We start from the raw sequence: 113524 nt of genomic DNA on the forward strand, positions 1-113524 counted from the left end.
CGAACGCATGATGCGCGACGCCAAAATCACCCAAATCTACGAAGGCACCAACCAGGTCCAACGCATCGTCATGGCCCGCCAACTCCTCAAGGACTGACCGGGTGGACGACGATCTCGGTCAGCACGTCGAGGTGCCGCGCACCGTCCGCCGGGTGGTGTCGATCGTTCCGTCGCTCACCGAGACGGTCGCCGTCACGGCGCCCGGACTGCTGGCCGGCGCGACCGACTGGTGCACGCATCCGGCCGGCCTGGACGTGCCACGGATCCGCGGGACCAAGAACCCCGACGTCGCCGCGATCGCCGCGCTGCGCCCCGACGTGGTGCTGGCCAACGAGGAGGAGAACCGGGCGGCCGACCTGGCCGCGATGCGCGACGCCGGGCTGGCCGTCTGGGTCACCCGCGTACGTACCGTGCCGGAGGCCTTCACCTCGCTGCTGCGGATGCTGACCGCCGCCTGCCGGCTCGACGTACCCGGCTGGCTGCCCGCGGCCGAACGGGCGTGGGCGGGCGTGTCCGGCGTACCCCGCGGCCGTGCCGTCGTCCCGATCTGGCGCCGCCCGTGGATGGTGGTCGGGCGGGACACCTTCACCGGCGACGTCCTGTCCCGGCTGGGCGTGGTCAACGCCTACGCCGGGCACGACGAGCGCTATCCCAAGGTCCCGCTCGACGAGTTGCTCGCCGCCACACCAGACCTGGTCGTGCTGCCGGATGAGCCGTACCTGTTCACGGCCGACGACGGGCCGGAAGCCTTTCCCGGCGTGCCCGCCGCCCTGGTCAACGGCCGGTTGCTGACCTGGTACGGGCCCAGCCTGGTGGACGCGCCCCGGCTGCTGACCGCGCAGCTCGACACCGCCGCACCTCACCGTTCTCTCTGACCGGCGGTGAGGTCGTCGCCATGCTCGAGATCGTGCCGGCTGAACACGCTGTTCGGGGCCGAACGACCGGACTGAGCACGCCGGGTCACGTTCAGCGTGACACCCGGTGCAGGGCGGCGAGCGCGGCGACGATCTCGTACTCGCGGTCGCGTTTCGCCTCGGCCACGACGGAGCCGATCGTCAGCCGGTATTCCCGCGCCGCGTCGCCGAACCGGTCCAGCTCGGCGTACGCGTCGGCGAGCCCCCGATGGGCGGAGGAGCGGGCCCGCTGATCGTCCGGGCTGACGCTTGCCTCGGTCAGTACCAGCTCGAACTGGCGGATCGCCGCGGCCGCGTTCCGGTCCGGGTCGCCGGCGAGGCGGCGCAGGTGGGCGCGGCCGTACTGATTGCGCAGCTCCAGCCGCAGGGTGGTGGGCGGAAGGTCCAGGCCGAGGGTCTTCCCGGCCCGGTCGAGGAACAACTCGGTGGCGTCGCCCGCGTCCCGCTCCGCCTGCCGCCCCTGAAACAGGGCGACCGCGGCGGTCTCGTCGGCGGAGAATTCATGGTCGGGCTCCGCGGCCATCGCCTCGTTGAGATGAAACGCGGACAGAGACTCGTATTCGAGCCGGAGCACGCGGTCGTCCTCCCGTTCGGCCAGGTGCCGGTAGGCCATCGCGAGCTGCGCCATCGAGTTCGACGTCGACCGGTGGCCGAGCTCGTCGGTGTGGCTCAGGCCGTTCTCGGTGTGCGTGATGCCCGCGCGCAGGTCGTTCACGTCGCCGTCGCCGCCGGCCAGCTCGAAGCGGCGGAGAAGGGCGAGGCCGAGATTCAGCGACGCCTTGGCCCACTGCTCGGCGTTGAAGATCGGGGTGATGATCTCCAGGGCCGCCTCGGCCGCCCGGATCGCGGCCTCGGTGTTCTCCATCGGATCGCCGAGCTTACGGTTGGCGTACGCGAAGGCCAGGGTGTACTGCGTCATCGCCCACCGGGGGGTGTCACCGGCACGCAGCCGGGCGGGCAGCGCGGACCGCAACGCGAGCACGGCCCGCTCGCCGTTCTCCGGATCCTGGTCGAGCAGTGAATAGCAGATGCCGAGGTTGTGCATGCCCGTACCCCACAACGCACTGTCGGCCTCTTCGTCGATGCCGTCGAGGGCCTCGAGGAAGCCGGCGACCGCGGCCTCCAGCAGCCGTTCTCTCGTCGCCCGGTCGGTGTTCCGCGCGCCCCGCAGTTGCAGGTCGATCGCGCGCTGCACCAATCCGGCCGACGAGGCGCCCGGCGTCGGGATGGCCGGGGCGTCGAGGGCGTCGAACTCCCGGCGCGCTGCCTCCAGAGAGGCGCGGGTGCGGTGGTGGAGCGCGGGTTCGGCATCCGGTGTCCGTACGCGAAGGGCCGCCTCGTAGGCCGCGATCGCCGCCGCGATGTTGTCCCGCCGGTTCCCCTCGCGGCGATACATGTACGCCGATCCCAGGTTCTGCTGGCTCACGCCCCACTCGCGGCGGCTCGTCTCGGGTGTCTGGATCCGCAGCGCCGCCCGCAACATCAAGAGCGCCTTCTCGTGGTCGTCCCGCGCGATCAGCACCGAACCCAGGTTGCCGAGCGTCTGTCCCCGCAGCAACCGTTCTTCGTGTCCGTCGAGCCGGTCGAGGACCGCGACGGCGAGTTCGTAGTAGCCGATCGCCTCGTCGAGGTTGTCCGGCCGGTCGCCGTGGATTCGTTCCTGGACGCTCATGGCCAGCTGATAGAGACCGAACGCGAGGACCGCCGGCTGATCCCCGTCGAGCAACGTGGACACGCCGGCCTTGAGGAGCTGGATCGACCGTTCGAGGTTGTCGGCGCGGTTCCCGTGTGGCAGTTCGGCGTACTGGATGCCGGCGGCGATGAGCTCGGCGGGTGATGGCGTGTCCTCGGACGTCATGATGCAATCGTCCCCATGCACGCGACAGTACCCGCGGGGCAACACGAGCGATCGGTCGTGAAGACTCTCCGGTTCGGCGTCACCGCCGGGGATCGGCCGAGCATTTCGATCTCCCTCGAGCTGCCGGGGTTGTCGCGGCGGGCCGAGGCTCCGGTGCCGTCGATCGCGTTCGAACGCTCCGACGAACTCCTCATTCGGTGGTATCTGGAGGACTTCCGCCGCTATCCCGCCGAGCCCGCGCCGACGATCGCGGCCCGGGCCGCACGCCGGTTGGACGAGCTCGGTGAGGCACTGTTCGCCGCCCTGTTCGGCACCGGCGCGGGCGCCGACCTGTGGCGGGCGGCCGGCCCGGAGATCGCGGATCTGCGGATCGAAGTGGATCCGGCCTGCGACGAGGCGGTGCGGTTTCCGCTGGAGATGCTGCGCGAGGCCGGCTCCGGTCTGGTCCCGGCGGTCGCCGCCCGCGCGTTCGTCCATCAGCCGGCCGGCGCGGCGCCGGTTCCGCCGCGACGGCCGGGACCCTTGCGGATCCTGCTCGCGATCTGCCGTCCCCGGCTCGATCGGGACGTCCCGTTCCGCTCGGTCGCCGGTCGCGTGGTGGCTCTCGGCCGGCGGTTCCCGGATCTCGACGTTCAGGTGCTCCGGCCACCGACGTTCGGCCGGCTCGCCGACACCCTGCGGGACGCCGCGGAGCGCGGCCGGCCGTTCGATCTGGTTCATCTGGACGGGCACGGGGTTTTCGGCACGATCTCGGCGGCGGACGGCGAACACGTTCCGGAGGCCGACGTCACGCAGGGGTTCTTCCTCTTCGAGGACGCCGAGGTGGCGGAGAACATGATGCCGGTCGGCGGGGCCCGGCTGGGACGGGTGCTCACCGAGTTCGGGGTACCGCTGCTGACGCTGAACGCCTGCGGCTCGGCCCGGAGCGTCCCGTCGTGGGCCCGGGACGAGTCGTCACCCGAGCCGGCGGCCGATCAGCGTGCGACGTTCGGCTCGCTGGCCCTGGCCGCGCTCGACGGCGGTGTGCGGGGTGTCGTCGCGATGCGCTACGACGTCCATGTCGGAACCGCGGCCGTCTTCGTCGAGGAGCTGTACCGGCGGATCGTCGAGGGCGACGAGTTCGCGCAGGCGGTGTCGGCCGCCCGGCGTGAACTCGCCCGGCCCCGGGCCGGCGAACGGGACGACGACTGGCTGGTGCCCGTCGTTCACGCGAACGGCCCGATGTGGGTGACGACCGGCGCGCCGGCGCTGACCACCGGGCCACCGGCTGCGGCCGATCCCGCGGAACTCGACAGCGCCGACGACGTGATGATCCTGCTCGACCGGGCTTTCGACGGCGCCGACGTGGTGCACCTGGGTGGCCTGATCGGAAGCGGGAAGTCCACCGTCGCGCGGGTGTTCGGCGATTGGTACCGCCGCACCGGCGGCATCGGCACGGTCGTACGCGTCTCGCTGACCGACGACGACGCCGTCTCGACCGCCGGCCCGGCCGACCGGGCTTTGTGGATCATCGACGACGTCGATGTCGCGGCCCCGTGGCATCCGGCCGGCCGGTCGGATGGCGACCGCGAGCGTCTCGGTGACCTGGTCGGCCGGCTGACCGGTGGCGGTGCCAAGGTGCTGCTGATCGCGTGCGGCGGGCTGGACTGGCTCGGCGTCCGCGTCGAGCGGGTGAACACGCAGGTGCTGACGTCCGCCGACTGCTCGGCCGTGGCCGCGGGCCGCGCCGCGTCGGCGGCGGAGCTATCGCGGGGCAACCTTCTCGCGCTGTTGGGCGTGCTCGACGGGCCGGCGGTCACCGAGCCGGCGGTCCGGGCCGCGGCCCGGGTGCTGCGGCACCGATTCGGCGGCGGCGACAAGCTGATCCTGAGCCTGGTGGGCTGGTTCCGCGGCACCGTATCGGCACTGCACCTGAGCCGGAGCGCCACCCGGTTGGGTTCGCCGTTGACCTACGAGCCGGCCCGCGAACTGCTCGAACGCGTCGCCGACTGCGGTCTGCTGGCCCCGCGACCGGCCGATTTCTATGCCGTCCACCCGCTCCTTCCGGCAGTCCTGCGGGCCGCCGACGTCGCTCCACCGGATCCCGTCCGGGCCGGCGAGGCGTGCGGCGCCGAGTTCGACGCGTACGGGCACGCGCTGTCCTGGGGCCATCAGAGCGGCGAACGCGCCATTCTGCGGCTCATCGCCGCGGACGAGGAAAATCTGCTGAAAGCGGTGCCGGCGAGCCTGCGCGGCGGCCACGCCGAGGCGGCGCTCGGGCCGATGCAGGCGCTCCGCGCTCTCTACGCCGGACAAGGCCGGCCGGAGGCGTGGCTCGCGGCGCTCGACCTGCTGGTGCCCGCGATGATCGGCCCGGACGGGCTGCCGCGCACCGATCTGACCCTGCGGGCGCCGCTGTCCGTGACGATTCTGCGCGGCTACTGCCTGGAGCGGGCCACCGGCCGCGGTGAGGCCGCGTTGGCCGCCCGGATTCGGGACTCGGCCGGCGCCGACCGCTCCGGCGGTGCGGCGACCCGCACCCGGGCGCTGGAACTGGGCCGGAGCGAGGACGAGGCCGATGTCCGCGAGGCGGTCAACCTGGCCAACCGCCTCGGCGATCAGCAGCTCGAGGCGTCCATGCTGATCCAGCTCGGCCATCTGCACCGCCGGGCCGGCGACGCCCGGTCGGCGTCGGTCGCGCGCACCTGTTTCCTGGAGAGCCTCCGGATCGTCGGAGACCGCGACTATTCGGTCATCGCCCGGGCGTTCGAGGGCCTCGGCGCGACGGCGATCCGGCGCGCCGAGATCCTGGCGCAGGAGGACGCGCAGCGCCGGTACGACGCCGGCGAGCTGGCCGGCGGACCGGGTTCGATGATCGAGATCAAGTTCCCGCCGGAGGCCGCCGAACTGGTCCGGCAGGCCCGGCGCCACTACGAGAACGCGATCACGGCGGTCGCCGACCGGCCGGACCTTCTCGCGCCGCTGCACTACAGCCTGGCCGGCATCGAACGCATCATCGGCGACCTCGGGCGCGCGGCCGACCATCTGCACCAGGCGCTCGCCACCTACGTCCGCCGCGGCGACCTTGCCCGCGCCGGCCAGGCCCGGCACCTGCTGGCGTTGATCATGTTGAAGGCGGGCCGCACTGAGGACGCCCGGGTCTATGCCGAGCAGGCCGAACGGGACATCCTCGCGGCCGGTGTCACCGACGGTCTGGACGATGTGCGGCAGTTGCTGTCCGGTATCGGGAGGTCAACCGTCTGACCGGCCGGCCTCGTCCTCCAGGGGTGGCCGCGCGGTGGACGGCGGCTGGTCGCCCGGCCCGGCCGGGTCGGATGCGGCCGCCGGCCGGCGCAGCAGCAGCCGGCGGCGGTCCTCGTTCAGTTGCCGCTCGTCGGAGCTGTCCCAGCGCCGCTGGAACTTCGCCGGGGACTCCTCGTCATCGGTCATGGGCTGTCCTTCACTTTTGTCCACCCCGGTCCCGGAGCGGTCACCGAGGAGATCCACCGGAACCCGGATCGCCGGCCGAGGCCCGGCGGTGACCAGACCTGCGCCTCGAGGCGGAAGCCGGCCCGGTCGTGGCCGGCGCCGCGCCCGAGCTGGACGGTCGTCTCCTCCTGTACCTGCTCGGCCGTCTCCAGCCAGTCGTGCGAGGTGAGGATGGGCACGAGGGCGACCTTTTCCTCGGACAGCAGCGCCGGCCCGGCACCGGCATCGGAGCGCAGCTCGTAGACGTACAGAACCTTGCCGTCGTCCTTCAGCCGGAACCGGCGTACGCCGCGGTTGACGAGCGTGACCGTCGCGACCACCATGAGGCCGTCCACGCTCTCGTACATCGCGGCCGCGACGGACAGCTCCGCACGCGGCGCGAACAGGCGGCCGCGAGCGAACTTCAGGTAGGCCCAGCCGCCACCGACGATCACGGCCAGCGCCGTCGTCGCGTCTTTCGCGACCTGCACGATCTGAACCGCGGTGGCCATGTGGCTATGCTATCGATCCGCGTCATCCTCCTGTCCCGGCTCACCCGGCGCGTCGACCGTGTCAAGGCGTGGTGCGACGTAGGGCACCAGGCTGACGTCATTCGTCCAGATGCCGGATGTTCAGCTGATCAACTGTTCACCTCGGGGCCAATCGCGGTTACGATCGTCCAGTCCGCTCACGAGGCGGGCGCACACCCGTGCCAGACGCCGGACAGGCGGCTGACCACGGTCCACGCCTGGAGGCACCGCATGCGACCCGTGCAGCTGCTCGACCCCGATGGTGAACTCCGCTACGACCCAGACTGGCCGATCGAGGTCACGCCCGATCTCTGCCAGGGCTTCTACCGGCAGATGCGCCTCGCCCGTCGCTTCGACGAGGCCGCCCTGACCCTGCAACGGCAGGGTGACCTGGGGCTGTGGCTCCAGTGCCTCGGGCAGGAGGCGGCACAGGTCGGTTCGATCACGGCCCTGCGCGCCACCGACCACGTCTTCCCCAGCTATCGCGAGCACGCGGCGGCCATGGTGCGCGGCGTGTCCCCGGCCGACCTGCTCGCCCAGTGGCGCGGCGTCCGGCACAGCGGCTGGGACCCCGACCGGCACCGCTTCCACATCTACACGCTGGTGCTCGCCGCTCAGCTGCCGCACGCCACCGGGTACGCCATGGGCGTGCGACGCGACGGGGCCGACGAGGTGGTCGCGGTCTACTTCGGTGACGGCGCCTCCAGCCAGGGCGAGGCCAACGAGTCGTTCAACTGGGCGGCCACGGCCGGCGTACCCCTGCTGTTCTTCTGTCAGAACAATCAATGGGCCATCTCCACACCGACCACGACGCAGATGCGCGCGCCGCTGCACCAGCGCGCGACCGGCTTCGGCATGGGCGGGTACGCCGTCGACGGCAACGACGTCATCGCCGTCCACGCGATGACCAAGGCACTGACCGAGCGGATCCGCTCCGGCGCCGGCCCGATGCTGATCGAGGCCATGACCTACCGGGTGGCCGGCCACAGCACGTCGGACGACCCGACCCGCTACCGATCGGCCAGCGAGCTGGACGAGTGGTCGGCCCGCGACCCGATCGCCCGGCTGGAGAAGCTCATGGTCCGCCGGGGCTGGCTCGGCGACGACTTCCGGGCCGAGGTCGACGCCGAGGCCGAGGCCCTGGCCACCGAGACCGCACGGGTCTGCCGGGCGATGCCGGTGGGCGACGTCGCCGACCTGTTCCGCACCGTGTTGGCCGAGGAGACCCCGCTGCTGACGGCCGAACGGACGCAGTACCAGCAACTGGTGGCGTCGTACCTCGACTGACCGATCCGCGCGCCGAACAGGAGTTCCGATGACCACTCTCGCCCTGTCCAAGGCCATCAACACCGGCCTGCGGCAAATCCTCGAGGACGACCCGAAGAGCATCGTCATGGGCCAGGACGTCGGCGGGCTCGGCGGCGTGTTCCGGGTGACCGACGGCCTGCAGAAGGACTTCGGCACCGACCGGGTGATCGACACCCCGCTGGCCGAGGCCAGCATCGTCGGCACCGCCATCGGGCTGGCCCTGCGCGGCTACCGCCCGATCTGCGAGATCCAGTTCGACGGCTTCGTCTACCCCGCCTTCAGCCAGATCGTCGCCCAGCTGGCCAAGTTGCGCGCCCGCACCGGCGGCAAGGTGGCCGTGCCGGTGGTCATCCGCATCCCGGTCGGCGGCGGCATCGGCGCGGTCGAGCACCACAGCGAGTCCAACGAGGCCTACTTCGCCCACACCGCCGGCCTGCGGGTGGTGTGCTGCTCGGACGCCCAGGACGCGCACTGGATGCTGCGGCAGGCGGTCGAGTCCGACGACCCGGTCATCTTCTACGAGCCCAAGCGGCGGTACTGGACGAAGGCCGAGGTGGCCGACGACCCGGACGACGCCCGCGTGCTGCCCTTCGACCGCGCGCGGGTGGTCCGCGCGGGCACCAGCCTCACCCTGCTGACCTATGGCGGCATGGTGCAGACCTGCCTGGACGCGGCCGAGGCGGCCCGCGAGGACGGGCGCGACCTCGAGGTGATCGACCTGCGCTCGCTGTCGCCACTCGACCTGGCCACGATCACCACGTCGGTGGCCAAGACCGGCCGCTGCGTGGTCGCGCACGAGGCGCCGACCTTCGCCGGGCTCGGCGCCGAGATCGGGTCCGCCGTCTCGGAGAGCTGCTTCTATCACCTGGAGGCGCCGGTGCTGCGGGTCGGCGGCTTCAACACGCCCTATCCCCCGTCCAAGTTCGAGGACCAGTATCTGCCCGACCTGGACCGGGTGCTCGACGCGGTCGACCGCTCGTTCAGGTTCTAGGAGCCTCCTCAGGAGTCTTTGAGCGCCTCGGTGAGCGGCTGGGTCGCGTTCCACGACTGCAAGATGATCATGGACTCGCTGTGCTGGAAGTCGGCCACCGCCCAGACGTCACCGAGCAGGATGTCCCGCAGGTGGTGCTGGTCGCGGACCAGAAACGTCAGCAGCAGGTCCCATTGACCGGTCACCAGCTGGACCGACCGCACCTCGGGGATGGCCCGCAGGGCCTCCACCGTCTCGCGCACCGGCTTGCCCTGGCGCAGCTGGATCGCGACCATCACCTCGACCGCGTACCCCAGCGCGGACGGGTCGACGTCGGCCCGGAAGCCTCGCAGCACACCGCGTTTCTGCAGGCGGTCGAGGCGCTCGCCGACCGAGGTCGGTGACATCTGGATCGACCGGGCGAGCGCGCGATTGGAGAGGCGCGGGTTCTCGATGAGCAGCTCCAGCAGGCGGCGGTCAGTGGCGTCGATCGCCTCGCCGTTCCGGTCCATGTCTCTCGCCTCCCCCGCCGGCCGCCTCCACCGCGTTTGATTATCCCCTCCGGCCCAGGCCGGACGGCCGCCGGGCGGAGAACCGTCTCCCCGGTCCGTGCCACCTGTGCCCCGGGCGCCGCTTCCCGGGCCCACGCGGGTCGATATTTCCCCGGTGACGCAAACGATCAAGCTGATGATGACCGGGCTCGCGCTGGCGGCGCTGGCCGGCTGCGGTACGGCGTACGCGAATCAGAATCCGTCGGCGTGGGTCAATCCCCCGGCCGCGGCCGCACCCCCGATCGAGCCGACGGCCAAGCCCGAGCCGAAGCCCACGCCGAAGCCGAAGCCGAAGCCCACCATCACCAAGCCCTCGTCGAAACCGGTCGTACGGCACGGCGGGCCGGCCAACAGCCTGATGCGGACCGGAACCGCCGGGGTGGCGCTGACCTTCGACGACGGCCCCGACCCGGTCCAGACCCCGGCCCTGCTCGACCTGCTGGCCGACCAGCACGTCAAGGCCACGTTCTGCCTCGTCGGCCGGCAGGCCCGGGCGTACCCCGCCCTGGTCCACCGGATCGCCGCCGAGGGCCACACCCTGTGCAACCACTCCTGGTCGCACAGCCTGACGCTCGGCCGGACCAGCCCGGCGGCGATCCGCGCCGACCTGACCCGGACCAACGAGGCCATCCACGCCGCGGCACCGGACGCACCCGTCGCCTACCTGCGCGCGCCGGGCGGCAACTTCACCCCGGCCCTGGTCAAGGCCGGCCGCGACCTGGGCATGACCTCGATCTACTGGGACCTCGACCCGCGCGACTGGGACCACCCGGCCGGCGAGTCCGACCGTGCCCACATCGACCGGCTGATCAGGACGGTGCAGAAGCACACCCGCCGCGGCTCGATCATCCTGTCGCACGACCGCGGCCAGCCGGACACGATCGCCGCGTACCGCACGCTCCTCCCCTGGCTCCGGGCCAGGTACGAGTTGACCGCCCGGCCGGACGAGGGGTGACCGCACACCGGTCGTTGCCCGGCCGCGGCGTTCACCGTCACGGTTCGGCACCGGCGCGCCGGCCACCGCGCAAACCCGGCGCCAGGGGCAAAACGATTGATTACCGTCGCTGCCATGCAGAGATCATCTTCCCGGCAGCGGCGCTGGCTGATCCTCGCGACCGCTGTGGCGATCGGCGTGATCCCGGTGGCCGGACCACTGCCGGCCGGCGCCGCGAACGCATCGGCCGAGGTGGCACCGGCGGTGCGGCAGCAGCTGGCCCACGGCGGATCCACACCCTTCTGGGTGTTCCTGCGCGGATCGCCCGGCCTGCCGGCCCGGTCGACCGCCGGCGCCGTACACCGGCAGCTCACCCAGCGGGCCACGAGCACGCAGGCCGGGCTGCGCGAACTCCTGACCGAGCGGAAGGCCACCTTCGAGGCGTTCTGGATCGCCGACGCGATCCGCGTGGTCGGTGACTCCGCCCTGCTGCGCGACATCGCGGCCCGGCCCGAGGTCGCCCACATCGAACCGGAGCCAGCCGCACTGTCGGTGACGCCACCGAAGGCGACGGCCGACGACGTTCCGCCACCGGTCGCCGGGGTCGAGTGGAACCTGCACCGCATCGGCGCCGACCAGGCCTGGAACGTCGGCGGCAGCCAGGGCGAGGGCATCGTCGTCGCCAACATCGACTCCGGCGTGCTCGGCGACCACCCCGCGCTGGCCGGCACCTACCGCGGCCGGTTCAGCACCGGCACGGCCGACGACGGCTACAACTGGTTCGATCCGACCGGCCTGTGCCCCGGCCCGTGTGACGACGACGGCCACGGCACCCACGTGATGGGGCTCGAGGCCGGACGTGCCGCCGATGGCAACCCCCAGATGGGCGTGGCCCCCGGCGCCCGGTGGATCGCGGCCAACAAGGGCAGCGAGGTCAGTGACCGGGTCCGGGCCGCGCAGTGGATGCTCGCACCGACCGACGCCAACGGCGAGAACCCCCGGCCCGACCTGGCGCCGGACGTCGTCAACATCTCGTGGTACTTCGGCAACGGCGGCGAGGACCTGTTCCGCCCCGTCCTGGACGCCTGGGTGGCGGCCGGGATCTTCCCGGTCGTCGCGGCCGGCAACAACGGCGGCAGCAGCGGCGCCTGTTCGACCAACACCTGGCCGGCCTCGTTCGACTCGGCCTTCGCGGTCGCCAACACCACCCCCGAGGACGCGGTGGCGCCGTCGTCCAGCCGTGGCCCCACCGCCGACGGGCGGATCAAGCCGGACATCGCCGCCCCCGGCACGTCGATCCGGTCGGCGTACATCGGTCCGGAGTTCAACGTCCTCGACGGCACCTCCATGGCGGCTCCGCAGGTGGCCGGCGCGGTCGCCCTGCTCTGGTCGGCCGTACCGGCCCTGGACGGCGACGTCGCGGCGACCCGCAAACTGCTCGGCGACACCGCGCACGACATCAACGACACCACCTGCGGGGGTACGGCCGGGAAGAACAACGTGGCCGGGGAGGGCCTGCTGGACATCGCCGCCGCGCTCCGGGCCGCCCCGAAGGGCACCGTCGGATCGCTGACCGGCACGGCCGGGCCGGACGCCCGCATCCAGCTCTCCGGTCCCAAGCCGAAGAACCTCAGCGCCGACGGGAGCGGCCGGTTCGAGCTGGCCCGCATGGTGCCCGGGAAGTACACCTACCGGGCCACCGCCTTCGGGTACCAGGACGCCACCGGTGAGGTGACAGTCCCGGGCGGCGGAACCGCCACCCTGCCGATCGACATGCGGCCGGTGCCGCGGGCGACAGTGTCCGGGGTGGTCCGGTCATCCGAGGGCCCGGTGACCGGCGCGACGGTCACCGTCGACAGCACCCCGGTCCGGGTCCGCACCGGCTCCGACGGCCGCTACCAGCTGCGGCTGCCGACCGGAGGCGGCTACCGGCTGACCGTCGAGTCGCCCAGCCGGTGCGCGCTGCCGGTGAACCAGACGGTCACCGTCACCGCCGACACGACGCTGGATGTCGGGCTGCCCGCGCGTACCGACCTCAACGGGGCCGACTACGTCTGCACCCGGCCGGCCGTCGGCTACCAGGCCGGCACCACCAAGCTCGCCCTCTCCGGCGCCGGCGGCGCCGTCGCCCAGGTGTCGCTGCCCTTCCCGGTCAAGGTGTTCGGCACGTCGTCGACCACCGCGTGGATCAGCACCAACGGCGCGCTCAGCGTCACCGGCCCGATCCCGCCGCCGTTCTTCGACGTGCTGCCGCAACTGCCCGACTCTTCCCTTCCGGTGGGGGCGGTGCTGCCGTTCTACTCGGTCCTGGACGTCGACGGCGCGGCCGGGATCTACACCAGCACGAGCGCCGACCAGGTCGTCGTGGAGTGGCGCGACGTCCAGGTGCTGCGCCCGCTCAACCGCACGCCGGAGGGTCGCATCTCGGTCAGCCTGGTGATGCGTCCGGACGGCACGTTCACCGTCAACTACCGGACCCAGAGCGGCAGCTGGTACGTACGCGGCCACAACGCCCTGATCGGCCTGCAGAACGGCGACGGCTCCAACGCCTTCGTCTACGGCGACCTGGAGAGGGTGGTGGCCGACGGTTCCGGCTTCACCATCCGCCCAGCGGCCAAGTAGCCACGGTGGCCCTTCGCGTCCCATCCTGGAACGCGAAGGGCTCCGCCGGGACCACGTCCGAGCGCTCATCCTCACGCTGAGCAGCGCTGCCTGACGCACAGTAGTTGCGTCGAGTGTCCATGTGAGCCCCTGATCGCCCGTGTCACGCTCGGCGAGTCGATCATCGAAACAAGGGGGCCGCGATGACCACCATTCGGGTCGTCCTCAACGGGACGGCCGTCGAGGCGCCGGTCGACGACCCGCGACGCTCCCTGCTGGACTTCCTCCGCGAGGACCGCGGGCTGACCGGGGCCAAGTTCGGTTGCGGCCAGGGTGGCTGCGGCGCCTGCACGGTGCTGGTCGACGGCGACCGGATCCTGTCCTGCCTGACCCTCGCCGTGCAGGTCGACGGGCGCGAGGTGGTCACGATCGAAGGTCTCGGCGAGCCGGGCGCATTGCATCCGGTGCAGGCGGCGTTCATCGCGCACGACGGGTTCCAGTGCGGGTACTGCACGCCGGGACAGATCTGCTCGGCCGTCGGCATGGCCGCCGAGCTGGAGCGGGGACTGCCCAGCAGGGCCGCCGCCGACGTGGCCGTAGCGCCGGCCTGGTCACCGCCCGAGGTGCGCGAGCGGATGAGCGGGAACGTGTGCCGGTGCGGGGCGTACAACGGGATCGTCGACGCCATCGTGGAGCATTTCGCCGACCCGGCGCGGAGCGGATCGTGAAGCCGTTCACCTACCTGCGGGCCGACGACGCCGCGACCGCGGTCGAGCTCGCCGCCGGCGCCGGCGGCCGGTACCTGGCCGGCGGGACGAACCTGGTCGACCTGATGCGGCAGGGCGTGGAGGCGCCCGGGGTGCTGGTCGACGTCCGGTCGCTGGCGCGCGGGATCGACGTCGAGCCGGACGGCACGCTGCTCCTGGGCGCCGGGGTCACCAACTCGGCGGTGGCCGGGCATCCGCGTGTGCGGGCGGAATTTCCGTTGATCTCCCGCGCGATTCTGAACGGGGCCACCGGGCAGATCCGCAACATGGCCACCGTGGGTGGCAATCTGCTGCAGCGGCCACGGTGCCTCTACTTCTACGACACCGCGGCCCGGTGCAACCGGCGCGAGGCCGGCGCCGGCTGCGACGCCGTCGACGGGGGTACGCACAACCACGCCGTACTCGGCCACTCCCCGCACTGCGTCGCCACCCATCCGTCCGACCTGTGCGTGGCCCTGGCCGCCCTGGACGCCCGCATCCACCTGCACGGGCCCGGCGGCGAACGCGTCGTCGCCCTGACCGATCTGCACCGGCTGCCCGGCGACGAGCCGTCGCGGGAGACCATCCTCGAACCGTACGAGCTGATCACCGCGGTGTCCGTGCCCCCGGCGCCGTGGGCCCGCCACTGCGTCTACCGCAAGGTCCGGGAGCGGGCCAGCTACGCGTTCGCGCTGGTGTCGGTGGCCGCCGCGCTCGACATCGACGACGGCGTCGTCCGGCGCTCGCGGGTGGCCCTGGGTGGGGTCGCCGCCAAGCCGTGGCGCTCGTACGAGGCCGAGCGGGTGCTCGACGGGCAACCGGCCGGCCCGGCCCTGTTCCTGGCGGCCGCCCGCACGGCGCTGGCCGACGCGGTCCCGCTGCCCGACAACGCCTACAAGATCCCGCTGGCCACCCGGTCGATAGTGGCGGCGCTGACCCAGCTGGCCGGCGCGGACGAGGAGGCGCGGTGAGCCTGGTGCGGAGGGCGGTCGAGCTGGCGGCGCGGCTGCTGCCCGACCGCGACCCCGATCCGCTGCTCGGGCGGACCGATCTGGTGCAGGGCCGGGCGCTGACCCGCCTGGACGGGCCGCTCAAGGTGACCGGCCAGGCGCCCTTCACCCAGGACGTCACGGTGCCGGGCCTGACCCACGCCGCCATGGTGTGCGCGACGCGGCCGGCCGGGCGGATCGCCACCATCGAGGTGGCCGAGGCCGAGGCCGCGCCCGGCGTACTGCTGGTGATGACCCACCGCAACGCACCGCCGATGAAGGCGCCGCCGCTGCTGATCACCCTCAAGGGCGCCTCGTTCACCCGCGCACCGGTCATGCAGGACGACCGGATCCGCTGGAACGGCGAACCGGTCGCGGTCGTCGTGGCCGAGACCGCCGAGCAGGCCCGGCACGCCGCCGGCCTGATCCAGGTCGGCTACGCCGGGAACGGACCCGCGCCGGTGGTCGACTTCGCGGCCGAGCTGGGCCGGGCCCGGCGCGCCGCGAACGTGCAGGGCGAACGGACCCGGATCGCCAAGGGTGACGTCGGCCGGGCCCGCGCGGCGGCCGAGCACGTGGTCGACCACCTCTACCGGACGCCGATGCACTACAACGCGGCGATCGAGCCACACGTCACAGTGGCCCGCTGGGACGACGCCGACCGTCTGACCGTGTGGGACGCCACCCAGGCGGTCACCCACACGCAGCTGACGCTGGCCGAGGTGTTCGGCGTACCGGCCGGGAACGTCCGGGTGATCGCCAAGTTCGTCGGCGGCGCCTTCGGCAGCAAGATGATCTGGAGCCATCAGCTGCTCTGCGCCGGCGCGGCCAGGTTGCTCGGCCGGCCGGTCCGGGCCGTGCTCACCCGGGAGGAGGTCTTCCGGGTCACCGGCGGCCGGACGCCGTCGGAGCAGCGCGTCACGCTGGCCGCGAACACCGCCGGCGGGCTGGCGGCGCTGAGCCACGAGGGCACCACGGCGATCGGGATCGACGACAACGGGTTCGCCGAGCAGTTCACCTTCCCGGCCCGCAACCTGTACGCCTCCGACACCCTCCTGGTCGACCAGCACGTGCTCGAGTTGCACATGCCGGCCAACGCGTCGATGCGGGCACCCGGCGACTCGATCGGCTCGTTCGCCCTGGAGTGCGCGATCGACGAGCTGGCCGAGCGGCTGGGCGTCGATCCGGTCGAGTTCCGGACCCGGCTCGAACCGGACCGCAACCCGGCCACCGGGCGACCGTTCTCCGCCCGGCACCTGCCCGAGGCGCTGGCCCACGGGGCCGACCGGTTCGGCTGGGACCGGCGCGACCCGGTACCCCGCTCGACCCGGCGCGGCGAGTGGTGGGTGGGGCACGGCATGGCGGTGTGCAACTACCCGTACGTCCGGATGCCGAACGGCAAGGCCGCCATCACGCTGCGGGCCGACGGCCGGGCGGTTGTGCGTACCGCCGCGCACGAGATGGGCATGGGCACCGCGACCGTCCAGGCCCAGCACGCCGCCGACCGGCTCGGCCTGCCGATCGGGGCGGTCACCTTCGAGTACGGCGACAGCGCGATGCCGGCCGGGATCCCGGCCGGCGGCTCCGCGCAGACCGCCTCGATCATCGCCGCGGTCACGGCGGCCGCCGGGCGACTGGTCAAGACGCTGCTCGACCTCGCGCCCGGGGGCAGCGTCCTGGCCGGCGCCCGGCCCCGCGACGTCGAGCTACGCGACGGCGGCCTGTACCGCCGCGACGGCGGTCCGGGACTCCCCTATCCGGCGCTGCTGCACGCGGCCGGCCGGGACGAGGTGACCGCCGAGGGAACCGAGTCGTTACCACTGGAGATGATGAAGTACTCGATGCAGTCCTTCGGCGCCCAGTTCTGCCAGGTCCGGGTCAGCGAGGTCACCGGCGAGATCCGGGTCGACCGCTGGCTCGGGGTCTTCGACACCGGCCGCGTGCTGAACCCGACCACCGCCGCCGGCCAGTTCCGCGGCGGCATCGTCATGGGCCTGGGCCAGGCGCTGACCGAGGAGGTGGCGGTCGACGGCCGCAACGGGCGCATCATGAACCCGTCGCTGGCGCACTACCACGTCCCGGTGCACGCCGACGTCCCGCCGATCGACGTGGACTGGCTCGGCCATCCCGACCCGCTGGCCCCGATGGGCGGGCACGGCGTCGGCGAGATCGGCATCACCGGGGTCGCCGCCGCGATCGCCAACGCCGTCCACAACGCCGCCGGTATCCGCCTGCGGAGCCTGCCGATGACCCCGGCGCGGGTGCTACCCGCGCTGATCGAGGCGGGCTGAGGCCGTTTTGCGGGAGATCCTGGCCGAGGTCGTGTCGGCGTGGCGGGCGGGCGAGCGGGCCGGGCTGGCCACCGTGGTCGGCGCCTGGTCGAGCGCGCCGCGGCCGGTCGGCGCGGCGATGCTGGTACGTGCGGACGGCTCGGTCGCCGGCAGCGTCTCCGGCGGTTGTGTCGAGGGGGCGGTGTACGAGCTATGCCGTACGGTCGGCGAGTCCCGGCAGCCGCGGCTGGCCACCTTCGGTGTGTCCGACGACGACGCGTTCGAGGTCGGCCTGCCGTGCGGCGGATCGATCGAGGTGCTGGTCGAACCGGCCGGCTTCGCGCAGCTCGACCCCCTGACCGCGCTGGTCGCGGCCGGCACACCGGTCGCGCTGCTGACCGTGGTGACCGGCGAGGCCGGACGCGTCGGCCGGCACCTGGTCCTGACCGCGACCGAGTCGGACGGTTCCCTCGGCGGCGACTGGGCCGAGGCCGCCGCGGTGGCCGCCGCGCGCCGGATGCTGGCCGCCGGGGAGACCGGCGTGCTGCGCTTCGAGCAGATGTCGGTCCTGGTCAACTCGTTCCCGGCGCCGCCTCGCATGCTGGTCTTCGGCGCCACCGACCATGCGGCCGCGCTGGCCCGGGTGGGTTCGTTCCTGGGCTATCGGGTGACCGTGGGTGACGCCCGGGCGGTGTTCGCCACCCCGGAGCGGTTCCCGGACGCCGTCGAGGTGGTGGTCGAGTGGCCCCACCGCTATCTCGAGGCCGAGGTCAGGGCCGGTCGGGTGGACGCGCGCACGGTGGTGTGTGTGCTGACCCACGACGCCAAGTTCGACGTGCCGGTGCTGGATGTGGCCCTGCGGCTGCCGCTGGCCTACGTGGGGGCGATGGGCTCCCGGCGTACCCAGGAGGACCGGCTCCACCGCCTGCGCGACACCGACCTGACCGACGCGCAGCTCGGCCGCCTGGCCGCGCCGGCCGGCCTCGACCTCAACGCCCGCACGCCCCAGGAGACCGCGGTCAGCGTCGCCGCCGAGATTCTGGCGGTACGCGGCGGCTCCACCGGCCGGCGGCTGAGCGGTCTCACCGGGCCGATCCACCGCGAGAGGCTCTAACCCCCGGCGATCTTCGCGCGCAGCCCGGCGATCATCGTCTCCTCCGCGAACGTCCAGCTCGCCTCCGGGCCGGTGGCCGAGGCGACCGCGCGGACCAGCGGGAACCCGTCGGCCGGGAGCTCGTCCAGGCGGGTCTCGAGCACGTCGCCGCGGGCGGCCTGGCTGCGTTCGAGCCCGACGCCGACGGCGAGCAGGGCGATGGTCTTGACCGCCGCGTAGGCGTCGGCGGGGCCGAGGCCGGCCTGGGCGAACGCGGCCAGCGCGACTTCGAACGAGGCCGTGGCCCGGGGGCCCTGCACGGGCCGCTGCCGCAGCGCGTGGAAGGCACCGGGGTGGGTGGTGGCGATCGTGGCGATCGCCGCGAGGAAGCCGCGCGCCCACTCCTCCCACGGCACCAGGTGCACCGGCAGCTTGGCGTCGACCAGCAGGGTCTCGACGATGCCGTCGGTGATGGCCTCACGGGTCGGCACGTGGTTGTAGAGCGAGGTCACGTGTACGCCGAGCACGGCGCCGATGCGGCGCAGGGTGACCGCGTCGGGGCCGTCGTCGTCGGCGATGCGGATCGCGGTACGCAGGATCTGGTCACGCGTCAACGAGGGCATGCGGCCATTCTCTCCGAACTCTTGACGTTACCTACAACGTAGGTCACTCTAACCTACATTGTAGGTAAGCCCTTCCCGGCCACAAGGAGCCGATGATGGAACTCGAGAAGAAACTGAACGAGCTGATCGAGCGGCACGGCGTGCCCGGCGCACAGCTCACCGTCCTCGACGGCGACACCCTGATCGAGGCGTCGGCCGGCGTGCTCAGTCTGCGCACCGGCACCCCGGCCACCACCGACGCGCTGTTCCTGCCCGGCTCGATCGGCAAGCTCTACACCGCGACGCTGGTGCTGATGCTCGTCGACGAGGGAAAGATCGACCTCGACACCCCGGTCCGCCACTACCTGCCCGGCCTCGAGGTCGCCGACACCACCGCACGGGACACGGTCACCGTACGCAATCTGCTCTGCCACACCAGCGGCTTCGACGGTGACGTCTTCCTCGACACCGGCCGTGGCGACGACGCCCTCGAACGCTACGTGGCGCAACTGGCCGACCTCCCGCAGATCTGCGCGCCCGGCCGGATCTGGAGCTACAGCAACAGCGGGTACGCGATTCTCGGCCGGCTGATCGAGGTCAGCACCGGGCTGACTTACGAGGAGGCCCTGCGTACCCGCCTCTTTGTGCCCCTTGATCTGCGACACACGGTGTCGTTCCCGGAGGACGCCATCCCGCACCCGCTCGCGGTCGGGCACGTTCCCGACCCGGCCGACCCGGCGACGCTGTCGGTCAGCCCGACCTGGGGGCTGTTCCGCTCGTCGGGCCCGATGGGCGCGTCGGTCGTGGCCAGCGCGAGCGACGTGCTGCGCTTCATCACCCTGCACCTGAACGGCGGGGTGACCGCGGACGGCACCCGGCTGCTGTCGGCCGACGCCGTGGCCCAGATGCGGACGCGGCAGATCGGCCTGGTCGACGACAGCATGCTGGGCGACGGCTGGGGCCTCGGCTGGATCCTCGACCACTGGGGCGACGTCGCGGTGATCGGCCACGACGGCAACTCCATCGGTCAGAACGCGTTCCTGCGGGTCGCCCCCGAGCAACGGTTCGGCTTCTGCCTGCAGACCAATGTGGAGAGTGCCCTGTCGCTCTACCAGGAGGTGGCCGCCTGGCTGTTCGGCGAGCGCCTGGGCGTGGGCCCGCGCCCCGAGCCGGAGCTCGTCGACGCGGCCACCGTGGCCGACCCGGCCCGCTACACCGGCACCTGGGAACGGGCCGGCATCCGCTTCGAGGTCACCGCGACCGACGCGGCGGAACTGCGCGCCACCTTCACCATCTCGCGCGACACCGCCGACGTGCAGAACCTGCCGCCGATGAACGACCTGCCGCTGAAGCCGGTCGCCCGCGACGACTCGTTCTTCCTGAAACTCCCGATCGCCGACAGCGACCTGTTGGCGGTGTTCTTCAACCCCGACGAGCCGGGCGGGCGACCGACTTACCTGCACTTCGGCGGCCGGGCCCACCGCCGGGTCGGCGGCTGAGCCCAGCACCGGGTCAGCGACTGAGCCCAGCACCGGGTCAGCGACTGAGCCCAGCACCGGGTCAGCGACTGAGCCCAGCACCGGGTCAGCGACTGAGCCCGGCACCGGGTCAGCGACTGAGCCCGGCACCGGCCGGATCAGACGGCGAGCATCCCGCCGTCCACCGCGATGTTCGCCCCCTGGACGAAGGACGCCCCCGGTGAGGCCAGGAACGCGATCACGGCGGCGATCTCGGCCGCCTGGGCGGGCCGCCGCGCCGGGGTGCCGGACGCGAAGGCGTTCATCTGGTCGAGCAGGTGCTCATTGGCCGGGGTGAGGACGACACCCGGGCTGACCGTGTTGATCCGGATGCCCTGGGGCCCGTACTCGGCGGCCCAGGACCGGGTGAGCGCCTCCAGCGCGGCCTTGGTCGCCGAGGTCAGCGCGATGCCGGGCACACCCTTGCTCGCGGCGGCCATGGACACGTTGATCACCGCTCCCTCGCCCCGCGCGGCCATGGCCGGGGCCAGCGCCGCGGTGAGCAGGAACGGCGCCCGCACGTTGACGGCGACGCGCCGGTCGAAGTCGTCGAGCGAGGTGTCCGCGCTGGGTGCGTAGACGCCCGGCTCGAACGCGTTGTTGACCAGGACGTCGACCCCGCCGGTGACGGCCGCGGCCCGCTCGGCCAGCTCGCTGACCTGCCCGGCGTCCGCGAGGTCGGCGAGCACGAGGGCGGCCGTGCCGCCGGTGTCCTGGATCTCGGCACAGACCCGCTTCCCGCGCTCGGCGTCCCGGCCGTGCACGACGACCGCCAGGCCGGCCGCGGCCAGTGCCACGGCGGTCACCCGGCCGATGCCACTCGTCGATCCGGTGATGAGTGCGGTCCGAACCCGTTCGCCCGTTGCGTCCTGCGATGCCACGCTGCCTCCTACCCGGAATGAACGTTCATTCTTACAATGGTGCACAGTAGCGAACGATGCGAAACGGCCGACACGGAGCAAGGATCATCGATGAGTGAGCTGAGCATTCCCGGATCGATCGCCGGCAGCGGTGTGGCCACAGCGGCCATGCGCGCGCCCGAGGGGGCCCGGCCCGGGCCGTTGTTCGACGACCCGCTCGCCCGGTTCCTGGTCACGCTGGCCGGCGGCCCGGCCCCGGTGGTCTGGCTGGCCGGTGACTACGCGACGTCCACGCCCCAGGACGGGCGGCGTTCACCGCGCGGAACCGCACCGACGACCCGGCCACCGGCGACCCGGACATCATCAGCGACGGCATCCTCCCGCACGCCGCGCCCGGCCCGGGCCTCCCGCCCGCGCGGTGGCTGGCGGCGGACTGGCAGGTCACCGAGTCGACGTTCGCCGAGCACGGCGCCACGGTCGGCCGGCACGGGCCCGATCATTGGGATCCCCGGCGCGGTGGTGAGAGCATGTGGATGTTCCATGCCGTCCACCGGTCCCGATGAGGTCTGTTCCATGCGCTACACCGCCGCACCATGGCCAAGCTGAGCGACCGGCGCGTCCAGGACCGGCGCCAGGCCATCCTCGACGCCGCCTCGGCGCTGTTCGCCCAGCGGGGCTTCGCCGGCACGTCGATGGCCGACATCGTGGCGGCGTCCGGCGTCGCCACCGGCACGGTGTACCGCTACTTCGACAACAAGGACGCGGTCGTGATGGCCGCGAGCGAGAGCGCGCTCGGCCTCCGGTTCGACACCGGCGACGGTGACCCGCCGTCGCTCACCGACGCCATCGCCGCGCTGATGGCGGCGGCCATCGACGAGCGGCGCGGTCAGATCGGCAACCAGGTGTGGGCCCGGGCCACCAGCGCGGCGCCACTGCGATCGCTGATCGCCGAGCGGCACACCGGGGTGTGCCGATGGCTCGCCCGTGCGATCGACCGGACCGCCGGCGACCCCAGCCCCACCGCCCAGCACCGGGCCGAGATGATCATCTGCGCGGTGAGCGGGCTGCAGATCCGGGTGGCGGCCGGCGTCCGGGTCGACACCGATGCGTTCCGCGCGACGCTGCTCTCGATCGCCCTGGCCGATCAGTAGCTGAATCGGCCGACGAGCGCCTTGAGCTGGTCGGCCGTGGTGGCCAGTTCGTCGGCGGCGCGGCGGGTGTCGCCGACCGTCTCGGTGGTGCGCCGCGCGGCCTGCGACACGCCGTTGATGCCGGCGGCGATGTCACCGGCACCGCTGGCGGCGTCGGAGATCGTCCGGTTCATCTCCCCGGTCGTGGCCGTCTGCTCCTCGACGGCCGAGGCGATGGTCACCTGGATGCCGTTGATCCGTTCGATGATCGCCGAGATCTCGCCGATCGCGGTGACCGCGCTGTCGGTGTCGGACTGGATGGCCTGCACCCGCCGCGAGATGTCGTCGGTGGCCTTGGCGGTCTCCTGCGCGAGGTCCTTGACCTCGCCGGCGACCACGGCGAAGCCCTTGCCCGCCTCACCGGCCCGGGCCGCCTCGATGGTGGCGTTCAGGGCGAGCAGGTTGGTCTGTTCCGCGATCGACGTGATCACCTTGATCACGGTGGCGATCTCGTTGGACGACTCGCCCAGCCGGGACACGATGGTGTTGGTGGTGTTGGCCGCCTCGACCGCCTTGGCCGCCACCTCGGACGCCTCAGTGGTGGACACCGAGATCTCCTGGATCGACGAGCCCATCTCCTCGGCGCCGGTCGAGACCACGTTCAGGTTGTCCGAGACCGTACCGGCCGCCTGGGCCACGCTGCCGGCCTGCACCGAGGCCTCGGAGGCGGCCGCGTCGACCGCGCCGGACACCGCGGAGAGCCGGCCGGCGGCGTCCTTGAGCGTGGTGGCGGTGCCGGCCAGCTGCACGACGTCGGTGCGCAGGCGGGCGATCGCGTCGTCCATGGCCCGCGCCATCCGGCCCATCTCGTCGCCGCCGGTCACCCCCGAGGTGCGGGTGAGGTCACCCTGGTTCAGGCCCTCGGCCAGCCGGGACACCCCGGTCACGGCCCGGCGGATGCCGTTCATCACCCGCAACCCGATCAGTACGCTGAGCAGCACACCGACGGCCAGGCAGCCGGCGATCACCCACATCGCCGTGCGGGCATGCGCCTCGGCGACGTCGGCGCGGGCCGTCGTGGCCGCGACGGCGTGCTGTTGCAACGCGGTCTCGTCCGCGGTCAGCGCACCGTACAGCGTGTTGTACTGCTGCAGCGCCGCGTTGAAATCCTGCTTCGCGGTGGTCGGTGAGGCGGTGATGAAGGCCAGGAAGGCCTGCCAGTCCCGGTCGGCCTTGGCCACCGCCTCCGGTCCGCCCTCGTCGGCGGCCAGCGCGCCCCGCATCTGGCCCAGCGCGTCGTTGATCGCCTTCTTGTTGGCCTCCAGGCCGAGGTTGATGTCCTTGGCCAGGGTCGGATAGAGCTGCGCTGCGGAGATCCCGCCGCCGAACGCCTCCACGTTCTTGGCGAACGCGCCGACGGCCGTCTCGATCACGATGGTCTGTTCGTTCGTCGCCTCGGCGTCGTGATTGAGCTGCCGCACTGTATACAGCCCGACCATGCCGACGACCAGACCTCCGAGGATCGCCGCCAGCATCGCGGCGCTCATCTTCACCCGTAGTGAACGGTTGTCGAACGCCTGCGCCACACCCATTTTCAAGCCCCCGCTCAGCATGCCTACAGCGGCATTCTCCGTCGTGCTGGAGGGCGCCCGACGCGGAATCGCGAATCCCGGGCTTGCGGATCTCACATTCCGAAACTTTCGGACCATTCGCCGTCGTCGTTCCCGACCGGGCTGATCCCCCTCAAGAGCTACCCGGGATGTCCACTCGATGGTGATTCGCGAACGTGGATGTCTCCCTAGGGTTCCGGTCGGGCCATGCGGCCCGCGGGTCTACGGGAGGTCACCATGAGCGCGGCAACGAATCCACCGGCCGAGGCGAAAGCCGGCCGCTTCCTGCGGTTCCCGGTCATCTGGCTGGTCGTGGGGATCGTCGGCGTGGGGGCGGCGTCGACGCTGTCGCTCGGCGGGCCGATTCTCGGGCTGGTCGGCGCGGCCGTCGCGGTCGTCGTCTACAAGCTCGTGATGCGCCACGTCGCGCGGCGGGACACACCGGAGATCGCCGGGCGGGGCGCCGTACCCCAGCTGTTGATCGGTGTGGTTCTCGGCCTGGTCTTCATCGGGGTGTCGATCCTGGCCGTGCTGACCGAGTTCTCGTTCGGCCGGGCGACCGGCAACCCGGTGTCGATCGCGGCGAGCATGACAGCGGTGTCCCTGGGCGCGGCGGTGACCGAGGAACTGCTCTTCCGTGGCCTGGCCTTGCAGGCACTGGAGCGGATGTTCGGCAGCTGGGTGGCGCTGGCGGTCACCGCGCTCGCGTTCGGCCTGCTGCACCTGGCCAATCCGGCCGCGACCCTGTGGAGCTCGCTCGCCATCGCGATCGAGGCCGGTGTCCTGCTCGGCGCCGCGTTCCTCTGGCGGCGCAGCATCTGGCTGGTCGTCGGCCTGCACTGCGCCTGGAACACCGCGGTCGGGCTGCTCGGCATTCCCGTGTCCGGCCACCCGGCCGAGGGCCTGCTGGTCACCCGCCCGACCGGGCCCGAACTGCTGACCGGCGGCCAGTTCGGGCTGGAGGCGTCGATCATCCCGGTGATCGTCAGCCTGCTGCTCGCGATCCCGATGCTGATCGCCGCGAGCCGGCGCGGCAACCTGGTACCCCTGCGTCGTGCCAGACCCTAAACTCTCGGGGTGCCTCGCTGGCGTACGTCCACGAAGGACCTTGTTCTGACGGCCGTGGTCACCCTGCTGGCCTTCGTACCGACGGTGTCGCACATCGGGCCCGAGATCGGTGACCTGCCCCGGCGTCCGCTGGGCGGGGCCGGCACGGTCGTCGACCTGGCGCTGACCCTGGCCCTGGCCCTGCCGACGGCGTTGCGCCGCCGGTGGCCGGCCATCGGTCTCACGATCATCGCGGCGGCGTGGGCGGCCGGTCAGATCCTCGGCCGCCCGGAGACGTTCGCCAAGGTGGCCATGCTGCTCGCGCTGTACGCCGCCGGCGCGCACCTGACCCGGCACCGGCGGACGTTCGCGGCGGCGCTGACCGCGGGCTACGTGGCGCTGGCGATCGTCCTGCACAGACAGGGATCGCCCCAGCAGTTCCTCGATTTCACGGCGTTCTACCTGGTGCTGGTGGTGATTTGGGTGACCGGTGCGGGCATGCGCCGGTGGCGGGCGGAGGAGACCGAGCACCGCCGGCTCGCCGCCGAGGTGGCGTCCTCGGCCGAGCGATCCCGGATCGCGCGCGAATTGCACGACGTGGTCACCCATCACGTGACGGCGATGGTGGTCCAGGCCGACGCGGCGCAGTTCCTTCTTCCGGGTACGCCCGACCGCGCCGCCGAGGGCCTGTCGGCGATCAGCGAGACCGGCCGCCGGGCCCTGACCGAGCTCCGCGCCCTGCTCGACACCCTGGAGGCGACCGGCGAACCGGCCACCCCCGACCGCGCGCCCACCATGGGCCGCATCGCCGACCTGGTCGAGCGGGCGCGACTGACCGGGCAGCCGGTCGACTGGACCGAGCAGGGCCGGCCGCGCCCACTGCCGGTGGACGTGGAACTGGCCACCTACCGGGTGGTGCAGGAGGCGCTGACCAACGCGATCAAGTACGCCACCGGACGGCCGACCACGGTCGTCGTACGCACCAAGGAGGACGACGTCGAGATCGAGGTCACCACGATGGGTCCGGCCACCACCACGGCGGTCTCCCCGTCCGGCGGGCGTGGGCTCGCCGGCATGCGCGAACGGGTGCGGCTGCTGGACGGCGAGCTGGTCTCCGGGTTGCGCCCCGACGGCAGCTTCCGGGTCTGGGCCGTGCTACCGGCGAGGAGTCCCGAATGACACCGATCCGGGTGCTGATCTGCGAGGACCAGGCGCTGGTGCGGACCGGGTACGCCACCATCTTCTCGGCCCAGCCCGACCTGGCCGTGGTCGGCGAGGCCGCCGACGGCCGCGAGGCGGTGCGGCTGGCCCAGCAGCTGCGCCCGGACGTGGCCGTGATGGACATCCGGATGCCGATCCTGGACGGGATCGAGGCGACCCGGCGGCTGGCCGGTCCGGGGGTCGACGAGCCGGTCAAGATCCTGGTGGTGACCACGTTCAACGTCGACGCGTACGTGTACGAGGCGTTACGCGCCGGCGCCAGCGGCTTCCTGCTCAAGGACGCGCCGCACGGGCAACTGGTGGACGGCATCCGCACCGTCGCCCGCGGTGAGTCCCTGCTCGCCCCGGCCGTCACCCGCCGGCTGATCGGCCACTTCGCCGAACGACTGCGCCCCACCGACACCTCCGCCCCGGCCCGGGAGACGGTCAGCGCCGCGCTGACGTCCCGCGAGCTGGAGGTGTTCCGGCAGATCGCGGCCGGCCGGTCCAACGCCGAGATCGCCGCCGAACTGCTCATCTCGGTCGAGACGGTGAAGACGTACGTGTCCCGGATCCTGGCCAAACTCGGCCTGCGGGACCGGGTTCAGGCCGTCATCCTGGCGTACCGGATCGGTCTGGTGCCCGGCCCCCGCTGACGCCGCACCATCCATCCCCCGGCCGAGCTACCGCTTTTGTCCACTGCGGAGGGATGGCGTGGCCGTTCGTCGCTCCTAGTCTCGTCAGCCATGACCGAAATCTCCCCCGCGCGCCGCCGGCTGCGCCGTTTCCGGGTCCCGGTGCTGGTGGTCGCCCTGCTGGTCGTGCTGGCGGCGACCCGCGGCCTCAACGTGCTCGCCGCCGACCACGCGTTCCTGGCGCTGATCGTCGGCCTCGGCACCGCGGCGGCGGCCCTGTTCTGCTACCACTGGCTGTCCCGCACGGTCGAGGCCCGGGACACCGTCACCGAGCTGTCCGGCACCGGGCGGTGGTCCGGCCTGGGACGCGGCGCCGCGCTCGGTTCCGGCCTGTTCCTCACCATGATGCTGGTCATCGGGGCGCTGGGCGGATGGGAGCACCTCGGCTGGGGATCGTTCGCCGGTTTCGTCGCCAGCATCGGCGCGTCGGCCAGCATCGCGGTCAACGAGGAGCTGCTGTTCCGCGGCGTCGTGTTCCGCATCCTGGAGGAGCGGACCGGCGGCGTGATCGCGGTGGTCGTCTCGTCGCTGATCTTCGGACTCACCCATCTGGTCAACGACCACGCCACCCTGTGGGGCACCCTGGCGCTCGGCATCGAGGGCGGCACCCTGACCGCCGCCTGCTACCTCATCTCCCGCTCGCTGTGGCTGCCCATCGGCCTCCACTTCGCCTGGGACTTCACCCACATCGGCGTCTTCGGGCTGCCCACCTCCAGCAGCGTCGGCGCCGCCGAGACCGGCCTGCTGCACACCACGCTGGCCGGACCGGACCTGCTGACCGGCGGCACCTTCGGCCCCGAGGCCAGCCTGGCCGCGTTGCTGATCTGCCTGACGGCCGCGTTCTTCCTGCTGCGCCACGCGGCCCGCAACGGCCGGATCCGTCGCCGGTCGGCGGTCACCGTCACGTCCTGAGGTGGCCGCTCAGATGCGGAACTGGGACACCAGCCCGCTCAGGTCGGTCGACATGCGCGCGAGTTCGGCGGTGGCCTGCTGGGTCTCGGCCACGCCCTGGTTCGTGACCCGGGCCGCCTCGGCCACACCGGTGATGTTCTGCGCGATCTCCCCCGTGCCGCCGGACGCCTCGGACACACTCCGGTTCATCTCGGCGGTGGTGGCGGTCTGCTCCTCGACGGCCGAGGCGATGGTGGTCTGGAACTCGCTGATCCGTTCGATCACGATGGAGATCTCCCCGATCGCGGCGACGGCGCCTCCGGTGTCGGCCTGAATCGCCTCGACCCGGCGGGAGATGTCCTCGGTGGCCCGGGCCGTCTCCTGCGCCAGGTCCTTGACCTCGGAGGCGACCACGGCGAAGCCCTTACCGGCGTCACCGGCCCGGGCCGCCTCGATCGTCGCGTTCAGCGCCAGCAGGTTGGTCTGTTCGGCGATCGAGGTGATCACCTTGATCACGTTGCCGATCTCGGCCGAGGAGTCGCCCAGCTTGTTCATCGTGGCCGAGGTGGCGGCGGTGACGGCGACCGCCTCGGTCGCCACCCGGGCGGCCTCGGACGCGTTCTGCGAGATCTCCCGGATCGACGCACCCATCTCCTCGCTGCCGGCCGACACCGTCTCCACGCTGCGGGAAACCTCCTCGGCCGCGGCCGAGACGGCCTGCGCCCGCACCGACGTCTGCTCAGCCGATCCCGCGATCTGGGCGGCGGTGCTGGTCATCTGCTCGGAGGCGCCGGCGAGCGAGGCGGCCGAACCCTCGATGGTCGCGATGGTCTTGCGCAGCCGGCCCATCGCCGTGTCGAGCGAACGGGCCATCCGGCCGGGTTCGTCGAACGACGTCAGGCCGGTCTCGCGGGTGAGGTCGCCCTCGGCGAGGCCGTCGCACACGTACTTGACCTTGGACAGGGAGGTCACGATCTTGCGGGCCACCAGAAGACCCAGGGCGAGCGCGAGCAACAGGCCGAGGACGAGGGTCAGGATCGAGGTGGTGCGGCTCGACTCGTAGCCCGACCGCGCCGCCGCCGCGTTCTTCGCCGCGTCGGCGGTCTCGGCCTGTTCCATGGTGACCAGGTCGGCGAAGATCTTGGTCAGCAACGGCAACGCCTCGCGGTCGCGGACCTGGGCCCATTCCGCCAGGGCGTTTCGTTCGCCGGCGGGGATCAGCTTGGTCGACGCGACGTCGGCGTAGGCGTCCCAGTTGGTCTGCAGGGTGTCGAGCAGCCGCGGATCGGCCGACGGCTCGCTGTCGCGGTAGGCGGTCATCGCGGTCTTGAAGGACTCGAGGTCGGTGCGGAAGCCATCGCCGAACTTCTTGGTCGAGGCCGCGTCCACCGACAGCGCCTGGTTAGCCGTGTCCACCCGAGCCTGGGTCACCACATACCTGAGCTGGCCGACCGCCCTGATGCTGGCGACATTGCTGCGGTACATCAGCTGCGCGGAGTCACTGGCCTGGCCGAGCGAGACCAGGCCGACGATGCCGACGGCCAGGGCCACCAGGGCCGCCGTCGCGACCGCGGCGATCACCTTGACGCTGACGCTGAGGTCGGCGAAGGAAGCCCGACGAGGTCGGTGATCTGTCATGCTCATCGTCGTCTCGTCCCTTGAGCGCTCCGGGCGTCACCGCCCGCATCGAGCTTGCCGACCTTCACTATGCGAGTCCCCGGCCCGGTGTGGGCGCGATTCGGCGATTTCGGCAACGCCGCCGGGCCGGATCAATAGGGACGAGATCCGGGGTACGGGCCGTCCGGGTCGATGGTGCGCATGATGCGGCCGCAGATGTCGTGCAGTTGCCGGGGCTGCGCCTTGGTCAGCGGGTCGAAGACCAGACGGCGGACCTCGCCGACGTGCCCGGGCGCGGTCGCGACGACCTTCTCGTAGCCCTCGTCGGTGAGGATGGCCAGGGTGAAGCGGCCGTCCTCGGGGTCGGGCTCGCGGCGTACCCATCCTCGTTTCTCCAGGCGGCCGACGGCCTGGGAGAGGCGCGGCAGCGAGCCCTCGGAGATGGCCGCGAGCAGGCTCATCCGCATCCGGCGGCCGGGGCGCACGGACAGCGCGGCCAGCGTCATGTATTCGAACAGATTGATCCCCGCGTCGCGCTGGAGCTGGGTGTCGAGCGAGCCGGTCAGCCGGGTCAGCACGGAGAACAGCGTCAGCCAGGTGTTCAGCTCGTCCTGATCGAGCCAGGGTGTTTCGTCGGTCACGTACGTCACCCTACCAGGACACTTGCATGTTTAAGTCATCCAGGCCTAGCCTTGACTTAAGCATTTAAGTCATCGAGCTCAATGGGGAATCATGAACATCGCTCTCTGGGTCATTGCCGGCGTGGTCGCCGCCGGTTTCCTCTTCTCCGGCATCTTCAAGCTGGCCCTGCCGCACGACAAGTACATCGAGGCCCAGCCGTGGGCGGCCGACGCGCCACGCTGGGCCCCCGCGGCGATCGGCGTCCTCGAGGTGCTGGGCGCCGTCGGCGTCATCCTGCCCGCCCTGCTCAGCGTCGCTCCGTCCCTGGTCCCGGTGGCCGCGACCGGGCTGGTGCTGGTGATGGCCGGCGCGGTGGTCATGCACCTGTGGCGCCGCGAGTACCCGGCCCTGGCCCCGAGCGGGGTGCTGCTGATCCTGGCCGCGGTGGTGGCCTGGGGCCGGTTCGGCCCGTACGGCTTCTGACGCCGGCGGCGGGCCGAGCGTCCTCTCCGGGTGCGGCACGGCGATGCCGGTTATAGCCTGCATCTGACGTTCTGCCCCCTCGAACGTCCCCTGTTGGTAAGCAGAGCCGCTCTGCGCACCAAGAGTCGCCCCCATGTCACCGGCCGATCGGGGAAAGACGTGCGACGACTGCTCTTCACCGCGGCGACGGTGCTGGCCACAGTGGCCCCCTCGATCGCCGGCGCCACGGCGGCCTCGGCCGGTGCGCCCGGCCCGGCGATCCCAGCCGGTGCGCCCGGCCCGGCGATCCCAGCCGGTGCGCCCGGCCCGGCGATCCCAGCCGGTGCGCCCGGCCCGGCGGCCTCGGCCGGGGCGCACGTACCCGATCGGGCCGAGTGCCCACGGGACCTCGACTGCCGGTGGCTGCCGGCGGCGTACGCGTCGAACAATCCGGCCGACGCCAACGCCTACGGCAACTACGATCCGGCCGACCGGCCGCGCGACCTGCCGATCAGGTACATCGTCATCCACGACACCGAGAGCAGCTACCAGAGCACCCTCGCGTCGTTCCAGAACCCGACGGCGTACACCTCGGCGCACTATGTGATCCGGTCGTCGGACGGCGAGGTCACCCAGATGGTGCGGACCAGCGACATCGCCTGGCACGCCGGCAACTCGCTGGTCAACGACGAGTCGATCGGCATCGAGCACGAGGGGTACGCCGCCGACGGCTCCGTCTGGTTCACCGACGCGATGTACCGCAACTCGGCCGCGCTGGTCCGCTACCTGGCCGCGCGCTACCACATTCCGCTCGACCGGGACCACATCGTCGGCCACGACGACATCGCCCACCAGCGGAACTACACCGGCTCGCACTGGGACCCGGGGCCGTTCTGGAACTGGTCGTACTTCATGAAGCTGCTGCACGCGCCGGCCACCCGGCCCGGGAGCCGGCTGGTCACGCTCGCTCCGAACTTCGCGGCCAACCAGCAGGAGCTCACCTACTGCACCACGAGCGGCTGCCGCACCCTGCCGAAACAGCCGTCCAGCACCACGCTGCTTCGCGCCGAGCCGCGCGACGACGCGCCGCTGATCACCGATCCGGTGCTCGGCGGCGGCAGCACCGATGCGGCCGACTGGTCGGACAAGGCGGCGTACGGCCGGACGTATGCCGTCGCGGAACGCCGGGGCCGGTGGACCGCCGTCTGGTTCGGCGGACGCAAGGCGTGGCTGCACACCAACGTCACCCGTCCGGCGGCCGGCCGGCTGGTGCGCCCCCGGGCCGGCGTTCAGGTGCCGGTCTACACGGCCAACCTGCCGAACCCCGACGAGTGGCCGGCCGGGACCCCGGCGGGCAACCCGGCGACACCACCGGCCCTGAACCCGGTCTACACGATCTCCGGCGACCAGCGGTACGAACTGGCCGACGCCGGCCCGGCGCTGATCTACTACGCCCGCTTCGACGGCAACGACGTGCCGTTCAACCACACGGTCATCCGCGGCGCCGCGACGTTCTACCGGATCTCCTTCAATCACCGGTTCATGTACGTCAAAGCGAGCGACGTCGAACTCCGCTGACCCCGCCCAACCCGGCATCAAGAACGACGACAAGTCCTCGCACTTCTGGCCCGTCGTCCGCATCGACGAATCGGTGCGGTCAGGCGCCGGGGCCCGGGCCGCACTGGCCGAGACTGCCCACCCGGCAGGTCGACGGGTCCGCGACTTCCCCGGTTGCCGGGACGGCAGGAACGTCGACAGCGCCAACCACCGCGGCCACGTCGCCTTCGCCGACAAGTCCACCGGGGCCCGCCGGGGTCAGTCGTTGAGCTGGGCCCGCTCGATCTCGGCCAGGGCCGCGGTCAGGTGCGGAGCCGGGTCGCCGGTGGACAGGTCGGCCAGCAGCAGGGCGGCGTGCTGGGCCAGCGACTCGGCCGGGGGCCGGGCCGCGGTGTCGTCCTCGTCGAGGACGCCGAGGGCGCCGGCCAGCAGGATCAGGAGCACGTGCGGGTCGACGCCGGGGAGCCAGGTCATCGAGGTACGCGCGCAGCGCTCGAGGACGGCGCGTACGTCGTCGCCGTCGACCCCGTCGGGGTGCGCCCGCTCCAGGAGCAGGCGGACGGTCGTACCCAGGATCAGGCCGGTCTGAGCGGCGTCCAGCGCACCGAGCTCGGCCGACGCCTGGTCCAGCGCCGCCGCGTCGCGGGCGCGGACGGCCGTCACCGCCTCGACCGTCGCGGCGGCGATCGGCCGGGCCGGGGCCGGGAGGTGACGCCAGTTCTCTGTCATCCGCAAAACCCTAAACGGTGTCCGGTATGACACGTTATGAGAATATGTCAGCGTGTTACTCACCCGACGAAGCCTGCTCGCCGCCGGCGCCCTGATCACAGTCGCGCCGGCCGGACCCGACTGGGGCGCGCTCGACGCCTCGCTCGACGGGCCGGTCGAGCGGCCGGGCACCACCGGGTACGACGCGGCCCGCCGGCTCTACGACCCCCGGTTCGACGGGGTACGCCCGCCCGCGGTCGCCCGCTGCGCCCACGCCGGAGACGTGGCCGAGGCGATCCGGTTCGCCGGCCGCGAAGGTGTCACGATCGTCACCCGGGGCGGCGGGCACTCGTACGTGGGCGCCTCCACGAGCACGTCCGCGCTGGTGCTGGACGTGCGGCGGCTGGCCGCGGTGAGCTGGGACGCCGCCACGCGGACCGCCACCATCGGCGGTGGCGCGCGGCTGATCGACGTGTACGACCGGCTCGCCGCCCGCGGCGTGTCCATCCCGTCCGGGTCGTGCGGCACGGTCGGGGTCAGCGGCATCACCTCCGGCGGCGGCATCGGCATGGCGTCGGCCGCGTACGGGCTGACCTGCGACGCGGTCACAGCGGCGCGGCTGGTCGGCGCGGACGGCCGGGAACGGACAGTGGACGCGGCCCGGGAGCCGGACCTGTTCTGGGCGCTGCGCGGCGGTGGCGGTGGGCAGTTCGGCGTGGTCACCCAGTGGCGGATGCGCACCTTCGCGGCCGCGGCGACCGGCCAGTTCACCCTCTCCTACCGCTGGGCCGACGCGGCCGCCGTGGCCGCCGGGTGGCAGGCCGCGATCACGCGCGCGGGCGGCGCCTGGTCGACCTGCCAGTTCGTGGCCGAGGCGGATCGGAGTCTGGGCGTACGCGTCAACGGGTTTGTCATCGGTGACACCGCGACCGCCGCGGCCGAGGCGATCGAGCGGGCCGTCGGCCGCGAACCCTTGTCGGTCAAGCTGAGCCGACGGTCCTATCTGGACGTCATACACGACCGGGCCGGCGCCGGCGACCACCGCACCGAACTGGTCGGCAGCGACGTCTTCGCCCGGCCGCTGCCGGCCACCGCGGTCGAGGCGATGCTGGCCGTGGTCGAGGAGCGGGCCCGCGCCGGCCGGCCCGGCGTGGCCAAACTCAAGCAGCTGACCGGTGCGCCGGCCCGGATCCGGCCCGACGCCACCGCGTTCCCCTGGCGCGGCGCCCACACCATGATGCAGTGGCTGGTCATGCCCGCGGCCGGCGACGCCGCGACCGTCCGGGACGCGTACGCCTGGATCGACCGCGGCCACCGCGCCCTGTCCGCCTGGTCCTCCGGCCGCTACGTCAACTACCTCGAACCCGATCCGGCCCAGCTCACCCGCGGCCACGGCGCGAACCTGGCCCGGCTGCGCCGCGTCCGTGCCGCCGCCGACCCGCGGCGGCTGTTCCGGGGGCCGTACACGCTCTGAACACTCAGATCCGCCGCCGTACGGCCGAACAGCAGATTGCTGAATGGCTGGAGGCGCAATGCGATCGAACCGTGGCCGGCGCTCCCCTCGCGCCATGGCCGTCACGTTCGGGCTGGTCCTGGCCGTGTTGTCCGGTCTGGCGGTGCTCGGCAGCTGGCGGCAGGCCACCATCGTCACCGACCTGGCCGCGGACGCCGACAAGATCGACGCCTTCCAGGAGGCCATCCTGCTCTCCCAGCGCGAGATGGAACTCGTGCAGGCGGTACTGAACGAGCCGGACGGGACCGAACGGCAGGAACTGCTCTCGCTGCACGATCGGACCCACAGCGCGATCGAGCAGCTGGCCCAGACCGTCGACGCCGGGCGACGGGCCTCGGCCGAGGCCATCGCCGGCCGGCAGGCCGCCCTCGAACCGACCCTGCGCGGCTACCTCAGCGAGATCGACCAGGGCCACCGGGACGCCGCCGCCGACATCCTGGAGCAGGACATCGAGCTGCGCCTGGACACGGTCGCGGCCAACCTCCAGACGATCGCGGCCTCCGAGTCGGCCAGCTACCTGCGGGCCCGGACGGCGGCCGAGGACGACTCGCGCACCCTGTTCTGGGGCAGCGTCGCGATCTTCCTGCTCACCCTGGCCCTGCTGGCTCTCTACGCCCGCTCGACCCGCGCGCACCGCCGGCAGATCGAGCACCTCGCCTCGGTCGACGCGCTGACCGGGCTGCCCAACCGCGCCGGGTTCGCGGCCCGGATCCGCGCGATGCCCGCCTGCGCGACGGTCGTGCTGGTCAACCTGGACGGCTTCCGCGACGTCAACGACCAGTTCGGCCACCAGACCGGCGATCTGCTGTTGGTCGAGGCGGGCGAGCGCATCGTGGGGGCGGTACGCGCGGACGACATGGTCAGCCGGCTCGGCGGTGACGACTTCGCGATCCTGGTGACCGACTGCGACTCGGGCCTCGACGAGGCGCTCGCGCACCGGCTGCATCAGGCCTTCCGGGAGCCGTTCGCGCTGGACGGTGTCACTGTCGACATCGAGGTGAGCGTCGGCGCGGCCACCGCCCAGCCCGGCGCCGACGCCGCGGCGGTGCTGGTGCACGCGGATCTGGCCATGCACGAGGCCAAGGAGCAGCGGTCCGGCTTCCGGCGGTTCGACCCCGAGGCGACCCAGGAGTACGCCGCGCGGCTGACCATGCTGGGCGATCTGCGCCGCGCGCTGGCCGTCGGCGACCAGTTGACACTGCACTACCAGCCGAAGATCGTGCTGGCCGGCGGCGACCGGGCCGGCGTCGAGGCGCTGGCCCGCTGGACGCATCCGGAGCGGGGGTTCGTCTCGCCGGCCGAGTTCATCCCGGTGCTGGAGACCACGAGCCTGATCCACGACTTCACCGACTGGGCGCTGAGCGCGGCGCTGGCGCAGGCGCGGCGCTGGCATGATGCGGGGCAGGCACTGCCGGTGTCGGTGAACATCTCCACCCGTACCCTGCTGGATCGGGGTTTCCCGGAACGGGTGGGCGAGCTGTTGCGGTCGGCCGGGGTGCCCGGCCACCTGCTCTGCGTCGAGATCACCGAGTACACCGTGATGAGCGACCCGGAGACCACGATCGGGGCGCTGCGCCGCATTCGGGAGCTGGGCGTGAAGACGTCACTCGACGACTACGGCACCGGGTACTCGTCGATGGCGTACCTGAAGAGCCTGCCGCTGGACGAGCTCAAGATCGACCGCACCTTCGTACGCGACATGATCGTCGACGCCGGCAGCCTGGCGCTGGTCGAGTCGGCGGTGACCCTCGGGCACCGGCTCGGGCTGACCGTGGTCGCCGAAGGCATCGAGGACGCCGAAACCGCCGGCGCGCTCCGCACCATCGGTTGCGACCTGGCCCAGGGCTACCACTTCGCCCGGCCGATGCCGGCCGACCAGATCTCGGCGACGCCGAGACGTGAGCTCACGCCCCACCCATGACCAGGCCGTCGAGTGGTAGCCCAGGGCGGTGTCGCGCCTCCGGATGCCGCCCGGGCTACCACTCGATGGTGTGCTTCACGGCCCGAGGTAGCGGTGTGGCCATTCCGCGGGGTGGAAGACACTGAGGCCGTCGGTGAGCCGTTCGTTCCACTCCGGCGCCGACCGGGACACACCGACGGCCGTCTCGATCGCCGACGGCGCGGTGCCCCCGAACGCGATCGTCCGGCGGGCCTCCGCATCGCGCAGGTCGGCCTCGAACCACGATCTGACCGCGACGAACTGGTCGGCCACCGTCGCGCCGGGTATCGGCCGGTGATGGGCGGTCTCCCATTCCCGGCTGCGCGGGTGCCGCCCGGCGTCGGGTTGCTCGTTGCGCAGGTCCTTCAGCGCGTCGAAGACCAGCGACCAGCGGTACGGGGCGGCCAGCCAGCGCGGTTCCTCCATCGCGCACACCGGCCGGCCGGCGGACCGGCCCAGCATCGCCTCAGTCACGTGCGTCGCCAGGTCGCCCGGCGAGTGGGTGGCCGCGATGGCGTGACCCCGGGCGTGCACGGCGGCGTCCACCGCGTGCGAGACGGCGCAGCCGCGCAACCGGGGCGCGACCGCGAGCAGCTCCGGCCAGACGTGGCCGAGGGGTAGCGGAATCGGCCACCCGGTGAGGTGGGCCAGCACCGACAGCTCGGCCCACAGCCGCAGCCACGGCACGCGGTCCGGAAGCCGCTGCGCGGCGCGCATCTCGCGCAGCGTGCACGCGGTGGTGCGGCACTCGGCCGGGCACGAGGGGCTGCGCCGGCCGATGACCTCGCCCGGATCCGCGGTGATGGCCGGGTTGACGGCTTCGGTCCCGGTCCCGTCCGGCATCCGCACGAGCAGCGGGTAGTCCATGCCGTCGGTGTACAGGGCGGCGGTGCCGGGCGTCAGCGTCACCAGGTATTCGGACTGCTCCCGGGTCAGGTTCATTGTCGCGCCGACCGCGTCGCGATCGTCGCGGGCCGGGAGCCGGTGCACGATCTTGACGGCGGTGTTCTTGATGACATCGGGGGTCAGCTTGGCCGGGATCTGCTCGGCGATCACCAGACCCTCCCCGTACGCGCGGATCTCAGCCAGCAGCGAGGCGAACAACTCGACGGCGTGGGCCGCCGAGCCCGCCTGCTGAGAGTTGCGCAGCAGCCGGTGCGCCTCCTCGAAGACACTGAGATGCTCCAGGTGAACCGGCGCGTGCTCGCGGGCACGCTGCCGCACCCGCAGGTGTTCCACCAGCCGGATCAGCACCGTACCGATCAGGAACGCCTTGTCCTGATCGTCGCCGGCGTCCTCGATCTCGAACACGACGTTGCGCCGGAGCAGGGCGGCGAAGTCGATGGGATGCCCGCCCTCGAGAAAACGACCGGGACTGCCCAGACGCAGGCTGGCGATCCGGATCCGGATGAAGCCGAGAATGTTGTCCCGGACCTCGGGGCCATAACCGGTGTCGAGAACCACCTGCTCGGCCACGCGCTGCAGGTCGGCGAGGGTCGGATAGCGGGGCCGCAACCCGGCCGTGGCCGGTTCACCCAGCGCCAGGTCCCAGCCCAGACCCTCGTAGCAGCGGGCCAGCGCGGCCGCCAGCACCTGCGGAAACGGCTGCTCGGACTGGAACGAGGCGGTGAACAGCGCGCGCACCATGTCGGCGTGGGCCTGCAACGAGAATCCCGGCGCCGGCTCCAGCGGATTGATGCCGGCCGGGATCAGATCCGCACCGCCCGGCCTTATCGTGATCACCGAACCGGCGCCCAGCCGGGCGGCCATCAGCTTGTACTCGGCCTTGGCCGGCTCCACCACCAGCCACGGGAGACCCCCCTCGGTGGCCGCGGCGAGCAGCGCGCGGATCGTCTGCGACTTGCCCGCGCCGGTCGCACCGGCCACGAAGGTGTGCCGGTTGAGGCTCTCCCGGGCGAGCGCGAGGTCGTCGGTCTCGGCATGGTGCTGATCGAGGACCCGGCCGAGCCGGATCGAGCCGGCCACCGTGCCGGTCTCGGGAGTGGTGTCGAACGTGGACCGCAAGGTCAACCTGGTGCCGGGGATCTCGGTGGTCAGGGCCGGGATCAGCGCGGTGAGAAGTTCCGAGCCGGCCACGAACGGGGTCTCCCACCGGTCCGACGGCGCGGGGGCGGCGAGGCTGGACGTCAGCGGGCCGGCGTCGGATCGGGTCGCGAGAGCGTACGGCAGGTCGGCCAGATCGGCCGCGGCGGTGACCAGCGCCCCGACGCCCGCCGCGGCCCCGGGGCTCTCACCGCCGGCCAGCAGGTGCACCCGCCACAGGCCGGTCGACTCGGCGCGCCGCAGCTCCTCGTGCCGGCTGCCCAGCCTGGCGCTGCGGATCGCGTTGACCGGCGAGTCACGGTTGCGGCTGTCGCGTTCCAGCTCGCCGACCCGGGTCGCCTCGGCCGCCACCCAGGACGGGGTCAGCGGCTCGGCGATCAGAACCCATGCGAACGGCTCCCGCCAGACCCGCAGGAGACCGTCGGCCAGGGCCAGCCGCACGGCGCCGGCCGGCCCGCCCGGGGCCGTCCGGCTGAGCATCCCGTCGTGGGAGCCACCGATCCGCACCCACCACGGCACGGCCGCGAGGTCGGTCAGGAGGCGGCCCTCGGGCAGCATGCGGCCCAGACCGCCCGGCGGGACGATGGTCGCGGCCCGGCCGGGCCCGGTGGCGCTCAGGGCGGCGCCGCCGACGTAGAAGTCGATCGGTCTGGTCGCCTGCTCGCGCCGCCAGCCGATCACCAGCGGCACGTCGGCGCCGGCGGAGATCGCACCGTGATAGGCGGCGACCACCCCGGCGAATCGCAGACGCCACGCGGGATCGCCGGCGCCTCCGCGGTCGCCGGCGCGGGGCGGGCGGGGCAGCTCGGTGAGCCGGCCGGCCGGCGCCGAGGCGAGCAGACGCAGGGCATCCGGCGCTCGCGACGGCTGAACGGTCATGCCGGAGAACGTAGCAATCGATGCTAGTCTTCGTGTCCATTGGACACCGGGGAGTCCACTATGGCTGACCAGTCACTGGTGCCGAGCCACGATCCCGATCCGGCCGAGTCGGCCCTGGCCCGCCTGGCGACAGCGGGCGAGCGCGTCGGGTGGACGTTTCATGACCGGCGCCGCCATTTCCGTGACTTCCCCGAGGCCAGACCCGACCGTGCCGGCGAACCGCCGCCGATCACCGTGGACGTACGCGCCGAGCGGGGCCGGCTGGCCCGCGCCATCACCGCCGTGATCCTGGTCGGCGCCGGGTTCACCGCGGTGTTCGCCGGCTCGGCCGGGCTGGCCGGCCGCAGTTCGATGCCCGAGCTGCAGGGGCGGATGCGGCTCCTGGCGGTGGTGCTGGCCCTGGTCACCGTCGGCGGGGTGGTCATCGCCGTCCGGCGTTACCGCGGCGCCGTCAACCGGCCCGCCACCGAGCGTCTCCGGGCCGAGAAACGGCACGAACAGGCGGTGGCCGGCTACGAACGACGCCGCGAGAAGTTCGAGGAGCGCGAGCGCCGGGAGCTGTCGCACGTGCCCGAGTGGAGCGCCGTCTCGATCGCCGGCAAGAGCAGGTTCCTCGATGTCGTCGGCGGTAACGTCTGGGGCTGGGAAGCGCTGCTGACCGTGTACGGCGGGTCCCTGCTCGGCCAAGATCACGCCCTGGTCGTCCTCGACCTGTCCGGCCAGGCCGCCTGCCGTGAGCTGGTGCGCCTGGCCGCTGCCGCCGACGTGTCCCGCGAGGTCCAGCTGTTGCGGCCCGACGCCACGGACACCGACCTGCTCGCCGGCCTGAGCACCGACGAGCTGATCAAGGTGCTGGTCGAGAGCATCAACGCGCCGGCCCTGTTCGGCACGCCGAGCCGGGAGGAAAGCGCCCGCCGGGCCGCCACCCGCGACGAGCGTTCACTGGACAGCCGCATCCTGCGCGCGATCGCCGGCGAGCTCGGCCCCGACATCACCGTCGAGCGCCTGTGGGCGGGCGTCCGCCGGCTCCTGACCGAGCCGACGACGGACCTGCTCAGCGACGAGGAGCGCCTGCGGCTGTCCGAGCACCTGTTCGGAAGCGAGTACTACGCACTGATCAAGCCCCGGCTGCCACGGCTCGAGGCCGCGCTCGAGCCGCTACGGCACCTGCGGCCGCGGGCCACACCCGGGAACAGCACGCTGACCTGCTTCGCGATGCCCACCGACGACGTCGGCACGGACACCGACCTGCTGCCCCATCTGGTCGTCCAGTGGCTCACCCGCCGCATCGTCACGACCGTTCCACCGGCCACGCCGGGCAACGACGCCCCGTTCACCGTGATCCTGGTCGGCGCCGACGACATCACGCCGCCGCACCTGCGCGAACTCGCCGACCAATGTGAGCGGCGCGGCATCCGCCTGGTCACGATCTCGCGGACCATGGGCGGCAGCCTCCGGCAGGGTCTCGGCCGCGGCCTCAAGGCCTTCATGCGCCTGGGTACCGACGCGGACGACGCCGCCTCCTACATCGGCCACGGACACAAGTTCGTCCTGAGCCAGCAGAGCACCACCGTCAGCGGCGAGAAGAGCCACGCGCATGGCACCAGCACCGGACACGACGAGGCTCAGGGGCGCAACAGCGGTCAGGGCCAGTCCGGCGACTACCACGACATCCTGGCCCTGAGCCGGAACTGGAGCGCCGACGAGTCCCGCACCTGGAACGTCTCCCGCACCTGGGGCAGCACCCGGCAGGAGACATCGAGCATCGGACGCAGCGAGGGCACGGCGACCAACCGGGTCTACGAGTTGATGATCGAACCGAGCCTGCTGCGTGGCCTGCCCGATTACGGGATGGTGCTCGTCGAACACGGCGCCGAACCCATAATCACCGCCGTCGACTGCAACCCCGACCTGGCGACGATCCCCGCTGTCAGCATGGAACCGTACCCGGAGGTGATCACCCGGGTGAAACACTCGCCGTGGAAGCAGGCCGGAAAGGCCCTGGCCGGGTCGGCCCCACGCGTCGCCGATCGGCTGCGCGGCCTCTACCCTCGGCGTAGAACCACCTCCGACGACGCATGATCGTGGCCGCGTAGGGAGCGACAGTGAGCACCGAGAGCACCGACCGCGACCGGGCCGCCGACGGGGCGGAACAAGACTGCATGCCGGAAGCTCGGCTCCCCTCGCTGCCTCCGCTCGGCCGCGGCGGGCCTCCGCTCAGCGTCCTGAAGGAGCTCGTCCTGGGCGGCCCGACCCGCGGTGAGGAAGCCCTCAGGCACTCCGACGTTCCGCCTCCGCCGGCTGACGGGTAGGCGTCAGCCGCCATCCGGAGCGGACGAAGCGGACCCACCGGACCCGGCGCCATCGGCACCGCCACCGCTATCGCCGCCATCGGCACCGCCACCGCTATCGCCGCCGCCGTCGCTGCCCGAGCCGTCCGCGCCGCCGCGCCTCAGGTCGATCGTCTGCACCGGATCGCCCATCTCCCCGATGGGGTCGGAGCTGTCGGCGGGCACTCCGGGCGACGGGCCCCGGCGCTCCAGCACCGTCGGGCCCTGGTGGTTCATCGCGGCGTCGACGTTGTTGTGCGCCGTTTCGGCGTTGTAGCCGGACCCGCTCAGCCGGCCCAGCATGCTCATCGTCCCGGCCGACTTCCGGTCCTGATAGGTGCCGGCGAGGTCGGCCGCCACGGATGCCGTCTTGCCGAGATCCACACCGTCCGCCGAGGCCCCGTGCGCTTCCGGGAGCGTCGAGGGCACACCGGTGTGGGAGTTGAACCCGTCGTGGGCCCCCTGCGCGCCGCCGGACAGGGTGTTGCCGAAGCTGGTGGAGTCGTTCTTGGCGTCCGCGTTCTGATACATGGTCGTCAGAGCGCGTTCTTTCCCCTCGGGCGAGACTTCCTGACCGGATTCGTCCGGTCGCGACGATTGGTCGCCCGGGTCCTCCGGCGGTGTCTGCGGCCCGCGGGAGTCAGCCGAGTAGATGCTCAGCCGGAACGAGGAGTCGCCTTCCTGTGAACGGGCCTGGGTTTGGCGCGACACCGAATCCGCGCTGGTCTCGTCGGTGACGCCACCCGGCTCCGCACGCTCATCGGACGTTTCCGGCGACTTCCTTTCGCCGGACGAGTCCGGCCGGTCGAACGCTGCCATGAAACCCCCGGCCCGACTGCGGAACGCCCATCATCCCCGATCCCACCATCGAGCACCACCTTCCGACCCCGCACGTCCTGGTCGCTCGGATGCCTCGCGATCGCAGGTGAGCGCGGTCGAAGGCGGGCCCAGCGTGCACAGATGAAGGCCCCCAAGCCTGGTCAGTGGCGTCATAGTCAGCTCACCGCACCGTTGGAGGCCTTCAACTGTCACACAATCAAGTCAGCGTTGCCGGGCCGAACACCTAGCTCTTCTCGCGGAGAGCGGCGCCGACCTCGTGCAGGTGGCGCAGCGCCTGGCGGTAGGACTCGATCAGGCCGGTCTGCTCGTAGGGCACGCCGATCTCGGCGCAGTACTCACGCACGATGGGCTGTGCCTTGCCCAGGTTGGGGCTGGGCATGCCGGGGAACAGGTGGTGCTCGATCTGGTAGTTGAGGCCGCCCAGGGCGACGTCGACGAACCAGCCGCCCCGGACGTTGCGGGAGGTCAGCACCTGCTTGCGCAGATAGTCCTCGGTGCCGTCGGGGTGCGGCATGCCCTTGTGGTTGGGGGCGAAGGTCATGCCCAGGTAGACACCGAACAGGGCCTGGTGCACGAGCAGGAAGGCGATCGCCTGCAGCGGCGACAGGACCAGGAAGAGCGCGCCGAGGTACGCGACGGCGTGGACGATCAGCAGCGTGGCCTCCAGCGCGGGCTGCTTGACCCGGCCGGACCGCAGCGCCTTGACGCTGGACACCTTGAGGTCGGTGCTGAGCAGGGTCAGCAGCGGGAAGAACAACCCGGCCTGGTGGCGGGTGACGAAGCCGGCCAGCCCACGCCGGCCCAGCGCCGACTCGGTCGCCCAGATCAGCACCTCGGGAGCCACGTCGGGGTCGAGGTCGTCGTGATTGGGGTTGGCGTGGTGGCGGGTGTGCTTGTCCATCCACCAGCCGTAGCTCATGCCGACGCCGAGATTGCCGGCGATCCGGCCGGCGAACGCGCTCGGCCGGGCGGTCCGGAAGACCTGCCGGTGGGCCAGGTCGTGGGCGACCAGGGCCAGCTGGGCGAACGCCACCGCCATGACCACGGCCACCGCCAGCGTCCACCACGAGTCACCGACCAGGAAAAACGCCGTCCAGCCGCCGGCCACCAGCAGGCCCACCAGGGTCAACCGCACCACGTAGTAGGCCGGTCGTCGCCGCATCAGGTCGAGCGCGTTGATCCGTCGGTTCAGTTCCGCGAAGTCGCTGCCGGTAGTGCTCCGCCGGAGCGTGGAGGCTGTCATGCCCATTGAGTATCCGGTCTCGCGGACGCCCGGTCTGGAGTGTGAGCCCCCGGATTCCGAGGGGGTGCTAGCACCCCCAGGCGGGCGCGGCATGATGGTTCGATGACACACCGAGCCCGGGTACGCCGGAGCCTCGACGCCATCGCGGACGGCCTGTTCGCGATCGTCCTGGCGCTGCTGAACGTGCTCGTCCTCGGTTTCTGGCTGGCTGGCCTGGTGCTCAGCCCGGTGCCGGTGCTCGGCGCCGAACTGTTCTCGGTCAGCACCCGGGTGGTGCGATGGCGCGCCGACCTCGAACGCCGCATCGGCACCCGTGCGGGTGAACCCATCCGGCGTCCCTATCCCCCGGCGCCGGGGGGTATGGAGCGTGGCACTCGCGACTGGCTGCGATGGGTGATCACCGACCCGGCGACCTGGCGGGACTTCGCGTGGCTGCTGCCGGGCGCGCTGGCCGGGGCGGTGCTCGGTCTGGTCACCCTCGCTCTGCCGGTGTACGGCCTGGCCGGCGTGGGCCTGCTGCCCCTCTGGCTGCATCTGGGCGGCGCGTGGTTCGGCTACGGCGTCTTCTGGCCCACCACCAACAACCTCGAGGCCTGGCTGGCCCTGCCGCAGGGGCTGGTGTTCCTGGCCGGCGGTCTGATCCTGGCCCCGCTGCTGCGCGCCACCCGGCTCAAGTTCGCCCGGCTCTTCCTCGCGCCGACCCGGGCCGCCGAGCTGCGGCTGCGTGTCGCCCACCTGACCACGACCCGGGCCGACACCATCGACGCGCAGGCCGCCGAGCTGCGCCGCATCGAACGCGACCTGCACGACGGCGCCCAGGCCCGGATGGTGTCGGTCGGCATGACCATCGGGCTGGCCGAGCGGCTGGTCCGGCGTGATCCGGCGGCCGCGCTCAAACTGCTGGCCGAGGCTCGCGCGTCCAGCACCGAGGCGCTGGTCGAGCTGCGGCACCTGGTCCGCGGCATCCACCCGCCGGTGCTGGCCGAGCGCGGCCTGGAGGGCGCCGTCCAGGCGTTGGCGATGAGCCTGCCGGTGCCGACCGAGGTGATCTCGCATCTGCCCGGCCGCCTGGACACCCCGGTCGAGTCGGCCGTCTACTTCGCGGTGGCCGAGGTGCTGACCAACATCGGCCGGCACAGCCGCGCCCGGTCGGCCTGGGTGAGCGTCCGGCACGACCGTGGGGTGCTCAGCGTCGAGGTCGGCGACGACGGTGTCGGCGGGGCGGACGCCGGGCGGGGTACCGGTCTGCAGGGGATCACCCGACGGTTGAACGCGTTCGATGGGACGATGAGCGTCTTCTCGCCCCGGGGCGGACCCACCATCGTCATCATGGAGCTAGCGTGCGCGTTGTCATCGCCGAGGATCTGACGCTGCTGCGGGACGGCCTGACCCGTCTGCTCGAGGCGTTCGACTTCGACGTGGTCGAGGCCGTGGACAACGGCCCGGACCTGCTGCCGGCGCTGCTCGAGCATCGGCCGGACGTCGCCATCATCGACGTACGGCTGCCGCCGACCCACACCGACGAGGGGCTGAAGGCGGCCATCGCGGCCCGCGCGGCCATCCCCGGCCTGCCGGTCTTGGTCCTGTCGCAGCACGTCGAGCCGCTGTACGCGCACGAGTTACTCACTGACAGCAACGGTGGCGTCGGTTACCTGCTGAAGGAGCGGGTCTCTGACGTCGAACAGTTCGTGCAGGCGGTCCACCAGGTCGCGAGCGGGGGTACGACCTTCGATCCGGAGGTTGTCACGCAGCTGCTGGCCCGGCGCGAACCGCTCCGCGCGCTCACACCCCGTGAGCAGGAGGTTCTCCGGCACATCGCCGAGGGACGGTCGAACGCGGCCATCGCCTCGCGGCTGTTCATCACCGAGAAAGTGGTCAGCAAACACATCAACAACATCTTCGCCAAACTGGGCATGCCGCCGTCCGACGATGACAATCGCCGGGTGCTGGCGGTGCTCATGTTCCTCGACGCGGCGTAGGGTGCATTCGTGCCGTTGACTCCCGCCGACATCCACCACGTCGAGTTCCCGAAGGCCGCCATCGGCCGTCGTGGCTACGACGAGGAGCAGGTCGACACGCTCCTCGACGAGATCAGCCAAGAGATGATCAGCCTGCTGGAGGAAAACGATCTCCTGCAGCGCCGGGCCGGTTCCACGCCGGAGCCGGCCGCGCCGCGCGCCGACCGGAGCGAGCTGAACGCTGTCGCGGCCGAGCTCGACCGCGCCCGCTCGGCCTGCGACCGGGCCGAGGCGCATGCCCGTGACCTGCGCCGCGAGCTCGACCAGGCCCGGGCCGAGGCGACTCGGGGTGACGCCGGCCGCGGTGACACCGGCCGGCACAGCGGCGGCAGTGGCAGCGGGCCGGTCCTGGCGATGGCTCAGCGCTCGGCCGACGACCACATGCGCGAGGCTCACGAGCAGGCCGACGCGGTGCTGGCCGAGGCCCGGGAGAAATCCGACCATCTGCTCGGCGAGGCGCGGGTGGCGGCCGGCGACCTCGAGCAGGACGCGCGGCGAAAGCAGGGCGAGGCGATCGCCGGCCTGCAGACCCGGCGCGAGCAGGTGCTGCGCGAGATCGGTGAGCTGACCGAGCTGGCCCAGGGCTACCGCGCCGCGCTGGAGAAGCACATCTCCCGCCAACATCAGTACCTCGACGGCACGGCGGAAGATCTGGCCGACGAAGCCTGAGGCGGCTATGATCTCCGGCGATGATTATCTTCGAGCAAGGAACGGAGGTCTCGTTCGGCACCGGTGAGCGCTGATGCTCTCCTGGACGGACGCTGAGACCCGGTTGCTGTGCTGGCGGCGCGTGCGTGAGTTCGCCGTACCGCCCTCGATGATCGAAACCGCCACCGCCCGCCGTGAGTCGGGTGACTGGGCCGGCGCCTGCGCGGCCGCCCACGTGGATGTCGATCTCGATCCGCGGGCTGTCGCCCGCGACCTTCGCCCTCTGCTGCGCGCTGATCTGCGGCGGCTGGCCCCCGATCTGTTGCGCTGGCATCTGCCCCGGGTGGCCCCGGATGGGCTGCTCCGGCCCGGTGTCCAGGCCGCCCTGGCCCGCTATCCGGGCGGGCTCCAGCTGGTGGCGCGTACGCCGCCGGCCTGGGCCGAGGCCGGCCAGCGGATCAGCCTGACCCTGTCCCGGCGTTCCGACCCGCGGTACCGCCTCGACCTGCATCGGCATCTCTGGGACGCCGGGCGCGCGCACGAGTTCCGGCACCGGCCGGGCCTCCAGCCGCGGCCGGATCAGGACCGGTGGGCGGCCGAGGCGGAGATCATGCTGCGGGCCGACGGGCGCGGTGAGCGGTACGTCGCCGTGCGGGCCCGCCGCCACGTGGTGCTCGACCTCGACGGCCGGGGCGGTCCCAAGCCACGGTCGGTGCCGCTGCTGCCCTATGCCGCCACCTGGGTGCCGCCCGACGTCGAGCTGCGGCGCGCCCGGATGATCGACGCCGACCGGCTGCATCCCCTGGTGGCGGCGGCGTTCGGGGCGCCGGCGACATCCCCGGACCGGACCGTCGACGGGCCGATGCTCGTCGCCTGCCGGGGCGCCACCCACCGGATCGGGCTGCACGCCGGCCGGCCGATCCCGCTCGACCACGATCCGGTCGAGCTGCGCCGCGAGGAGCTGCTCGCCGCCCTGGGTGGCCCGCCGATGCCCTGCCTGCGGGCCATCGACCGGGCGATCCGGCGGCCGGACGAGCTGCCGGCGATCCGCGCCCGCCTCGACCACGGCGACACCGCCGGCGCTCTGGCCGCCGTCGAACGCCTCCTCGGCCCGGACGTTCTGCTGCGCGACGGCCCGCTCCGCGACGAGCTCGCGGCGGCGGCCGAACGCCGGATCGACCATGGCCTCTTCCGTACCGGACTCGCCCGCCACTGCCCGCCACCCGTGAAGGGAGCGCGCCCGACCCACACCCGGTGATGACTGTGAATACTGCTTCTGACCTGCTGCGCCGGCTGACCGCCACGGGCACCGAGGACCGCGTCGACCCACAGCTGGAGGCGCTGACCGTGGCCGTGCAGGCCGACCTGCCGGTGCTGCTGTGGGGCGAGCCAGGGATCGGCAAGACGGCCGCCATCGGGCAGCTCGCCGCGTCGCTCGACCTGCCGCTGACCACCGTGATCGCCAGCGTGCACGAGCCGTCCGACTTCGCCGGCCTGCCGGTGATCGGCGACGATCCGGCCACCCAGGGCGTGCCGATGGCCCCGCCGGACTGGGCCGTTCGCCTCGCCTCGGCCGGCAAGGGCCTGCTCTTCCTGGACGAGCTGTCGACGGCGCCGCCGGCCGTGCAGGCCGCGCTGCTGCGCCTGGTGCTGGAACGCCGGGTGGGCGCGCTGCGGCTGCCGGACGGCGTACGCATCGTGGCCGCCGCCAACCCGAAGGCCTCGGCCGCCGACGGCTGGGAGCTCAGCGCTCCGCTGGCCAACCGTTTCGTTCACCTACAGTGGACCTTCGACCCCGAGGTGGTGGTACGCGGACTCGGCGGCACCTGGCCCCGGGCCGCACTCCCCCGCCTCGACCCGGACCGACTGACCGACGCGGTGGCGTACGCCCGGCGCGCCGTCTGCGGCCTGCTCACCGTCCGCCCGGCGCTGGTGCACAAGCTGCCCGGGGCCGAGTCCCGGCGGGGTGGCGCCTGGCCGTCGCCGCGCACCTGGGACATGACACTGCGACTGGTCGCCTTCGCCACCGCCGCCGGCACCTCCCGCGAGGTGCTGTCGATGCTGGTCCGGGGCACCGTCGGCGACGGCCCGGGGCTGGAACTGCTCGCCTCGCTGGACCGGATGGACCTGCCCGACCCGGAGACGCTGCTGGCCGACCCGGCCGGCGCCGACCTGCCCGAGCGCGGCGACCTGCGTCAGGCCGTCCTGGACGGCGTGGTCGAGGCGGTCCGCCGCAAACCGGCCGTGGACCGCTGGGACGCGGCGTGGGCGGTGCTGGTCCGCGCCCTCGACACCGGCGCGCCGGACCTGGTCGTGGCGCCCGCGGCCACGCTCGCGGCCCTGCGCCGGGACGACTGGTCGGTGCCGGCGGCGATCGAGCGGCTGGCCGGGGCGATCGCCATCGCCGAGGCGGCCCGATGAACACCCACAAGCTCTACACCGCCCGGCTGCACGCGGCGGCGAAGCGCCCGTACCTGGCGACCGCGCTCTTCGCCCTGAATCTCGTGCCGTCGCGGCAGGTTCCGACGATGGCTGTGGACGAGCACTGGCGCTGCTACGTGTCGCCGTCGTTCGTGGACGGCATGCCGATGCCCGAGCTGGCCAGCGTCCTGGTGCACGAGGTCTCGCACCTGCTGCGCGACCATCACGGCCGCAGCGAGCGCTACGCCCGCAAGCGCGAGCCGGCCGGGCCGGGCGAGGGTCTGCGGATGAACGTCGCCGCCGACATGGAGATCAACGACGACGTGTACGGCGACGGGCTACCGGTCCCGGACGGCGCCATCCGCCCGGCCGACCTGCGGCTGGCCCCGGGCCTGCTGATGGAGGAGTACCTCGGGGAGTTCCGGCTGAGCGCGCTCGGCGACCGGGTGGCCTGGCTGGACTGCGGCAGCGGCGCCGACGGCCGGAGCCGCCCGTGGGATCTCGGCCCGGACGGCGGGCACGGGCTGAGCCGGGAGGAGCGCGATGCGGTGCGGTTCCGGGTCGCGCGTGGCCTGACCGGCCGGCCCGGCGCCGTGCCGGACACCTGGAAGCGCTGGGCCGAGGAGGTTTTCCATCCGCCGCGGCCGTGGCGTGAGCTGCTCGGCTCGGCCGTGCGGGCGGCGGCCACGGCCGGGGCCGGCGGCGATTACTCGTACGGGCGACCGGCCCGCCGTGCCACCGCCCTCCCCCGCGTCGTGCTGCCCAGCCTGCGCCGCACCCCGCCCCGGGTCTGCGTCGTCATCGACACCTCGGGTTCGGTCAGCGACGCGGAACTGGGCAGCGCCCTGCTGGAGGTCGCGGCGATCACCCGGGCGGTCGGCGGCCGTCGCGACCTGGTCTCGGTGATCTCCTGCGACGCGGCCGCCGGTGTCGCCTACCCGTTGTGCCGGGCCGAGGACATCCCCCTGATCGGAGGCGGCGGAACCGACCTGCGCGAGGGCTTCGACCAGGCGATCCGGTCCAAGCCGCGGCCGGACGTGGTGGTGGCGCTGACCGACGGGCAGACGCCCTGGCCGTCGTCCCGCCCGCCCTGCCGCACGGTGGTCGGGCTGTTTCCCCGGCCGGCCGAGGAGCACCCGCCGGACTGGGCCCGGGTGGTGAAGATCGGTTGAAAAATCACGCCTGTACCGCCACCGGGGCGGTCGGGCACGATGAAGCGGTGAGCGAAGACGAGGCTGAGCAGGACGGCGCCGCACCGACCCCCGTGACCGCCGTCGCGGTGGCGGCGGAGGTGCCGGTCTCGCACACCACCAAGGTCCGGATCGAGACGCCCGGCGCGACGATCGAGGTCGAGGCCAAGGCGGCGCTGGACGAGGTCGCCCGGACCGCCCTGGACCTCTTCCACCAGGCCGGTGGCTGGCCGCGGGAAAATTACCGGTCGTCCGGCTTCGCCACCGCCGAGCGTCGCGACACGCCCGCGGTCCAGCCGAGCAGCATGCCGTGGGCGCCCGCCGACTTCCCGGCGCAGCCCTGAGGCTGGTACAAGTTGGCCCCGGCCGGAGCATCGGGGCCTGACTAGCGTTCTGATCCATGACCAAGGCTGTGGTGGAGCGCCTGATCGGCGCGTTGAACAGGCACGATCTCGACGATGTGGCGGCCCTTTTCGGCCCGGACTTCTCGGGTGAGTGGCCGGCGCATCCGGGCCGGGACTTCCGCGGGCCCGAGCAGGTGCGACGGAACTGGGAGATGATCTTCAAGCTGTCGCCGGAGATCACGGTGGCGATGACTCACGCGGTCGAGGCCGGCGACGACGTGTGGGGTGAGTGGCACTACACCGAGGCGGCCGGGCAGGATCTGAAGGGCGTCATCATCATCACGGTCCGTGACGGCCTGATCCGGCGGTCGCGGTTCTACATGGAGCCGATCGACGCGGCCGGCGCCGCGGTTCCGGGCGGGCCGCGACTCGCCCGGGACTGACATGATGGGGCCGTGCGGCGGGACGACGACTTCGGTACGACACTGCGGACTCTGCGCCACCGGCTCACTCCCGGTGAGGCCGGGCTGCGTGCGTCGCTACCCGCCGTGCGGCGTGTGCCCGGCCTGCGGCGCGACGAGCTGGCCGGCATCGCCGGTGTCTCCGAGGAGCATCTGAAGCGGCTGGAGCAGGGCCGGCGGCGGCCGTCACCGGACGTGGTCGACGCGCTCGCCCGGGCCCTGCGGCTGACCTCGCCCGAACACGACCGGCTGCGCATGCTGGCCGGGTTCGCCGCCGCCCCGGAGCCGGACGGCCTGGTCCCCCGCGAGATCACCGAGACCGCCCGCCGGATGCTGGACCGGCTGACCGAGGTCGCGGTCTGCGTCTGCGACGCGACGTGGACGGTGCTGGCGGCGAACAAGCTCTGGCACGCCGAGGTGTGCTCGGTGCCGGAGGCGGGACGCGGGCGCAACGTGGTGTGGCGGGCGTTCACCGACGCCGGCCCCTCGGTTTTCGAGGCCCCGGAACGGCTGGACGGGTTCCGCGCCACCGTCGTGGCCGAACTGCGCGAGGCGGCCCATCGCTACCCGGCCGACGCCGAGCTGTCCTCGATGATCGCCGACCTGCGGGCCCGGAGCGCCGAGTTCGCCCAGCTGTGGGACGCGCCGCCGGCCCGGGCCGGACACGCGGATCGGCTGCGGGTGCCGAGCCCGGACCACGGCCACCTCTACCTGGACCTGGACGTCCTGACGCTGAACCCGGGTGACCTGCGCGTCGTCGTCTACACCGCCCGCGGCGCGAGCTGACCGGGCGCGCTACCCCGTCCGGCGCGCCCGCGGCCGGGCCGGCCTCATGAGACCGGCGCGGCGACAGCGTCGCGCAGCTCGGCCAGCACCTTTCGCATCAGGTCGGGGAACGCGGCGGTGGGCTCGGCCAGCCAGTCGGCGATGGCGGCGTTGAAGACGGCGATGCCCGCCCGCACCGCGAAACCGGCGGCCCGGGGCGGGACGCCGCGCCGCCCAAGGGCCTCGATCATCGCGGCGATCAGGCCGGCCGTCTTGATCAGGTCGCGTTCCCGCAGTTCCGGTGTCGACGCGATGAGGCTGAACCGGGCCCGCGCCTCGTCGGCGGTGCTCAGCTCGGCCAGCTCCAGTCCGCAGCGGGTCAGGGCTTCGACCGTCGCGTCGATGGCGTTCAGGGCCGGGTCGGCGCCGGCCAGGTGGGTCAGCACGCTGGCCTCGAACGCCTGCGCGTTGGCGAAGAAGACCTCGCGCTTGTCGGCGAAGTGGTTGAAGAAGGTGCGCTTGGTCAGCCCGGCCCGGTCGGCGATCTCGGTCACTGTCACCTCGGCGTACCCGCGCTCGCGGAACAGGTCCAGGGCCGCCTGCTGGAGGCGGCCGCGTGCGTCCGGTTGCCAGCGGGCCATGCCTCCGAATCTACTCCTATTGCACTTGGTGCAATAGAGTGCCACACTCGGACTGCACCAAGTGCAATCACTGAGGAGCAGCCATGCCGACCAACACCGCCGCCTGGATCCCCGCCCGCAACCGTCCGCTCGAGGTGGGCCCGGCCCCGTACCCCACGCCCGGCCCGGACCAGATCGTGATCCGCAACCGCGCCGTGGCCGTCAACCCGCTCGACTGGGTCATCCAGGTCGCCGGGCGGGTGGCCTACAGCTGGCTGAAGTACCCGTTCGTGCTCGGCACCGACGTCGCCGGCGAGGTGGTCGAGGTCGGTTCCGCGGTCACCCGGTTCCGGCCCGGCGACCGGGTGCTGGCCCTGACCGTGGGCGTCGAACGCGACATCAACAGCGCCGCCCAGGGCGCGTTCCAGCACTACACCGCCACCTCCGAGATGCTGGCCAGCCCGATCCCGGACGACCTGTCCCACACCGACGCCGCCGTCCTGCCGCTTGCCCTGGCCACCGCGGCCAGCGCGCTGTTCCAGCCGAGCCAGATCCATCTGCGGCTGCCCGCGGCCCGGCCCGCGCTGACCGGCGAAACCGTGCTGATCTGGGGCGGCTCGACCAGCGTGGGCAGCAACGCCATCCAGCTCGCGGCGGCCGCCGGGTACGACGTGATCACCACCGCCTCGCCCCGCAACGCCGGCCCGCTCAAGGAACTCGGCGCCGGTCAGGTGTTCGACTACCGCAGCCCGACGGCCGAGGCGGACATCGTCGACGCCTTCCGCGGCCGCACCCTGGCCGGGGCGCTCGCGATCGGCCCGGGGTCGGGACCGGCCTGTATCCGGATCGCCGGCGCCGCCCGGGGCAACCGGTTCGTCACCACCGCCACCGCGCCGGTCACGTTCGAGAAGGGGTTCTCACTCGGGCGCACCATCACCGGAATGGCCGGCGGCATGGCCGGGCTGCAGCTGTCGGCCCGGCGCCACGGCGTACGGACGAAGTTCGTGAACGGTGCCGGCCTGCGTAAGAACGAGGTCGGCCCGGCCATCTTCCGGGACTTCCTGCCGGCCGCGCTGGCCGAGGGCCGCTACCGCATCGCACCCCCGGCCACGGTCGTCGGTGACTCCCTGGCCGACCTGCAGCACGCGATGGACCAGCAGCGCGAGGGTGTCTCGGCCACCAAGCTGGTGGTTAGCCTCTAGACGCCATGGATGAGATTGTCCTGAAGAAAGTCAAGTTAAAGTGGTCCGATGTCCGAGGAACTGGCAGCGTCGTTGCTGCACCAGACCATGGCGCTGGCCGGGCAGATCTCGGGTCGCATGCAGGACGGCCTGGACCGGCTCGACCTGACCGCGCCACTGGCCAACGTCCTCTGGCTGCTGCGACCGGACGCCGATCCGCTTCCGCTGCGCAAGATCGCCGGCCTGCTGCACTGCGACCCGTCGAACGTCACCCTGCTGAGCGGCAAACTCGAGCAACGCGGCCTGGCCGAGCGGCGCCCGCACCCGCGCGACGGCCGCGTTCGCACGCTGGTCCTGACCAAGGCCGGTGAGGACGTGCGCGAACGGCTGCTCAGCACCGTGATGAAGCATTCACCCCTGGCCGGGTTGACGCTCGAGGAGCAGGAACAGCTGCACGCTCTGCTCGCCAAGGCGATCGACAACGCGTAGCGCCGGAAGGAACGGCTATCGGCGGCGGAGCTGGGGTACGACCAGAACGGCGCACAGGGCCGCCGCCACGAGCAGCAGCAGGGGCACGAGCCAGACCCAGACGCCTCGGTCGCCCGGGGCCGCCGCCGCGCTCCGGGGCTGCGGCGACGGCTCGGCGGCGGCCGCGGGGCGGACGTTACCGGCCGCGGCCAGCAACTCCGGCTTCGGCTGGTCGACGGGGGCCTGCCAGCCGGGCGGTGGCGGCGTGACCGCGCCGTGGTAGGTGAAGCGCAACTCGCCCTTCACCGCGTCGCCGTCCGAGGCCACGTTGTGATAGGTCACCACGTACGCGCCGGGCGCCGGCCAGTGCGACACGGCCACCTTGACCGGGAAACCCATGTCGTAGCGGAGCGGCTGCCACGTGCCGTCCTTGAGCTGGTACTCCTGGACCGGCTTGGCCAGGCGCCGCGGCTCGCCGTTGGACCATCCACTGTCGACGCGTACGCCGGTCGGCGCGGTGACAGTGAAGTACGCGTACGTCTGCGGCTTTTCCGTGAAGGTCAGCGTGACCGCCTCGATCCGCTCGGCCACCGTGCTGCCCTGGGCCGGCGTGCTGGTCACCAGCGTGCCGTGGGCCAGGGCGGGCGCCGGCGCCGCGGCCGAACCGGCCACAACGCCGACGAGCATGATCGCGAGGAGACGACGAACGTCGATGCGGCCCATCGCCGCAGGCTAGCGGGCCCGCGTTCCCACCACCACCCACATGGTCAGCGTCAGCAGGAACGTGCCGTCGGCGGCAGCCGCCTCGACGTCGTCCATCAGGTCATCGAAGGCCGGGCCGATCGCCGCGGTCATCGGCGAGTCCCGGTACAGCGGCAACACCTGGCGGGCCTGGTCCAGGTCGGTGTGGACGCCGGCGAACGGCTCGGCCCGGAGGTCGGTGAGGCCGGCCTGGTGCATGCGGCGGCGCAGCGCACGACCGGAGGCCATCGAGTGCGGCGGACGGCTCGCGTTCAGCACGTTGACCAGGGTCCGGGCCCGGTCGTTGAACCCCTCGGGCGAGCCGTCGACCAGCAGCGAGTCCCAGTCGGTGTCGATCATGCACATCCGGCCGCCGGGGCGCAGGACCCGGGTCAGCTCGGCGATGGCCCGGTCGGCGTCGGCGACGTGCTGAACGACGCGCTCGGTGCGTACGCCGTCGAAGGCGCCGTCCTCGTACGGCAGATCGAGCAGGTCGCCGACCTCGTACTTGACCCGGCTCCCGTCGTGCCCCCGGGTCGCCTCGGCGATCGCGTCGGCCGAGAAGTCGACCGCCGTCACCTCGGCGTCCGGCATGAGGCCGGCCAGCTCCCGGGCGACCTCGCCGTTGCCGCAGCCGGCGTCGAGCAGCCGCCCGGTCCACGGCACCTCCCACCGGGCCAGGCCGGCGGCGCGGATATTCCGGACGCCGGTCGAGCCGGCCGCGGCGGCGAGGTAGTCGCGCAGGTACTGCGGTTGTTCCTGGCTGTCGAAGGAGACCATGCCCACCCTGACGGGGGCCGGCACCGATGGTTCGGCGGCTGCCCGGAATGACAGTGGTTTGGGGACGGGCGGCCCGGGGCAACCGTCGACCGTGGAGCCTGGGCGGACGATCGGGGATCGATACCGACTGCGTGAGCCGCTCGGCAGCGGCGGCATGTCCGTGGTCTGGCGGGCGGAAGATGTCCTGCTCGGCCGTGAGGTGGCGGTCAAGGTGATGTCGGCCGGCGTGTCGGCCGACCCGGCTTCCCTCAAGCGCCTGTACGCGGAGGCCCGCGCCGCCGCCGCGCTGCGCCACGAGAATGTCGTCGAGGTCTATGACTACGGCGAGACCGAGGTCAACGGCGTGCCCGTGCCGTACGTGGTCATGGAACTGGTCGAGGGCCGCTCGCTCAGCGCCCTGCTCAGCGCCGGCCCGCTGCCGTGGCGCCTGGCCATGCTGATCGGCGCGCAGGTCGCGGCCGCGCTGGCGGCCGCACACGACCGTGGCGTGGTGCACCGCGACGTGAAGCCCGCGAACGTGATGGTCGCCTCGGGCGGTGTCAAGCTGGTCGATTTCGGCATCTCGGCCGCGGTCGGCGAGAGCGACACGGTCACCGAGCAGCTGTTCGGCACGCCGGCCTATCTCGCGCCGGAACGGCTGACCAACGGGATGGTCCGGCCCGCGACCGACGTGTACGCCCTCGGCCTGCTGGTCTACATGATGCTGGCCGGGCGCCTGCCGTGGAACGCGTCGACCACCACGCAGATGCTGATCGCCCACCGCTACCGCGACCCGGCCGCGCTGCCCGCCGTGCCCGGTCTGCCCAGCGAGGTGGCCGACCTGGTCCGCCGCTGCCTGGCGAAGGCCCCGTCGGACCGCCCGCCCGCGGTGACCGCCGCCCGGGTCCTGCGCACGGCCGCCGGCCTCCCGCCGCTGACCCTGCTCCCCGGCCTGGAGGACGGCCCACGGCCGAGCCCGGCGGACGTGCCGACCGAGCCGGCGACGCGCCCGTCGCTGAGCCGGCGGATCCTGGCCGCCCCCACCCGGCACCGGGTCGCCGCCGGCGGTGTCGTACTGGTGGCCGCGTTCGCCGTGGGCTGGTTGTGCTGGCCCGCCGCCGCCCAGGAACAACCGGCGGCCGTGGCCGGCCCGGCCCCGGTGGCCTGCCATGTCTCCTATGCGATGCGGGTACGGGCGTCGGGCGACTCGACGGCGACCCTGACCGTGACCAACACCGCCCCGACCGCGATCAGCGCCTGGACCCTGGCCTTCCGGCTGCCCGGCGACCAGCGGCCGGCCGCGGGCGACGGCCTGACCTGGAAGCAGACCGGCGACACGATCCGGGCGAACGGCCCGGCCCTGGCGCCGGGCCAGGCGGTCGTGACCACGGTCCACGCCGGCCGGGGCGAGGCGGCGGTCATGCCCGAGAACTTCACCCTGAACGATGTCACCTGCCGGTCGGATCTCTCGGTGCTGGGCCCGGTGACGTACCAGACCGCGAAGACCACGACGTCGGCGGCGAAGAAGGCGCAGCCGCGGAAGGCGCACACCGCCAAGAAGAGCCAGCCGGTGAAGAAGCGCGCCAAGGCGCACGCCCCGCGCCGGCCGCACTTCCCGCCGCCGCGCTTCCCGTTCCCGCCGCGCCCGCACCACTGACTCCCTACCGGGGACAACGGCGGCCGTACCTGGTCGTCGAGTACGTCGACGGGCCGAGCCTCAGCGCGGTGGTCAAGGAGTGCGGTCCCGTCGGGCCACCGTGACGCCCTAGGGTCGACGGCGTGCCAAACCCGAAAGCGACAGCCCTGAGCGGTATCCGGGGCCCGAACACCGCGCTGAGCTACGACCGGATCTCGGCGGTGCTCGCGGGGATGAGTGACGTGGAGATCGAGGCGCTGGCGGCCACGGCGGCCGGGCGGAAACGCGGGGTCGGCGGGCACACCGGCACGGTCACGGTCGGCGGGACGCCGGTCTTCGTCAAGAGTGTGCCGGTGACCGGGCTGGAGCTCGACCACCCCGGGTCGACGGCCAACCTCTTCGGGCTGCCGATGAACTACCACTACGGCATCGGGTCGGCCGGGTTCGGGGCGTGGCGCGAGCTGGCCGTGCACACCATGACCACCGGCTGGGTGCTGGACGGCACGTATCCCGGATTCCCGGTCATGTACCACTCACGTGTCCTTCCGCACGAGCCGCCGCCGGTGGACGTGGAGCACTGGGCCGCGCACTGGCACCACGACCCGGCGATCCGGCTCCGGCTGGAGGCGCTGGCCGGGGCGCCCGCCGTCGTGACGCTGTTTCTCGAGCTTCTCCCGTACACCATGGATCTTTGGCTAAGTGATCATCCCGCCCCGGAGTGGGCCGACGCGGAACTGCGGACGGGCGCCGGGTTCCTGCGGTCGCGCGGTCTGCTGCACCTCGACGCGCACTTCGACAACCTGCTGACCGACGGGCACCGGGTCTACTTCGCCGACTTCGGGCTGGCGCTGCACGAGGGCTTCGACCTCGAGGCCGACGAGCGCGCCTTCCTCGATCGGCACCGCGACTACGACGTCGACTACGTCCGCGGGCATCTCAACCACTGGCTGACCCGGCACGGCCTCCCCGGCGTCGCCGGCAACGAGGAGCCCGCGCGGCGGACGCTGGCCTTCTGGCGCCGGCTGGAGTCCGATCGCCGGGCGCCGTACCAGGCATGACCGCCTGCTGGTGTGTGGTGCTGTTCTTCGCGTCGGCCGGTGCTTCCTCGGCGTATCTGACGGTCAGTGAGATCTTCCGAACCCCGCTAACCGCCTCGTCCTAACCCCAGTGGTAGCCCCGGGCGCCGCCCAGGGCCCATCCACCGCCCCGAGCTACCGCTCGCCGGCCCGACCCCAGTGGTCGCCCCAGCCCCATCCACCGCCCTGGGCTACCACTTTGTCTGTGGGGTGGTAGCGCCGAGGGCGTCCGGGCCGGGCGGATGGTCGGATAGCCTGTTACGTCATGCCGGGAACTCGCCAGCCATGGCCAATGCCCGCGTCGCTGGAGCAGACTCCCAGCGTCAAGGGCTGGCTCCCGCACGGCTTCCGGCTCGACGGGCACTCGCACGCGCACGGTCAGCTCGTCTACGCGGCCGCCGGGGCCCTGGCCACGACCACCGCCCACGGCACCTGGGTCGCGCCGGCCAACCGGGTGACCTGGACGCCGCCGGGTTTCGAGCACTCGCACCGCTTCTACGGGCGCACCGACGTGCGCCTGGTCGCGATCCCGGTCGAGCTGTGCGCCGCCCTGGTCCCGCGTCCGAGCGTGTTCACGGTCGGCCCGCTGCTGCGCGAGGCGCTGCTGGCCCTGCTCGACCAGGAAAGGAGCCCCGCGGCGTACGAACGCCTCCTCGCCGTCGTCGTCGACGAGCTCGCCGAGACCCCCGAGCAGTCGCTGCACCTGCCCGAACCCCGCGACGACCGGCTACGGGCGGTCACCGAGCTCATGCACGCCGACCCGGGCGGCTCGGCGACGCTGGCCGAGCTCGGCCGGACCGCCGGGGCGAGCGAGCGTACGCTCAGCCGCCTGTTCCGGTCCGAGCTCGGGATGAGCTTCCACCGCTGGCGCACCATCCTCCGGATCCACCACGCGCTGATCCACCTCACCGGCGGCCGGTCGGTCACCGACACCGCGATGGCCTGCGGATGGTCCAACCCGTCCAGCTTCATCGACGCGTTCACCGAGGTCGTCGGCCAGACGCCCGGCCGATACCAGGCCACCCTGGGCTGAAGCAGTTCCGCCACACCGGCCTCGTCAGCCGGCGTGAACTGATCCGGCCCGTACTACAGGGCGTGCCCGATCGTCGCGTCGATGTGGTCGGGCACGTCTTCGTGCCGGTCGCCGACGGTGAGGGTGCCGGTCGGCTCCACCATCAGGATCGACGCGCCGCCTTCGGACGACGGCTTGTGCTCGACGCCGCGGGGCACCGTGAAGACGTCGCCTCGCCGCAATTCCACCGTGCGGTCGCGCAGGGCGATCGTCAACTCGCCGTCGAGCACCAGGAAGAACTCGTCGGCGTCGTCGTGCGTGTGCCAGATGTGCTCGCCGCGCACCTTGGCGACGCGGATGTCGTGGTCGTTGACGCGGGTCACGATGCGCGGGCTCCACCGGTCGGAGAAGGAGGCCAGGGCTGTGGTCAGGGAAATCGGTTCGGTCACGCTCTCATCGTGAGGCCTTTCGCGGGTACGCCGTGAGTGCTAGGAATCGCGAATGACGCAAGAATCCTCGCACCGCGTGGTGGCCCTGGTCGACGCCGGCTCCAACCCGTTCGAGCTCGGCTGCGTCACCGAGGTCTTCGGGCTGCACCGCCCCGAACTCGACCGCGACCTGTACGACCTCCGCCTCTGCGCGGCCACCCGCACCACCCGGATGCGCGACGGCTTCTTCAGCCTGACCCGGGTCGCCCCGCTCGACGCGGTCGACGAGGCGGACACGGTCATCGTCCCCAACCGCCCCGACATCGAGGTCCCGCGGCGCCCCGCCGTCCTCGACGCGATCCGCCGCGCCCACGCCCGCGGCGCCCGGCTGATCGGCCTCTGCAGCGGGGCGTTCACGCTGGCCGAGGCCGGGGTGCTCGACGGGCGGCGGGCCACCGCGCACTGGCAGTGGGCCGATCGGTTCAAGGAACGCTTTCCGCGCGTACACCTGGAGACCGATGTTCTGTTCGTCGACGACGGTGACATCCTGACCGCGGCGGGCAGTGCTGCCGCCCTCGACCTGGGCCTGCACGTGGTGCGGCGCGACCACGGCGCCGAGATCGCCAACGCGGTCAGCCGCCGCCTGGTCTTCGCCCACCGCGACGGCGGCCAGCGCCAGTTCATCGAGCGCCCGATCCCCCGCATCCCCGACGACTCGCTGGCCCCCTTGCTGGCCTGGGCCCAGGAGCACCTCGACCGCCCGCTGACGATCGCCGACCTGGCCGCCCGCGTGGCGGTGAGCCCGGCGACGCTGCACCGGCGCTTCCGGGCCGAGCTGGGCACGACCCCGCTGGCCTGGCTGACCGGCGAGCGGGTGGCCCTGGCCTGCCGCATCCTCGAACGGGGCGAGCCCCGGCTGGATGTGGTCGCCCGCCGCAGCGGCCTCGGCACGGCGACCAACCTGCGCACCCTGCTACGCCGCGAGACCGGCCTGACCCCCACCGAGTACCGCCGCCAGTTCGGAGCGACCCCCCGCTGATCCCGGCGTCTCCCGCACCGGCCCTCGCCGGCAATGCGATCGCCCGGTCCCAGTTCGCCCGGCGCGCCACGCAACGCATCGACGATCCGGTGCGGCCGGGTGGGATCGGACCGATCCCATGACGCGACGGCCGCCCCGTCGTTTCCCGCCGCGCGCGATCTCAGTGGCGGATGGTGAATCGAGCGGCGCACCCGGCCGAGCCCACTTCAACGGCCGGCCGCGGCGGCTCGGACCGCCGGACCGTCCGGATGGCCCGGAAGCCACTGTTCCGGGACGCCCACTGTCAGCTCCACGCCGCCGTCCGGCCGGGTGGTCGCGCCGTCCGGCACGCCGCCCCGCCGCCGGATCGCGCCAGCGGAGAAATATTGCCACCAGGCTGGTCCGATCGCGCCGTCGCCCGTGCCGGGGAACAGCACCCGCCGGGTGTGCGGCTCGGCGAGGACGCCGGCCCGGTCGAGCGCCCCGGTGTGTCGCCGCAGCACCTCGCGCATGGCCCGCATCTGAGCCGCCACCTCGACCGGGGCCGCGTCGCGACCGGCCGCCACGAGCGCGGCGGCGTCCGCACCGATCGCCGAGACCGGCCCGGCCAGGGTGGCCGCCCGGAGCGAGACCCCGGGGTCACCGGACACCAGCGTGCGGTCGGCCGGAATGCGGTCCACCGCAGGCCGGACCTCCCCGGCCGGTACGTGTGCCTCCACCCCGTACACGAGCAGAGTCAGGTCCCCGTCGCCCAGCCAGTCCAGGACCGGGTCGACGGGTACGGCGCTTCCACCACGCAGGTAGGCTCGCGCCGCCGGCCCGTAACCCTCCAACTCGCCCAACCGGCCCGGCCGCCCCAAACCGACCTCGGCGTCGTCGACCCCGCCGTCCCGCAGCCACCCGCCGAGCAGCGACGGGACGGTCAGGACGGGCTCGGCCGGCAGCGAACCGAAGTCGACCACCAGCAGGTACGCCCCCGGCAGGGCGATCACCGGCGACAGGTAGGCGACACGTTCGCCGCCGGCGGTGAGGCGGCCCAGCTCGTCCCGGACGCCGGCCATCGCCGCGGCGACGTCGGGGTCGCCGGACCGCACCATGAGCGAAACGCCCTGATCGGTGCGCAGCGCGACGCCCACCTCGGGCAGGATCGTGACCGCCAACCGTCCTCCTCTGCCGGCAGGTGGAACCGCCGGCACCCAGACATCCGGGGCACCGGCGGAACAACCCTCGTGGTCAGACCGCCGGCACCGGCACCAGCGGAATGATCGGTATCGCGGGAACGCAGATGATGCACGTCTGGTGGGCCTCGTCGTGCGTGTCCCGCCTACGCTCGGCCTTGGCCTTCACACCGGCCGGGGCCTGGTCCTCCTTGGCGAAGTAGACGTGCCCGGCGGCCTCCTCCGCGCCCCAGACAATCACCTCGTCGCCGCCGATGAAGTAATCGTCCCAGCTGTCCAGCACCAGGAACGAGTTGGCCCAGCCCATCAGCTCGCTGCCGCGCACCATGTTGATGTGGTGGTTCCAGGCCTGGAAGATGTAGCCGCCCAGCTGGGCCTCCACCTTGGCCCGGTCCTTGTAGTCCTTGACCTCAAACGCGTTCCGCTCGTCGGTCACGATGTCGACCTTGAACGGGTCGGGGTCGTAGCCCCACTGGATCCGCGGCGGGAAATTGTCGTTTAGCCGGGGCGCCTTGACCTCCCAGTCGACGGCGTCGCTGACCGAGGTGCCCCAGCCCAGGTTGTTGTCGAGGAAGCGCTGAAAACCGCCCTCACGCCGCTTGTTCAACTCGTTGAGCGTGAACGCCTGGGCCGCCTTCTCCCGCTCCGCCCGCGGTTCCTTGTTCCACAGGTCGTTCAGGCAGTGGAAGCGCGCGTCCAGGCAGTCCTGCGGGATGTTGCCCCGAACACTGACCAGGCTGCCCTGGAAGCACTTGTTGTGCGCCTCGATCGAGTCGATCACCGGCGGACAATTGTCGCTGACCAGCCGGGCCATCCCTCCGATCAGACCGGCGATGACCCCGCTGATCAGGCCCCCGATCGAAACCTTGCCGCTCGGGTCGGTGAAGTTCAGCGGGCTGTTCTCGGCGTACGCGTAGGGGCTGGCTGTGTCGCTCTGCCCGATCATCGTGGTGAGCGGGTCGCGGGCGGTGAACCGGGCGTCGTCGGTATCGTAGAGCCGGGCCCGCAGGTAGGTGAGCTCGCCGTCGAGCGCCAGCTCCCCGCGATAGCCGAACCCGGGATCGCCGGCCGAGCTTCCCTCCGCGTCACCGAAGACGTCATAGTGGTCAGCTTGCGTCCACGCCGCCGTGTCGGAGGTGCGGATCGCCGAGCCGAGGGCGTCGGCCGAGAACGTGGCCGAGTCCTTCCTGGTGTCGGCGAATACCCGGCCCACCCCGTAGACGAAGTCGGCCTCGTCCCGCCCGCCCTGGGTGAGGATCTGCGGGGTCTGGCCCTCCCCGCCGGTCCAGCGGTAGGTGACGGCGTGCGCGCCGGTCGATTTCCTGGCGTCGTCGGTCCACCTGACCAGCAGACCGTTGCCGTCGTAGGTTGCGGTGCTCGTACGGGATGCCCTGCCGGCGCCACGGGTGATCGCGACGGCCCGCCCCAATCCGTCGTAGGTCAGCGTCAGCACGTCGTGCTTGGACGACTTCTCGACCAGCCGGCCGGCCGGGTCGTACCTGTAGGTCACGTGTTGGTCGCCGTGGCCGGTCAGGTCCTTGCCGCCGGGGCCGGCCGCGATCAGCTCATCGGCCGCGTCGTAGGTGTAGTCGGTGACGCGCCCGTTCTCGGTGACGCTGGTCCGGTTGCCCACCGCGTCGTAGGTCGCGGTCAGGATGTCGTGCTTACTCTGCCTGCCCTTGACCCGGACCAGCTGGCCGCGGACGTCGTACTCGTAGGTGATCCGGTGACCCGGAGCCGGGTCGGTGTATCCGACGATCCGGCCGTCCGCGTCACGGTCGATCGTGGTGTCGAACGACCGCCAGTGGCTCACATTCTCCTGGTAAGCGGCGAGCAGCCCGCCGGCGTAGCGGTAGGTGCGCGACTGCTTGCCCGGCAGGTCCTCGGTCAGGGTACGGCCGTCGGGGTCGAGCTTGTACTTGACGTCTCCCGCCTTCGGATCGGCGATCCCGGTGAGCCAGCCGTTAGCGTCGTAGGTGTAGCGCACCTTGAGCCCGTCGGGATAGGTGAGCGACGTACGCCGCCCGGCCCGGTCGAACGCCGAGGTGACGACGGCCTTGTCGGGCCCGGTGGTGGTGAGCAGGCGGCCGACCTTGTCGTAGGTGTACGCGGTGGTGCCGGTGCTGTCGGTCATCGCGGTACGACGGCCGAGGGCATCGTACGCGTAGGTTACCGACGTGCCATCGGCGGCGGTCCGCTCGGTGAGCAGCGCGTTGCTGTTGTACTTCATGGCGACCACCCGCCCGGCAGGGTCGGTGATCCTGATGAGGTTACCGGCCGCGTCGTACTGCTGCCGGGTCGTGCGCCCCAAGGGGTCGGTCACCTCGGTCTGGTGCCCGGCATTGTCGTATCCGTACCTGGTGACCGCGTTCTTGGCGTCGGTCATCGTGGTCAGCCGGCCACCCGCGTCGTATCCGTACGCGGTGACTCCCCCGGCGGCATCGACAGTGGACAGTACCTGGCCGGCCTTGTCGTAGGTCCAGCCGCGGTGGGCGCCGGACGGATTGGTCCGCCCGGTCCTGCGGTGGGCCGCGTCGTAGGCGTACGCGGTCGCCCCGCCCCGCGGATCGGTGGTCCTGATCAGGTTGCCCGCGGCGTCGTAGGCGTACGACGTGAGCAGTCCGGCCGGCGTACGTTCCGAGGTCTTCCGGCCGTCCTGGTCGTAGGTGTAGTGGTAAACCCCGCCGTTGGGCAACGTCTTCTTGATCAGGTTGCCGACCGCGTCGTAGCCGAAGCGCGTGGTCGCGCCGAGCGGGCCGATCTCGGCCGTACGCCGCCCGAGCACGTCGTACTCGTACTTGGTCACGGCACCGAGCGCGTCGGTCAGCGCGACGATCCGGCCCGCCGCGTCGTAGGCGGTGACCGTACGGTTGCCGAGCGCGTCCACCGTCGCCACCAGCTGGTCCAGCCCGTTGTACTCGTAGCTGGTGACGGCACCGGTCGCGTCGGTCAGCCGTGTCACGTTGCCGCGCTCGTCGTAGCCGGTCACCTTGGTGCCGGCCGGGTCGCTGACCTCGGTGGGGTGGCCGGCCGCGTCATAGGAGTACCGGGTCACCGCGCCGGCCGGGTCGGTGACCGTGCTGATCCGGCCCAGCGGATCGTATGTGTAGGTGGTATCGGCCCCGACCAGGTCGGTCGACTTCGTGAGCCGGCCGTCGCCGTCGTAGGCGTGAACCGTACGGCGATCGAGGGGGTCGACAGTGGCGGTGAGGTTGCCCGACCGGTCGTACTGGTTGGTGGTCACCGCGCCCAGCGGATCGGTCGTGCGCAGCAGGCGGCCGGCGGCCGAGTAGGCGTACGCCGTGACCGCTCCCGACGGATCGGTGGACGAGGTCAACCGGCCCGCACCGTCGTAGCCGTACTTCTGCACGACGCCGGACGGGCTGGTCACCTGGGTCCGCCGTCCCGCCTGATCGTAGGCGTACCGGACGACCCGGCCGGCCTGGTCGGTGGCGGCGATCATGCGGCGCTCACCGTCGTAGGCATACGTGCTCTCACCGCCGGCCGCGTCCACGCTGGCCGTCACCAGGCCGTCGCGCACCGTCGAGCGAGTCACCTCGCCGGACGGGCCGGTCACCGCGCTCGGCACCGTGCTGTCACCGTCGTACGCGTAGCGGGTCACTCCCCCGGCCGCGTCGGTCGCGCTGGTCAACCGGTCGCTGCCGTCATAGGTGTACCCGGCGACGCTGTCGCCCTGGGCGCGCCGCAGCACGTTGCCGCGGGCGTCGTACGCCAGCGTGGTTCGTGCCGTACCGGGGGCGTTCACCTCGACCAGCCGGCCGGCCTGGTCGTACGCCGACGTGACCGTCTCGCCGTTCGGGTCGGCCGCCGCGACCAGCCGCCCGGCCGAATCATGGCGATAGACCACCGCACCCGCCGACCCCTCGACCGTGGCGGACGTGGTGCCGGCGGTCAGGTCGTAGGCGACCGTGAGGGCGCCACCTGAGCCGTAAGCCTGCGCGGTCACTCGGCCGTCGCGGTCATAGGTGTTGGTCAGCGAGGCGATACCGTCCGGGTCGACGACCGACCCGAGCAACCCGTCCCCCGTCGTCTCATAGGCCACGGTCGCCTCGCCGGGCACCTTGACCGAGGCCAGCGCGCCGCCGGCGTAGGTGTAGGTCACCGTACGGCCGTCGCTGGACGCGGCGGTCGTGAGCAGCCCATCCTCGTCGTAGGAGAACGTCAGTTTCCCGCCCGTCGAGTGCGTCGCGGTGGCCAACCGGCCGTCGGCGTACGCGAGGGAGAGTCGCTCACCCTCCGCGGCAACCGTGTCGAGTCGGCCGTCGGCGGCGAAGATCAGCACCCGGCCGCCCGGGTAGCGCAGCGTCCACCCTTCATCGGGCCCGCCGATCAGGTCGGCGTCGAGGTCGGCCGGCCGACGATAGGCACCGGACTCGTCGCGGACGAACGTGAGAGTGCGATCGTCACTGTCGGCGAACGCCACCGCGCCGTCGGCGCCCCGGGTCAGATGCTGGCTGAATGCGCCGGTCCAGCCCTTGCCGAACGGCCCGGTCGCCGGGTTGAGCGAGTTGTACCAGCGGCCCCAGGTCAGCAAGCCGGACGAGGTCGTGAGGTCGGTCTCCGCGGTGGTGAAGTTGCCGGTCGCGGTGTTGACGCCAACCCCGGTGAACCCGAATCCGGGGTGCTGGCCCAGCAGCTCCACGGCCGGCCGGGTGACCAGCACGGGCTCAGCGGCGACCGCGGGCACCGCCGCGGCCACCACAGCCACGACCGACAACGTGACCACGGCCCACCGGGCCGTCCCGCTGATTGAATGTTTGGCTGACGTCGATCTCATGGCTCCCCCGCCTGCTCGACCGTCCGTGAAATCGGCCCTTCCGGCCCGACTGTCCACGGAGGCTAGAGACGCGAGACCTAGATCGCCATCAATCTTGAGCTATACGGACAGTTCCAGAGTTCCCACATGACGAAAGCCGGCGGACAGAGGCCCGAACAGGCTCGCGGTCACCGCACCGGAAGCTCGACCCGCCGGCCCATGCCGAACTGAGGAGCCTGGGTGTCCGTCACCATGGCGAAAGCGCCCGCGGGCACGCCGTCGCGGGTCGCCACCCTGGACGCCGCCGCCAGCAGCGTCTTCAAGCTCGCGCCCGCGATGAAGAAGATGTAGGCGTCGCCGTACTCCTCGCCGTCGTCGTGCTCCTCGATACCGAGTTCCTCCTCCAGGTCGATCATGTAGTCACCGACGTCGTCGATCCACTCGTCGTCAGCGGTCATCGGGAAGTGGATCTCCACCAGCACGGCCATGACAGACATGATCCAGTACCGTCAGCCGCAGCGCCGAAGGGACATCCGCGCCGGGAGGCTCGGGCCGCCGGCCGGAAAGGGCGTATGCAGGATCGCAAGGCGTGCGCAAGGTCGCTGCAAGGCGCGTCGCCACGCTGGAGGCATGCCCGAGTCGCCAGTGAAGCAGAGATGTGTCCGTACCCTCCTGTTGCTCCTGACGCTTGTGCCGCTCGCCGCCGGGTGCGACGAAGGATCGCCCGACACGGCGGCACCGGCCTCCGTACCGGCGCCCGAGGGCGTCGACGCGGAGCCGCCCGCGCCAGAGGGCAACGGCCCGGAAGCACCCGCCCCGGCCCTGGAAGGCCTGCCCGCCGTGCCGATCGCCTCGTTGCCGGTCGGCGGAGTCGGCCCGGACGAAGACGGATGCACCGGCGCCACCTGGCTGAGCCCCTCCCTGCGGACCGGCGTGTCCGTCAAGATCACCGACGTACGGATCGATCCGAAGGACCAGTTCGAACTGTCCGGGTCCGGCTGCGACGGACCGATCTGCCGGCCGTCATTCACCTTCACGGTCGATCGCCAGAGCTGCAGGGTCGCCGCCACCGCGGTGGGACCGGCTGGGGCGCACGCGTCGGTGATCCTGGACGGCGACGCACGCTGCTCGGCCGAGCGGAAGGCGTGGTGCGAGGAAGCGAAGAATTCCCACGGGGCGGCCCAGCTGAACGACACCCGTGTCGACAACGGCGGCGGGACCCCGGAAAGCCAACCAGAGGACACCGATCCGTCGGATCCGACCGGCTGACCCGATGTCCGGAACCGTGTCCCAGGACCATCTCACCGGATGGATCAGCTCGGTCGTGAGCGTCGCGGCGCCGGCCGGGGCGCTCAGCGCACTGCTGTTCTACTTCGGATATGTGTCGGCCCGTTCCAAGTACGAGTACTTCGGCGTGGACGTCGACACGATCGAGCTGAGCACCAAGGAATACATCATGCGCAGCCCTCAACCACTGCTGGTGCCGTTGCTCGGGCTGGCTCTCACCGGCGCCGGGCTGCTGGCCCTGCACGTACGCGTCCGGAATCGCATCGTCGCCGCGCGAGCCTCGGACAACGCCGCCGCGTTCAGGCGGAGGATCGACCGGGCCACGAGAGCCGCGACGATCGCCGGCGCGGTGGTTCTCGGCCTCGCCGTCGTCGTGCTGCTGTCCTACTCCGAGCTGCGCCGATGGCCACTGTACGGCCTGGTCACACCGCTGCTGTTCGTCGTCGGCGGCGGGACGGTCACGTACGCGTCCCGGGTGAGCTCGCTCCTGCGGAACGCGTACGACGAAGAGCCCGGACCCGGTCAACCGGTGCCCGCCGCCTCCTCCCACCGCGCGGTGACCATCCTGACGTACGCGGCGGTCGCCGTCAGTGTCTTCTGGAGCGCGGCCACCATCGCCCAGTGGTCCGGTCGTGGCCAGGCCCAGGACGCGGCCCGGCACCTCGACCGCCTCCCGCGCGTCATCCTGGACACCAAGGAACGGCTCTTCCTGCGCAGCCCCGGCGTCGAGGAGACCACCCTGCCGCCGTCGCCGGGCCAGTCGTTCCGCTACCGCTACCGGCGACTGCACCTGCTGATCGTCGGGCGGAACCGGATGTTCCTCGTCCCCGAAACCTGGTCGGCCAGCAATTCCACGCTGGTCGTCCCACTGAACGACTCGGTCCGGGTGCAGTTCCAGTTCCAGAACCAGAGCCCGCCGGCGTCCTGATCCGCACCAGGCGTGGTGCGGGAACCCGGCGCCGGCATGGCTCCGACCCCTGCCGGCACGGTCAGCACGGCGTCGGCGCGGGAGACGGCCAGGCTCGCACGGTCAGCACGGCGTCGGCGCGGGAAACGGCCAGGCTCGCACGGTCAGCACGGCGTCGGCGCGGGAAACGGCCAGGCTCGCACGGTCAGCACGGCGTCGGCAAAGGCCTCGGGCGCCTCCTGCGGAAGGTTGTGGCCGGAGTCGACCACGCGGTGCTCGTGGCGGGCGCTGAACATGGGGGCGTGGCCGGCCGTGCCGCCCGGCTTCAGGGTGTCGGTGGTGCCGTCCAGGGTGACCGCGGGCACGGTGATGCTCGGCCGGGCGGCCAGGCGATTTTCCAGGTCTTCGTAGGCCGGGTCGCCGATGGCCTGACCGAGCGCGTGACGGTAGGCGTGCACGACGACGTCGGCGAAGTCGGGGTTGTCGAACGATGTGGCTGTCCGGTCGAAAGTCTCGTCGTCGAACGCCCATCGCGGCGACCACTGCCGCCACAGCATCCGGCACAGTTCCCGGCGGTGTGCGGTCAGCGTCTCGCGGCCGCGTTCGGTCTGGAACAGGTGCTGGTACCACACGGCGTGCTCGACCGCCGGGTCGAACGCGTGGCGCTGCCGGTCGATGTCGATGATGTCGTAACCGGCCAGCGCCACCAGTCCGGCCACCCGCCTCGGCCACAACGCGGCCGCGACGCAGGAGGCCAGGCCACCCCAGTCGTATCCGGCCACGATCGGCCGGTCCAGGCCCAACGCGTCGGCCAGCGCGATCAGATCGGAGCCGAGGGCGGCCTGCTGCCCGCTGCGCATGGTGGTGGCGGAACGGAACCGGGTGGGCCCGAAGCCTCGCAGGTATGGGCGGATCACCCGGGCACCCCGCGCCGTCAGCACGGGAACGACCTGATCGTAGGCATGAACGTCGTAGGGGAAGCCGTGCGACAGGATGACCGGCCAGCCCTCCGGCGGGCCGTCCTCGAGGTAGGCGACGGACAACCGGCCGGCATCGACATGCTCCACGGACCCACGATACGAACTCTGATCAGGCTCCGGCCAGCAGCCGGACGCGGCGTGATCAGGCTGATGACAGCCTCGCGGCCGGTGGACGGAAGGCGGAACGCGGCCAGCGGGGCGATCGGAGGGGTCACCGGTGGCATCGGGCCGCTGACAGGTAGATCTCAGGATTCGGGTGTACGCCTGGCGACATGCGTGTTCTGGCCCGCCTCGGAGGCCTGCTCCTGCTCGTGACCGCGCTCGCCGTCGCCGCGGCCGTGCCGGTCGGGCTGGTGGCCCGGGCGGTGGCCCGAGCGCGGCGGCCGGCGTTGCCTCAGCAGGTCCTCGACCCGGTCACCGATCAGGTCACCCGGGTGTACGCCGGCGACGGGCGGACGCTGATCGCCACCTTCTACGACGAGGATCGGCACGACGTCGCCCTCGGGACGATCGCGCCGGTGATGCGGCAGGCGATCGTGGCGGCCGAGGACGTCCGGTTCTTCGAGCACGGCGGGGTCGATGTGCGGGGCGTGCTGCGGGCGCTGGTCGCCGACGCGGGCAGCGGTAGGGCCGGGCAGGGCGCCTCGACGCTGACCATGCAGCTGGTCCGGAACGCGCTCGAGAACGATCCGGGCCTGACGCCGGCCGAGCGGGCGTCCGCCACCGCCGACACCGCGGCCCGCAAGGTGCGCGAGGCGGAGTACGCGGTCGAACTCGAACAGCGCCTCGGCAAGCAGCAGATCCTCGAGAACTACCTGAACATCGCCTACTTCGGCGACGGCGCCTACGGGGTCGAGGCGGCGGCGCGGCGGTTCTTCGGGGTGACGCCGGGCCGGCTCGATCTGGCCCAGGCGGCGCTGATCGCGGGGGTCGTCCAGTCGCCCGACGCCGACAATCCGGTCACCGGGGACCGTGCTTCCGCGCGTACCCGGCAGATGTATGTCTTGAACGCGATGGTGCGCGCCAAGTTGATCACCCAGGGGCAGGCGACCGCCGCGGCGGCGGAGAAGCTTTCCTTCACGGGTACGACCACAGCCAGCGGCTGCAGCGATTTCTTCTGCGACTACGTGCAGCGGTGGTGGAACGCCCAGCCGCGGCTCGGCAACCTGCGCACCGGCGGGTACTCGATCGTCACCACGCTTGATCCGGCGGTGCAGAAGGTGGCCGACGCGCAGGCCCGCACGGTCTATTCGGAGCGGAACCGTCGGGCGCTGCCGATCGCGGTCGTGCAGCCGGGCACCGGGCACGTGCTGGCGCTGGCGGTCAACCGGCGGTACGGCGTGGGCCGGGGCGAGACCGTGGCCCCGCTGATCAGCGGCGGTGGCGGCGTGCACGGCTATCCGTCCGGCTCGACGTTCAAGCTGTTCACGATGCTGGCCGCGCTCCGGGCCGGCATGCCGCTGAACACCGGCTACGACGCGCCCGCGAAGCTGGTCACGCCCTGGGCCGACGACGGGCCGGGCAACTGCGGCGGCCGATACTGCCCGGGCAACGACAACCCGGACTGGATGGACGGGCACCGGACCATGTGGGACGCGTTCGGGCGGTCCGTCAACACGTACTTCGTGCACCTGGAGGAGCAGGTCGGGCCGGCCGCCGCAGTCGCCGAGGCGAGGAATTTGGGGATCAGCCTGGCCGCCCCGGCCGACGCGCGGCTGGCGGCCGCCCCGGACGACTGGGGCGCGTTCACGCTCGGTGTCGCCGACACCACGCCGCTCGAACTGGCCTCGGCCTACGCGGCGATCGCGGCCGACGGGAAATACTGCGCGCCGACGCCGGTCCGCTCGATCAGGGACGCCGACGGCAACACGGTGCCGCTGCCGGACAACTGCCGGCAAGCCCTGCCGCCGGAGATCGCCCGGGCCGCCGCCGACGCGGCCCGCTGCCCGGTCGGCCAGCAGAGCGCCGGGCACCAGTGCGACGGCGGCACGGCCGAGCAGGTCGATCAGATCTTCGGCGGGCGGCCGGTGGCCGGTAAGACCGGCAGCACCGAGGACAACACCACCGAGACGTTCGCCGGGTTCACGCCCGTGGTCGCGGCGGCGGGCATCGCCAACGACCCGAAGGACCCGTCCGACCACGTCGGCAGCGGGGTCGAGTCACGGGTGGTCACCGCCGTCGCGCGCACCCTGCGTGAGGCTGCGCGCGACAGCGGCTACCCAGCGTTCACTCCACCGCCGCAAAAACTGGCGTACGGCTAGAGGATGCCGCGGTTCTGGAAGGCGGCCTTCACCTTGGCCGCCGCGCCCGCCCCGTACAGCGAACGGGCGCTGATCACGGTCAGGTTGGCCGCGGTCGGCATGTCGGTGTCGGGCGGGAAGAAGAAGTGCGCCTCCAGGATCACCCGGTTGGCGTTGCGCCGGCCCAGTGCGGAGTTGATGTCCCACAGCGCCCGCGACCAGATCTCACCGTCGTCGTGCACCTCGCCGTCGAGGTCGGCCGGGTAGACCTTGGTGCCGTCGGTGCGGCGCAGGCAGTGCGGCTCGTCCGCGGTGTACGAGGTCGAGTCCCAGTCCATCACGCAGGCCCACGGCGTGACCCGGGTGTTCCGGCTGGTCGCCTGGGACATGGTCACGGCCCAGTAGTCGCCGAAGCCCTCGCCGATCGCGCCGGCCTCCTCGGACAGGCCGTAGTCGGGCACCTGGTCGGCCTGGATGGCGTGGCCGTACTCGTGCCAGATCACCTCGTTGTCCTCGGCGTCGTCGACGCCGCCGGTGCCGAACGTGATCGAGTCGTCCGAGTCGTCGTAGAAGGAGTTGTCGTCCTCGAACCCGGTGGTCCGGAAGTCCTGCGGCTCGTTGTTGACGTCGGCGAAGCCCAGCTGGTGGATGTACTTCTGGGTCTCGGTGATGCTGTAGTAGGCCATCACCTCCTCGAAGTGGTCGTTCTCGCGGTCGAACTTGTACACCCGCCGCGGCGAGGTGACCGCGTTGGCGCTGATGTTGTCGGCGTACGCGCCCTGCAGGGTGGTCTTCCCGCGGTCGAGGTTGGTCAACGTGACGTTCTTGTACGCCTTCGCGGGCACCGCCGCGGCCGCGTCGTCCTCGTCGGTCAGCGACTCGTCCTGCAGGCGTACCACCGGGTTGGGGTCGAAGACCTGCCCCTTGCCGTCCGCGTGCCGGATCGTGCGCTCCTCCTTGAGCAGCGCGCCCGAGGAGGCGTCGAGGACCGACCGGGTGGTGCCGCCCGGGCCCGCGGTCAAGGTCACCCAGGCGAGCTTGGCCGGGGATCCGGGTACGACCATCAGCTCGGCGCCGGCCGGCTGGCGCTTGAGCCGGCTCGCCACCGCCGACTTGGCCCGGTCGCCGGAGATGCCGGCCGCCTTCGTGGCCAGCCCCGCGACCTGCTTGCGGCCGTCGGTGACGGCCGGCGTGCCGCCGGCCGAGGTGTGCGTGGCGTAATAGCCGCCGAGCACCGGAATGCCTTGATAGAGCTGCTGGTACCAGGTGTGGGTGCCGAGCAGCGACTGCCGCACCTGCACCTGGCGCAGACCGTCCGGCACGGCGGCCGGAGCCGCGTGGGCCGGCGTCGCCGCGGCCACAACTAACCCGGCCGCTACCAGCGGCGCAACCATTTTGAGTTTATCCACAGCCGCCGATGCTAGACCGCGCCCGCCCGGTGCCGTAACCCCCGTGGATGGCCTGCTCGTCCCTTGTCGGCCCCTCCGTCAAGCGGAAGACTGGCGGCAACGGCGGTGCGCGCGCTCCTCGGCTGACCTACGGTTCTTGCTCGCCGTCAGTTGCCGCGGCGAGGCCGGCGGGCCTCTCCGCGGCGCCGGCGATACCATTCGGCGACAGCGTTGACGTTGAGGCCGACGCCGGCGACGTTCGGCTTCAATTCGAGGAAACCCAGCAGGCTCAGTGCCCGGTCGAAACGGCCGGCCGACGGGCGCGTGAGGTCACCGCCGTCGCGGATCTGCCCGGCCACCGTGTCCAGCAGCCGGGCCAGGTGCTGTTCGGACGCCGCCTGGGCGAGATCGATGACCGTCGCCTCCGAGCCGGTGTCCGCGCGCAACGGCACCCGGGTGGCGACCAGGGCCGGGTTCCAGCCGATCTCGCGGCCGGCCTCGCTCAGGCCGAACCAGTCGATCGCCTCGGCCAGATCCTCGACGTACCTTTCCTGCCGGCTCGGGAACGGGGCGATCAGCAGCGCTCCCGAGCCGATGCTTTCGGCGACCCGATCGAAATGCGTCGCCATCCAGGTGTTGATCCAGTCGTACTCGATCGAACTCGACGGAACGTAGTACAGGAACCAGGCGTACTCGTCACTTTCGCCGACCGTCAGGACGCGGCTCACTTTCAGACCCACGCACCCGAGAATAGTCGGAATCGGTGATCGATCGGCGGTGTCGGGTCAGCCTCGGTCACCGGAGTAACGAAGCTGACCCGACGGTTCTCTACAGGCCCCCGACCGTTTCCACGTACCGGCGCAGCAGCGGCAACGGGAACGGCTGTTCGCCGCGTTCACGGCGGGACAACCAGGTCTTGGACACCCCGAGCACGGCCGCCATCTCGGCGGCCGGGATCTGCTTCGCCTCGCGGGCCGCCACCAGTTCGTGCAGCGGGACGTCGGTGACGTGCAGGAACGGCGGCTCGGGCTGGCTGCCGGAGAGGACTCCGATGCGGAAGCCGACGGCCACCGCCTCCGCCCGGTCGTTCACGCCGAGCAGCGTGTACAACCTTTTCAGCCGGTCCTTGACCGTGTTCTCCGAGACCCAGTAGCGGGCCGCGATGTCGGGGGCGTGCGCGCCGTCGGCCAGCGCCTCCAGCGTTTCCTGCATCGGGTGGGGCAGCACCAGGCGCATCTCGAGCTTGTCGTCGAGGACGGCTCGGGCCAGGGCCAGGGCGGCGGTCCAGCCGGGCCGGGGGCCGGTGTGGTCGTTCATCTCGGTGGCGGCGGTTTCCAGGACCTGGGCCATGGCGCAGGTCAGCGGCGTGGTCGGGAGTGTGGCGAGGAGGTCGGCCGCACGGCGGACCTCCTCGCCGGTGGGCTGGGCCGGCAAAATGGGAAAACTGTTCATGCGAACGTTTTCCCGCAGCCGGACGGGTCGCCGGGCGACCCGCGCGTGTCAGTTGATGGGGGAGATCATTCCCCCGTTGACGTAGATGGTCTGTGCGGTCACCCAGCGGGCGTCGGGATGGGCCAGGAATCGCATCACCGGGACCACGTCGCGCGGCTCGCCCAGGTCGCCGCTGATTGTCATGCCGGCCAGCCATTTGATCGTTTCCGGGGTCTCGACGTCGAAGAAGAAATCGGTCTTCTGCGGGCCGGGTGCGATGCAGTTCACTGTCACGCCGCGCGGGCCGATCTCCTTGGCGAACGCCTTGGTGAAGTGCTCGACCGGGGCCTTGCTGCCGGCGTAGGCCGAATAGGTGGCCGCGGTGACCGCGACCTGCGTGGTGACCATGTTGATGATGCGGCCGTGGTCGGCCATCCGCCCGGCCGCCTCGCGCATGAAGAAGTACGGGATCTTCGCGTTGATGGCGAAGCTCTCGTCGTACTCCTCCTCGGTGGTCTCGGCGACCGGCTTGCGGATGATGATGCCGGCCGTGTTGACCAGGAGGTCCCAGTGGCCGAAGCGTTCGACGACGGTGTCGACCAGGCGGGTGATCTCGGCGACGGAGGTCAGGTCGCCCTGGTGGGCCAGCGCCTGCACGCCGCGCTTCTCCAGCGTGGCGACTGTCTCGGCGGCCTCGTCGGCCCGGGACGGGCTGTTGTAGTGGACGACGACGTTGGCGCCGTCGTCGGCGAGGGCCTCGGCGAAGAGCCGGCCCAGGTTGGCGGTGCCGCCGGTGACCAGGGCGGTCTTACCGGCGAGGGGTGCGTTGATCGTCATGCGGTGGACCTTTCCCGGGCCGGCGGGCCGGTCCTCCCCCGCGATTGCGCGGCTAGCGCCGGAAATTGCGCGGGCTGACCCCGTACTCCCGTTTGAAGGCCGCGGCGAACTGCCCGGGGCTGCGGTAGCCGCAGGCGAAGGCGATCTGCTGAACGCTCTGCCCGGTCCCGGTCAGCAGTTCGGCGGCGCGGCTCATCCGCAGCCGGGTCAGATACCGGTGCGGCGTCACGCCGAGGCGGCGCTGAAACGTTCGGAGGAAGTGGTATTTGCTCATCGCCGAAACAGCGGCGAGGTCGTCGAGCGTCACGTCGTCGCCGAGATGATCACGAAGGTAGTCGAGAACCGGGCCCAGGTCACCGTGCGACACAACCGGCGCGGAGGACCGGTGGACGAGGTGCGTGACCATCGCTTGAGCGACGGTGTCGGCGTAGAGCGCGGGCGCGCCCTCCAGCAGGGCGCGAGCGAGGGCCCATGCGGAAGCGCTGACGTACGGGTCGTCCAGCTGCAGGGTGTCCAGCGCCGGCGCGGCGTCGAGAGCGAGATGCAGGTGGAGCGACTCGAGCGGCGGCCCGGGATGGGCGCGCCAGCGCAGTGTGTCGGCGTGCCCGGGCACGGTGACACCGATCGACCCGGGGCGATAGGTGGCCCGCCGCCACGACCGCCCGTGCCGGCTCTCGATGTCGTAGCTGCCGCCGGTGACCATGACCAGCAGCAGATCCGGCCGGGCGGCGGTGGCGAACTCGGCCACCGGCGGGTCCCGGTAGACCTCGGCGCGCACCGACCGCCAGCCCAGGTGATCGCTGGACCGCAGCAGACGGGAGGGCAACACCCCCTGATCCTGCGCTATGTCGCGGCCGCGGTCACCGTGAGCTGTGCCATCGGATCGGGCACGGGCCGGCCGAAGTGGTAGCCCTGCGCCAGCCGGTAGCCGAGGCGGTGGAGTTCGGCGGCCTGTTCGGCGGTCTCCACGCCCTCGGCCACGGTGGTCAGGCCGAGCCCGTTGCCGATGTCGATGAGCGAGGTGGCGATGACCGAGTGCCGGCCGGCATCGGTGATGTTGTCGACGAACGACTTGTCGACCTTGAGGATGTCCACGGGTACGGACTGCAGCAGACCGAGCGACGAGTGTCCGGTGCCGAAGTCGTCGAGCGCGATGCGTACGCCCAGCGCCCGGATCTGGTGCAGCGCCTCGACGGCCCGGCCGCCGGTGAACACCGCGGTCTCGGTCACCTCGATGGCCAGGGCCGCGCCGGGCAGCCCGCTCGCGGCCAGCGCCTCGCGGACGGTGTCGGGAAAGCCGGGCTGGGTCAGCTGGCGGGCCGACACGTTCACGCTGATCTTCTCGGGCGCCCGGGGCCCGTACTCCCGTCGCCAGGCCGCGGCCCGGAAGCAGGCCGACCGCAGGATCCACCCGCCCAGCTCGACGATCAGGCCGTTGCGCTCGGCCACCGGGATGAAGTCGGCCGGGCTGACCTGGCCACGGTCCGGATGCTCCCAGCGGACCAGCGTCTCGACCGCGACCATCCGGCCCTCCGGCAGGGTCACGATCGGCTGGAAGACCAGGCGGAACTGTTCGGCGTCGAGGGCCGCCCGCAGCTCGGCGCCGAGCTGTGCCTCCGCGCCGGCCCGCTCGTCCAGCCCCGGGTCGTACGCCCGGTACCGCGCGCCGTCCCGCTTGGCCGCGTACATCGCGATGTCGGCCCGCCGGAGCACCTCGAACGGGTCGTCCAGCCCGGTGCCGTCGGCGCTGCCGATGCCGGCCGACACCAGCAGGTCGTGGTCCCCGGCCCGGATGGCCTCGTGCAGGGTCCCGGCCAGCCGGTCGACCACCACCGGCAGGTCGCCGGGGCGCGCGTCGGGCAGCAGCACCGCGAACTCGTCGCCGCCCATCCGCGCCACGACCGAGTCTGGATGGACCGCGTGGCGCAGCCGGCCGGCCAGCACGGTCAGCAGCCGGTCGCCGACGGCGTGGCCGAGGTCGTCGTTGATCTCCTTGAAGCCGTTGAGGTCGAGCAGCAGCACGGCCGGGCGACCGGCGACCAGCGCGTCGCGCACGGCCTGTTCGAAACGGCGCCGGTTGGCCAGCCCGGTCAGGTCGTCCTGCATGGCCAGGTCGGCGAGCTGGCCGGCCTGCCGCTGCACGGTCGCCACGAAACCGGACATCCGCCGCACGACGAGCAGGAACAGCACGATTCCGCAGGCGCCGACGGCGTAGCGGGCCGGCGCGTCGGACCCCACGCCGGGCACGAAGAGCAGGCCGGGCGCGAACAGCGAGGTGACCGCGAGCAGGGTCAGGCGGCGCCGGGTCATCCGGGCCGCCGGGCCGTCCGCGACCGCGTCCTGGGAGCCGCGCATCGAGGGGTGCAGGGCGGCGGCGGCCCAGCAGACGTACGAGAGCAGGAATCCGGCGTCGAGGACGGCCGAGTCGCCGTCGGTGTGGACCGAGAGAACCGCGAAGCCGATGTCGGAGGCGAGCAGCAGCAGGGCGGCCGCCCCGAGCAGCCGGGAGCTGGGCGAGCCGCGCCGGTCGTCGGTGAACAGGCCGGCCAGCAGGAAGAGGATCATGGCGTCGCCGGCCGGGTAGGCGACCCCGATCAGCCGCTCGGGCAGCGAGGCGGTCGAGTCGGCGGCGATCGGCTGGATCACGAAGATCCACAGCACCAGGGCCAGGCTGGTACCCACGATCGAGGCGTCGACCAGCCCCGCCCCCTTACGCACCCCGCGCAGGAGCAGGAGCAGACCCACGATCAGCATGGGGTACGCGCAGAGATAGAAGCCGTCGGCGGCCGACGGGTACGGCTGAAGTTCCAGCGCGTACTCGTAGAACTCGTAGACCAGGTCGCCGAGCACCCAGGTGAACTGCCCGGCCGCGAACCAGCGCCACATGCCGGGCCGGGCCGGCCGGTGGATCCGCAGCCCGGCGACGATCGCCGCCACCGAGGCCAGCCCGATCACGTTGTAGGCGAGATCCCGCGGCAGGCCGTCCGGCACCAGGCGCCACCCACCGATGGCCAGCACGCCCAGTGCCAGCCACCCCTGCCAGATCCGCCCCTGCCGCACTCATGTGCAATCGGCACCGAACGGTCAGACTTGAGCGGTCGGCCCTCGGCGGCCGCCGGTCAGGCCCGTACGACGAGCGTCTTCGCGGCCATGTCGCCGAGCCGCCGGCGCTTCTGCGACGCCAGCACGATGATGAAGCCGACCAGGTTGCCGAACAGGCCGTCGACGACCCGGAGCAGGGTACGGATCGCCGCGGCGCCCACCCCGGGCGGCGTGGCCCCGTCCTCGCGGACCACCTTGATGCCGGTGGCCATCTTGCCGACCGTCCGGCCCAGCACTCCCTCCAGCACGATGTAGTAGGCCAGGGTGACGACCAGCAGCAGCACGCTGCCGCCGGGCGACAGCGTGGTGAGCTTGAACCCGCTGGTCTCCACCTTCGTCCCGAACAGCACGGTCACGATCCAGCTGATCACCCCGAAGATCACCCCGTCGATCAGGGTGGCGACGACCCGGCGACCGGTGACGTGCACATCGAGAGTGTTCCCCGTAACAGTCACGTTCTTCCCCCTGAGCGCCCGCGGTCCCTTGTGGACCACGCTGGTTTCGCCCATACCCAGCCCCTTCTCCGCGCTAACGTGATCACGTGGATTCACGACCGCTGCGCAAGCTGGGCTTCCTCACCATCGGGCTGTTCGACGAGAACGACCCCGCCGCCGGCCACGAGGCGACCCTGGAACTGATCCGGCTGGGCGAGGAACTCGGCTTCGACAGCGCCTGGCTGCGCCACCGCCACCTGCAGTACGGCATCTCGTCCCCCATCGCCGTCATGGCCGCCGCGTCGCAGCGCACCAGCCGCATCGAGCTGGGCACCGCGGTGACCCCGCTGGGCTGGGAAAATCCGCTGCGCCTGGCCGAGGACCTGGCCACCGTCGACATTCTCTCCGGCGGCCGGATCAACCCGGGCGTGAGCGTCGGCCCGCCGATGCGCTGGGACGACGTGAAGGACGCGCTCTATCCCGACACGGCCGACGCCGAGGACTTCACCTACCACCGGGTCGAGAGGCTGCTTTCCCATGTACGCGGTGAGCCCGCGACCGCCTTCCGCGGCCGGGTCGGCTTCGAGGACTTCTCCGACCGCGTCCAGCCGTACTCACCCGGTCTCGCCGCCCGGATGTGGTACGGCGGCGCCAGCATCCGCTCGGCGCGGTGGGCCGGCGAGCACGGCATGAACTTCCTGACCAGCAGCGTGGTCCGGGCCGAGGAGTCGGAGGACTTCGCCCAGATCCAGCTCTCGCACATCCGCGCCTTCCGGGCCGCTCACCCCGACGGCGACGCGGCCCGGGTGTCGCAGGGCCTGGTCGTGATCCCGACCGACTCGGCCTCCCCCGACCAGGTGCGGCGTTACCAGGAGTACGCCGCCGCCCGTACGCCCCGCACCGCCACCCCGCAGGGCCCGGCGCGGATGATGTTCGCCCCCGACATCGTCGGCCCGTCGGCCGAGATCGCCGAGCGCCTGCACGCCCACGCCGCGTTCCGCGAGATCGACGAGGTGGCGTTCGCCCTGCCGTTCACCTTCCGGCCCGACGACTACATCCAGATCCTCACCGACATGACCACCCATCTGGGCCCGGCCCTGGGCCGGTAGCGTCAGGCCGCTCCCCCGCCGGGCAGCGCCGGCGGTTCCCGTCGAGGATCTTCAGTGGTAGCCCGGCTCGATCCGGCGCCCGGCCGGACGGTCCGCTCCGGGATCGCCGGCCGTGACCCCTCGCCCGCGCGGCCGGGCCCGCCCGGCAGTCACCACTCCAGCAGGCCGACGCGGTTGAGCGCCAGCGCGAGCTGACTTCGCCGCCTGATCGCGAGTTGCCGGTAGAGGTTGGTCAGGTGAAACTCGACGGTTCGGCGGCTGACGTTCAGCCGGGCGGCGATCTCGTCGTTGGTGTTTCCGGCGACCACCAGCTGCGCAATGCGTAACTGGTGGGCGGTGATTCCGACCGCCCGCGGGAAACCGCTTGCCACGCCGTCGGAACGTGAGGTCTGGTCTCCCGGCGTCGTCACGCCACTACGACGACTCCGGGTACCCGGAGTTCAACAATCCCGCAATGCGAACCCCTCGAACATATAACTATCCGCATTGTTACCGGTACGTTGTGTCACCGAGACTGCGGAGTTCCGCAGTGCGAACGAGGCAGAAAGCCGCGAATGCGTTGACCTCGGTCAGCGCACGATGTGTGCTTGTCGCGTGATTCAGGAACGGCGACATGGATAGGAAAATCGCATTTCCGGAACGACCGAGTGGCGATTGCCGAGCTTTTCATTCGCCGCGCCCGGGGGTATGGTGAATGCGAAAGATCGCCGACTGGACCACACGGATGGCGTTCGCCGACTTTCTGCGCCGCCGACGCGAAGAATTGTCACCGGAAATGGTGCGGAGGCCGAGCGGTCAACGGCGCCGCACGCCCGGACTGCGCCGGGACGAGGTCGCTCGCCTGGCCAGCATGTCGACCAGCTACTACGAGCAGCTGGAGCAGGGCCGTGGCCCGCAGCCGTCGAACGCCATCCTCGTCGGCCTCGCCCGCGCCCTGCGACTGGATCCGGACGGCCAGGCCTACCTCTATCTGCTGGCCGGTGAGGCCCAGCCCCTGAGCGCCCGGCCCGACGATGCCGTCGACCCCCACATTCTGTGGGTCATGCGGGGGCTGACGCTTCCGGCCTGCGTGACCGACGACCTGGGCACCATCCGGGCACAGAACGAGTCGCACGTGTCGCTGTTCGGCCTCGTCACCGATCCGGTGGGCCTGGGCGGCAACCTTTTCGGGAACTGGTTCGGCCCGGGCCGGTGGCGGCGATCGGTCCTGAACGCGCCCGAGGAGCAGGAGGTCATCGGGCGCAATCTGGTCGCCCGTCTGCGGGTCGGCGTGGCGGAACGAGGCTACGACGCCGCCGCGGCGACGCTGGTGGCCGATCTGCGCGCGGTGAGCGCCGACTTCGGGCGGATGTGGGACGAGCACCGGGTCAACACCCCGTCCGAGCCGAGCCTGAGCATCCTCGACGACCGGGTCGGCCGGCTCGACTTCGACTGCGTGGAACTGACCAACGCGCGGTCACGTCAACGTCTCTGCTCCATGCACGCCGTCGCCGGCACGCCCACCGAGCAGCGGATGAGCCGGCTCGCGGAGCTGTCCGGCGACACCGTCGCGCCCTTGCTGACCGGAGCGGAGGCCGGGGCCGGTCAGGGCGGATAGCCGCTCACCGGCGGGTCGCCGGCGCGGTCAGCCGGGCGAAAGCCTCGGCCAGGCGGTCCAGCACGGCCGACAGGTGCGGCAGGCGGGCCGGTTCGTCGGCGGCGAGGGACAGCCGTTGCTGCTCGTCGTCGCCGTAGAGAAGACTCGTGGCGGCCTTGAACCGGAGCCCGCCGGGATCGTCGCCGAGCAGGTGACCGGGCAGCACGACGACGCCCGAGTCGTCCAGGAGCCGCCGGGCCAGCCCGGCCGAGTCTCCGATGCCGTTGTCCCTCAGCCGCTCCCGTACCGGCTCGAAGTCGGGATAGACGTAGAACCCGGCGGTCGGCGGCCGGCAACCGGCGCCCGCCCGGGTGACGACATCGTGCACCGCCCGGGCTACCGCGCCGTGCAGCCGGGCGCCGGCGGCCACCCTCGCCTGGATCTCGGGCGGCTCGGCGTACACGTACTCGGCGACGTGCTGCATCGGCCCAGCCAGAGCCGACCAGACCTCGCCGGCCACCGCGACCACCGCGTCCCGCAGCCGTTGACCGCTGTCGGTGCCGGGGAACCGGGCCGCACCGATGCGCCAGCCGCCCAGGCCGAAAGCCTTGGAGAGGCCGCTGGTCACCACCGTCCGGTCCGGTGCGACCTCGGCCGGGCTGAGGAACGGCGTCGCCACCGGGTCGTGCACGAGGTCGCGGTAGATCTCGTCCGAGACGATCACCAGGTCCTCGGCCGCCGCGACCGCGCACACCTCACGGACCAGGGCGGGAGGCGCGAGCGTACCGGTGGGATTGTCCGGGAGAGTGAGCACCAGCAGTCGCGGATCGCGGCCGCGGGCCTTGGCCGCGAGGACGGCGAGCCGCAGGGCGGCGGGGTCCGGGACACCACCGCAGGCGGCCGGAACCGGAATCCCGATGACGTGCTTGCCCGCGTACCCGGCCTGGGCGGCGTAGCTGTTCCAGGCCGGCCGCGGCAGCACCACGTCCCCGGGCACGGCGAGCTGCAACGCCATCAACAGCGCCTTGCTGCCGGGGGCCAGCACGATCTGGTCCGCGCTGGTCGGCAGCCGCCGCCGGCGGAAATAGCCCGCCACCGCGGCCCGGGCCGGCTCGGCACCGGCGATCGGCCCGTACGCCGTGCGGTGGGCGCCCTCGGCGAGTTCCCGGGCCAGCCCCGGCAGCAGCGGCAGCCGGGCCTCGCCGAACGCGAGGTGCACCAGGGATTCCCCGGCCGCCCGGCGCCGGTCGACCATCTGGTTGAGGGCGAGGTTGGGTGACATGCGGCCGGTCATGGACGGCTCGCGGTGGAGCGGAACGCCGCGGCGAGGTCCCGGGGTACGGCGGACACGACGTCGAGTTCGTCGAGCCAGGCCGCGGTGGCCGAGTAGCGGGCGCGGAACGGCCGGCCGACCAGGGCCGGGTCGCGCGCCTGCACCATCCGCAGCTGGAAGTGGCGGTCGCCGGAGGTCTCCTCGACGCCGTCCACGACGACCTTGCCGGGCGACGCCGACATGACCGGGCCGCGCACCGTCCGGGCCAGCCCCGGCAACGTACGGTAGGCCGTCTGAAAGATGTCCAGGGCTTTCGCCAGCGGCACCTTGAAGTACCCGTGCGGGCCGGTGTCCCGGGCGACGAACAGGTAGTAGGGCACGACACCGGCCCCGTACTCGGAACGCCAGAGGTCACCGATCACGGTGGCGTCGTCGTTGACGTGGGCGATCAGCGGCGCCTGGCCGTACACCGCGGCGCCGGTGGCGCGGATCCGCCGCAGCGCGCGCCGGGCCGGGCCGGTGGCGAGCTCACGCGGGTGGCTGACGTGCGCCATGACGGCCAGGTGCCGGCCGCTGGCGACGATGTCCTCGAACAGCCGGGCCACCTCGCCGGCGTCGCTGTCGGTGGTGAAACGGTGCGGCCAGTACGCGACCGACTTGGTGCCGATGCGGATCGTCCGCACAGTGTCGAGCGCGAGCAACGGCGTCAGGTGGGAGCGCAGCCGATCGGCCGACATCACCATCGGATCGCCGCCGGTGACCAGGACGTCGCACACCTCCGGATGCACCCGCAGATAGGCGATCAGGCCGGACGGGTCCGCGGCGGCGAACCGCAGCCCGGGGTCGCCGACGAACTGCGCCCAGCGGAAACAGTAGGTGCAGTACGTGTGGCAGGTCTGGCCCTGGCCGGGGAAATAGAGGACCGTCTCGCGGTACTTGTGCTGCAGTCCGGGCACCGCTTCGCCGCCCTGGACCGGCACGTTCGACGCCTGCGCGGACGGGTGCGGATTGAGCCGGCCACGGATGGCCGTGACCACCTCGCGCCGCCCGGACCCGGTCGATACGGCCAGTTGTCGTTCGTCCTCGCCGGTCAGCATGCCGGGCTGCGGGAAGGTCAACTGGAAGATCGGATCGTCCGGCACGTTTCGCCAGTCGATGAGGTTGTCGAGGACGTAGTCGTTGACCCGGAACGGCAGCACCAGCGACGTGCTTCGCATCGAGTCGAGCAGGTCGGGCGGCAGACCGTACCGGCGCGCGATGGTGTCGAGGTGGCGTGGGCCGTACGCCCGGAACCTGGTGCTCTCAAGGGTGTTGTTCGCCGGCACGGAACCGCTCCTCGACGCTCAGTCGCCGATGACGATGGGCATGTGATCGATCAGATGGGTGGTACCGACCCGGGCGATCACACCGATGACCGCGTCGCCACGGAAGTCCGCCGGGGCGGGAGCGAACGTCCGCGCGTCGACCACGGTTAGCGCTCGCAGGCGTACCGGCGGATCCACCCGGCCCGCCGCTTCGAGCACCTCGGACGCCGCCGCCAGGGCGCTCGTCACCGAGGTGCGCCGGTGCTGCGCCGCGTACAGCGCGCGGGGCAGGAACCGGGCGGTCAGCCGCTCGGCCGGTGCGAGATAGACGTTGCGGCTCGACATGGCCAGCCCGTCGGGCTCACGGACGGTCGGGACACCGACGATCCGCAGCGGGAAGTTCAGGTCCGCGACCATGCGGCGGACGAGCGTGATCTGCTGCGCGTCCTTCTCGCCGAACACCGCCACATCGGGCTGTACGACGTGGAAGAACTTGGTGACGACGGTCAGGATCCCCGGGAACAGATCCGGTCGCAGGGCCCCCTCGTGCGTGTCGGCGATCGGGCCGGGATTCAGGCGGACCATCGGCTCACCGGCCGGGTAGATCTCGTCCACCGCCGGCGCGAACACGACGTCCGCCCCTTCGGCCGCGCACACCTCCAGGTCACGGCCGAGCTCGCGCGGATAGCGGTCGTAGTCCTCGCCCGCGCCGAACTGGAGCGGGTTGACGAAGATGCTCACCACGACGGTGGCCGCCTCCCGCCGGGCCGCCCGGATCAGCGCGGCGTGCCCGGCGTGCAGAGCCCCCATGGTCATCACCAGGGCCACGGCACCCCGGCTCCGGTCGACGGCCCGCGCCAGTTCGGTACGGGTGCGGACAAGGACGGGACTGGTCAACGGTCGCCTCCGGTCGCGGTCATCAGGCAGCTGACCGGGTTTTCCCGGTACCGGCGCCAGAACGTCTCGTCGCGGACCGCGTCGGGTGGCGGCGTACGGATGGGCGACCATCGGACCCGCGCGAAGCCGGCCTGGGTCGCGGCGAGCTCGTAGTCGGCGAGCGGCCACTCGTAGTCCTCGAGCGGTGTCGGCGGATCGGTGGTGAACTCCTGGCGGATGAGCGGCACCTCGGCGCCGGGGACACGTTCGAGGATGCGCAGGCCGAACTCCTCGTAGTTGCCCTCCGGGAACGGTGTGGGCCGGGGCACGATGGCCAGCAGCCGGCCGTGGCCGGTCAGGTTGGCCCGGATGCTCCGGAACATCGCGCGCAGCGTGGCCCGGCTGGACGCGTAGTTGAACAGGTAGACCGCGGTGGCCAGGTCGAAGCGCCCCAGCGGCGGCAGGTCGGCCACGTCGGCGATGACGTAGTCGATGCCCATCGGACATCGCGCCTCGTACTTCTGGGCGAGCCTGATCATCTCCACCGAGACGTCGACCCCGACCAGCGGGCGGGCGCCGCGCTCGGCCAGCAGACGCGTGTTGAAGCCATAGCCGCAGGCCAGATCCAGCACCGGCGTCCCGGTGACGTCGCCGAGGGCACGACCGAGACTGAACGTGTCGGCGGCCGAGAACGCGGCGGTGCACTTCGACTCCTCGAACCGGGCGCCGATCGCGTCGTACTGTTCGGTCATCGGGTGACCAGCGCCTCGCCGGTGCCGTCGAACTCGCGTAGCAGAACCCGGTCGATGTCCACCTCCGGCAGCACGAGATTGTCGACGAGACTGTCCTGCAGCAGCAGGGTGCTCAAGACCTGCAGATACGCGTGGTTGTACGGGAACGGCACCGGCCCGTCAGGCCGGGACGTGACGTGGTCGACCAGCTGACGCACGGCGTACGGGTCGAGGACGCCGGTGTCGCGGACGCGGCGGGGCGAGAGGAGCTCGTCGACCCAGTCGCCCGTGCCTGCCGGCAGCAGGTGCTCGGCCCCGGGGACCCGCATCCCGAACTTCGGCCGGTCCCGGATCTCGGCCGGCAGGACGTCCGCGTACGCCTCCCGGAGGATGTGCTTCTCGCGGGTCGGTCCGTGCAGCTTCCAAGCCCGGGGCAGACCGGCGGCGAACGCGACGACCGAGCGGTCCACGAACGGGTACCGCGCTTCGATGCGGCACCCCGCACCGGGCCGGTCGGCCAGGCAGGTCATCCCGTAGCCGCTCAACAACGTCTGGAAGTCCAGCCACTGGGAGCGGCCGACGGCGTCGAGATCGTCGAAACCGCTGAGCCGGGTACGCGCGAAGCCGGCCAGCCGCCGGTCCGCGTCGAGCACACCGTCTTTTGTGGACAACAGGCCGGGCAGCAGTTCGGAGTCGAACCGGCGAAGGTGCGCGCCCAGCACCGGACCGTCGTCGCCGGCCCGTTCGCGGAAGAAGCGGAGGATGTCGCCCGGCGTCATCGGATCGGTGTGCAGCACGTCGTTCAGGCCGGCGTTCAGTGCCTGTTCCCGCTCGGCGGTGAAGCCACCGGCCAGGCACGCGTCGAGAACCGTCGCCTCCTTGAGGATGTCGTAGCCGAAGAACGACTCGTCCGCGCCCTCGCCACCGAGCACGATCCGGACCCCGGCCTGCCCCACGTGCTCGGCCAGCATCTCGCTGGCGACCGGGGCGCAGAAGTGCAGGAGCGCCTCGCACTTGCGGACCAGGTTGGGGAACCTCTCGCGGATGTCGCCGCCGGTGACCACCACGGACGAGTGCTCGGTGCCGAGCTTCTCGGCGATGATCCGCTGATAGCCCGACTCGTCGGCCCAGGAACCCGGCACGGTGATGGAGAACGTGGGCAGGCGCCCGGTCGTGTGCCGGCGGACGATCGCGGCGATGATGCTCGAGTCGAGTCCGCCGCTGAGGAAGGCGCCGAGCGGGTAGTCGCCCCGCAGCCGGAACCGGACAGCCTCGTCGAGCCGGTCGCGCAGCTCCGCCTTGGCGTGGTCGAAGGACAGGTTCCGGGGTACGGGTCCACCTCGGTCGATCGGTGTCTCGAAGTAGTGCGACACCGTCACCCGGCCGGACCGGACGCGGGCCACGTGCCCCGGCGGGAGGCTGCGCACGCCGGTGAAACACGAGTCACCCGGTACCGGCGTCCAGTACCGGCCGTTGGCCCGGATGCCGTCGGCCGACAGCTCACGGCGTACCTCCGGGAACGCGAACAGTCCCTTGATCTCGGAGGCGAAGCGGAAGACGCCGTCCTGCTCGGTGTAGAAGAGCGGACGTTCGCCGAACGGGTCGCGTCCCAGCAGCAGCTCGCGTCGTTCCCGGTCGTAGAACGCGAACGCGAACTGGCCGTTGAGCCGGTCCAGCGCCTGCTCGCCCCAGAACGCCAGGCTGTTCAGCAGCACCTCGGTGTCGGACCTGGTGGCGAACGCGACGCCCTGGTCCCGCAGCTCGCGCCGGAGTTCGAGATAGTTGAAGATCTCGCCGTTGAAGCCCAGCACGTACCGTTCGTCGGCGGTGACCATCGGCTGCTTGCCCAGCAGCGGGTCGATCACCGACAGCCGGACCGTGCCCAGGCTGAACTCGTCGTCGTCGTAGATTCCGATCTCGTCCGGCCCGCGGTGGGCGATGGCCCGGATACCGCGGCGCAGGCTGGTGATCCGGTCCTGCTTCCGCTTTCCGCTGCCGACGAAGCCGACGACACCACACATGTACGTGCCCCATTCTCTCGAGCGAGGAAATCGGCGGTGCTCAGACCGATTCGAGGTAGCGGCGGCGCTCCCAGTCGGTCACCTCGGCGTCCGCGGCCGCCTGTTCCGCCGCCCCCAGCCGGTACAGCAGTTCCGTCACCTCGTCGCCGAGCGCCGACCGGGCGAAGGTGCTCTCGTGCAACCGGGTCATGGCCTCGGCCGCGCTCCGGGGCAGCGGCTCCGCCTCGGTTGTCGCGTAGACGTCGGTGGTCGCGGCCGGCGGTGGCTCCAGCTTCTTCTCCAGGCCGGCCAGACCGGCCAGCAACTGCGTGGCGACGACGAGACAGGGATTGGCGTCGGCCGCGGCCACCCGGTGCTCCAGGCGGGTTCCCCCGTCGCCGTGCACGAGCGCCCGGACGGCGACCGAGCGGTTGTCGACCCCCCAGGTGACGTGGGTCGGCGCGAACGAGTAGCTCACCGCCCGCTTGTAGCCGTTGGGCGTCGGGACGGCGACGTGACAGGTCTCGGCGGCGTGGTGCAACAGCCCGCCCAGGTACCACCGTCCCCGCTCGCTCAGGCCCTCGGTCGCCCGGTCCCAGAACACGTTGCCGCCGGTGTCCTGGCACCGCAGGCTCTGGTGCACGTGGAGGCCGCTGCCCGACGAGTCCGCCCACGGCTTGGCCATGAAGGTGCCGAGGTAGCCGTGCGTGGCGGCGATCTGCTTGACCGCGTACCGGAAGAACAGCAGGTCGTCGGCGGCGGTGAGGGGCGCCGCGTGGCCGAGATTGATCTCCACCTGGCCGGCGCCGTACTCCGCCTCGCTGGCTTCGACCACCACGCCCGCGGCGTCCAGGGCGGCCCGGACGTCCCGGATCACCGGCCACAGATAGGAGTCGTCGTGCAGGCTGTAGATGGGATTGCGCGAGCGGCGGGGGCGCAGGTCGTCCGGATCGAGCAGATGAAATTCGGTCTCCAGGCCGACCGCCGGCTCGAATCCCCGCTGCCGCGCCTGGTCCTGAGCGCGACGCAGGATCCGGCGGGGGTCCAGGGGGACGGGCCGGCCGGCGCGATCCACGACGTCACAGAACACCAGGGCCGTGCCCGGGCGCCAGGCCACCAGCCGCAGCGTGACGAGGTCGGGAACGAGGAAGACGTCCGGATATCCGGTCGCCCAGGTGAACCGTCCCCCCGGCGGCAGCACGTCGAGTCCGTAGTCGAGACAGAACAGTCCGGACGAGATCGCGAACTCGGTGCTCCGCCGAAAGACCTGGGCCGGGATCCGTTTACCGCGGACCGCACCCATGATGTCCACTACAGCGAGTTCGACGGTCTCGATCGCGTTACTGGCGATGAATTGATCGACTTCCTGCCTGCCGTCCCCGGCCGTGGCCTGACCCATGAAGGTCACCGTAGGAGTCGCCGCCGCTCTTAACCACGCATTGTTTATCCGTGGATACGGAAAGCGACCATCGCCGGGGGGAATGCCGGCCGGGACACCGACGTTCCGTCCAGCGGCGCCGGCCCTCCCCGGGCCGGCCAGGATCGAGGTTCGTCATGAAGGTGCGTAATTCTCTCCGGTCCCTCAAGAGCAAGCCGGGTTCGGTCATCGCCCGCCGGCGCGGCCGGCTCGTCGTGATCAACCGCAAGAACCCGCGCTGGAACGGCCGCCAGGGCTGATCAACCCTTGCCGGCGCGGCCTCGGCGACGCTGAGGCCGCGCCCCGGTCGCCGTCATTTACGGCAGGACGAATTGAATGGCAACCGTACGCTATTTCGACGCGACTCTTCCTAAGCCATTTGACCAGCGGAATTGAGCGCAATGCGCACGGGTTCGCACGCGCAGTCATCGGAATCAAACATGTTCCTGACAACTTAGCGACGTTGAACTCATTGACCCTTTCCTCCGTGTCCTTGGACGATGATCGGCCCACGATGAATCGCGAAAGGACTGCCGGTGGCGGCCAGCACAGGAACTGAACCGATTCGGCACCGGAAACGGACCAAGCTTTTCCGGTGGTGGATGTGGCTGCCCCGATGGGCTCGCCGCACCACGGCCGGTCTGCTCGCGCTGACGGTGGTTCTCACGATCGTCGCCGCCGGTTACGTCGCCAGCGTCGATCTGCCCCCGGAACCGACCGCGCCCCAGGCCTCGGTGCTGTTCTACCGGGACGGCAAGACGGTGCTGGCCCGGATCGGCACCACCGACCGCACCGACGTCGCCCTCGACCGGATTCCGGTGCCGGTCCGGCAGGCCTTTCTCGCCGCCGAGGACCGCGGATTCTACGACCATTTCGGCGTCTCGATCCGGGGGCTGGCCCGCGCCCTCTGGACCAACATCTTCCACGACAGCGGTCAGGGCGCCTCGACCATCACGCAGCAGTACGTACGCAACGCGTATCTGACCCAGGATCGGACCGTCAGCCGAAAGACCCGGGAGGCCGCGCTCGCGCTGAAGGTCGAGAACAGGTACAGCAAGGACGAGATCCTGGTCCGTTACCTCAACACCATCTATTTCGGCCGGGGCGCGTACGGCATCCAGGCCGCCGCCCGCGCCTTCTTCGGCACCGACGTCGACCGGCTCGACGCCGCCCAGGGCGCGGTGCTGGCCTCGATGGTCAAGGATCCCACCCGCGGTGACCCGGCCGCCGACCCGAAATGGGCGGCGGCCCGGTGGCGGTGGATCCTGAGGTCGATGGCCGACCAGGGCTGGCTGCCGGCGGCCACGGCCGACCGTACGCCGTACCCGAAGGTCGCCCCGGAATCGGTCACCACGACCGCGGTCAACGGTCCGCTCGGGCTCATCGCCGACCGGGTCGAGGACGAGCTGACCCGGGCCGGTTACAGCCACCAGCAGATCCGCATCGGCGGCCTGCAGGTGACGACCACCATCGACGCCACCGCGCAGGCGGCAGCCGTCCGCCGTACCGCCGCCGCCCTCGAGGGCCAGCCCAAGGAACTGCGGACCGCGCTGGTCGCCATCGATCCGGCCGACGGCGGGGTACGGGCGTACTACGGCGGTGATCGCGGCCGTGGCTACTTCGACGACGCGCTGGCCGCCCGCCCGCCCGCCTCCACGTTCAAGCCCCTGGCCCTGGCCGCCGCCGAGGAGCGCGGCATCGCGTTCCAGTCGATCTACAACGGGACGTCGCCCCGGCTGTTCCCCGACCGTGGTGGCGCCCCGCTGTACAACCAGAACAACCTGCAGTGCCCGATCTGCCCGCTCGACACGGCGATGGTCTACTCGCTCAACACGCCCTTCTACGCGCTGACCCAGCAGATCGGCCCGGATTCCGTACGCGACCTCGCTCTGCGCCTCGGCATCCCCGCGAAGTACGGTGACCAGCCCACCCTGGTCGACGCCAAGGGTGAGCCGACCCCCGGCCGTACCCGCTCGGACATCTCCCTGGGCCGCTACCCGGTCGCGCCGGCCGACCTGGCCACCGTCTACGCCACCCTGGCCAACGGCGGCCGCCGCCCCGACCGGCACTTCGTCCAGTCCCTGTCCACGGCGGCCGGCGGTGTCCTCTACCGGCCGGCGACGAAGGCCGAGCGGGTCATGTCGGCCGACGTGGCCGCCGACATCGGCTCGGTCCTGGCCCAGGTGGTGCGGCACGACGGCCCGGTGCCCGGCGTCGACGCGGCGGCCAAGACCGGCTCGCAGCAGTGGGGCGACACGCTCGACTCATCCGACGCCTGGACCGCGGGCTGGACGCCGGGCCTGGCCGCGGTGATCTGGGTCGGCCGGGAGAAGCCCGGGCCGATCCGCGAGAAGACCGGCAAGTCGATCAACGGCGACGGCATGCCGTACCGGATCTGGCGCGACTTCCTCGGCGATGCGCTGCACGGGCAGCCCGCCCGGCCGATGGCCGCGCCGCCGATGGTGGGCCGGCGCGCCGGCGAGGACCCGAAGACCCTGAAAGGTCTCGACGCGGGATTCAGGAAGGGTTACGGCGTGGTCTATCCGGGCCCGCAGAAGGGCGACAAGGTCGACAAGACCAAGGCCACCGGCTCCTGGCCGCAACGGGTCAACCGGCTGACCAAGGAACTCGACCAGTACGCGGCCACCGCCCCCGACTTCGCCGTGTCGGTCGTCGATCGCAAGACCGGCCACCGGTACGACTACCACGGCGACCGCTCGTTCCAGACCGCCAGCGTGATCAAGGTCGAGCTGCTGGCCGCGCTGCTCCTGCGGGCCCAGGACGCCAGTCGCGGGCTCACCTCGACCGAACGGTCCCGCGCCACCAAGATGATCCGGGCCAGCGACAACACCGCGGCCAAACAGATCTACAACGCGATCGGCGGCCCCGGCCCGCTGCGGGACGCCTGCCGCCGTCTCGGCCTCGACGACACCGTCCCGGCCGCGTCCTTCGGCTCCAGCACCACCACCGCCCTCGACCAGACCCGGATGGTCGAGGCGCTGACCAGCTCCACCAGCCCGCTGACCAAGACCTCCCGCGACCAGATGCTGCAACTGATGTCCTCGGTCAACGCCGACCAGACGTGGGGCGTGAGCGCGGCCGCTTTCGCCGGCGAGCAGACGTCGCTGAAGAACGGCTGGCTGGCCTCGTCCAAGGAGGACAACCGCTGGGTGATCAACAGCACCGGCCGCGTCGCCGGCGAGAAGTCCGACGTGGCGATCTCGGTCCTGTCCCACGGCCACAAGGACAAGCAGAGCGGCATCGACGCGGTCGAGAACGTGGCCGCCCTGACCCGCAGCTACCTCGGCTGGTGACCCGCCTACGCGTGAAGGGTGCGGAAGAAGGGCGGTGACGTCGGCGGCGAAGAGGGCGGGCTGTTCAAGTCGTGGCTGATCAGCAGCGGGGTGGCGGCCGGGGCGGCCGAGCGTACGTGGGCGAAGTGCACGGTCTGCCGGTAGACGTCGGTGACGAACTGGGGCAGATGGGGCGGACACCCCCGGTCGAAGCGGCTCAGGTGGTCGCCGGCGGGACCCGGCGGAGGGTCCAGCGGTAGGCCTGAACCAGGCGGCTGTCGAAGCCCGAGGCCGAACCCCACAGGAAGATGCGGAAACGGCGGTAGAGCTCCTCGCCCCAGCGGGCGGTGATCTCCTCGCGGCGGGCGTCCAGGCGCTGCGCCCAGGCCCGGCAGGTCAGGTAGTAGTTGTGCCGGTCGTCCTGGACGTTCAGCAGCTCGAACGGCGAGCGGGCGACCTGACGCAGGTACGAGTGCAGCAGCAGCGGCGCCGAACGGCCGGGATAGACGTGCTGCTTGAAGAACGTCGACACGTGATGCTTGCGGCGCATGGCCAGCGCGTCCAGGTAGACGCGGCCGCCGGGGCGCAGCAGGCGGGCGTACGCGCGCAGCGTGGCCGCGTAGTCGGGCAGATGCTCGGTCACACCCATGTTGACTATCGCGTCGTACGGCCGCTCCGACGCGTACCGCAGAATGTGCTCCCGCACGACCGTGACCGGCAGCCGCTCGCGGTCGAACAGGTCCTTGAGGTAGCGCTCGGACTCGGCGGCCAGGGTGACGGTGGTGACGTCGACGCCCCGCCGCGCGGCGTGCTCGGCGAACGCGCCCCAGCCGCCGCCGACCTCGAGCACCCGGTCCCCCGGCTTGGCGCCGATCGCGTCCAGGGCCAGGTCGAGCTTGCGGGTGATGGCGTCCTCGAGCGGTTCGTCGTTGCCGGCGAACACGCCCTGGGTGTAGCAGCGGTGGCGGGTGTCGAGGAAGGTCAGGAAGAAGTCCGAGTCCAGGTCGTAGTGGTGCGAGATGGTCCGCCGGTCGTGGCCGGTGCGACCCTGCCACAGCGCGGGCGTCCAGCGGCCCAGGAACGCCACCGGGTGCAGGTCGGAGAAGAACTTGCGCATGCTCAGCGCGGCGGCCAGATCACCCTCGACATCCAGGTGGCCGCCCAGGTAGGCCAGCGCCACCTGCAGCTGGTCGAGCGACACGAGCGCGCGCTGGCCGGCGTCGTCGCGCACCACCAGCGTGAACCGGGCCGGATCGGCGCCGGTGACCCCGAAGGCGTGGGTGGCGCCGTCGCGGGCGATCACCTCGAACGGCATCGGGGTGCGGTTCCGGAAGTATTCGTCGTAGCGCCGGCCGAAGACGTCGGCCAGGCCGCGGCGCCTGGTCCGGCTATGCGCCGATTTCGTCGATTCCACGTCCATGCTGGCCTCCAGCGAGGTGATCACTCCCGCTCGCGACCATACGACTGATGACGGAGAACCAGTAGTCGTCAGATGATGCCGGCCTCGCGCGCCCGATCCTTGTTCTTCTCGTGTTCCGCGTCGGTTGTCGCGAACGCCGAATGGCCTTCGTGGTCGATCGCGACGAAGAACAGCCAGGTGCCCTCGGGCGGATCCATCGCACCCTGCAGGGCGGCCGCGCCCGGGTTGTTGATCGGTGTCGGGGTCAGACCGGGCTTGCCGTGCAGGCGGTACGGATTTTTCGGGTCGCGCAGCTCGTCGCGGCTCATCTTCTTCGACGGCTTGGTCGCCCGCCCGGTGAGCTGGTAGTAGTAGTTGATCCCGACGTCGAACTCGAGGCAGTCGCACGGGAAGTTGCCGCTGTAGATCCGGTTGTAGGCCACCCGGGCGATCTTGCCGAGGTCGTCGGAGTTACCCGCTTCGGCCTGGGCCAGGGACGCGACGATCAACGCCTCGTACGGACTGATCTTGCGCTCCGCGCGTACCCGCTGACTGAATTTGATCTTCTTGTCCACGGCCAGGAAGTGCTTGACCATCTCCTGCAGCATCTGCTTCGCGGTCGAGCCCTCCTTGAACTCGTAGGTGTCGGGGAAGAGGAAGCCCTCGATCGACTTCGCGACCTTCTGCCCGTCATCGCGTTCGAACCACGTTCTGGGTACGCCGAGAGCAAGCGGATCCCGGCCCGCCGCCTTGAAGTCGTCCTCGGGCACGTCGGTGGCCTTGGCCAGGATCGCGTACACCTGGTTGGCGTACTTGCCCTCGGGAACCGTGACGCCGCCCTTGATCCGCGACTTCGGGTCGAGCAGCAGCGCCACCGCCGCCTGGCCCGACATCTGCGCCCGCAGGTTGAACGAGCCGGCCTGGATCTGCTGGCCGCGCGGGTTCCCGGCGGCGGCCCGGGTGAACGCCTCGGCGCTCTTCACGACATCCTGGCCGCGCAGCACCACACCGATGTCGGTGAGCGTCGAGTCCTCCGGGATGTCGACGCGGACCGTTCCCGTGCCCTCGCCGCTGTAATCGGGGACGCTGAACCTGTCCCACGCGGCGTAACCACCGGCACCGGCCAGACCCAGCAGAATGACGGCCAGCAACGTGCTCGTCACGCGAATGCGGGTTCGTTCACCAGGCCTTACGTGACGGGATCGGTACTTCTCGTCACCCAACGCAGCCGCCTCTCGTTCAGATTCAGAGGCGCAGCGTACGCATGCCCGTCGATCGGCTACCTGGCAGGTCTATGGTTTCCGTCCGACCGCCGTCCACACGTTGATGTCCGAACGCGGCGGGATCGCCTCGCCCGCCTCCGGACGCCACTCGCTGGCCGGCACCACACCCGGCTCGACCAGCTCGAGGCCCTCGAACAGGTCGGCGAACTCGGCCCGCGGCCGGGTCCACACGTCGGACTTGCCCTCCTCGACGAGGCGCTGGTAGAGCGTCTGCTGCTCCGGCGTGCCGAAATCGGAGGTGGCGTGCGTGGCGACCAGGAAGCTGCCGGACGGGAGCGCGTCGAGCAGCGTACGCACGATCGGCTTGGCCGCGCCGTGCCCGTGGATGAAGTGCAGAACCGCGATCAGCATCAGCCCGACCGGCTGGCTCAGGTCGAGCGTGTCCCGGAACTGCGAATCGTCCAAGATCGACTGCGGATTGTTGAGATCGGCCTGGATGTACGCCGTACGCCCGGCCGGCGTGCTGGTCAGCAACGCGCGGGCGTGGACCATGACCAGCGGATCGTTGTCCACGTAGACGACCCGGCTGGCCGGCGTCACCCGCTGCGCGACCTGGTGCGTGTTGTCCGCGGTGGGCAGGCCGGTCCCGATGTCGAGGAACTGTCGGACGCCGGCCTCGGCGGCCAGGAACCGCGTGGCCCGGCGCAGCAGCGCCCGGTTGGCCAGAGCGCCGTCGCGGACCTTGGGAAACAGACGCTCCAGCTCGTCACCGGACGCCCGGTCGGCCGCGAAGTGGTCCTTGCCGCCGAGCCAGTAGTTGTACCGCCGCGCGGGGTGCGGCACGCTGACATCGATGCCCGGGGGGCCTGCCACGCTGTCGTCCACGTCGGAACGATAGCCGATCGGCGGCTCAGCTCGGTTTCATGGTCCACGAGCCGTCACCCTCGATGGCGATGACGCGGGTGCCAGGGGCGATGTCGATGTCGCCGGAGAACTTGCCGATCTCGTTGACCAGCAGATCGGGGCTGTCGCCGTAGGTCTGGACGACGAAGTTGGACCGGCCCTGGTGGGTGACCTTGGCGCTGCCGGGGGCCGACGACGGGTCGACGCGCAGCACCGTGGCACCCTTGCCCGAGGTCTTGCGCGGCCACGACGGCGCCTTCTCCAGCACCCGGACGGTGATCTTCCAGGAGCCGTCGGCCTCGACCTTCAGCGCGGACGGGATCTGTTCGAGGCCGAGCGGGCGGGAACCCTCGTACCGGCCGACCTCGTTGATCACCAGGTCGCGCCGGACGCCGTCGTCGTCCATCGCCCAGACCGCGAAGTTGCTGCTCCCCCGGTGGGTGGCGACCAGGTAGTGGCCGAAGTCGGGCGACAACGGCTTGAGCTTGACCGTCTTGCCGCCCCGGCCCTGGTAGACCTCGTCGGCCGGGAGGGTGGCGGGCGCCGCCGGCGTGCTCGGCGCCGGGGTCGCGCTGGGCGTCGCGCTGGGTGCCGGATCCGGGTCGGACGGCGGGGTCCGGGAGGCGCGGGCGCCTGGCTGGTCCAGACTGATCGACGCCAGCGGGCCGCCACCGGTGCTGGCCACGACCAGGGTCACCGCCCCGCCGCCGCAGCACAATGCGAACACGCCGACCACGATGCCGAGGATGAGCGGCAGCCGGTTCTTCGGCGCCGGCGCGGGCGGCACGACCATGTGTTACTCCAGGCGGCGTGGATGAGGGGCGGCCGTAACAATAGTTCGCGGGCGCCGGATCGGTGGTCCCGTCAGCCGCCGTTGGCCGAGAAGTGCATGAAGTCCTTCAGCGAGCGGTAGTTGCCGCCCCATTTCCACCCGACCGCGGCGAAGGCCCGCACGACCGGCCCGTTCGCCCGGATCATGCCGGGTCGCACGGTTCCGCGATCGAGGTACGAGGTGGCCAGCTCGGGCAGCACCACGTCGCCCCGATGGTACGGGTTCTGGAACGGGTTCACGTCCACGGCCAGCCCGTACGCGTGCTGTGACCAGGCCTTCTGCCCTCGCACGGCCCGACACGCGAAGACCGCGGTGGTGTTGCCGTCCCCGGTCGGCGGCGCGTTGAGCTCGGCCGAGCTGATCACCCGCATCCGCTCGATCGGATAGCCGGCCGCGAACAGCCGCCCGAACACGGTCACCAGCGGGCCGGCCGCACGCCGGTGGACCAGCAGCTCACCGGTGTGCGCGCGGCCGTCGAAGCCACGGAAGCCGACCGTCACGTACCGCAGATCGGTGGCCTTGACCGGGCACCGCCGCGACCAGGTCGACCGGGCCAGCACCTCGGCCGGCACCGCCCCGACCGTGGAATGGAAAGCGCCGTCGGCCGGTGGCGGCAGCTCGTCGACCGTGGGAACGGAGCGATTGCGCAGGTCAGGCGCGGGGCTCGGACTCGTGGAAGGCACCGCGACCGGCGCCGACGGGGCCGGCCCGGCGGCCGGTTCGGTCCTCGCCGGTGGACCGGAGCACGCGCCCAGGACGCCGCACACCGTCATCAGCAGGACGGCACGCCGCGCGATTGTCATGCGAGGTGTCTAACACGGGATCGATCGGCCTATGGTGAAGGCAGGGGGTGGGGGATGGATGCGGCCGCGTTCTACACGGGCATCGTCGTCGATGCGTACGCGAAGCTGAAGTCCTCCGATTTCGACCCTGAACCGTATGCCCGGTTCGTCGCACACACCGGCCAGCCCGGCCTGGAGATCGGTTGCGGCGACGGCAATCCGTTGCTCGAACTGCGTCGCCGCGGCCTCGACGTGGAAGGTGTCGACTCGTCGGCCGACATGGTCGAGCGGTGCCGGCGTAACGCCGCCGCCCTCGGCGTCGAGGTCGTCCTGCACCAGCAGCGGATGCAGGACCTGGCGCTGGGCCGGCGCTACCGGTCGATCTACTTCGCCGGGCCCACCTTCAACCTGCTGCCCGACGACGCGGCCGCCCGGCGCACGCTGCGGGCCGTGGGCGCGCATCTGACCGCGGACGGCACGGCGCTCGTCCCGCTGTGGATTCCCGGGCCCACGCCGCCCGAGGAGCTGGGCGCGGCCCGCGAGGCGATCGACGAGGACGGCGCGCTGCTGCGCTACACCGCCGTCTCGGAGGTGTACGACGCGCACGCCCGCACCCGGGTCACCACCACCCGCTACGAGCGGATCACCCCGGCCGGCATCGAGAGCGTCGAACGCCCGTGGATCCTGCACTGGTACTCGACCGAGCAGTTCGGCTCGATGTGCGCCGCGGCCGGCCTGCGGGTGACCTGGCTGGTCGAGGACGACGAGGTCACGGCCACGGTCAGGGCAGCAGGCCCTGCACGACCCGCTCCGAGGTGAGCAGGTAGTCGCGCAGCAGGTCGGCGGCCCGGAGCGCGTCGCCGGCCTCGTACACCCGGGTGATCTCGTCGTTCAGGCCGACGAACGGCCGGTGCAGCGCCTCGACGTCGGGCGCCGCGGCGAAGGCCAGCCGCAGCTCGGCGGTGAGCTGGCGCATCCAGCCGTCCAGCCGGGGACTGCCGGCCAGGGCCACGATCTGCTCGTGGAAGTGCATGTTGGCCGTGCCGACGGCCCGCCACTCGCCCCGGGCGACGGCGGCCCGGCCATCGGCGACGGCGGCCCGGAGCGGGGCGGCCAGCGGCGGATCGGTGGGCGCCTGCCGGAGCGCGGTGCATTCCAGCAGGACGCGTACCCGATAGATGTCGGCGATCTGCGCCGGCGTCAGCGTGGCGACGAACACGCCCCGGTGCGGGTAGCGCACCAGCAGGCCCTCCTCGATCAGCGTCGAGAAGGCCTCCCGCAGGGTGTTGCGGGACACGTCCAGTTCGACCGTCCAGACGCTCTCGGGCAGCGACTTCCCGGGCTGCAGCTCCCCCGCGATCATCCGTTCACGCAGCTGGGACACCGCACGCGCCGCACCGGTCTCGGTCCGGTCAGAAGCAGTGGTCACGCCCTCAAGTCAACCAGCCCGTCCCCCGGTACGGCCGGCCAGCCCACCCCAACCCCCGGTGGCAGCCCGAGCCTCGACACCGCCCAGCTCAGAGGCGGAGGAGGTCGAGGTTGAGGGCGACGCGGTCGGGCAGGCGACTGATGTCGACCACGTGGCAGCCGGCCGCGGCGGCGCTGGCCGTGCCGGCCGGTGAGTCCTCGACGGCCACGCAGCCGGCCGGGTCGACCCCGAGCCGGGCGGCGGCCAGCCGGTAGGGCTCGGGGTGCGGCTTGACCCGGGCGACGTCGTCACCGTTGACCACGATGTCGAAGAGGGCGGCGGCCGGCCCGGTCAGCAGGCTGTCGACCAGGATCCGGCTGCTGCTCGTGACCAGGGCGGTCGGAACGCCCGCGGCCCGCACCTCACGCACCAGGTCGAGCGCGCCCGGATGCCAGGCGGGCTGCTCGGCCAGCGCCCGGGAGACCCGTTCCTCCAGCCAGCGGACGTCACCGGGCACGTCGCCACCGGCCACGCCGAGGCGGCCGCGGACCAGGGCGACCGCTTCGGGCGTACTCAGGCCTTGAAGTCCGTCGAACGCACCCGTGACCGCGACGGCCTCATGCCGCTCGGCCAGCGCGAACATGGCGTCCTGCCAGACCGGGTCGCTGTCGTGCAGCGTTCCGTCCAGGTCGAAGAACACCGCCTGCGGCCGCATGCAGGTCAGACTAGGGCGTGACCCATGCCAATATCGAGATGTATGAGAAGAATGAATCCTCTGACCTGGCGATCTCCGATCACGTAGGCCGTGTTCCGAGCCCGGCCGGATGCGCGCGGCCGAGTCCTGGGTCCGCGGCCGGCCCGATCTTCCGCAGCGCCTCGGCCGGAGCGCCGAACCCGGCCACACCGGCGCGATCCGGCTCGGTCACGCGGTGGCGAACGACGACAGGCGGTTCCTGGTGATGTTCGAGCGCCGAGGGTCCGCCGGTTCTCAAGTCCAGCTCCCGGTGACCGATCAGAGAAATGTGCGAGGGCTGCTGAACCGACGTGCCCGGCGGGCGGGCGGCGTGCTGCTGGTGCTCCTGGTGCTGGTGTCCGGTGGCGTGGCGACCGCGCTGGCGTCGTCGACGGTCGGGCGCGGGCAGGAGCGGCTGGCCGATCAGGCGATGACCCAGTCGATGAACGAGTCCGCGGGCATCCTCGGCAACGGCATCGACGGCTACGAGAACGCCCTGCAGGACGTGGCGACCGCCCTCGGGGCCGGCTACGCCCAGCTCAACGCGCGGACGTTCGCGCAACTGAGCGCGGCGCTGACCGCCGACCGGCTGCCCGGGGCCACCAGCGTCTCGTTCGTCGTGCCGGCCTCGGACGCGGGGGTGCCGGCGACCCAGGCCTACTGGCGGGCCCGGGGTGTGCCGACGCTCAGCCTCTACCGCACCCAGGCGCGGGCCGAGCACCAGTTCGTGGTCTTCAGCCGTTCGTTCAGCTCGCGGGCGCCGACGCCGGGGCGCGACCTGGCCCAGACACCGGCCACGGCCGAGGCGCTGGCCAAATCCCAGCAGGTCTGGTCGTTCGCGATGGGCCAGGCGCACATCGCCCTCCGGGACCGTGGGATGCCGGCCGCGCAGCAGAAGCTCTCGGTGACCATGGCCGTGCCGGTGCTGGACGGGGTGGGCACCTTCCGCGGCTGGATCGTGATGGGTGTGTACGCCGACGACTTCCTGCGGTCGATCCTCGGCGGCCGGATCAGCGAGCACGTCAACCTGACGCTCACCGACGTCGACCCGGACGCGCCCCGGACCATCGTGCAGATCGACACCGGTACCGCGATGGACGAGCCGAGCCTGCGCCGCGGTCAGGACCTCTACGTCGGCCAGCGGCTCTGGCGCCTCGATCTGCAGCCGACCACCACCCTGCTCAGCGACGGCGACCGCCGGCTCGGCCGGTTCACCCCGTTCGCCGGTGGCGCGTTCACGCTGCTGCTGGCCGCGCTGGTCGCGGTGCTGACCGGGGCCCGCAACCGGGCCATGGACAGGGTCGACCGGGCCACCGCCGCGCTGCGCAGCGACATCGAACGCCGTCAGGAGGTCGAGGAACAGCTGCGGGAACGCGAGCGTGAGCTGCACGAGATGGCGTTCCACGACCAGCTGACCGGCCTGGCCAACCGTGGCCTGTTCTATGAGCGGGTGTCCGGCGCGCTGGTCACTCACGCCGCCCCGGCCGGCGTCTTCGCGGTGCTCTTCATCGACCTGGACGGCTTCAAGGAGGTCAACGACCGGCACGGGCACGGCGCCGGCGACCTCGTCCTGCGAGTGACCGCGGACCGCCTGCGGAGCTGCGTCCGGGGCAGCGACACGGTGGCCCGGTTCGGTGGCGACGAGTTCGCCGTTCTCCTCGAGCGTCTGGCCGGGTCGGCCGACGGCCCCGCGGCCGACGCGTGCGCGGTCGCCGACCGGATCGTGGCCGAGCTGAGAGCGCCGATCCAGGTCGGTGCGACAGAGGTACGCGTGAGCGCCAGTGTCGGCATCCGGCTGAGCCGGCCGGGCGACGACTCCGACACCGTCCTGCGCGCCGCCGACCTGGCCATGTACGAGGCCAAGACGTCCGGCAAGTCGCAGCACGTGCTGGCCGGCGGCTGAGCTCAGCCGGTCAGCCAGGTGCTCAGCTTGGCGGTCACCTGGTCGAAGTTGGCGGCGTACCAGTCGATGTCCTGACGGACGATCTCGCCGGTGTTGACCGGACCGTAGACCTGGACTTTCAACGCGTTGGGCGGGAGGTCCGGCTTGGCGGCCCGGTTGACCGGCGCGGTGCCGAGGGCCTCGGAGATGGAGGCGACCGCCTGGGTGCTGACCACGCTACGGATGAAGTCGCGGGCGGCGGCCAGGTGGGGCGACCCCTTCGGTACGGCGAACGCGTTCATCGTCGTCACGGTCTTGTCCCAGATGATGGTGAGGTCGTTGCCGTCGTTCATCAGCGGGACGAGCCGGGAGTCGGGCAGCAGGAACATGTCCACCTGTTTGGCCCCGACCGCCTGCTGGAGGGCGCCGACGTTCGGCGCGAAGGTGACGTGCTTGCGGATCGTGGCCAGCTTGGCCAGCGACCGGTCGACGTCGAGGGGGTAGATGTCCTCCGGTGCCACGCCGTCGGCCAGCAGCGGGTATTCGAGGATGCCGTTCTGCAGGGAGGGCAGGATGCCGCGCTGGCCCGGGAACTTCCGCAGGTCGAAGAAGTCTTCCACCCGCTTGGGCGCGGTGGCCGGGTCGGGGAACGCCTCGGTCCGGTAGGCGACCGGCGTCGCGTTGATCCAGTTGCCGAGGTAGCACCGGCCGACCGTGGTGGGCAGCAGGTCGGTGGTGTCCAGGCCGGGGAAGTCGAGTTCCTCGAACAGCGTCCCGCAGCCCTGGGTGGCCGCCGCGGGCGGGACGGCGACCACGTCCCACTTCACGTTCCGGCTCATCACCTGGGCTTTCACCTGGGCCAGGTCGGGCGGCGAGGTGTTGACGAAGGTGACCTCGGGGTGGGCCGCGGTGTACGGCTGCTGGTACTTGTCGATCATCGCCTGCTGTCCGGCGCCCCCATAGGCGGCGAAGGTCAGCGTGACCCGGTCGCCGGCCGTACCGGCGGGCGTCCCGCCGGTGCCGCAGGACGACAGAAGGCAGCAGACGACGACCGCGGCGATCTTGACCACGTCTGATTTCAGCACGGCCCGACCAGGCTCCGGGCCCTACTGCTTAAATCAGGCACTTGACTTAAAAGGGTGCGGTGCGTTGACTGATGTCCATGGAGACGCGTCGATTCCCGTTCCGGAACCCGGCACCCCTGACCCCACCCGACGAATGGGCTGAGCTGCGGAAACAATGCCCGGTGGCGCCGGTGACGCTGCCCAGCGGCGACCCCGCGATGCTGGTCACGCGGCACGCCGACGTGCGGCAGGTGCTGTCCGACCCGCGGTTCCCCCGCGCCGGCGCCGACGCCGCCCGGCTCACCGACACCGACGACGGCGGGCTGTTCAACTCCGAGATGGCCCAGACCCTGCCGCAACAGGGCGAGGCACACCAGCAGTGGCGGCGGATGATCAGCAAGTGGTTCACGGTCAAGCGGATGCGCACGCTGCGGCCCCGCATCGAGGCCATGGCCGACCGGCTGATCGACGACATGCTCGCCGCCGGTGCGCCCGCCGACCTCAAGGCCGGGCTGGGCTTCCCGCTGCCCGTCTGGGTCATCTGCGACATGCTCGGCGCACCGGACAGCGACCGCGACAAGTTCTCCTACTGGTCCGACACCATGCTCAGCCTGACCCGCTACACGCAGGACGAGATGCGGGCCGCGGCGTCGGACTTCCTCGCGTACATGAAAGATCTGATCGAAGCCAAGCGCACCGCCCAGGGCGACGATCTCCTCAGTGATCTCATCGCCGGCGGCGGCCTGGACGACGCCGTGCTCGCCTACACCGGGCAGGGCCTGCTGGTGGCCGGCCACGAGACCACGGCCAACATGATCGGCAAGATGGTCGCCATGCTGCTGGCCGACCGCAGCCGCTGGGAGGCCCTGGTCGCCGACCCCACGCTGGTCGCCACCACCGTCGAGGAGGCGCTGCGGCTGGACGCACACCCCGGGCTGGGCATGATGCGCTACCTGACCGACGACCTCGAGATCGGCGGGCAGACGCTGCCGGCCGGCACGTCGGTGATGTGCTCGATGGGCGCGGCCAACCGGGACGAGACCGTCTACCCCGACGCCGACCGGATGGATCTGGCCCGGAAACCCAACACGCACCTGGCCTTCGGCGCCGGGCCACACTCGTGCCTCGGCCAGCCGCTGGCCCGCATCGAACTGCAGGTGGCGCTGTCGGCGCTGCTGCGCCGGCTGCCCACGCTCGAACTCGCGGTCGGCCCGGCCGAGCTCGAGCCGGTCGAGGGCCTCGCGGTCGGTGGGTTCAAGGCAGTGCCCGTACGGTGGTGAACCGCGTCCTCGTCGTCGGCGCCTCGGCCGCCGGCCTGGCCACGGCGGAAGCGTTGCGGCGCCACGGTTTCACCGGCACGATCACGCTGCTCGGGGCCGAACCGCACCCGCCGTACGACCGGCCGCCACTGTCCAAACAGGTCCTGGCCGGCGAGTGGGAACCGGCCCGGGCGGCGCTGCGCCCACCGGACGTCCTCGGGGCGCTGGACACGACCATCCGCCTCGGCGATCCGGCCGTGGCGCTGGACGTGGCCACGCGTACCGTCCACACCGCCGCCGGCCGCACCCACCAGGGCGACGCCGTGGTGATCGCGACCGGCGCCACCGCCCGCCGACTGCCCCGCCAGGACGGCATCGCCGGCGTGCACGTCATCCGCACCCTCGACGACGCCGTCGGCCTGCGCGCCGACCTGGTGCCCGGCCGGCGGCTGGTGGTGGTCGGCGACGGCGTGCTCGGCTGCGAGGTGGCGGCGACCGCGGCGGCGCTCGGCGTCGGCACGACCATGGTGGGCCCGCAGGCGGCGCCGATGGAGTTGCAGCTGGGCCCGTACGTCGCCGACCGGCTCGGCCGGCTGCACCGCGACGGCGGCGTCGACCTGAAGCTCGGCGCGGCGGTGACCGGCCTTGTCACCTCCGACGTTCGTGTCCGAGGCGTGGAACTGGCCGGCGGCGACATGCTGCCCGCCGACGTGGTGGTCGTGGCCTTCGGCGCCGCGCCCGCGACCGGCTGGCTTCGCGACAGTCGCCTCACCCTGGACGACGGCGTGGTGTGCGACGCGCGCTGCCGGGCCGCCGACGGCATCTGGGCGGCCGGCGACGTCGCGCGTTTCCACCACGAGACCTACGGCCGGCCGGTACGCCTGGAGAACCGCACCAACGCCACCGAGCAGGCCGCCGCCGTAGCCGCGAACATCCTCGGCGCCGACCGCCCCTACACTCCCGTCCCCCACTTCTGGACCGATCAGTTCAAGACCAGGATCCAGGTGTACGGCACGCCGGCCCCCGGCATGACCGTCGACATCGTGGACGGCGACCCCGCGTCCGGCCGTTTCGTCGCCGCGTACCGCATCGCCGGCCGGCCCGCCGCCGTCCTCGGTTGGAACATGCCCAAGCAGGCCCGTCAGCAGCGTCAGAAGCTGCTCGCCCCATGAAGGAGTCCCCCATGAAGGTGTTCGTCGACCAGGACAAGTGCGTGGCCGCCGGCTCCTGCGTAATGTCCGCCGCCGACGTCTTCGACCAGCGCGACGAGGACGGCATCGTCCTCCTCCTCAACCCCGAGCCGTCCCCCGCCCAGGCCGAAGACGTCCGCCAGGCCGCTGCCGTCTGCCCCGCCCTGGCCATAACCATCGAGGACGCCTGACCGCAAGCCACCACCCGGCCGCCTGGTAAACCCCCGCGTGCCCCCACACCCGCCGAGAGCAGCCGCACCCCCACCCGGAGAATCCAGCCACCTCACGCGGCCTCGGCGAACCGTACGGTCCTGCCCGGGCGCAGCTGGGCGGCCAGGTCGGCGGCTTCCGGCGTCAGGACGGCGATCACCGGATAGCCGCCGGTGACCGGGTGGTCGGCCTGGAAGATGATCGGCTTGCCGTTCGGCGGAACCTGGACCGAGCCGCGGACTACGCCTTCGCTCGGCAGTTCCTCGGTGCGGCTGCGGGCGAGCGCCGGACCGTCGAGTCGCAGGCCGACCGTGTCGCTGGCCGGGGTGACCGTGTAGGCCGAGGCCAGAAAGGTGTCGACTGCCTCCGCGGTGAACCAGTCGTCCCGCGGGCCTAAGTCGACCTCTAGAACGAGATCCTCGCCACCTGTGGACAACGGCGGTTTGCGCCCTTCCGCCGCGCTACCTTCAGTCCCACCCAGTGCCGGGGTGGGGGAGGCGGCGGACCGTCGATCAGCGCGACCCACCCCCCATCGGGGAGGGCTGTCGGCAGGGCCGTCGACAACACTGGCGGCAGAACCTTCGACAGCGCTGACAGCGGGGCTGGCGGCAGAGCTTTCAACGGCGCGAGCCCCAGGCTCATCAGCGCCGAAGGCAGCGCTCGAGGCATCCCCGATAGGAAGCTCATCGCCAACCCCGGGACGCGCCGGCCCCAGCCCAGCCCCATCAGTAGACCGCGACCCCAACACCGCTCCCACATCAATCCCACCCCGCACCGCCAGATAGGACCGCACCCCCCGCTTAGGCATCCCCACCTGCACCACCGCCCCGGAGGCAACCGACACGGCCCGCTCCCCCGCCCGAGCTTCCCCGTCCACCAGGAGCCCAGCATCCGCCCCGGTCAACGCCACCACCACGTCCTCGTCGAACGAAACCCGCAGCCCACCCAGCGTGCATTCGAGAACGGCGGCCCCCCGTGGATTGCCGACCAGCGCGTTGGCCCGCGCGTACGCCCCCCGGTCGGCCGCTCCCGACGGCGCCACCCCCAGCGCCCCGTGTCCCGGCCGCCCAGCATCCTTGATCACAACCTTGGGTCCGGTCCGCAGAACCTTCAACCGCACGATCCCACCGCCTCGAATCGCACCCGGACTCCGGGCAGGAGCAAGGCCGGCGGTTCCCGGTCGACGTCCCAGATGCGCAGTGTCGTCTGTCCGATCAGCTGCCATCCTCCGGGGCTTTCGTTGGGGTAGACGCCGGAGTAGCTTCCGGCCAGGGCCACGGAGCCGGCCGGGATCTTGGTTCGCGGTGACGACCGCCGGGGCACCGTGAGCCGTGGGTCGCCTCCGGTCAGGTATCCGAATCCGGGTGCGAATCCGGTGAACGCCACGGTCCATTCTCCGGCCGTGTGCATGGTGACGATTTCGTCTGTGCCGACTCCGACGGCGGCGGCCACGTCGGCGAGGTCGGGTCCGTTGTAGCGCACCGGGATGGTGACGGTGCCGCCGGTGGTGTGGTGGGAGGTTGCCGGCAGTTCGCTGACCAGGGTTTGCAGGGCGGCCGGTGAGGTGGCGGCGGGGTCGAAGCGGACCAGCACGGTTCGGGCGGCGGGCACGAGGTCGATCACGCCGGGCAGGGCGGCGTCGCGCAGGGCCGCGTACAGGGCCATCGCCGCGGTCAGGTCGGCCACTTCGATCAGTACGGCTTCGCGGCCGCAGCGCAGGAAACGTGTGCTCATACCTGGTATTTCGTGTCGGGGACGTCGGTGATCAGCATGTGTCCGGGTGCGTGGGTGATGGCGTAGGGCACGCCGGAGGCCATGACCGCCGCCTGTGGTGTGACTCCGCAGGCCCAGAACACGGGTATTTCGCCGGGGGCGACGGGTACGGCGTCGCCGAAGTCGGGCTGGTCGAGCGTGTGGATGCCGATGGCCGCCGGGTCGCCGACGTGTACGGGTGCGCCGTGCACGGCGGGGAAGCGTGCGCTGATCGTGGCGGCCAGCGCGACCTGGGATGCGGGTATGGGTCGCATGGACACGACCATTTCGCCGTGCAGGCGTCCGGCCGGGCGGCAGGGGACGTCGGTGCGGTACATCGGCACGTTGCGGCCGAGGGCGATGTGCCGTATCTCGATGCCGGCGGCGATGAGTGCCGCCTCGAAGCTGAAGCTGCAGCCGATCAGGAACGCCACGAGGTCGTCGCGCCAGTACGGCGTCGCGTCGGTCGGGGAGCCGACCAGTGTGCCGTCCTGCCATATGCGGTAGAGCGGGAGGTCGGTCCGCAGGTCGGCCCCGGGTGCGAGGGGTGTGAACGGGGTTTCGCTAACGTCCAGCACGGGGCATGGTTTCGGGTTGCGCTGCCCGTACAGCAGCATGTCGTAGGCCCATTCGCGGGGTACGGCGATGAGGTTGGCCTGGGCGAGGCCGGGCGCCAGGCCGGCGGTGGGACGGGTGTCGCCGGTGCGGAACGCGGCCCGCAGCTGCGCGGCCGTCATGACACTGCGAACGACTTGAGGGGTACGCCTGCGTCAGCCAGCGATTTGGCCACTGCTCGCGCCATGGTGACTGCCCCGGGGGTGTCTCCGTGGACGCAGATGGAGTCCGCGCGTACGGGGATTGTCGTGTCGTCGACCGCGACCAGTTCGCCCGCCGTGACCAGCCGCACCATCCGTTCGGCGACGAGCGCGGGGTCCTCGATCAGGGCTCCGGGTGATCGGCGCGGGACCAGTGTGCCCTCGGGGGTGTATCCGCGGTCGGCGAACGCCTCGGTGATGACGCGCAGCCCGGCGGCCGAGGCGACGTCGCTGAAGACCGTTCCGGGCAGGTGCAGCACCGGCAGCCGGTCGTCGAAGCGGGTGATGGCCTCGACCACGGCCGCCGCCTGTCGTTCGTGCGCGACGATCGCGTTGTAGAGCGCGCCGTGCGGCTTCACGTATCGCACCCGTGAGCCGGCTACCCGGGCCAGCCCGTCCAGTGCGGACAGCTGGTAGAGCACGTCGGCGACCAGGTCGGCCGGGTCGTAGTCGATGAACCGTCGTCCGAAGCCGGGCAGGTCGCGGTAGCCGACCTGGGCGCCGATGGCCACGCCCCGGGTGACCGCCCGTTCGCAGGTGGCGAGCAGGGTTCGCGGGTCGCCGGCGTGGAAGCCGCAGGCGATGTTGGCGCTGGTGACGATGTCCAGCAGGGCGTCGTCGTCGCCGAGCCGCCAGGTGCCGAAGCCTTCGCCGAGGTCCGAGTTGAGATCCATTGGTGTCCTCCGGAGCGGCCCGGGACGGGTGTTGCCGCACCCGCCCGGGCCGCCAGACAAGCCGTGAGTGTTACGCGGTCAGGTAGTGGAAGATGTTCTGCGCCGAGACCACCCCCATGTACCAGGTCAACGCCGCGACCACCGCGCCGGCGACGATGAGCCATCCGGGGTATCGGTATCCGTTGAGCAGTTCGCGGCGGCGCCATGCCGCGTACAGCAGGATGGTGAATCCGATGGGCAGGATCAGCCCGTTGAAGCCGCCGGCGAAGACCAGCAGGGCGGCCGGCGCGGTGCCGATGAGCAGGAAGATGACCGCGCTGACGAGGATGAAGATGACGGTGGTCCAGTTCCGTGTGCGGGTTTCGGTGAAGCGTTGGGAGAAGGCGTCGAAGAACGAGACCGAGGTGTACGCCGCGCCGATCACCGACGTGATGGCGGCGGCCCAGAGCACGACGCCGAACGCTCGCAGTCCGAACTGGCCGGCGGCTGACTCGAACGCGTCGGCGGTGGCGTTGCCCTTGGTGTTCAGCGCGACGCCGCCGGCGACCACGCCGAGGATGGCCAGGAAGAGCAGGAACCGCATGACGCCGGTGACGGCGATGCCGGTGAGCGCGCCCCGGGTGACCTCGCGGATGTGCTGGGGGCCGGTGGTGCCGCTGTCCAGCAGCCGGTGCGCGCCGGAGTAGGTGATGTAGCCGCCGACGGTGCCGCCGATGATGGTGGTGATCGCGGCGAAGTCGACCTTGTCGGGCCACACGGCCTGGGTGAGGGCGTCGCCGATCGGCGGCTGGGAGACGATCGCGACGTACAGGGTGAGCCCGATCATGAGCATCCCGAGCACGATGATCACCCGGTCCATGGCCAGTCCGGCGCGTTTGACGACGAACAGCGAGATGCCGATGAGCGCGCTGACGGCGCCGCCGATCTTCGGGTCGAGGCCGAGCATGGCGTTGAGGCCGAGCCCGGTGCCGGCCACGTTGCCGATGTTGAAGACCAGGCCGCCGAGGATGACCAGCGCGGCGAGCAGGTGGCCGGCGCCGGGTACGACGGTGTTGGCGATCTCGTGGGCGCGTTTGCCGCTGACCGAGACGATCCGCCAGATGTTCATCTGTACGACGAAGTCGACCAGCACCGACATGAGGATGCCGAAGGCGAACGCCGCGCCGAGCGCGACTGTGAAGTTGGCGGTCTGGGTGATGAAGCCGGGCCCGATGGCGCTGGTCGCCATCAGGAAGATCGCCCCGATCAGGGCGGTGCGGCGGGTTTTGGGGGTGGATTCCGTGGTGGCGGTCGGTACGGATGACTCAGGTGGCATGGGGTGCTCCTGATGACTGGGATTCGCCGTCGGTCCCTTGACCGTAGAGATTGTTCAACGATCTGGGAAGAGTTGTTGAACAATCGCGCGGTTGTGGCACAACCGTTAGGCTTACCTAACTCATAGGGGGTGGGGTGTGGCGGACGAGTCTCTGTCGGATCTGCTGGGCGGGCGCCGCGCGGCCTTGGACGCCACCGCACCGGTCGCCGGATTCCTGGCCGGCTGGCTGGCCGCGGGCCATTCGATCGGCTGGGGTTCCGCCGCCGCGCTACTGGTGGCCCTGGTGGTCGCCGGTTGGCGGCTACGCCGCGGCGACCGCCCCGGCGCGGTCCTGATCGGACTGCTCGGCGTGGTCGTGGCCGCCCTGGTCGCCCTGCGCACCGGCCGCGCCGAGGACTTCTTCCTGCTGCGCCTGCTCAGCAACGGCGCCAGCGCCCTGGCCTGGATGGTCAGCATCGTGGTCCGGTGGCCCTTGCTCGGCCTGGTCGTCGGCGGCGTCCTCGGTCAGCGCACCCGCTGGCGGCGCGATCCGGCGCTGCTCACCGCGTACCAGAAGGGCAGTTGGGTCTGGGTCCTGCAGTACGTTGTCCGGCTGGCGGTCTTCGTGCCGCTGTACGCCGCCGGCCAGGTCGTCGCCCTGGGCGTGGCCCAGATCGCGCTGACCTGGCCCCTGGTCGCCGCCGTGATCGCGGTGAGCTGGTGGGTGATCCGCCGCAGCCTCCCGCCCGGCCACCCCGGCCTGCGCCACCCGCGGACCGCCTCAGCCGACGCGCTCGGCCAGTGAGACGATGATCCCCTCGGGGCCGCGGACGTAGGCCATCCGCCACATGCCCTCGTATTCTCCGATGCCGCCGACCAGGCCGTAGCCCTCGCTCGCGGCCCAGCCGACCGCGGCCCGCAGATCGGTCACCTCGAAGGACACGTTGCGCAGGCCCAGCTCGTTGGCCATAGCGGCGGGCGAGCCGGGCACCGCGTCGGGGCGTACGAACCGCGCCAGCTCCAGCCGGGCGCCGTCGCCGGGCGACTTCAGCATCACGATCTCGGTGCGGGAGCCGGGGATGCCGCAGACCGTCTCCAGGAACTCGCCCTCGACGAACGTGCGGCCCTCGACCTCGAGCCCGAGCGCCACGAAGAACGCGGTCACGGCATCGAGGTCGGCGACCGTGATGCCGACGTGGTCGAAACGGCGTACGAATGACATGGTTCAACCGTAGTGGCCGGCGGCCAGTTCGGTGCGGGTCAGGAGCGTGTCGCGCCCGTCCGCCCGTCCTTCACCCTAGGCCGCCAGGTCGGCGGCATCGGCGGGGATGGTGTCGAAGCCCTGGCGTTGCATGGCGCCCCACACCGCCGGCCGGCCCCGCCACGCGTGGGCCGCGCCGGAAACCTGCCACAGGGCGAGGATCTGGCGGTAGCCGAAGTTCTCGACGATCGCCGCCAGCACGCCGCGCAGCAGGTCCGTCCATCGTGGATAGCGGTGGAACGACACCTCCTCGATGAACAGCGACACCAGGCTGACCAGCAGGCCGTAGCCGTACGCGACGAGCGCGAACCGCCACGCGAAGTCCAGGTCGATCGCGTCGGCCCACAGGCCCAGCGGCACCAGCACCAGCGCGGACAGCTCGATGAACGGGGCCAGCAGTTCGAACGCCACGTAGTAGGGCAGGGCGAGCAGCCCGATGCGGCCGTACCGCGGGTTGAGGATCATGCGGCGGTGCTTGCTCAGGATCTCGGCGATGCCCCGGTGCCAGCGGTGGCGCTGGCGGCCCAGGACGCGCAGGCTGCCGGGGGCCTCGCTCCAGCTGACCGGCTCGGCCACGAAGATGACGCGGTAGTCCTCGCCGCGCTCGCGCAGGTAGTGGTGCAGGCGGACGACCAGCTCGGCGTCCTCGCCGACGGTGTCGTGGGCCATCCCGCCGATCTTCACGACCAGGTCGCGGCGGAAGATGCCGAAGGCGCCGGAGATGACGACCAGCCCTCCCAGCCGGCTCCAGCCCGTGCGCCCCATCAGGAAGGCGCGCAGGTATTCGACCACCTGGACCCGGACCAGCCAGGTTCGCGGCATCCGGACGTCCACCACGCGACCGCCGACCACCTGGCAGCCGTTGGCGATGCGCACCACGCCACCGCAGGCGGCCACCCGCAGCGGGTCGTCGCCGAACGGCTTGGCCACCGACAGCAGCGCGTCGGGGTCGAGGACCGAGTCGGCGTCGACCATGCAGATCAGCGGGTGCCGGGCCAGGTTGATGCCGACGTTGAGGGCGTCCGACTTGCCGCCGTTGGTCTTGCGGACGACGGTCAGGGTCTCCGGGTTGGCCCGGGCCACGTGCACCGACAGGACCTGGCCGGTGTACGCGACCTCGTCCGGCACCACGCGCGGGACCTCGACCAGGTCGAAGTGCCGGCGCAGCTGCTCGAAGGTGTCGTCGGCGGAGCCGTCGTCGACCACCACGACCTCGTAGCGGGGGTAGCGCAGCGACGTCATCGCCTGCACGGCGGCGACGATCCCGGCGCCTTCGTTGTGTGCGGGCACGATCACCGAGACCGGCAGCGTGAGCGGCGAGCGGAACATGTCGTCCTGCCCGGCGAACGGCGTGCGCCGCAGGTGCCGCCCGAACTCCAGACCGGCCAGCACGATCAGCATGAGATAGCTGCTGTTGAGGGCCACGAAGTAGCCGAAGATGGCCCAGTCGGTGGCGTGCAGGATGTGCCGGGCCAGCTCGACGTTCATGCGACCGCCACCGGTTCGGCCGACGCGGTGAACTCGGCCATGGCCAGGGCCTCGCGGGCGTGCGCGGCGGCGGTCGAGGGCTGGGCGTGCGCCCCGGCCCGTTCCTCGCGGGCGGCGGCGCGGTCGGCGTCGAGCACCTTCCGCAGCGCCGCGAGGCCGCGCGGTCCGAGCCGGCGCAAGGCGATGCCGGCCTCGTGTGCCACCCGGTAGTGCTCGTCGCCGAGCGCCGCCACCAGTGTTTCGACGGCCGAGGGGGCGCCCAGGTCGCCGAGGGCGCGGGCGGCGGCGGCGCGCAGGGCGGTGGGCCGGGCCGGGTTCAGGGCGTGGGTGAGGGGTTCGACGGCGCCGCGGGTGCCGAGCCGGCCCAGGTTGGTGGCGGCGGCGACGCGTACGTCGAGCACGGTGTCCTCGCGCAGCACGCGGGCGACCCGGTCCAGGGCTCCGGTGGCGCCGAGCAGGCCCAGGGCTTCGAGGCAGACCGCGCGTACCCTCGCCTCGGGGTGGTCCAGCGCCGCCGAGAGGGTGACCTCCGCCTCCGGGCCGAGTTGCACCAGGGTGTGGGTGGCCAGCAGGGACGGCACCGGGTCGGACCGGTCCAGGCCGGCGATGATCCGCCAGGCGGCGGTCGGGTCTCCGATCCGGCCGAGTGCCCGCACGGCGACCACGCGCACCTCGGCGTGCCGGTCGGTGAGCAGCCGGCCCAGCTCGGGCACGGCCTGCCGCAGTTCGAGGTCGCCGAGCACCTGGGCCGCCTTGGCCCGCCGGACGTGGCTGCGGGACCGCAGGTCGTAGAGGGCGCGGCGGGCCGTTCCCCGGCGCAGGAACACCGACACCAGCGCCAGGTGGGCTTCGCCGCGCAGTTTGCCGAGCAGGCCGAGCGCGCCCGGTTCGGC

At 71.8% G+C, this 113524-nt stretch carries 104 protein-coding genes and 1 pseudogene (1 of these 105 cut by a window edge); 51 read left to right on the forward strand and 54 right to left on the reverse strand.

Translation table 11 applies throughout. The features are described from left to right. The coding region (locus tag ACGFIO_RS18540) for an acyl-CoA dehydrogenase family protein (RefSeq protein ID WP_392827808.1) at nucleotides 1-97 on the forward strand (97 nt) is incomplete at its 5' end. A gap of 4 nt (nucleotides 98-101) precedes the next feature. Beyond that, complete coding sequence (locus ACGFIO_RS18545) at nucleotides 102-875, forward strand: helical backbone metal receptor (protein WP_392827479.1); 774 nt, start codon at nucleotides 102-104, stop codon at nucleotides 873-875. 91 nt (nucleotides 876-966) lie between these two features. Here the strand turns inward: ACGFIO_RS18545 and ACGFIO_RS18550 are convergent, their stop codons facing one another. Further along, nucleotides 967-2772: a tetratricopeptide repeat protein gene (locus ACGFIO_RS18550; RefSeq protein WP_392827480.1), complete on the reverse strand. Its 1806-nt coding sequence runs from the start codon at nucleotides 2770-2772 to the stop codon at nucleotides 967-969. A gap of 57 nt (nucleotides 2773-2829) precedes the next feature. Between ACGFIO_RS18550 and ACGFIO_RS18555 the strand changes: the two genes are divergently transcribed. Further along, entirely contained in the window at nucleotides 2830-6015 is a 3186-nt protein-coding gene (locus ACGFIO_RS18555; RefSeq protein ID WP_392827481.1) for a CHAT domain-containing protein, read from the forward strand. Here ACGFIO_RS18555 and ACGFIO_RS18560 read toward each other — a convergent pair. Next, complete coding sequence (locus ACGFIO_RS18560; RefSeq protein WP_392827482.1) at nucleotides 6004-6201, reverse strand: hypothetical protein; 198 nt, start codon at nucleotides 6199-6201, stop codon at nucleotides 6004-6006. The two genes, ACGFIO_RS18555 and ACGFIO_RS18560, sit on opposite strands and share 12 nt — an antisense overlap. Next, on the reverse strand, nucleotides 6198-6731 hold the full coding sequence (locus tag ACGFIO_RS18565; RefSeq protein WP_392827483.1) for a hypothetical protein: 534 nt from the start codon (nucleotides 6729-6731) through the stop codon (nucleotides 6198-6200). The genes ACGFIO_RS18560 and ACGFIO_RS18565 overlap by 4 nt, the downstream gene beginning before the upstream one ends. A gap of 249 nt (nucleotides 6732-6980) precedes the next feature. On the opposite strand from ACGFIO_RS18565, the gene ACGFIO_RS18570 reads away from it, so the two are divergent. Continuing rightward, the gene (locus ACGFIO_RS18570) at nucleotides 6981-8036 is read left to right on the forward strand and encodes a thiamine pyrophosphate-dependent enzyme (RefSeq protein ID WP_392827484.1); all 1056 of its coding nucleotides are present in this window, start codon (nucleotides 6981-6983) and stop codon (nucleotides 8034-8036) included. Between the two features lie 28 nt (nucleotides 8037-8064). Then, the gene (locus tag ACGFIO_RS18575) at nucleotides 8065-9048 is read left to right on the forward strand and encodes an alpha-ketoacid dehydrogenase subunit beta (protein WP_392827485.1); all 984 of its coding nucleotides are present in this window, start codon (nucleotides 8065-8067) and stop codon (nucleotides 9046-9048) included. Nucleotides 9049-9056: 8 nt separating this feature from the next. On the opposite strand, the gene ACGFIO_RS18580 is transcribed toward ACGFIO_RS18575, so the two are convergent. Beyond that, nucleotides 9057-9539, reverse strand: a complete 483-nt coding sequence (locus ACGFIO_RS18580) for an Lrp/AsnC family transcriptional regulator (protein WP_392827486.1) — start codon at nucleotides 9537-9539, stop codon at nucleotides 9057-9059. A gap of 154 nt (nucleotides 9540-9693) precedes the next feature. Here ACGFIO_RS18580 and ACGFIO_RS18585 point away from each other — a divergent pair, with 154 nt between their 5' ends. The 6 genes from ACGFIO_RS18585 to ACGFIO_RS18610 all read left to right on the forward strand — a co-directional run bounded on the left by ACGFIO_RS18585 (nucleotide 9694) and on the right by ACGFIO_RS18610 (nucleotide 18232). Continuing rightward, nucleotides 9694-10533 carry a polysaccharide deacetylase family protein gene (locus tag ACGFIO_RS18585; protein WP_392827487.1) on the forward strand — a complete coding sequence of 280 codons (840 nt, stop codon included), beginning with the start codon at nucleotides 9694-9696 and terminating at the stop codon, nucleotides 10531-10533. Nucleotides 10534-10647: 114 nt separating this feature from the next. Beyond that, nucleotides 10648-13134, forward strand: a complete 2487-nt coding sequence (locus ACGFIO_RS18590; protein WP_392827488.1) for a S8 family serine peptidase — start codon at nucleotides 10648-10650, stop codon at nucleotides 13132-13134. Between the two features lie 182 nt (nucleotides 13135-13316). Then, nucleotides 13317-13841, forward strand: coding sequence for a (2Fe-2S)-binding protein (locus ACGFIO_RS18595; RefSeq protein ID WP_392827489.1), 525 nt, complete (start codon nucleotides 13317-13319; stop codon nucleotides 13839-13841). Beyond that, nucleotides 13838-14830 (forward strand): FAD binding domain-containing protein, encoded by a 993-nt coding sequence (locus tag ACGFIO_RS18600; protein WP_392827490.1) that lies wholly within the window; start codon nucleotides 13838-13840, stop codon nucleotides 14828-14830. The genes ACGFIO_RS18595 and ACGFIO_RS18600 overlap by 4 nt, the downstream gene beginning before the upstream one ends. Continuing rightward, nucleotides 14827-17139 carry a xanthine dehydrogenase family protein molybdopterin-binding subunit gene (locus ACGFIO_RS18605; RefSeq protein ID WP_392827491.1) on the forward strand — a complete coding sequence of 771 codons (2313 nt, stop codon included), beginning with the start codon at nucleotides 14827-14829 and terminating at the stop codon, nucleotides 17137-17139. Before ACGFIO_RS18600 ends, ACGFIO_RS18605 begins: the two co-directional genes overlap by 4 nt. 7 nt (nucleotides 17140-17146) lie before the next feature. Then, the gene (locus ACGFIO_RS18610; RefSeq protein WP_392827492.1) at nucleotides 17147-18232 is read left to right on the forward strand and encodes an XdhC family protein; all 1086 of its coding nucleotides are present in this window, start codon (nucleotides 17147-17149) and stop codon (nucleotides 18230-18232) included. Here the strand turns inward: ACGFIO_RS18610 and ACGFIO_RS18615 are convergent. Further along, complete coding sequence (locus ACGFIO_RS18615) at nucleotides 18229-18834, reverse strand: TetR/AcrR family transcriptional regulator C-terminal domain-containing protein (RefSeq protein WP_392827493.1); 606 nt, start codon at nucleotides 18832-18834, stop codon at nucleotides 18229-18231. The two genes, ACGFIO_RS18610 and ACGFIO_RS18615, sit on opposite strands and share 4 nt — an antisense overlap. Before the next feature lie 95 nt (nucleotides 18835-18929). Between ACGFIO_RS18615 and ACGFIO_RS18620 the strand changes: the two genes are divergently transcribed. After that, nucleotides 18930-20312, forward strand: a complete 1383-nt coding sequence (locus ACGFIO_RS18620) for a serine hydrolase domain-containing protein (RefSeq protein WP_392827494.1) — start codon at nucleotides 18930-18932, stop codon at nucleotides 20310-20312. Between the two features lie 137 nt (nucleotides 20313-20449). Here ACGFIO_RS18620 and ACGFIO_RS18625 read toward each other — a convergent pair whose 3' ends face one another. Next, entirely contained in the window at nucleotides 20450-21211 is a 762-nt protein-coding gene (locus tag ACGFIO_RS18625; protein ID WP_392827495.1) for an SDR family NAD(P)-dependent oxidoreductase, read from the reverse strand. A 257-nt stretch (nucleotides 21212-21468) separates the two neighbouring features. Then, the gene (locus tag ACGFIO_RS18630) at nucleotides 21469-21678 is read right to left on the reverse strand and encodes a hypothetical protein (RefSeq protein ID WP_392827496.1); all 210 of its coding nucleotides are present in this window, start codon (nucleotides 21676-21678) and stop codon (nucleotides 21469-21471) included. Between the two features lie 105 nt (nucleotides 21679-21783). Here ACGFIO_RS18630 and ACGFIO_RS18635 point away from each other — a divergent pair, with 105 nt between their 5' ends. Beyond that, nucleotides 21784-22341 carry a TetR/AcrR family transcriptional regulator gene (locus tag ACGFIO_RS18635; protein ID WP_392827497.1) on the forward strand — a complete coding sequence of 186 codons (558 nt, stop codon included), beginning with the start codon at nucleotides 21784-21786 and terminating at the stop codon, nucleotides 22339-22341. Here ACGFIO_RS18635 and ACGFIO_RS18640 read toward each other — a convergent pair. Continuing rightward, the gene (locus tag ACGFIO_RS18640) at nucleotides 22335-23912 is read right to left on the reverse strand and encodes a methyl-accepting chemotaxis protein (RefSeq protein WP_392827498.1); all 1578 of its coding nucleotides are present in this window, start codon (nucleotides 23910-23912) and stop codon (nucleotides 22335-22337) included. The genes ACGFIO_RS18635 and ACGFIO_RS18640 overlap by 7 nt on opposite strands. A gap of 255 nt (nucleotides 23913-24167) precedes the next feature. Here ACGFIO_RS18640 and ACGFIO_RS18645 point away from each other — a divergent pair, with 255 nt between their 5' ends. From ACGFIO_RS18645 to ACGFIO_RS18660, 4 genes are all read left to right on the forward strand, one after another. Further along, nucleotides 24168-24998 (forward strand): CPBP family intramembrane glutamic endopeptidase, encoded by an 831-nt coding sequence (locus ACGFIO_RS18645; RefSeq protein WP_392827499.1) that lies wholly within the window; start codon nucleotides 24168-24170, stop codon nucleotides 24996-24998. 9 nt (nucleotides 24999-25007) lie between these two features. Next, on the forward strand, nucleotides 25008-26156 hold the full coding sequence (locus tag ACGFIO_RS18650; protein ID WP_392827500.1) for a sensor histidine kinase: 1149 nt from the start codon (nucleotides 25008-25010) through the stop codon (nucleotides 26154-26156). Beyond that, nucleotides 26153-26833 (forward strand): response regulator, encoded by a 681-nt coding sequence (locus tag ACGFIO_RS18655; RefSeq protein WP_392827501.1) that lies wholly within the window; start codon nucleotides 26153-26155, stop codon nucleotides 26831-26833. The genes ACGFIO_RS18650 and ACGFIO_RS18655 overlap by 4 nt, the downstream gene beginning before the upstream one ends. Before the next feature lie 90 nt (nucleotides 26834-26923). Beyond that, nucleotides 26924-27784: a CPBP family intramembrane glutamic endopeptidase gene (locus ACGFIO_RS18660; RefSeq protein ID WP_392827502.1), complete on the forward strand. Its 861-nt coding sequence runs from the start codon at nucleotides 26924-26926 to the stop codon at nucleotides 27782-27784. A gap of 9 nt (nucleotides 27785-27793) precedes the next feature. Here ACGFIO_RS18660 and ACGFIO_RS18665 read toward each other — a convergent pair whose 3' ends face one another. Both ACGFIO_RS18665 and ACGFIO_RS18670 read right to left on the reverse strand, forming a co-directional pair. Further along, nucleotides 27794-29401 (reverse strand): methyl-accepting chemotaxis protein, encoded by a 1608-nt coding sequence (locus ACGFIO_RS18665; protein ID WP_392827503.1) that lies wholly within the window; start codon nucleotides 29399-29401, stop codon nucleotides 27794-27796. A 131-nt stretch (nucleotides 29402-29532) separates the two neighbouring features. Continuing rightward, nucleotides 29533-30021, reverse strand: coding sequence for a MarR family winged helix-turn-helix transcriptional regulator (locus ACGFIO_RS18670; RefSeq protein ID WP_392827504.1), 489 nt, complete (start codon nucleotides 30019-30021; stop codon nucleotides 29533-29535). Nucleotides 30022-30112: 91 nt separating this feature from the next. Here ACGFIO_RS18670 and ACGFIO_RS18675 point away from each other — a divergent pair, with 91 nt between their 5' ends. Next, a complete protein-coding gene (locus ACGFIO_RS18675) occupies nucleotides 30113-30484 on the forward strand; it encodes a DoxX family protein (protein WP_392827505.1) in 372 nt (123 codons plus the stop codon). 159 nt (nucleotides 30485-30643) lie between these two features. Next, nucleotides 30644-32041, forward strand: a complete 1398-nt coding sequence (locus ACGFIO_RS18680; RefSeq protein WP_392827506.1) for an N-acetylmuramoyl-L-alanine amidase — start codon at nucleotides 30644-30646, stop codon at nucleotides 32039-32041. 237 nt (nucleotides 32042-32278) lie between these two features. On the opposite strand, the gene ACGFIO_RS18685 is transcribed toward ACGFIO_RS18680, so the two are convergent. Further along, nucleotides 32279-32749, reverse strand: a complete 471-nt coding sequence (locus ACGFIO_RS18685) for a hypothetical protein (RefSeq protein ID WP_392827507.1) — start codon at nucleotides 32747-32749, stop codon at nucleotides 32279-32281. A 52-nt stretch (nucleotides 32750-32801) separates the two neighbouring features. Here ACGFIO_RS18685 and ACGFIO_RS18690 point away from each other — a divergent pair, with 52 nt between their 5' ends. Together ACGFIO_RS18690 and ACGFIO_RS18695 are read left to right on the forward strand one after the other, a co-directional pair. Then, on the forward strand, nucleotides 32802-34202 hold the full coding sequence (locus ACGFIO_RS18690; RefSeq protein ID WP_392827508.1) for an FAD-dependent oxidoreductase: 1401 nt from the start codon (nucleotides 32802-32804) through the stop codon (nucleotides 34200-34202). Between the two features lie 94 nt (nucleotides 34203-34296). Next, nucleotides 34297-36162 (forward strand): putative bifunctional diguanylate cyclase/phosphodiesterase, encoded by a 1866-nt coding sequence (locus ACGFIO_RS18695; protein WP_392827509.1) that lies wholly within the window; start codon nucleotides 34297-34299, stop codon nucleotides 36160-36162. 75 nt (nucleotides 36163-36237) lie between these two features. Here ACGFIO_RS18695 and ACGFIO_RS18700 read toward each other — a convergent pair whose 3' ends face one another. Continuing rightward, nucleotides 36238-39123 carry an ATP-binding protein gene (locus tag ACGFIO_RS18700; RefSeq protein ID WP_392827510.1) on the reverse strand — a complete coding sequence of 962 codons (2886 nt, stop codon included), beginning with the start codon at nucleotides 39121-39123 and terminating at the stop codon, nucleotides 36238-36240. Between the two features lie 60 nt (nucleotides 39124-39183). On the opposite strand from ACGFIO_RS18700, the gene ACGFIO_RS18705 reads away from it, so the two are divergent. Beyond that, a complete protein-coding gene (locus ACGFIO_RS18705) occupies nucleotides 39184-41205 on the forward strand; it encodes a hypothetical protein (RefSeq protein ID WP_392827511.1) in 2022 nt (673 codons plus the stop codon). A gap of 23 nt (nucleotides 41206-41228) precedes the next feature. Continuing rightward, on the forward strand, nucleotides 41229-41435 hold the full coding sequence (locus ACGFIO_RS18710) for a hypothetical protein (protein ID WP_392827512.1): 207 nt from the start codon (nucleotides 41229-41231) through the stop codon (nucleotides 41433-41435). Between the two features lie 3 nt (nucleotides 41436-41438). Here ACGFIO_RS18710 and ACGFIO_RS18715 read toward each other — a convergent pair whose 3' ends face one another. Both ACGFIO_RS18715 and ACGFIO_RS18720 read right to left on the reverse strand, forming a co-directional pair. Then, a complete protein-coding gene (locus tag ACGFIO_RS18715; protein ID WP_392827513.1) occupies nucleotides 41439-42272 on the reverse strand; it encodes a hypothetical protein in 834 nt (277 codons plus the stop codon). A 244-nt stretch (nucleotides 42273-42516) separates the two neighbouring features. Continuing rightward, nucleotides 42517-43536: a fatty acid desaturase family protein gene (locus ACGFIO_RS18720; protein WP_392827514.1), complete on the reverse strand. Its 1020-nt coding sequence runs from the start codon at nucleotides 43534-43536 to the stop codon at nucleotides 42517-42519. Nucleotides 43537-43638: 102 nt separating this feature from the next. Here ACGFIO_RS18720 and ACGFIO_RS18725 point away from each other — a divergent pair, with 102 nt between their 5' ends. From ACGFIO_RS18725 to ACGFIO_RS18765, 9 genes are all read left to right on the forward strand, one after another. Next, a complete protein-coding gene (locus ACGFIO_RS18725; RefSeq protein ID WP_392827515.1) occupies nucleotides 43639-44904 on the forward strand; it encodes a sensor histidine kinase in 1266 nt (421 codons plus the stop codon). Further along, nucleotides 44877-45515, forward strand: coding sequence for a LuxR C-terminal-related transcriptional regulator (locus ACGFIO_RS18730; RefSeq protein WP_392827516.1), 639 nt, complete (start codon nucleotides 44877-44879; stop codon nucleotides 45513-45515). The genes ACGFIO_RS18725 and ACGFIO_RS18730 overlap by 28 nt, the downstream gene beginning before the upstream one ends. Nucleotides 45516-45524: 9 nt before the next feature. Next, a complete protein-coding gene (locus ACGFIO_RS18735; protein WP_392827517.1) occupies nucleotides 45525-46223 on the forward strand; it encodes a DivIVA domain-containing protein in 699 nt (232 codons plus the stop codon). Nucleotides 46224-46296: 73 nt separating this feature from the next. Then, on the forward strand, nucleotides 46297-47460 hold the full coding sequence (locus tag ACGFIO_RS18740; protein WP_392827518.1) for a hypothetical protein: 1164 nt from the start codon (nucleotides 46297-46299) through the stop codon (nucleotides 47458-47460). 5 nt (nucleotides 47461-47465) lie between these two features. Continuing rightward, the gene (locus tag ACGFIO_RS18745) at nucleotides 47466-48623 is read left to right on the forward strand and encodes an AAA family ATPase (protein ID WP_392827519.1); all 1158 of its coding nucleotides are present in this window, start codon (nucleotides 47466-47468) and stop codon (nucleotides 48621-48623) included. Then, nucleotides 48620-49795, forward strand: a complete 1176-nt coding sequence (locus tag ACGFIO_RS18750) for a VWA-like domain-containing protein (RefSeq protein ID WP_392827520.1) — start codon at nucleotides 48620-48622, stop codon at nucleotides 49793-49795. Before ACGFIO_RS18745 ends, ACGFIO_RS18750 begins: the two co-directional genes overlap by 4 nt. Nucleotides 49796-49842: 47 nt before the next feature. Then, nucleotides 49843-50157, forward strand: coding sequence for a hypothetical protein (locus tag ACGFIO_RS18755; protein WP_392827521.1), 315 nt, complete (start codon nucleotides 49843-49845; stop codon nucleotides 50155-50157). A 56-nt stretch (nucleotides 50158-50213) separates the two neighbouring features. After that, complete coding sequence (locus tag ACGFIO_RS18760) at nucleotides 50214-50600, forward strand: nuclear transport factor 2 family protein (RefSeq protein ID WP_392827522.1); 387 nt, start codon at nucleotides 50214-50216, stop codon at nucleotides 50598-50600. 12 nt (nucleotides 50601-50612) lie between these two features. Beyond that, nucleotides 50613-51404: a helix-turn-helix domain-containing protein gene (locus tag ACGFIO_RS18765; RefSeq protein WP_392827523.1), complete on the forward strand. Its 792-nt coding sequence runs from the start codon at nucleotides 50613-50615 to the stop codon at nucleotides 51402-51404. A 44-nt stretch (nucleotides 51405-51448) separates the two neighbouring features. Here ACGFIO_RS18765 and ACGFIO_RS18770 read toward each other — a convergent pair whose 3' ends face one another. Continuing rightward, the gene (locus ACGFIO_RS18770) at nucleotides 51449-52024 is read right to left on the reverse strand and encodes a TetR/AcrR family transcriptional regulator (RefSeq protein ID WP_392827524.1); all 576 of its coding nucleotides are present in this window, start codon (nucleotides 52022-52024) and stop codon (nucleotides 51449-51451) included. An 83-nt stretch (nucleotides 52025-52107) separates the two neighbouring features. Between ACGFIO_RS18770 and ACGFIO_RS18775 the strand changes: the two genes are divergently transcribed. Both ACGFIO_RS18775 and ACGFIO_RS18780 read left to right on the forward strand, forming a co-directional pair. Further along, a complete protein-coding gene (locus tag ACGFIO_RS18775; RefSeq protein ID WP_392827525.1) occupies nucleotides 52108-53205 on the forward strand; it encodes a zinc-binding alcohol dehydrogenase family protein in 1098 nt (365 codons plus the stop codon). A 48-nt stretch (nucleotides 53206-53253) separates the two neighbouring features. Then, on the forward strand, nucleotides 53254-53673 hold the full coding sequence (locus ACGFIO_RS18780; protein ID WP_392827526.1) for a MarR family winged helix-turn-helix transcriptional regulator: 420 nt from the start codon (nucleotides 53254-53256) through the stop codon (nucleotides 53671-53673). A 15-nt stretch (nucleotides 53674-53688) separates the two neighbouring features. On the opposite strand, the gene ACGFIO_RS18785 is transcribed toward ACGFIO_RS18780, so the two are convergent. Continuing rightward, nucleotides 53689-54375 carry a copper resistance protein CopC gene (locus tag ACGFIO_RS18785; RefSeq protein ID WP_392827527.1) on the reverse strand — a complete coding sequence of 229 codons (687 nt, stop codon included), beginning with the start codon at nucleotides 54373-54375 and terminating at the stop codon, nucleotides 53689-53691. Nucleotides 54376-54384: 9 nt separating this feature from the next. After that, the gene (locus tag ACGFIO_RS18790; RefSeq protein ID WP_392827528.1) at nucleotides 54385-55173 is read right to left on the reverse strand and encodes a methyltransferase domain-containing protein; all 789 of its coding nucleotides are present in this window, start codon (nucleotides 55171-55173) and stop codon (nucleotides 54385-54387) included. On the opposite strand from ACGFIO_RS18790, the gene ACGFIO_RS18795 reads away from it, so the two are divergent. The 3 genes from ACGFIO_RS18795 (at nucleotide 55172) to ACGFIO_RS18805 (ending at nucleotide 58897) form a co-directional block, all read left to right on the forward strand. Further along, the gene (locus ACGFIO_RS18795; RefSeq protein ID WP_392827529.1) at nucleotides 55172-56809 is read left to right on the forward strand and encodes a serine/threonine-protein kinase; all 1638 of its coding nucleotides are present in this window, start codon (nucleotides 55172-55174) and stop codon (nucleotides 56807-56809) included. The genes ACGFIO_RS18790 and ACGFIO_RS18795 overlap by 2 nt on opposite strands. Nucleotides 56810-56931: 122 nt before the next feature. Beyond that, nucleotides 56932-57846, forward strand: coding sequence for a serine/threonine protein phosphatase (locus tag ACGFIO_RS18800; RefSeq protein WP_392827530.1), 915 nt, complete (start codon nucleotides 56932-56934; stop codon nucleotides 57844-57846). Nucleotides 57847-58156: 310 nt separating this feature from the next. Then, on the forward strand, nucleotides 58157-58897 hold the full coding sequence (locus ACGFIO_RS18805) for an AraC family transcriptional regulator (protein WP_392827531.1): 741 nt from the start codon (nucleotides 58157-58159) through the stop codon (nucleotides 58895-58897). 53 nt (nucleotides 58898-58950) lie between these two features. Here ACGFIO_RS18805 and ACGFIO_RS18810 read toward each other — a convergent pair whose 3' ends face one another. After that, nucleotides 58951-59325, reverse strand: coding sequence for a cupin domain-containing protein (locus ACGFIO_RS18810; protein WP_392827532.1), 375 nt, complete (start codon nucleotides 59323-59325; stop codon nucleotides 58951-58953). 52 nt (nucleotides 59326-59377) lie between these two features. On the opposite strand from ACGFIO_RS18810, the gene ACGFIO_RS18815 reads away from it, so the two are divergent. Next, nucleotides 59378-60343, forward strand: coding sequence for a GlxA family transcriptional regulator (locus ACGFIO_RS18815; RefSeq protein ID WP_392827533.1), 966 nt, complete (start codon nucleotides 59378-59380; stop codon nucleotides 60341-60343). 206 nt (nucleotides 60344-60549) lie between these two features. On the opposite strand, the gene ACGFIO_RS18820 is transcribed toward ACGFIO_RS18815, so the two are convergent. The 3 genes from ACGFIO_RS18820 to ACGFIO_RS18830 all read right to left on the reverse strand — a co-directional run bounded on the left by ACGFIO_RS18820 (nucleotide 60550) and on the right by ACGFIO_RS18830 (nucleotide 66765). Next, nucleotides 60550-61482 (reverse strand): hypothetical protein, encoded by a 933-nt coding sequence (locus ACGFIO_RS18820; protein WP_392827534.1) that lies wholly within the window; start codon nucleotides 61480-61482, stop codon nucleotides 60550-60552. Nucleotides 61483-61555: 73 nt separating this feature from the next. Then, the gene (locus ACGFIO_RS18825) at nucleotides 61556-66229 is read right to left on the reverse strand and encodes a DUF6531 domain-containing protein (RefSeq protein ID WP_392827535.1); all 4674 of its coding nucleotides are present in this window, start codon (nucleotides 66227-66229) and stop codon (nucleotides 61556-61558) included. A 236-nt stretch (nucleotides 66230-66465) separates the two neighbouring features. Beyond that, on the reverse strand, nucleotides 66466-66765 hold the full coding sequence (locus ACGFIO_RS18830; protein WP_392827536.1) for a hypothetical protein: 300 nt from the start codon (nucleotides 66763-66765) through the stop codon (nucleotides 66466-66468). Between ACGFIO_RS18830 and ACGFIO_RS18835 the strand changes: the two genes are divergently transcribed. After that, nucleotides 66764-67546 (forward strand): hypothetical protein, encoded by a 783-nt coding sequence (locus ACGFIO_RS18835; protein ID WP_392827537.1) that lies wholly within the window; start codon nucleotides 66764-66766, stop codon nucleotides 67544-67546. The two genes, ACGFIO_RS18830 and ACGFIO_RS18835, sit on opposite strands and share 2 nt — an antisense overlap. 4 nt (nucleotides 67547-67550) lie before the next feature. Then, on the forward strand, nucleotides 67551-68492 hold the full coding sequence (locus ACGFIO_RS18840) for a hypothetical protein (RefSeq protein ID WP_392827538.1): 942 nt from the start codon (nucleotides 67551-67553) through the stop codon (nucleotides 68490-68492). A 143-nt stretch (nucleotides 68493-68635) separates the two neighbouring features. Here ACGFIO_RS18840 and ACGFIO_RS18845 read toward each other — a convergent pair whose 3' ends face one another. Next, on the reverse strand, nucleotides 68636-69538 hold the full coding sequence (locus ACGFIO_RS18845; protein WP_392827539.1) for an alpha/beta fold hydrolase: 903 nt from the start codon (nucleotides 69536-69538) through the stop codon (nucleotides 68636-68638). A 185-nt stretch (nucleotides 69539-69723) separates the two neighbouring features. Between ACGFIO_RS18845 and ACGFIO_RS18850 the strand changes: the two genes are divergently transcribed. After that, nucleotides 69724-71712: a transglycosylase domain-containing protein gene (locus ACGFIO_RS18850; protein ID WP_392827540.1), complete on the forward strand. Its 1989-nt coding sequence runs from the start codon at nucleotides 69724-69726 to the stop codon at nucleotides 71710-71712. Here ACGFIO_RS18850 and ACGFIO_RS18855 read toward each other — a convergent pair. The 7 genes from ACGFIO_RS18855 to ACGFIO_RS18885 form a co-directional block, all read right to left on the reverse strand. Continuing rightward, a complete protein-coding gene (locus tag ACGFIO_RS18855) occupies nucleotides 71709-73100 on the reverse strand; it encodes a M36 family metallopeptidase (RefSeq protein ID WP_392827541.1) in 1392 nt (463 codons plus the stop codon). The genes ACGFIO_RS18850 and ACGFIO_RS18855 overlap by 4 nt on opposite strands. 146 nt (nucleotides 73101-73246) lie before the next feature. Then, nucleotides 73247-73819, reverse strand: coding sequence for a hypothetical protein (locus ACGFIO_RS18860; RefSeq protein WP_392827542.1), 573 nt, complete (start codon nucleotides 73817-73819; stop codon nucleotides 73247-73249). Nucleotides 73820-73907: 88 nt separating this feature from the next. Next, nucleotides 73908-74531 (reverse strand): helix-turn-helix domain-containing protein, encoded by a 624-nt coding sequence (locus ACGFIO_RS18865; RefSeq protein ID WP_392827543.1) that lies wholly within the window; start codon nucleotides 74529-74531, stop codon nucleotides 73908-73910. Between the two features lie 48 nt (nucleotides 74532-74579). Beyond that, nucleotides 74580-75347, reverse strand: coding sequence for an SDR family oxidoreductase (locus ACGFIO_RS18870; protein ID WP_392827544.1), 768 nt, complete (start codon nucleotides 75345-75347; stop codon nucleotides 74580-74582). A 52-nt stretch (nucleotides 75348-75399) separates the two neighbouring features. Continuing rightward, complete coding sequence (locus ACGFIO_RS18875) at nucleotides 75400-76176, reverse strand: helix-turn-helix domain-containing protein (RefSeq protein ID WP_392827545.1); 777 nt, start codon at nucleotides 76174-76176, stop codon at nucleotides 75400-75402. A 14-nt stretch (nucleotides 76177-76190) separates the two neighbouring features. Then, nucleotides 76191-78407, reverse strand: coding sequence for a putative bifunctional diguanylate cyclase/phosphodiesterase (locus tag ACGFIO_RS18880; RefSeq protein WP_392827546.1), 2217 nt, complete (start codon nucleotides 78405-78407; stop codon nucleotides 76191-76193). A gap of 59 nt (nucleotides 78408-78466) precedes the next feature. Next, complete coding sequence (locus tag ACGFIO_RS18885) at nucleotides 78467-78904, reverse strand: RDD family protein (protein WP_392827547.1); 438 nt, start codon at nucleotides 78902-78904, stop codon at nucleotides 78467-78469. 86 nt (nucleotides 78905-78990) lie between these two features. Here ACGFIO_RS18885 and ACGFIO_RS18890 point away from each other — a divergent pair, with 86 nt between their 5' ends. Beyond that, nucleotides 78991-79992: an LLM class flavin-dependent oxidoreductase gene (locus tag ACGFIO_RS18890; RefSeq protein ID WP_392827548.1), complete on the forward strand. Its 1002-nt coding sequence runs from the start codon at nucleotides 78991-78993 to the stop codon at nucleotides 79990-79992. 149 nt (nucleotides 79993-80141) lie between these two features. On the opposite strand, the gene ACGFIO_RS18895 is transcribed toward ACGFIO_RS18890, so the two are convergent. Next, entirely contained in the window at nucleotides 80142-80363 is a 222-nt protein-coding gene (locus ACGFIO_RS18895; RefSeq protein WP_392827549.1) for a response regulator transcription factor, read from the reverse strand. Between the two features lie 323 nt (nucleotides 80364-80686). On the opposite strand from ACGFIO_RS18895, the gene ACGFIO_RS18900 reads away from it, so the two are divergent. Then, the gene (locus tag ACGFIO_RS18900) at nucleotides 80687-81589 is read left to right on the forward strand and encodes a helix-turn-helix domain-containing protein (protein ID WP_392827550.1); all 903 of its coding nucleotides are present in this window, start codon (nucleotides 80687-80689) and stop codon (nucleotides 81587-81589) included. A gap of 4 nt (nucleotides 81590-81593) precedes the next feature. Here the strand turns inward: ACGFIO_RS18900 and ACGFIO_RS18905 are convergent, their stop codons facing one another. Genes ACGFIO_RS18905 through ACGFIO_RS18930 form a run of 6 tightly spaced genes read right to left on the reverse strand, consistent with a single transcriptional unit; the run spans nucleotide 81594 to nucleotide 89151 of the window. Beyond that, the gene (locus tag ACGFIO_RS18905) at nucleotides 81594-82862 is read right to left on the reverse strand and encodes a pyridoxal phosphate-dependent aminotransferase (protein ID WP_392827551.1); all 1269 of its coding nucleotides are present in this window, start codon (nucleotides 82860-82862) and stop codon (nucleotides 81594-81596) included. Beyond that, the gene (locus ACGFIO_RS18910) at nucleotides 82859-84166 is read right to left on the reverse strand and encodes a KamA family radical SAM protein (RefSeq protein ID WP_392827552.1); all 1308 of its coding nucleotides are present in this window, start codon (nucleotides 84164-84166) and stop codon (nucleotides 82859-82861) included. The genes ACGFIO_RS18905 and ACGFIO_RS18910 overlap by 4 nt, the downstream gene beginning before the upstream one ends. An 18-nt stretch (nucleotides 84167-84184) precedes the next feature. Further along, the gene (gene panC, locus ACGFIO_RS18915; RefSeq protein WP_392827553.1) at nucleotides 84185-85042 is read right to left on the reverse strand and encodes a pantoate--beta-alanine ligase; all 858 of its coding nucleotides are present in this window, start codon (nucleotides 85040-85042) and stop codon (nucleotides 84185-84187) included. Further along, nucleotides 85039-85773: a class I SAM-dependent methyltransferase gene (locus ACGFIO_RS18920; RefSeq protein ID WP_392827554.1), complete on the reverse strand. Its 735-nt coding sequence runs from the start codon at nucleotides 85771-85773 to the stop codon at nucleotides 85039-85041. Before ACGFIO_RS18920 ends, panC begins: the two co-directional genes overlap by 4 nt. Then, entirely contained in the window at nucleotides 85770-87773 is a 2004-nt protein-coding gene (asnB, locus tag ACGFIO_RS18925) for an asparagine synthase (glutamine-hydrolyzing) (RefSeq protein WP_392827555.1), read from the reverse strand. The genes ACGFIO_RS18920 and asnB overlap by 4 nt, the downstream gene beginning before the upstream one ends. A gap of 40 nt (nucleotides 87774-87813) precedes the next feature. Beyond that, on the reverse strand, nucleotides 87814-89151 hold the full coding sequence (locus ACGFIO_RS18930) for a glutamine synthetase family protein (protein WP_392827556.1): 1338 nt from the start codon (nucleotides 89149-89151) through the stop codon (nucleotides 87814-87816). Nucleotides 89152-89306: 155 nt separating this feature from the next. Between ACGFIO_RS18930 and ACGFIO_RS18935 the strand changes: the two genes are divergently transcribed. Together ACGFIO_RS18935 and ACGFIO_RS18940 are read left to right on the forward strand one after the other, a co-directional pair. Beyond that, complete coding sequence (locus ACGFIO_RS18935; protein ID WP_392827557.1) at nucleotides 89307-89429, forward strand: ribosomal protein bL36; 123 nt, start codon at nucleotides 89307-89309, stop codon at nucleotides 89427-89429. A 342-nt stretch (nucleotides 89430-89771) separates the two neighbouring features. Next, nucleotides 89772-92483 (forward strand): transglycosylase domain-containing protein, encoded by a 2712-nt coding sequence (locus ACGFIO_RS18940; protein WP_392827558.1) that lies wholly within the window; start codon nucleotides 89772-89774, stop codon nucleotides 92481-92483. A gap of 5 nt (nucleotides 92484-92488) precedes the next feature. On the opposite strand, the gene ACGFIO_RS18945 is transcribed toward ACGFIO_RS18940, so the two are convergent. The 6 genes from ACGFIO_RS18945 to ACGFIO_RS18970 form a co-directional block, all read right to left on the reverse strand. Next, on the reverse strand, nucleotides 92489-92764 hold the full coding sequence (locus ACGFIO_RS18945; RefSeq protein WP_392827559.1) for an epoxide hydrolase N-terminal domain-containing protein: 276 nt from the start codon (nucleotides 92762-92764) through the stop codon (nucleotides 92489-92491). After that, nucleotides 92680-93882 (reverse strand): class I SAM-dependent methyltransferase, encoded by a 1203-nt coding sequence (locus ACGFIO_RS18950; RefSeq protein ID WP_392827560.1) that lies wholly within the window; start codon nucleotides 93880-93882, stop codon nucleotides 92680-92682. Before ACGFIO_RS18950 ends, ACGFIO_RS18945 begins: the two co-directional genes overlap by 85 nt. Nucleotides 93883-93950: 68 nt before the next feature. Further along, a complete protein-coding gene (mltG, locus tag ACGFIO_RS18955) occupies nucleotides 93951-95084 on the reverse strand; it encodes an endolytic transglycosylase MltG (protein ID WP_392827561.1) in 1134 nt (377 codons plus the stop codon). A 69-nt stretch (nucleotides 95085-95153) separates the two neighbouring features. Next, on the reverse strand, nucleotides 95154-95969 hold the full coding sequence (locus ACGFIO_RS18960) for an SAM-dependent methyltransferase (RefSeq protein WP_392827562.1): 816 nt from the start codon (nucleotides 95967-95969) through the stop codon (nucleotides 95154-95156). Between the two features lie 25 nt (nucleotides 95970-95994). Continuing rightward, a complete protein-coding gene (locus tag ACGFIO_RS18965) occupies nucleotides 95995-96780 on the reverse strand; it encodes a hypothetical protein (RefSeq protein ID WP_392827563.1) in 786 nt (261 codons plus the stop codon). Between the two features lie 71 nt (nucleotides 96781-96851). Beyond that, on the reverse strand, nucleotides 96852-97622 hold the full coding sequence (locus ACGFIO_RS18970; RefSeq protein WP_392827564.1) for a M15 family metallopeptidase: 771 nt from the start codon (nucleotides 97620-97622) through the stop codon (nucleotides 96852-96854). A gap of 54 nt (nucleotides 97623-97676) precedes the next feature. On the opposite strand from ACGFIO_RS18970, the gene ACGFIO_RS18975 reads away from it, so the two are divergent. Then, nucleotides 97677-98420 carry a class I SAM-dependent methyltransferase gene (locus ACGFIO_RS18975; protein WP_392827565.1) on the forward strand — a complete coding sequence of 248 codons (744 nt, stop codon included), beginning with the start codon at nucleotides 97677-97679 and terminating at the stop codon, nucleotides 98418-98420. Here the strand turns inward: ACGFIO_RS18975 and ACGFIO_RS18980 are convergent. Further along, the gene (locus tag ACGFIO_RS18980; RefSeq protein ID WP_392827566.1) at nucleotides 98383-99030 is read right to left on the reverse strand and encodes a GntR family transcriptional regulator; all 648 of its coding nucleotides are present in this window, start codon (nucleotides 99028-99030) and stop codon (nucleotides 98383-98385) included. The two genes, ACGFIO_RS18975 and ACGFIO_RS18980, sit on opposite strands and share 38 nt — an antisense overlap. A gap of 88 nt (nucleotides 99031-99118) precedes the next feature. Continuing rightward, complete coding sequence (locus tag ACGFIO_RS18985) at nucleotides 99119-99724, reverse strand: HAD family hydrolase (protein WP_392827567.1); 606 nt, start codon at nucleotides 99722-99724, stop codon at nucleotides 99119-99121. A 109-nt stretch (nucleotides 99725-99833) separates the two neighbouring features. Here ACGFIO_RS18985 and ACGFIO_RS18990 point away from each other — a divergent pair, with 109 nt between their 5' ends. Continuing rightward, nucleotides 99834-101645 carry a diguanylate cyclase domain-containing protein gene (locus ACGFIO_RS18990; RefSeq protein ID WP_392827568.1) on the forward strand — a complete coding sequence of 604 codons (1812 nt, stop codon included), beginning with the start codon at nucleotides 99834-99836 and terminating at the stop codon, nucleotides 101643-101645. A 2-nt stretch (nucleotides 101646-101647) separates the two neighbouring features. Here ACGFIO_RS18990 and ACGFIO_RS18995 read toward each other — a convergent pair whose 3' ends face one another. Next, nucleotides 101648-102709: an extracellular solute-binding protein gene (locus ACGFIO_RS18995; protein ID WP_392827569.1), complete on the reverse strand. Its 1062-nt coding sequence runs from the start codon at nucleotides 102707-102709 to the stop codon at nucleotides 101648-101650. Nucleotides 102710-102786: 77 nt separating this feature from the next. Between ACGFIO_RS18995 and ACGFIO_RS19000 the strand changes: the two genes are divergently transcribed. From ACGFIO_RS19000 to ACGFIO_RS19010, 3 genes are read left to right on the forward strand one after another with little or no spacing between them, the layout of a single operon-like run. Continuing rightward, on the forward strand, nucleotides 102787-103968 hold the full coding sequence (locus ACGFIO_RS19000; protein WP_392827570.1) for a cytochrome P450: 1182 nt from the start codon (nucleotides 102787-102789) through the stop codon (nucleotides 103966-103968). Continuing rightward, nucleotides 103965-105119, forward strand: a complete 1155-nt coding sequence (locus ACGFIO_RS19005) for an NAD(P)/FAD-dependent oxidoreductase (RefSeq protein WP_392827571.1) — start codon at nucleotides 103965-103967, stop codon at nucleotides 105117-105119. The genes ACGFIO_RS19000 and ACGFIO_RS19005 overlap by 4 nt, the downstream gene beginning before the upstream one ends. A gap of 11 nt (nucleotides 105120-105130) precedes the next feature. Then, the gene (locus ACGFIO_RS19010) at nucleotides 105131-105328 is read left to right on the forward strand and encodes a ferredoxin (protein WP_392827572.1); all 198 of its coding nucleotides are present in this window, start codon (nucleotides 105131-105133) and stop codon (nucleotides 105326-105328) included. A gap of 92 nt (nucleotides 105329-105420) precedes the next feature. Here ACGFIO_RS19010 and ACGFIO_RS19015 read toward each other — a convergent pair whose 3' ends face one another. From ACGFIO_RS19015 to ACGFIO_RS19040, 6 genes and pseudogenes are all read right to left on the reverse strand, one after another. Further along, entirely contained in the window at nucleotides 105421-105783 is a 363-nt protein-coding gene (locus tag ACGFIO_RS19015) for a biotin-dependent carboxyltransferase family protein (protein ID WP_392827809.1), read from the reverse strand. A 147-nt stretch (nucleotides 105784-105930) separates the two neighbouring features. Then, nucleotides 105931-106572: pseudogene (locus ACGFIO_RS19020) on the reverse strand (hypothetical protein); the annotation flags it as partial. Further along, the gene (locus ACGFIO_RS19025) at nucleotides 106458-107081 is read right to left on the reverse strand and encodes an allophanate hydrolase subunit 1 (protein ID WP_392827573.1); all 624 of its coding nucleotides are present in this window, start codon (nucleotides 107079-107081) and stop codon (nucleotides 106458-106460) included. The gene ACGFIO_RS19025 and the pseudogene ACGFIO_RS19020, both read right to left, overlap by 115 nt. Continuing rightward, a complete protein-coding gene (locus ACGFIO_RS19030; RefSeq protein ID WP_392827574.1) occupies nucleotides 107078-107836 on the reverse strand; it encodes a putative hydro-lyase in 759 nt (252 codons plus the stop codon). The genes ACGFIO_RS19025 and ACGFIO_RS19030 overlap by 4 nt, the downstream gene beginning before the upstream one ends. Beyond that, the gene (locus ACGFIO_RS19035) at nucleotides 107833-108588 is read right to left on the reverse strand and encodes a LamB/YcsF family protein (RefSeq protein ID WP_392827575.1); all 756 of its coding nucleotides are present in this window, start codon (nucleotides 108586-108588) and stop codon (nucleotides 107833-107835) included. Before ACGFIO_RS19035 ends, ACGFIO_RS19030 begins: the two co-directional genes overlap by 4 nt. Before the next feature lie 70 nt (nucleotides 108589-108658). After that, the gene (locus ACGFIO_RS19040; RefSeq protein ID WP_392827576.1) at nucleotides 108659-109903 is read right to left on the reverse strand and encodes an NRAMP family divalent metal transporter; all 1245 of its coding nucleotides are present in this window, start codon (nucleotides 109901-109903) and stop codon (nucleotides 108659-108661) included. Nucleotides 109904-110039: 136 nt separating this feature from the next. On the opposite strand from ACGFIO_RS19040, the gene ACGFIO_RS19045 reads away from it, so the two are divergent. Next, the gene (locus tag ACGFIO_RS19045; RefSeq protein WP_392827577.1) at nucleotides 110040-110687 is read left to right on the forward strand and encodes a DUF3159 domain-containing protein; all 648 of its coding nucleotides are present in this window, start codon (nucleotides 110040-110042) and stop codon (nucleotides 110685-110687) included. Here ACGFIO_RS19045 and ACGFIO_RS19050 read toward each other — a convergent pair. The 3 genes from ACGFIO_RS19050 to ACGFIO_RS19060 form a co-directional block, all read right to left on the reverse strand. Further along, a complete protein-coding gene (locus tag ACGFIO_RS19050; protein ID WP_392827578.1) occupies nucleotides 110664-111104 on the reverse strand; it encodes a VOC family protein in 441 nt (146 codons plus the stop codon). The two genes, ACGFIO_RS19045 and ACGFIO_RS19050, sit on opposite strands and share 24 nt — an antisense overlap. A 75-nt stretch (nucleotides 111105-111179) precedes the next feature. Then, nucleotides 111180-112631, reverse strand: coding sequence for a glycosyltransferase family 2 protein (locus tag ACGFIO_RS19055; protein ID WP_392827579.1), 1452 nt, complete (start codon nucleotides 112629-112631; stop codon nucleotides 111180-111182). Continuing rightward, nucleotides 112628-113524, reverse strand: the 3' portion of a protein-coding gene (locus tag ACGFIO_RS19060; RefSeq protein WP_392827580.1) for a HEAT repeat domain-containing protein. It continues 219 nt past the right edge of the window; the window shows 897 of its 1116 coding nt (coding positions 220-1116); its start codon lies beyond the right edge, outside the window; it ends in the stop codon at nucleotides 112628-112630. Before ACGFIO_RS19060 ends, ACGFIO_RS19055 begins: the two co-directional genes overlap by 4 nt.

It is taken from the genome of Actinoplanes sp. NPDC049265 (assembly GCF_043197135.1).
GTDB lineage: Bacteria > Actinomycetota > Actinomycetes > Mycobacteriales > Micromonosporaceae > Actinoplanes.

Excerpts from the sequence above, each read along its gene's own strand:
- ACGFIO_RS18550 (WP_392827480.1), bottom strand. The coding sequence starts at position 2,772 with ATGACGTCCGAGGACACGCCATCACCCGCCGAGCTCATCGCCGCCGGC.
- ACGFIO_RS18560 (WP_392827482.1), bottom strand. The coding sequence starts at position 6,201 with ATGACCGATGACGAGGAGTCCCCGGCGAAGTTCCAGCGGCGCTGGGAC.
- ACGFIO_RS18565 (WP_392827483.1), bottom strand. The coding sequence starts at position 6,731 with ATGGCCACCGCGGTTCAGATCGTGCAGGTCGCGAAAGACGCGACGACG.
- ACGFIO_RS18570 (WP_392827484.1), top strand. The coding sequence starts at position 6,981 with ATGCGACCCGTGCAGCTGCTCGACCCCGATGGTGAACTCCGCTACGAC.
- ACGFIO_RS18575 (WP_392827485.1), top strand. The coding sequence starts at position 8,065 with ATGACCACTCTCGCCCTGTCCAAGGCCATCAACACCGGCCTGCGGCAA.
- ACGFIO_RS18580 (WP_392827486.1), bottom strand. The coding sequence starts at position 9,539 with ATGGACCGGAACGGCGAGGCGATCGACGCCACTGACCGCCGCCTGCTG.
- ACGFIO_RS18590 (WP_392827488.1), top strand. The coding sequence starts at position 10,648 with ATGCAGAGATCATCTTCCCGGCAGCGGCGCTGGCTGATCCTCGCGACC.
- ACGFIO_RS18595 (WP_392827489.1), top strand. The coding sequence starts at position 13,317 with ATGACCACCATTCGGGTCGTCCTCAACGGGACGGCCGTCGAGGCGCCG.
- ACGFIO_RS18615 (WP_392827493.1), bottom strand. The coding sequence starts at position 18,834 with ATGCCCTCGTTGACGCGTGACCAGATCCTGCGTACCGCGATCCGCATC.
- ACGFIO_RS18620 (WP_392827494.1), top strand. The coding sequence starts at position 18,930 with ATGGAACTCGAGAAGAAACTGAACGAGCTGATCGAGCGGCACGGCGTG.
- ACGFIO_RS18635 (WP_392827497.1), top strand. The coding sequence starts at position 21,784 with ATGGCCAAGCTGAGCGACCGGCGCGTCCAGGACCGGCGCCAGGCCATC.
- ACGFIO_RS18640 (WP_392827498.1), bottom strand. The coding sequence starts at position 23,912 with ATGGGTGTGGCGCAGGCGTTCGACAACCGTTCACTACGGGTGAAGATG.
- ACGFIO_RS18645 (WP_392827499.1), top strand. The coding sequence starts at position 24,168 with ATGAGCGCGGCAACGAATCCACCGGCCGAGGCGAAAGCCGGCCGCTTC.
- ACGFIO_RS18655 (WP_392827501.1), top strand. The coding sequence starts at position 26,153 with ATGACACCGATCCGGGTGCTGATCTGCGAGGACCAGGCGCTGGTGCGG.
- ACGFIO_RS18660 (WP_392827502.1), top strand. The coding sequence starts at position 26,924 with ATGACCGAAATCTCCCCCGCGCGCCGCCGGCTGCGCCGTTTCCGGGTC.
- ACGFIO_RS18665 (WP_392827503.1), bottom strand. The coding sequence starts at position 29,401 with ATGACAGATCACCGACCTCGTCGGGCTTCCTTCGCCGACCTCAGCGTC.
- ACGFIO_RS18675 (WP_392827505.1), top strand. The coding sequence starts at position 30,113 with ATGAACATCGCTCTCTGGGTCATTGCCGGCGTGGTCGCCGCCGGTTTC.
- ACGFIO_RS18685 (WP_392827507.1), bottom strand. The coding sequence starts at position 32,749 with ATGACAGAGAACTGGCGTCACCTCCCGGCCCCGGCCCGGCCGATCGCC.
- ACGFIO_RS18695 (WP_392827509.1), top strand. The coding sequence starts at position 34,297 with ATGGCCGTCACGTTCGGGCTGGTCCTGGCCGTGTTGTCCGGTCTGGCG.
- ACGFIO_RS18700 (WP_392827510.1), bottom strand. The coding sequence starts at position 39,123 with ATGACCGTTCAGCCGTCGCGAGCGCCGGATGCCCTGCGTCTGCTCGCC.
- ACGFIO_RS18705 (WP_392827511.1), top strand. The coding sequence starts at position 39,184 with ATGGCTGACCAGTCACTGGTGCCGAGCCACGATCCCGATCCGGCCGAG.
- ACGFIO_RS18715 (WP_392827513.1), bottom strand. The coding sequence starts at position 42,272 with ATGGCAGCGTTCGACCGGCCGGACTCGTCCGGCGAAAGGAAGTCGCCG.
- ACGFIO_RS18720 (WP_392827514.1), bottom strand. The coding sequence starts at position 43,536 with ATGACAGCCTCCACGCTCCGGCGGAGCACTACCGGCAGCGACTTCGCG.
- ACGFIO_RS18725 (WP_392827515.1), top strand. The coding sequence starts at position 43,639 with ATGACACACCGAGCCCGGGTACGCCGGAGCCTCGACGCCATCGCGGAC.
- ACGFIO_RS18740 (WP_392827518.1), top strand. The coding sequence starts at position 46,297 with ATGCTCTCCTGGACGGACGCTGAGACCCGGTTGCTGTGCTGGCGGCGC.
- ACGFIO_RS18750 (WP_392827520.1), top strand. The coding sequence starts at position 48,620 with ATGAACACCCACAAGCTCTACACCGCCCGGCTGCACGCGGCGGCGAAG.
- ACGFIO_RS18760 (WP_392827522.1), top strand. The coding sequence starts at position 50,214 with ATGACCAAGGCTGTGGTGGAGCGCCTGATCGGCGCGTTGAACAGGCAC.
- ACGFIO_RS18770 (WP_392827524.1), bottom strand. The coding sequence starts at position 52,024 with ATGGCCCGCTGGCAACCGGACGCACGCGGCCGCCTCCAGCAGGCGGCC.
- ACGFIO_RS18775 (WP_392827525.1), top strand. The coding sequence starts at position 52,108 with ATGCCGACCAACACCGCCGCCTGGATCCCCGCCCGCAACCGTCCGCTC.
- ACGFIO_RS18780 (WP_392827526.1), top strand. The coding sequence starts at position 53,254 with ATGTCCGAGGAACTGGCAGCGTCGTTGCTGCACCAGACCATGGCGCTG.
- ACGFIO_RS18785 (WP_392827527.1), bottom strand. The coding sequence starts at position 54,375 with ATGGGCCGCATCGACGTTCGTCGTCTCCTCGCGATCATGCTCGTCGGC.
- ACGFIO_RS18795 (WP_392827529.1), top strand. The coding sequence starts at position 55,172 with ATGCCCACCCTGACGGGGGCCGGCACCGATGGTTCGGCGGCTGCCCGG.
- ACGFIO_RS18790 (WP_392827528.1), bottom strand. The coding sequence starts at position 55,173 with ATGGTCTCCTTCGACAGCCAGGAACAACCGCAGTACCTGCGCGACTAC.
- ACGFIO_RS18805 (WP_392827531.1), top strand. The coding sequence starts at position 58,157 with ATGCCCGCGTCGCTGGAGCAGACTCCCAGCGTCAAGGGCTGGCTCCCG.
- ACGFIO_RS18815 (WP_392827533.1), top strand. The coding sequence starts at position 59,378 with ATGACGCAAGAATCCTCGCACCGCGTGGTGGCCCTGGTCGACGCCGGC.
- ACGFIO_RS18835 (WP_392827537.1), top strand. The coding sequence starts at position 66,764 with ATGACAGACATGATCCAGTACCGTCAGCCGCAGCGCCGAAGGGACATC.
- ACGFIO_RS18830 (WP_392827536.1), bottom strand. The coding sequence starts at position 66,765 with ATGGCCGTGCTGGTGGAGATCCACTTCCCGATGACCGCTGACGACGAG.
- ACGFIO_RS18840 (WP_392827538.1), top strand. The coding sequence starts at position 67,551 with ATGTCCGGAACCGTGTCCCAGGACCATCTCACCGGATGGATCAGCTCG.
- ACGFIO_RS18850 (WP_392827540.1), top strand. The coding sequence starts at position 69,724 with ATGCGTGTTCTGGCCCGCCTCGGAGGCCTGCTCCTGCTCGTGACCGCG.
- ACGFIO_RS18865 (WP_392827543.1), bottom strand. The coding sequence starts at position 74,531 with ATGAACAGTTTTCCCATTTTGCCGGCCCAGCCCACCGGCGAGGAGGTC.
- ACGFIO_RS18870 (WP_392827544.1), bottom strand. The coding sequence starts at position 75,347 with ATGACGATCAACGCACCCCTCGCCGGTAAGACCGCCCTGGTCACCGGC.
- ACGFIO_RS18900 (WP_392827550.1), top strand. The coding sequence starts at position 80,687 with ATGCGAAAGATCGCCGACTGGACCACACGGATGGCGTTCGCCGACTTT.
- ACGFIO_RS18905 (WP_392827551.1), bottom strand. The coding sequence starts at position 82,862 with ATGACCGGCCGCATGTCACCCAACCTCGCCCTCAACCAGATGGTCGAC.
- ACGFIO_RS18920 (WP_392827554.1), bottom strand. The coding sequence starts at position 85,773 with ATGACCGAACAGTACGACGCGATCGGCGCCCGGTTCGAGGAGTCGAAG.
- asnB (WP_392827555.1), bottom strand. The coding sequence starts at position 87,773 with ATGTGTGGTGTCGTCGGCTTCGTCGGCAGCGGAAAGCGGAAGCAGGAC.
- ACGFIO_RS18930 (WP_392827556.1), bottom strand. The coding sequence starts at position 89,151 with ATGGGTCAGGCCACGGCCGGGGACGGCAGGCAGGAAGTCGATCAATTC.
- ACGFIO_RS18935 (WP_392827557.1), top strand. The coding sequence starts at position 89,307 with ATGAAGGTGCGTAATTCTCTCCGGTCCCTCAAGAGCAAGCCGGGTTCG.
- ACGFIO_RS18940 (WP_392827558.1), top strand. The coding sequence starts at position 89,772 with ATGTGGCTGCCCCGATGGGCTCGCCGCACCACGGCCGGTCTGCTCGCG.
- ACGFIO_RS18950 (WP_392827560.1), bottom strand. The coding sequence starts at position 93,882 with ATGGACGTGGAATCGACGAAATCGGCGCATAGCCGGACCAGGCGCCGC.
- ACGFIO_RS18965 (WP_392827563.1), bottom strand. The coding sequence starts at position 96,780 with ATGGTCGTGCCGCCCGCGCCGGCGCCGAAGAACCGGCTGCCGCTCATC.
- ACGFIO_RS18970 (WP_392827564.1), bottom strand. The coding sequence starts at position 97,622 with ATGACAATCGCGCGGCGTGCCGTCCTGCTGATGACGGTGTGCGGCGTC.
- ACGFIO_RS18975 (WP_392827565.1), top strand. The coding sequence starts at position 97,677 with ATGGATGCGGCCGCGTTCTACACGGGCATCGTCGTCGATGCGTACGCG.
- ACGFIO_RS18985 (WP_392827567.1), bottom strand. The coding sequence starts at position 99,724 with ATGCGGCCGCAGGCGGTGTTCTTCGACCTGGACGGAACGCTGCACGAC.
- ACGFIO_RS18990 (WP_392827568.1), top strand. The coding sequence starts at position 99,834 with ATGCGCGCGGCCGAGTCCTGGGTCCGCGGCCGGCCCGATCTTCCGCAG.
- ACGFIO_RS19000 (WP_392827570.1), top strand. The coding sequence starts at position 102,787 with ATGGAGACGCGTCGATTCCCGTTCCGGAACCCGGCACCCCTGACCCCA.
- ACGFIO_RS19010 (WP_392827572.1), top strand. The coding sequence starts at position 105,131 with ATGAAGGTGTTCGTCGACCAGGACAAGTGCGTGGCCGCCGGCTCCTGC.
- ACGFIO_RS19025 (WP_392827573.1), bottom strand. The coding sequence starts at position 107,081 with ATGAGCACACGTTTCCTGCGCTGCGGCCGCGAAGCCGTACTGATCGAA.
- ACGFIO_RS19030 (WP_392827574.1), bottom strand. The coding sequence starts at position 107,836 with ATGACGGCCGCGCAGCTGCGGGCCGCGTTCCGCACCGGCGACACCCGT.
- ACGFIO_RS19035 (WP_392827575.1), bottom strand. The coding sequence starts at position 108,588 with ATGGATCTCAACTCGGACCTCGGCGAAGGCTTCGGCACCTGGCGGCTC.
- ACGFIO_RS19040 (WP_392827576.1), bottom strand. The coding sequence starts at position 109,903 with ATGCCACCTGAGTCATCCGTACCGACCGCCACCACGGAATCCACCCCC.
- ACGFIO_RS19050 (WP_392827578.1), bottom strand. The coding sequence starts at position 111,104 with ATGTCATTCGTACGCCGTTTCGACCACGTCGGCATCACGGTCGCCGAC.
- ACGFIO_RS19055 (WP_392827579.1), bottom strand. The coding sequence starts at position 112,631 with ATGAACGTCGAGCTGGCCCGGCACATCCTGCACGCCACCGACTGGGCC.